This window comes from Sinomicrobium endophyticum (assembly GCF_052983315.1).
In genome coordinates this window covers 1-88,040 of sequence record NZ_JBRKIS010000026.1, presented here as the reverse complement: position 1 = coordinate 88,040, position 88,040 = coordinate 1, and the positions used below count along the sequence as shown (strand labels likewise).

Sequence of the window (88,040 nt, the reverse complement as noted above, 5' to 3'; positions counted from 1 at the left end):
GAGTATCTCTCGGCATCCGGTATAGGTAAATTATTGGATAATAACCTGCCAGAGCTTGCGCCCCAATCCAAATATTCCTGGAGCGATGTCTTGTATTCATTGCTAAGCATTTACTTATGTGGTGGCGACTGTATCGAGGATCTTCAAACCCATCTTAAACATCATTTCAAAGGCAATCCTTACCTGAATATGCCTAGTTCCGACACGATGCTACGGCGTATAGGTAATTTATCCGAACCCACTGCCCAATGTAAGACCAAAAGAGGTTCTGTACTTCACACATACAGCACCCACTCGGTCTTGGGGCAATTGAACATGGAGGTATTGAAACATTTGGGTGTTTTTAAACAAAAGGAACTCCTGGTGGATTATGACAATACCATCATTTTCAATAAAAAAAAGGATAGTAAAATGACCTATAAGCGTGCCCCGGGGTATCAACCCGGGGTCTGCACCATTAATGAGAACCAGGTCCTTTACATAGAAAACAGGAACGGGAACAGTGACGCAAAGTCCTTTCAGTGGGATACATTATCTCGCCTGTTCCATTTGTTGGAAGCTAATATAGACCGTAAAATTGACCACTTCAGGGCCGATGCTGCTTCCTATCAATATGATGTTGTGAAATTAGTGCAACAAAAGGTAAGGTACTTTTACATTGGCTGTAAAAACAGTTATGTGGAAAAATATTTCAAAAAAGTAGAAAGTTGGGACACCATATCGGATGCCAATAATAACGTTATGGAAATTGGACAGGTTTTAGTGACCCCATTCGAACAACAGGCCAAAAAGGCCGGGGAAAAACCTGTCCAATACAGACTGGTGGTCAAGCGGTCGTTCAAACCTACAAAACAAACCGATGCTTTTACCGGGGATGCTTATCAATACCGCGCCATACTCACCAATAACCTTGAACTCCATATCACCGAACTGGTTCGGCTCTACAATCACAGGGGGAACATGGAGCGTCAGTTTGATATCCTCAAGAACGATTTCGGGTGGGACGGGATGCCTTTCTCCGCCTTGGGCAAGAATACCGTTTTTTTATATTTAACAGCAATCTGCCGCAACCTTTACCATCATATCATGGAATGCTTTTCCTCCAAATACAAAACACTAAAGCCTTGCTATCGTGTTAAAAAATTCCTTTTTAGGTTTATCCTCCTGCCATCAAAATGGATAAAACGTTCCAGACAAGTATCCCTCAGGGTTTATGGAAATATGCCCTTAAAAACTTAGCTGGCAAAAACAAAAACGCTCCGTAAAATAATGACCTCCACAGAGAAAGTATAAAAACTTTAACAGGGGAAGTATGCCCCAACATTTAAAAAGATATCGGAAACCTACAAAAAAAGCAACGTTTAATCCTTAAAGCACCAAAATCAAAACGGGGGGTAATGATTTACTATAGACATGCGGATTTTAGGAGTTATCGGGATTATCGGGATTGCCCCGGGGTAGTTGATTGATGCTCCGGAATTCTGTACCGGAGGAAAATCAATTTATAAAGAAATCACTGGCTGCCGATGTTTCTTCCACCCAGATGCCCGAACCTGAGGACAGTACGAATTCGCTTAATCCAACTTCTTCGGTTTCGGGAGACCAGTCATATGTATATCCGAGACGTGTCCAGGGATAATGTCGGTCGGTTTCGCTGGTGAGTGTACGGTAATATGCAAAAATTATATAGTCGTTAAACCAGGAAGAATAAGTGTCCGCTACATTGTCTGCGAGAGCAGATCCTGTTGTGGTAGTGCTGATGTCCGGATTACCGGCAGGACGGTAGAGGTTTTCGGAGCGTACCCATAGGGTGCTGATGTGGGTATTGCTGTTTTCATCGGCCGGGGGAAGCCCCAGAACCTGGCAAATACGCATTATGGTATCCGAACTTTGGGTGAAATCATTCTTTATACGCGATTTCATCTGACCGGGAATAAATAACCAGGATTCTCCCCAGGTGTTGGTAATCGAATCCCCGGCAGGATAACTGGAAGGGTATTTATGGAAACTTGCCATTAACACATAGTTATGACCATCGATAGTTTTCCGTTGAAGACCTTCATTTTCCGGGGTTATGGCCCATAACGAATCGATGATCTCATCTTCTTCGGTAACCATGGCGTCGGAAATGGACAGGTAGTAGAGCTCCTCAAAGGTCAGTTCCGGCTCCGGAATCGAATCATCATCACTGCTACAGGCAGCACAAAGAATAGCAATAAACAGGGCTGCAAATGGCCTCAACGGGATAGTACGGAAGATCATGCGTAAAGTTTTAAAGATTTGGTGGTGTAAATATAACTAAAATATATTCGCAATACGTCGAAGTCAGGAAATTCAGGACAAAATATGGTGTTATTCTGATATGCGAAAGTAACCGGGTGTTTTCCGGGAAGTAAATATAGCAATAGGAATATGCCGGAAGGAGGTAAACAGAATCCCGGTTCGGATTATTCCGGACCGGGATGTATAATAAAAATCTTAAAATTCTGCGTTTTGTGGTGTTCTCGGGAAAGGGATAACGTCCCGTATGTTGGTCATGCCTGTGGCGAACAATACGAGCCGCTCAAAACCGAGCCCGAAACCACTGTGAACAGCGGTGCCGTATTTTCTGAGATCCAGGTACCACCAAAGCTCTTTTTCGTCTATGCCCATGGCTTTTACTTTTTCCAGGAGTACATCATAGCGTTCTTCCCTTTGAGACCCGCCTACGATCTCTCCGATACCGGGAAACAGGATGTCCATGGCCCGTACCGTCTTGCCATCATCGTTCAGGCGCATGTAGAAAGCCTTGATCTTGGCAGGGTAGTCAAACAGGATTACCGGGCATTTGAAGTGTTTTTCCACCAGGAACCGTTCGTGTTCACTTTGCAGGTCGGCGCCCCATTCTTCAATGATGTACTGGAATTTTTTCTTTTTGTTGGGTTTTGAATCCCTGAGGATATCAATGGCCTCGGTATAGCTTACCCTTTTAAAGTTATTATCGAGAATAAAGCGAAGCTTTTCCGTAAGGGGCATATCGCTTCTTTCGTTCTGTGGTTTGGTTTTTTCTTCATCCAAAAGACGTTTCTCCAGGAATTCCAGATCGTCTTTGCAGTTTTCCAAAGCATAGCGGATTACATACTTTATAAAGTCTTCTGCCAGGTCCATGTCCCCGTCGAGATCCATAAAGGCCACCTCGGGTTCTATCATCCAGAATTCCGCAAGATGCCTGGAAGTGTTGGAGTTTTCGGCACGGAAAGTAGGGCCGAAGGTATATACCTTGCCGAGAGACATGGCATAAGCCTCGGCTTCCAGTTGTCCGGAAACAGTGAGGTTGGTCTCTTTGCCGAAAAAGTCTTCTTTGTAATTTACGCTGCCGTCTTCCTGCAACGGAGGATTTTTGGCATCGAGGGTAGTTACCCGGAACATTTCTCCGGCACCTTCCGCATCGCTTCCGGTTATGATAGGAGTGTTCACGTAGTTAAATCCGTTGTTCTGAAAGTACTGATGTACCGCAAAGGACAGTGCCGACCGTACCCGCATTACCGCACTGAAAGTACTGGTCCGTGTACGCAGATGTGCTTTCTCCCTGAGAAATTCCAGGGAATGTTTTTTAGGCTGAATAGGGTATTCTTCCGGATGCGAATCTCCCAGGATTTCCAGTTGATTTGCCTGAATCTCTACTTTCTGTCCCTTTCCGGAACTTTCCACAAGGGTTCCTTTGATCCGGATGGCTGCCCCCGTTGTAATACGTTTCAGGACATCTTCGGAAGTGTTTTCAAAATCTACAACACATTGAATGTTATGAATGGTAGAACCGTCATTCAAAGCGACGAAACGGTTGCTCCGGAATGTTCTTACCCATCCCTTTACACTTACTTCCTGTAATAGCAGATCCTCAACAAGCAGGTCTTTTACACTGTACACCTTCATTTTTTTTAATCTTCTTGATAAATGATATGTTTTTTACCGGGCTTCAATGACTGCCGGACACCGGAAGTCAGCCGGGAAAAACACGTGATGTGTTTAATATCAGTTGGCAAATATAGGTGTTTTTTTAAAGAATGTCCGGGGATAACAAAAAACAAAAAGGGGATTTTTCCCCTTATTTCCTATTGCTGACAACCGTATTTTTGAATCGCAATTAATACCTGGTATTAATGCAATTAGGATAAGTAGGTTTGGGGAAACCATAAGAGCCTGTCGGTCCCACTCTGATTGTGAAAAATCGGGGTTCTATCCGGCAGGTTTTTTATTTTTCCTCATCATCTTCCGTCAGGACATCGATATTAGGTTCTTTTAAGACCTGTTTGTTGGCGATGCTTTTTTCCAGGGACAGCAGGAGGGAAGGGAGTAGTATAAGGTTGGACAGCATGGCAAACAACAGGGTCGAGGAAACCAGTCCCCCAAGTGCTACGGTACCGCCGAAACTGGACGTCGTAAAGACGGAAAAACCGAAGAAGAGAACAATGGAAGTGTAAAACATGCTCACCCCGGTTTCACGCAGTGCGGCAAAGACCGATTTTCGTATTTTCCAGCCATTGCTTACCAGTTCCTGCCGGTATTTGGCAAGAAAATGAATGGTGTCGTCGACCGATATACCAAAGGCAATACTGAACACCAGTATGGTAGACGGTTTTATCGGAATACCCAGAAATCCCATAACCCCGGCAGTAATGACAAGGGGGAACAGGTTAGGTATCAGGGATACGATAATCATTTTGAAAGAACGGAACATATATGCCATAAAAATGGCGATCAAAAGCACAGCCAGGGCTAGGGAAATAATAAGGTTTTTTACCAGGTATTTGGTGCCTTTCATAAAAACAAGGGCTTTTCCTGTCATGCTGACGTCGTATCTGTCTTCCGGGAAAACCTTGTGTATGGTTGTCCATAACCGGTTTTGTACATCCTCCATTTCATCCGTTCCCATATCCTGCATAAATGTAGTGATACGGGCTATCTGTCCTGTGGAGTCCACAAAACTTCGCAACAGGTTTGCACTGTCCGAGGACTTTTTGGCATAGGAAAGGATAAAGTTATTTTCCTGGTTTGAAGGAAGTTGATAATATGCGGGATTGCCGTTGTAATAAGCCTGTTTGGAATATTTTACCAGGTTGACTACCGATATGGGTTTGGAAAGTCCCGGAATATCCCTTATCAGGTCTTCCAGTTCGTCCATCCTTCGGAGTGTAGGCAGTTTCATAACCCCGTTCTTGCGCTTGGTGTTTATCATGACCTCCAGCGGCATGATACCGTCAAATTCCTTTTCAAAGAAGCGTATATCGTCAAAAAAACCGGTGCTTTTGGGCATGTCTTCTATTATGCTTCCGGATATACGGATCTGGTAAATTCCGATAATACTGGCAACCAGAAGTATAAGAGAACATACGCTTATTTCGATACGGCGGTATTTGACTGTCTTTTCCATCCAGTTCACGAATCCGCCTATCCAGCGCTTGTTCAGGTGTTTCAGGTGTCTCTTTTTAGGTAAGGACATGAAACTGTATATAATAGGAATAATGAGAAGAGACAGGACAAATATTGCCAGTATATTTATAGAGGCTACAATACCGAATTCTTTAAGAAGTTTGCTTTCCGTTACGATAAAAGAAGCGAAACCTACGGCGGTAGTGGCGTTGGTCATTAAGGTGGCATTCCCTATTTTGGATATTACCCTTTGAAGTGATTTTGCCTGGTTGCCGTGTTTTTTTACTTCCTGCTGATATTTATTGATAAGGAAAATACAGTTAGGGATACCGATAACAATGATCAGGGGAGGGATAAGTGCGGTGAGCACGGTTATTTCGTAATGGAGCAGCCCCAGAATACCAAAAGCCCACATAACACCAATGATAACTACCACCATGGAAATTAGCGTTGCACGGAACGAACGGAAGAAGAAAAAGAAAATAAGCGATGTCACCCCTAATGCTGCGAGAATAAAACCACCGATCTCGTCTATGATGTTCTGAGAATTTAATGTCCGTATATACGGCATTCCGGAAACATGAACCTTTAAGCCGGTATTGCTCTCGAATTTTTCGATGAGAGGTATGAAGTCGTTGAAAATAAAATCTTTCCGTACCGGGGTGTTTACAATTTCCTTGTCGAGATATACCGCGGTGCGAATAGTTTCGGTTTCTTTATTGAATAAAAGGCTTTCGTAAAAGGGAAGCTCGTGGAAGAGATGGTTTTTAAGGGTATCTATGGCCGCTTCGGATTCGGGTTCGTGATCCAGGAAAGGCTTTAATTCGAATTGCTCTTCTTCCGTATTCTTAACCAGCTCTTTCAGATTATCCGTGGAAATGACCAGGTCTACCTCCGGAAAGGCATTGAGTTGCTTACTCAGTTTGTTCCACAGGTTAAAGTTGTTCGGGGTAAACAGGGCGGGGTCTTTTACGGCCAGAACGATCAGGTTGCCTTCTTCTCCGAATGTCTCCAGAAATCGATTATATTCGACATTCACCGGGTGATGATCGGGCAAAAGGTTGGCTTCGGTATACGTAAAGCGCATGTTTTCCCACTGTGACGCAAGAAAAACGGTAATACCGGCAATTAAAAGAAGTATAAAAATCCTGTTTCGTAGAATTATTCGTGCGACCCTTTCCCAAAAGCCTTTCCGTATCCAAGCGACCATCTCGTTTTTTTAACTCGGCAAAGGTAAGAAATTAGTGTAGAATAGCCTCTTAAGTTTTTGTTAGAAACGGACGTACGGGGTGATTTTTACCCGCTTAAAAGCCTAAGCTCATGTAATATGTGAATTTAAAAGAAATGTTGTCATCAAAATGTGGCAGTCGGTAGGGGCCGTAACGGTACATGGCGCTGAGGCCAAATCCTTTGAATATTTTATTTAATTCGAAACCGCTTTCCAGATAGCCTTTGTTCAGAGATTTGAAATTCAGTCCTATATGTTTTTCCGAATGGGTTATACTTCCTATGGCAAATCGGGATATCAGGGTGAAGTCCGGTCTTATTTTTCCGATCAGTTTAAACCTGTTGGATTGATGTTTTAGCTGAACCATAACATAACGGTCCGAAAAGAATTCATTGAAATACATGGTCTCGAAACTATTCCGCCCCGCAACGGCAAACCGATGCAGTATGGCATCTCCCTGGGGCTGGTTCGGTGAGGCATTATACAGGTGGGTAATCGGAATATCTCCGTAAGCCAACCCTCCTTTGACGAGGAAACTGGTAACGGTGCGGTTGGGGTGTACGATCTGGTGCATACCCCGGAAGTCCAGCTTTGTAAACTCAAAATCGCCTTCCAGTATATTCCGAAAACTGCGTGTTGCCTGAAAAGTGAAATTAGGATAGCTGTTTCGCATGGTTGCTTTGCCATGCCTGGTTTGCATATAACGGCTGAAAGGGGCCCATTGTAAAGCCAGGGTAGCTTCGGAAAGTTTAAAATCGTAGTACGATGTACCGTCATGAACGTAAAGGTAGTTGTATGTCGGAATAATATTGCTCTGGCTAAACTGTAGTTTGGCACCGATCTTTGCAGTAATATCGTGTTCCAGGAATGCACTGGTCCTACGGGTTTTGTGGAACATGGTTATGTTGAATAGACGGGGTTCGAACAAGGAAAAGCTTCTGGCTTCATTGATGAATTCTGCGCTTCCGGTTTCCACAAGGTCGTCCATATAAGAAGTTCCTATCCAGGTGTTGGTTATTTTGGCAAGTCTTGCCGCTGCGCCGACACCAAACTTCATCCTTTTGTCTTTGGTGCCGTAAACACTGTAGGCCTGCAGGCGGTATTTCGATGAAAAATCCGTATTGGTTATGGCTCCTATTCCCAGCCGGAAGCCTTCGTAATTGTTGTATTTTAACAGGTACCGCAGGTCCAGGTCTACATATTTCAATGGATAGTAGCCTATGAGTAACTTCCTTGCCAGGTTAATTTTTCGCTCAATATTATTGGCGTCTGCCATGCTATCTACCATAGTATAGGTTTTCTTACCTCTTTCCGTCAGGAGAGATGTCCGGTAAGAATTCCAGAACTCTTCACTTTTGTGATGTGCATCATCAACGATTTCCATGGCAATACCTCTGCCTTTGATCTCTACAGGTGTATTCAGGGAAATATCAAAGTTTTCCTCCCTGTTTATAAAGTGCATGATCTTGGAGAGGTCCTGGCTTGTGGATACGGAAGTAGAATCTTCGTGCTTGTCTTCCGGTCCGGTAATGGAAGCTCCCATAAGCGAGATGGCATCTTCGTTTTCGCCGCGGACGATCTTCATTTGTTTGGAGGAAGGGAACCAGATGTCTTCTTCGGGAAAATATTCAAAAGTCTGGGAGGCGCTGATATCGATAACCGCCTTTAATTGAGCAATGGCTTTTTGCAGGGCGTAAGATTCCGTATCTATATACAATACGCCTTCCATTGTTGCGGTTTTGGCTTTGCCCTTCGGGTAATAATAGATCATGTAAGCCGGTCTCTTATTGCCTTCATTGGGTACCGTATCCAGTATTCTGTAGTGATATGCTGCCAGGGCGCCGCTTCCGACGGGACCCGGGTAGTCCGATCCGAAAATAGTGTATTTGTTCTGGTAAAAGGAAAAGGATTGCATCTGCAAAGCGAGAAATTCGTAAACGGGTTCTTTAAAACCGGCCATTTTAGCAGCCAGTACGGTTTCTCTTTTGCCCTTTTGCCGGTTAAAAGTATATTCGGATACTTTTTCGGAAATATAAAGATGGGACCGGGATAATTGTTTTTTTAACTGGTAGTTGGTAGAGTCCAGCTTCTCAAATTCTTTTCGTCCCCTGGTCTTGTTGAATACGGAATCTATCGTACCGTTTATGGAATCGGGGTTAGCTGTGATCAGAAGTTTGTTGTATGCATCATATTTAAAGCTGTTCAGTACTCTTTCCGGATCGTTAACTGCTCTCTTTCGTATGGTTTCCCGGATAATCTGAACGGCGGGGTTTTCTCCTCCCGTAACTACCACCTCGCGGAGTTTTTCCGGTTTTCCGATAAGGGTTACGGTGTAAAAAGATTTGTCTTTCTCTATATCCGTCGTTTTTTCGAGATAGCCTATGTAAGAAAAGATGAGGCTGCGTATTTCCCCTGTACGATTGCTTATTTCAAACTTTCCGTCTGCATTGGTTATAGTGCCTTCGCCGGTGTTGGTAAGTACATTGGCAAAGGGCAGGGGTGCCCCGGTTGCCTGGTCGCGTACTATGCCTGAAATAATTTCCTGAGAAAAACAGAAGGCAGGAATAACAAAAACAAAAAAGAGGAGTAGCTGCTTTTTCATTAATTAAAGATCTTTATATGTCTCATAACGGATTAAAGACGGTAATGTTACAAAAAAAATGCCCGTAATATGCGGGCACTTAAAAAAATTATAGGAAGTTTAACTCACGATAGCGAGATATTTATACCGTCATAATTTCCTTTTCCTTTACGGTGAGGAGATCGTCTACTTTTTTGATGTAGCCGTCCGTTAGTTCCTGTATGTCCACTTCGGCATTTTTCTTCAGGTCTTCCGAAGCTTCTTCCAGTTTTTTTACATCCTTATTGGCATCTTGTCTTGCTCCTCTTATACTCACTTTGGCATCTTCGGCTTCACCTTTGGCCTGTTTTACGAGGTCCCGCCTTCTTTCTTCGGTTAAGGGAGGTACATTAATAATGATGGTTTCGCCGTTGTTCATGGGATTAAATCCTATATTCGCCACGATGATAGCTTTTTCGATGGTCTGAAGCATGCTTTTTTCCCACGGCTGTATGGAGATGGTTCTCGCATCGGGAGTGCTTACATTAGCTACCTGGCCCAGGGGAGTCTGTGATCCGTAATAATCTACAAATACACTTCCTACCATGGCAGGGCTTGCTTTGCCGGCCCGGATATTGACAAACTCTTTTTCGAGGTGAGCTATGGCGCCGTCCATGGCTTCTTTGGCACCGTCTAGTATAAAATCGATCTCTTCATTCATGATTGTTGATTTTATTTGGTTGTAATGCTTTCGGATGGTTACAGGTTAACCTTGGTTCCTACATTTTCACCGGAAACCACTTTACAGAGATTCCCTCTTTTATTCATATCAAAGACAATAATAGGTAACTCGTTTTCCTGGCTTAGGGTAAAGGCAGTGGTGTCCATAACTTTCAGTCCTTTTTTCAGTACGTCGTCAAAAGAGATAAAATCGAACTTGGTTGCGCTTTTGTCTTTTTCCGGGTCTGAGGTATAAATACCATCTACTCTGGTGCCTTTGAGTATTACATTGGCTTCTATTTCAATAGCACGCAGTACTGCTGCGGAGTCTGTAGTGAAATAAGGGTTTCCGGTTCCGCCCCCGAAGATCACCACTCTTCCTTTTTCCAGGTGTCGGATGGCTCTTCGGCGAATAAAAGGCTCTGCAACTTCGTTAATTTTGATAGCGGATTGGAGCCTGGTCTGTATTCCGGTATTTTCCAGTGCACTCTGTAATGCGAGTCCGTTAATAACGGTTGCCAGCATTCCCATGTGATCGCCCTGTACACGGTCCATGCCGTTACTTGCTCCCGCTACTCCCCGGAAAATATTACCTCCTCCTATTACGATGGCGACTTCCACGCCTTTGTCTACTATTTCTTTGATGTCTGTCGCGTATTCCGCAAGGCGCTTAGGGTCTATTCCGTATTGTCGTTCTCCCATTAGGGCCTCGCCACTTAGTTTGAGGAGGATTCTCTTGTATTGCATAGTTTTTCGGATGTGTTGTGTGCAAATATAAGGATAATCTCAAATTAAGAAAGTGGAAAATTAAAAGGGAAAAAACGAACATAAAAAAAGCCGTATTCTGATATGTCGGAATACGGCTTTTAAATAAGGTAGGATTAACTGCTTATCCTAAAGCAACCCTTTTGAATCCTGTTACGGTAAGGTCGCCGTTAACGGATTTTACGTAAGCGGCAACACTTACTTTGTTGTCTTTTATATAATCCTGGTTTACCAGGGTATTGTCTTTAAAGAAACGCTTGAGTTTTCCTTTGGCGATATTTTCAAGCATAGCTTCCGGTTTTCCTTCTGCGCGGAGCTGATCTTTTGCAATCTCGATCTCTTTGTCGATCACGGACTGGTCTACACCTGCGTCGTCAAGAGCAATAGGGTTCATCGCTGCAGCCTGCATAGCTACGTTTTTGGCAGCTTCTTCAGCGCCATCTACATTAGCTGACAAACCTACTATGGTAGCGATTTTGTTCCCGGCATGGATGTAAGACCCTACAAAGGGTGCCTGGATAGATTCGAATCCGCCGATCTCAATTTTCTCACCGATCACACCGGTTTGTTCTGTAAGCTTTTCCTCTACGGTGATACCGTTGTAATCTGCTTTGAGCAGTTCTTCTTTAGAGGCGTAATTCAGAGCCATCTCAGCCAGGTCCGTAGCCAGTTTTACAAAAGAATCGTTTTTGGCGACAAAGTCGGTTTCACAATTCAGGGAAACGATTACACCTTGAGTAGCGCCGTCGTTTACTTTGGCAATAACAGCACCTTCAGTAGACTCTCTGTCTGCACGGTTAGCTGCTACTTTTTGTCCTTTTTTGCGAAGTATTTCTATCGCTTTGTCAAAATCGCCTTCAGCTTCTACCAACGCCTTTTTACAGTCCATCATACCGGCACCGGTAGCTTGTCTTAATTTATTAACTTCTGCGGCTGTGATGTTTGCCATTTTTTATCTTTTTATTTGAGTAATATTAAAGAGCCGACCAAATAAGCCCTGTACAAATGTATTGTTTTGACATTATGTGGTCGGCACCTCAATATTAATTTAGGTTTAATTTTCGTTGTTGCTTTCTGTCGCCTCTGCTTTTACTTCTTCCGTTGCTTTTGCTTCTTCCGTTACCTGAACCTGGGCCTCTTCATTTTGTGAAGAGTCTTTGTCGGTTTTGGGAGCTTCTTTTTCAGCTCTTTCCGTTTTTCTTTCGGAAAGCCCTTCGGCAACAGCAGCTGTTACGTGCGAAAGAACTTTTTCTATGGATTTGGAAGCATCGTCATTTGAGGGGATCACGTAGTCCACATCACGGGGATCGGAGTTGGTGTCAACCATTGCGAATATTGGAATGTTTAATTTCTGCGCTTCTTTCACAGCAATGTGCTCACGCATGGTGTCCACGATAAACAGTGCTCCGGGAAGACGTGTCATGTCTGCAATAGAACCAAGTTGTTTCTCTAACTTAGCTCTTAAACGATCTACCTGTAAACGTTCTTTTTTGGAGAGGGTGTTGAACGTACCATCTTTTTTCATCTTGTCGATGGAAGCCATCTTCTTAACAGCTTTACGGATAGTCACAAAGTTAGTGAGCATTCCGCCGGGCCATCTTTCTGTGATGTAAGGCATATTAACAGCACCTGCTTTTTCAGCAACGATGTCTTTTGCCTGTTTTTTGGTGGCTACGAAAAGTATTTTTCGGCCTGAAGCTGCTATTTTCTTAAGGGCTTCTCCGGCCTCATCGATTTTTGCAGCGGTTTTGTACAGGTTAATAACGTGGATCCCGTTGCGCTCCATATAAATATAAGGAGCCATGTTAGGATTCCATTTCCTGGTGAGGTGTCCGAAGTGTACACCTGCTTCTAATAAATCTTTTACGTCTATTTTACTTGCCATTTTAGTAATAGTTTACGTTCCGTTGAGTTAGCAATGCTGAAGTGGCTCGGTATGAGGCCTCCGTCATTTGGATGCTAAACTAATTTCCCGATTTGTTCGTCCGGGACAACGACAACATGGTTATTTTTATACCTGAGCCGATAAAAAACGGGTTCGGTAATGATTTTCGGATAAAATATCCTGAAAAAATTAACGCTTGGAGAACTGGAATTTCTTACGGGCTTTCTTTTGACCGTATTTCTTACGTTCTACCATTCTCGGATCCCTGGTAAGCAGACCTTCCGGTTTCAGAGTTGTTCTGTTTTCCGCATCTACTTCACAAAGTGCTCTGGATATGGCAAGGCGTACAGCTTCTGCCTGTCCGGTGCTGCCACCTCCGTAAACATTAACCTTGATATCAAAGTTTTCTGCGTTTTCGGTAAGGTTCAGCGGCTGTTTTACTTTGTACTGTAAAGTAGCAGTCGGAAAATAAGTGTTCAGTTCTTTCTTGTTGACAGTGATGTTTCCGCTTCCCTGAGAAACATATACACGTGCAACAGCAGTTTTTCTTCTGCCGATTTTGTGAATAACTTCCATTATTTCAGCTCGTTTAAGTTAATTGCAGTAGGTTTTTGTGCTTCCTGCTTGTGCTCGGCACCTACATATACTTTCAGGTTGCGGAATAAAGCTGCTCCCAGCCTGTTCTTAGGTAGCATTCCCTTTACGGATTTCTCGATAATTCTGGCCGGATCTTTAGCAAAAAGTTCATTTGCGTTCAGAGATCGCTGACCACCCGGATAGCCCGTGTGACGGATATACTCCTTTGCTTCCCACTTGTTACCTGTTAGGTTGATTTTTTCTGCGTTGATAATAACCACATTATCTCCACAGTCCACATGCGGGGTGTAACTAGGCTTGTACTTACCTCTGAGGATCTTTGCTACCTTCGAAGCAAGACGGCCTAACGTCTGTCCTTCGGCATCAACCAGCACCCACTTCTTGTCTACAGTTGCTTTGTTAGCCGAGATGGTTTTGTAGCTTAACGTGTTCACACTAATTTTTTTAAATTAAACATTCCATTCCCAATAAACGGGGTGCAAATGTACAACTATAAATTGTAATTACAAACAGAGGCTTATTATTATTTTATGGTGGATAACCGTTTGGTTTTCATCAGGTAATTAGCCGGGAGAACGAGGTGAATAGTATCCGGTGGGTTTAAGAATGCGTTGTAGGTTTTTTATGGCATATTATTTGTTATTTCCGGTATAGTACGGTATAAAAGACGTATTTTTAAAATAAGAAATAAATACCGGTATCCCGCACCAGGAACATTTAGCAGCCTCCGGGAGTTGTGCGGACAAACACTAAGTAAATATGAGAACATATCTGTTTTGTATTGTGGCCCTTTTTTGTATTCCCCTGGCCGCCCAGGAATTTCCCTATGAAAAGAAGTGGAAAGAGATTGAAAAGAAAGAGACCGAAGGTCTGCTCAAAAATATATTGCCCGCGGTAAACGAAATTTACGAAGCGGCAAAAAAGGACGGAAACGTCCGGCAACGTATCCGTGCCCTGCTTTACCGGGGCAAGATAGCCATAATTACAGATGATGATGATGAAGTGCAGTTGCGTGTTATCCGGGATTTTGAGAAAGAAATCGAAGAAGCCGGCGGGATTGAAAAAAGTATCCTGGAATCCATGCTGGCAGAGACAATATATAAATACTACCAGAACAACCGGTGGAGTATTAACCAACGGACCCGGATGGAAGAAGCTTCTGCCGAAGATTTTCGCTTCTGGAGTGAAAATATTTTTAACGACAGAATCACGGCACTTTATCTCCGCTCTCTGGAAAATGCAGAGGCGTTGAAACAGCAACATGTCGAAAACTGGAAAGATATACTCGAAACTAACGAATGGGAAAGGATTTATGATACCAACGACGCAGATAAGGATAAGGTGAAGGACGCCCGTGTTGCAAAGGGAAGGGAACTTCGCCCCACAATATATGACCTCATTACACACCGTGCCATAGATTTTTTCCGAGATCAGCCCGGTATTTTCTTTAACTCCTTTGCAGAAGATAAGGATTCCCGGAATAAAAAGGAGAGGGCTGTAACCTTGCTCCGGGAACTGGCGGATTTTCACAAAGAAAAGAAACATATTAATGCCGTGCTTTATAATGAACTGGAAATCCTCAAACTATGTAAACAGGAATACGCAGGGGACTCCTACATTGAAGAACTTGAAAAACTCTCCCGTATTTCTCCTGCCGACTGGTATAGCGGGGAGGTACTGTTGGAACTGGCCCGTTTTTACCGGGAACAGGCAGGAAGGGAAGAAACCGGCAATTTTACGGCAAAGAAAGAATGGTTTGACAAAGCATTGGCACTTGCACGAAATATTGAAAAAAATTATGCTCAAACCTCTGCGGTGAACGAAGCCGCACGGATACGGCAACAAATCCATGCTAAAGATTTTTCTATCCGTGTAGAATCCTATATTCCTTCCGGACAATACAATCCGCTATCCGTAACGCATAAAAACCTGGACCGGATTTACTTCAAAGTGCTGAAATTCCGGCCCGATCTCAACGATTATTTCCGGGACCCGGTGCGCGACATACGTTATGCCGGTGAAAAAGACAGGCAAAAGTTACTGGAAGAACTGTTCCGGAAATATCCTTCGGAAAAAGAGTTCACACTTTCCCTGAAAACCTTTGACGACTACCAGGACCATACGACAACCGCGGCCCTGGAAGCATTGCCCGAAGGAGTGTATATTGTCCTCGCAACAAATGACCCGGATTTTAAAACGGATAAGGAAGGAGTTGTTCTGCAATCGCAACTGGTCAACATAACCGATTACGCCATCATAGGAAACGGGAGGGAATTACTGGTTACGGAAAGACAGGAAGGTCACCCGCAAGCCGGGAAAACCATAGAGGTTTATGAAAGAGACAACAAAAGGTTGAAACTGGCAAAGACCATTAAAACCGATGCCTCCGGAAAGGCAGATGTCTACCATAACAAGCAACGGTACTATCAGTATTACTACCGCATTAAAGGAGAAGATGTCTTTTACAACCAATACAGTTATTATACGGACCGGGATTACCGGGCGGAAACGGCATACCACACCCGGTTTTTTACGGACCGTTCCATCTATCGTCCCGGGCAGACAGTTTATTTTAAAGCGATACATTATAAGGAGACCCCCGACGGCAGCAAAGAAGTTATAGATAACGAAAAGCTTGATATAGAGTTGCTGGACCCCAACGATGATACCATCGGAGAACTGGAACTGACAACAAACGCTTTTGGTTCCGTATCCGGTGAGTTTGTACTGCCCACTGGTGGTATAACTGGGATATTTACGCTGGAAAGCGATTCGGGAGAAACCTATACTATCAGCGTGGAGGAGTATAAACGTCCCCGTTTTGAAGTGGTGTTCGATACGGTAAAGGAGACTTTTCGTCTCGGAGAAGAAATAACAGCGGGAGCAAAAGCAAAGGCTTATTCGGGAGCTGATATTGACAATGCCAAAGTGGTATACCGTGTATATCGCCAGGCCATATATCCTTATCTTCCCTGGTGGAGACGTCAGTATGTAAACCCGGAGCCGAGAGAGGAAATCACGCACGGAGAGACAACGACGGATGCGGAAGGGAATTTTAAAATTCCGTTTGAAGCAAAAGCACCTGTTCCTTCCGTTTCTTCCGGAAAGAAAAAGGATCCCCGGACATATACCTATACCGTGGAAGCGGATATTACCGATATCAACGGGGAAACCCGGTCCGGAAGCCAGAGTATCACAGTGGGGGACCTGCGGTATACACTCCACCTGGACATGCCATCACAAGTGGCATGGGAAGATTTGAAAACCGCAGGCATTCGTACCGAAAACCTCAACGGGCAGTTCATGCCGGCAAAAGGAGAGCTTACGCTTACCAAAATAATACCTTCGGAACGCGTATTGCGGGAAAGCCCGTTACAGGCCGGAGATTATGAATTGTATGATAAAGAAGAGTTTGTAAAACGGTTTCCGAACGATCCGTATGCCAAAGAAGACAAAAAGGAAAACTGGAAAGAGGAAAGCCCGGTGATCTCGGTGAATTTTGATACCGGTAAAGAAAAAGAGATCGATGTAAAACCCGGGAAAGGATGGAAAGAAGGATACTACCTGCTTCGGGGATACATCCGGGACGGACAGGACAGCATTCCTGCCGAAAAGTTGGTTTACCTGTATAAGAAAGATAAAAAAGACCCGGTGGACAAAGAGCTTTTTTCCGTGACCGCCGATAAAGCCGGTTACGTGCCGGGGGATGTGGCCCGGATTACTTTTGCTTCTTCCGCACCGGACGCCATTGTGGTGGCAGAACTCGAATACGATGGTAAGATTGTAAAGAGGGAAGAACTGAAAATAAACAATGGAGTAAAGGTGTTTTCATTCCCGGTAAAAGAAAGTTACCGCGGTAATGTATTTGTCCACTATTACTTCGGGAAATACAATACGGCACAGCAGGGTACGCAAACCATAACCGTTCCTTTCGAAGAAAACAAACTGGAGATCACCGCGGGGACCATGCGCGATAAACTGCAGCCCGGCGATGAAGAGACCTGGGAACTCACGGTAAGCGGAGAGGGTAAAGATGCTTTCCTGGCCGGACTGGCTACCGGAGGGGCCGAAGTACTCGCTGCGATGTACGATGCTTCCCTGGATCAGTTCAAGCCGCATAGTATACAGTGGTCTCCTTACCGTAGTTTTGTGCGAAACTCCAGGTACAGCGATTGGAATCTTCATACGGGGTATGGTATGGCATCATTTTCCCGTATTTTTAACAACCCCTTCCCGGTTCCGGAAATTGGGATAACACCTCTCTTCGACCAGATTAACTGGTTTGGGTTTGATATTAACGGGAGGGGGAGACAGAATATCCGTATAAGAGGATTGGCGAAAACGACTGCAACTCTGAATCAACCACCGGCTCCCGTAGCGGAATCCATAGAAATGGCCGAGGATGATATGGCGTTAGAAGAAGTAGTGGTAGCAGGGTATGCTCCCGGATTAGCAGTGTCTCATAATGAAGTTGAAGGTGAAGAACCCGGAAAGGCCTCTGACCTGTTCACCGTGCAACCCCGGCGTGCCCTCCAAGAAACCGCCTTTTTCTTTCCGCATCTTAAAACGGATAAGGATGGGAATGTAAAAATAAGTTTCACCACTCCCGAAAGTCTTACGGAATGGAAATTCATGGCCCTGGCACATACCCCGGAACTGCATACGGCCAATTACGAAGCCAGCGTCCGTACGCAAAAAGAACTGATGATCGTTCCCAATCCCCCACGGTTTTTAAGAGAAGGAGACGTTATCGAATTCCAGGCAAAGGTCACGAATCTTTCCGGGAAAAAACTATCCGGGAATGCACAGTTACTGCTTTTCGATGCCTTTACGATGCAGCCCGTTGACGACGATTTCGGCAATGCGGAAAACAACCGGGAGTTCACAGCTTCCGAAGGACAAAGCAGTAACCTCACCTGGAAGTTACATGTTCCCGCCGGACAGCAGGCCGTGGTGTACCGTGTAGTGGCCAAAGCAGGCAGTTATTCCGACGGGGAAGAATCAGCATTGCCTGTGCTTACCAATCGCATGCTGGTTACCGAGACATTACCGCTACATATCCGCGAAGGACAGGAAAAGACATTTAAAATGGAGAAACTCACGGAGACCGAATCCGCTACCCGGGAAAATTTCAAACTTACTTTAGAAATGACCACCAACCCGGTGTGGTACGCCATTTTTTCATTGCCTTATCTCCGGGAATTCCCCTATGAGTGTTCCGAACAGGTATTTTCCAGAGTGTACGGAAATTTGATTTCACAGCATCTCGTTAATTCCAATCCTAAAATAAAAGCAGTCTTTGACGACTGGAACCGCAAAGGGCAGTTGCAATCCAGGCTGGAACTCAATGAAGAACTGAAATCCCTTTTGCTGGAAGAAACCCCCTGGGTACGCCAGGCCGCTGATGAAGAGGAACAGATGAAACGTATTGCGGTTTTGTTTGACCTGAACAAGATGCGTAACGAACTGGGATCCGCATTCCGGAAACTGGAAAACAAACAACTGTCTTCCGGTGGGTTTCCCTGGTTCGAAGGCGGTGAGGCCAATGTGTATATTACCACACATATCATTTCCGGTTTTGGCCATCTTGGCGCTATGGGAATGGATTACAATAAGAATTTCGATATCCGTCCTGATAACATGATCCGAAAAGCCATTAAATTTATGGATGAGAAAATGGAAGAGGAATGGGACCGCTATAAAAAGAATGACAAATATCCACCTTCTTTATACAACGGAGTGTCGTGGATGTATGCCCGAAGCTATTTCCTGAAAGAGTACCCGCTCAGCAAAAAAGGAAAGGCAATGGCTGATTATTTCCTTGGGAAGATGGAAAAGGAAAAATTCAGCGGTTCCAGGTATCACCAGGCTATGCTGTCTCTCGTATTTCACCGTTTCGGAAAAAATGACCCGGCAAGGAAGCTGTTACTTTCTGTAAAAGACCAGTCCGTGGAAAGTGATGAAATGGGGATGTACTGGAAAGATAACCGTCCCGGATGGTACTGGTACAACGCACCGATAGAAACACAGGCATTACTTATTGAAGCCTTTGATGAAGTATTGCAGGATACGGAGAGTGTGGAACTGATGAAAGTATGGTTGCTTAAAAACCGCCAGACTAATCGCTGGGCATCTACGAAGGCCACCACCGAAGCTGTTTTTGCCCTGATGAGTACCGGGAAAGACTGGGTAAATGCAGAGGGCGGATTGGAGGTGAGCCTCGGGGGAGAGAAGCTGGATATCGAAAAGATGGAAGAAAAGCAAAAAGGAAGCGGGTACGTAAAAACCGCCTGGGATAAAGAGGAAATAAAACCGGAAATGGGAATAGTGGAAGTAAAGAAAACTTCACCGGGTGTTGCCTGGGGCGCTTTGTACTGGCAGTATTTCGAAGATCTGGACCAGATTACCTCGGCAGAGACCGGGGTGCGTTTCAAAAAAGAACTCTTCCTGAAAAAAATGACGGACAACGGGCCCGAATTACAGCGGATAACAGAAGATACGCCGATACAGGTCGGCGACCTGGTAACAGTACGGCTCGAAATCAAAAACGACCGGGATATGGAGTTCGTACATATCAAGGATATGCGTGCCAGTGGCTTTGAACCCGTAAATGTCTTGTCCCGCTACAAGTGGCAGGGCGGATTGGGATATTACGAAAGCACGCGTGATGCCGCCACCAATTTCTTTGCGGACAGGATGCCGAAAGGGGTTTATGTATTCGAATATGACCTGAGAGCCAATAACAGCGGTAATTTTTCCAATGGAATAACCTCCCTGCAATGTATGTATGCCCCCGAAATGAGTGCGCATTCCGAAGGGATAAGGGTTAATATAAAATAATTGTGAAAGCTACCTCCTTTTTCCTTAGGAGGTAGCTTCATTATGTGTATCGGTAGCTTTCAGCTTTTCTCATGATATTTTTGTGTAGGAAAATCGTCCGGAAGTGTAACAATTTGCTCCCGGTAATGTCTTTAGGAAAATAACCAACACACAAACCATGTTCTCCGGAAAAGTATTTCTCTCTTCAATAGGCCTGATGTACTGCCTGATTCTTTCTGCACAGGATTCGACTTCCGTCATACCCAAAAAGAATTATACCACCAAGTCTCTCGGGAAAAACACTCCCCCGGAAATAGACGGCATACTGGATGACAGCAGTTGGAACATTGTGGAATGGGGAGATGATTTTATTCAGAGAGATCCCATAGAAAAAGCACCGCCAACGCAGCCGACCCGCTTCAAAATACTGTATGACGATAAAAACCTGTATGTCGCTATTCACTGCCTGGATACCGAACCCGATAAAATTGTAAAACGACTTTCCCGGAGAGATGGCTTTGAAGGCGACCGGATCACCATACTTTTCGACAGTAATCTCGATCTCCGGACAGCATTTGCGTTTACCATAACCGCAGCCGGGGTTAAAGGAGATGAAGTAGTAACTGAGAACGGTAATAACTGGGACCCTAGCTGGAACCCCATCTGGTATGTGAAAACCGGAATGAATGCCGAAGGATGGACTGCGGAAATGCGGATACCTTTAAGCCAGCTGCGTTTCGGAAAAGCCGCGGAACAGGTTTGGGGATTGCAGTTGTCCCGGATGTATTTCCGGAACAACGAGCGTTCCGAATGGCAGTTTCTGCCCCGGAATGCCCCCGGATGGATCAGTGAAGCGGGAAGACTATATGGCCTGACGGACCTGAAAGAGCAAAAACAACTGGAAATACAGCCTTACGTGGTAACTTCCCTGGAAACGTACGAGGAGGAAAAAGGCAATCCGTTTATGGATGGTAACGATGCAAAACTGAACGGAGGTATAGATGGCAAAGTCGGAATTACCAACGACCTTACCCTGGATTTTACCGTAAATCCCGATTTCGGACAGGTAGAGGCAGACCCTTCGGCAATAGCTCTGGATGGCTTCCAGATATTTTTTGAAGAACAACGCCCCTTTTTCGTAGAAAACAAAAATATCTTCGATTACCGTATTTCCAATACCAGTGCAGGAGATACGGATGGTACGGATAACCTCTTCTATACCCGGCGTATCGGAAGAAGCCCCCAGGCATCCCCGAATGTGAATGAAGGGGAATATGCGGAGCAGCCGGAAAAAACCACGATACTCGGCGCGGCCAAGTTCAGCGGAAAAACCAGGAACGGGTGGTCCATTGGCGTGTTGGAAAGTGTCACCGCCAGGGAATATGCCAGGATAAGCAATAACGGGGACCGCAGGGAAGAACTGATAGAACCCCTTACCAATTATTTCGTAGGCAGGTTGCAAAAGGATTTTAATGAAAGAAACTCTTTTGTGGGAGGGATATTTACAGCCACCAACCGGGGAGACCTTCCGGAAAATATGGATTTTCTGCATAAGTCTGCTTATTCCGGAGGCCTGGACTTTAAACACCAGTGGAAAGACAGGACCTGGTATACTGCCGGTAATCTGCTTATGAGCAATGTTTCCGGTTCGGAGAGGGCCATAACAAACACGCAGAAGGATATCGCCCGGTTGTATCAGCGCATAGATGCCACTTATACGGAAGTAGATACTACAAGGACAAGCCTGGCCGGTCACGGCGGGAACATCCAGATCGGGAAAGCACGGGGGAACCTGAACTTTGAGAGCGGTGTTACCTGGCGTTCACCCGGGCTGGAACTCAATGATATAGGTTTTTTACGCCGGGCCGATTATGTAACGCACTACGCCTGGGCAGGATACCGCATTACAAAACCCTTCTCCGTATTTCGCAGTGCACGTTTTAATTACAATCACTGGAATTCCTGGGATTTCGGCGGGGCACATAACGAAATGAAATGGAATGTAAACAGCCATGCACAGTTTAAAAATAACTGGTATATAGGTTCGGGGCTCAACATACGTCCGAAACTGTATTCCAATACGGCATTACGCGGTGGCCCCAAACTCAGGCTGCCGGACAATGTCAGTTACTGGTTTTATGTGGATTCGGACGACAGGAAAAAATTCAGGTACGGATTTGAGGTTTTCTTCTCTGACGGTGAAGATAAGGCATATGATGTAGATGAATACTCTACTTATTTTGTTTACCAGCCGGTAAATGCGCTTAAAATTTCCCTCGAACCTTCCTATCAGGTAAACAGGGACAAATTACAATTTGTGGAAAATATCCATACGGATAGCGGGGTGAGGTATCTCAATGCGGAAATAGAACAGAAGACGTTAAGCGCTTCCCTGCGGTTTAACTATACGATCAACCCCAATCTTACCATACAGTACTGGGGGCAGCCCTTTATTTCCAGGGGAAGATATTCGGCTTTTAAACATATTGTTGACCCACAGGCCGGTAGTTTTGAGAACAGGTTTTATGCGTACAATAGTAATGAGATCCGGTATGAAGAGGATAACAAGGTTTATGTTGTGGATGAAGGCGCTAACGGCACGGTGAATTATTCCTTCAAAGACCCTGATTTTTCATTCGTACAGTTCCGTTCCAATCTGGTAGTGCGATGGGAGTATATTCCGGGTTCGGAATTGTTCCTGGTGTGGTCACAGGGGATTACCCGGTCCGGTAATCCCCGCGATAACCTGTTCACTGCCCTGGACCGGAATATCCTGGGAGCCCAGCCAAGAAATATCTTTCTGGTCAAAGCGACATATCGTTTTGTTTTGTAAGACCGGTGCCGGTTTAGTGTGCGGCCAGCCAGTCTTCTCCCAACCCTATCTCTACATCCAGGGGAACAATCAGCTGGTATGCGCTTTCCATTTCGGATTTAATCAGGGGCTTAATGGTGTCCAGTTCGGGTTTGTAGGCATCAAAGACCAATTCATCGTGTACTTGTAGCAGCATTTTGGTTTTGAAATTGCCTTCCCGGAGCTTTTGGTGGATGTTTATCATGGCTATTTTAATGATATCTGCCGCACTTCCCTGTATAGGGGCATTCACGGCGTTCCGCTCGGCCGCACCACGGACTACCTGGTTTCGCGAATTGATATCCGGCAAATAACGCCTTCTGCCGAGAATAGTCTCCACATAACCGTGGTCCTGGGCAAAGTGGACCTGGTCGCTGATATATGCCCTTAACCTCGGATATGTCTTGTAATACGTGTCTATAAGTTCTTTAGCTTCACTTCTCGAAAGGGTGGTCTGGTTGCTCAACCCGAAAGCCGAAACCCCGTAAATGATACCGAAGTTTACGGTTTTGGCATTGCTCCGCTGCTCCCTGGTCACTTCTTCCAGAGGGACACCGAATACCCTTGCCGCAGTAGATGCGTGAATATCTTCTCCTTCCTTGAAAGCTTTAATCATATTTTCCTCTTCGCTCAGCGCTGCGATAATCCGTAATTCTATCTGGGAATAGTCGGCAGCGAGCAGGATATAATCTTCGTTTCTCGGAATAAATGCTTTTCGCACCTGTCGTCCTCTTTCGGTACGTATGGGAATGTTCTGCAGGTTGGGGTTGTTGCTGCTCAATCGTCCCGTTGCGGCAACGGCCTGGCTGTATACCGTATGTACCCGGTTCGTTTTCGGGTTGATCTCGTTCGGGAGAGCGTCCACATAGGTGTTTTGCAGTTTTTGTAATTGTCGCCACATGAGGATGTCCTCAACGATCTTATTATCTTTTGAAAGATAAGACAAGACATCTTCTGCGGTAGAATATTGCCCGGTCTTCGTCTTTTTGGGTTTGTCGACCAGCTTTAATTTTTCAAAGAGAATAGGGCCGAGCTGTTTGGGAGAAGCCAGGTTAAACTCTTCTCCGGCCTGCTCGTAAATATTTTTCTCCAGTTCTTTTACGTCTTTGTCCAGGGCATGCGACAGTGATTTCAGGAAGTCCGTATTTACGCGGATACCTTCAATTTCCATATCGGCGAGTACCTGTACCAGTGGCGCTTCGATCTCTTCAAACAATTTCAGGGCGTTTCGGTTGGGAAGTTCTCCCTGGAAAAGCAGTTTGAGTTGAAGTGTAATGTCCGAGTCTTCCACCGCATATTCTGTCTGTTTTTCGAGCTCTACCATGCGCATGGACCTTTGGTTCTTTCCTTTTTTACCGATAAGGGTCTCTATGGAAACGGGTTGGTATTTCAGATAAGTCTCTGCCAGTACATCCATATTGTGGCGCATATCCGGATTGATGAGGTAATGCGCTATCATGGTGTCAAAGAGTTTGCCCTTGACCGGGATGTTGTAATTGGAGAGTACCTTGATATCGTATTTGAGGTTCTGCCCTATTTTTTCGATCTGTTCCGCTTCAAAGAAAGGGCGGAATTCTTCGAGTATGGTTGCTGTTTCTTCCTGGTCTTCGGGAAACGCTACGTAATATCCCTTTCCCGTCTCCCAGGAAAATGCGATCCCTACAAGCTGGGCTTGCAGCGATTTGAGACTGGTGGTTTCCGTATCAAAACACACACTGCTCTGCAACATGAGTTTTTGCTGGAGCAATTTTCGTCCCAGGGGAGTGTTTACATACTGATAGTGATGCGGCGTGGTTTCGATGGTATTATAGAGCGATGAAGCCGCAGGGGTGGTTGTGGTTTCCTCTGCCGGGGAACCGAACAGATCAAATTGAATATTGTTCTGTGCTTTTGCCGTTTTTGCCGCGGAAGCACCATTATTTACAGGAGTAGCTTCTACAGCGCCTTCCTGTCCGAAAGCTTTCATCAGGTTTTCGGTAAGACGACGAAATTCCAGTTCCTGGAAAATTTCTCTGACCTTATCGAAATCGGGAGTGTTCAGTTCAAAATCCTCCTCGTTAAATTTCACCGGGACATCAAGCATGATCCGGGCAAGTTCTTTGGAAAGGAGCCCCAGTTGGGCATTTTCCTTTATCTTTTCCTTCATCTTGCCTTTCAGGCTGTCGGCATTGGCAATAAGATTTTCCACACTGCCGAATTCCTTGATGAATTTTTTTGCCGTTTTTTCTCCCACACCGGGAAAACCGGGAATGTTATCCACAGAATCTCCCATCATCCCGAGATAGTCGACGACCTGCTCCGGGGTTTCCACTTCAAATTTCTGCTGAACTTCACTGATACCCCAAATTTCAATGCCATTTCCCATTCGTGCCGGGCGGTACATAAAAATATTTTCGGATACCAGTTGTGCAAAATCCTTATCGGGGGTTACCATATAGGTGAGATATCCCTCTTTTTCTGCCTGTTTGGCAAGGGTGCCGATAATGTCATCCGCTTCAAAACCTTCTTTTTCAATTACCGGGATGTGCATGGCTTTCAGGATCTCCTGAATGTACGGAATTGCTATACGGATCGCTTCCGGGGTTTCGTCCCGGTTCGCTTTATATGCCTCGAACATTTCCGTTCTTGCGACGGATCCCCCTTTGTCAAAAGCTACGGCAAGATGATTGGGTTTTTCACGCTTTATCACATCCAGAAGGGAATTGGTAAACCCCATTATCGCTGAAGTATCCATACCTTTGGAGTTGATTCTCGGGTTTTTGATAAAGGCGTAATATCCCCTGAAGATCAGGGCGTAAGCATCCAGGAGGAAAAGACGTTTCTGTTCTGACATAAGAATTGCTGAAGTTTATTTGTGTAAAAGTAAGGATTTAATTTTTTTCCCGGCAGAGAAGCGGGCATGACTTCAGCGCAAACATATCTTAAAACTATTTGCGGGTGTTTGGGTATGCGAGTATTCGAGTGTTCGAGTGTTCGGGTATGCGTGTTATCTATTTATCACCTACACACTCGTACACCCGCATACCCGCATACCCGAATACTCATTTAACTAATTTTCTTCATATAATGTATTTGCCCGGCATAACATATATTTGTGATATATATGTAAATATCCCTTGTCTCTTAAAAGTCAAAAATGTAATGAAACCGACATGATCAAAATAATCATTACACTGTGTGTTTAATGATTATTTTGATCCTTTAAGGTTCCATCCCTCAATGCTTCGGAACAGGTAGTGACCATTGAAAAACAATAAAAATAAACACATGAAAGATTCCATAGAAAAACTGTATAAAATAGCGCATAAAAAATCCCGTATGATTATCGGCCTGATGAGCGGAACTTCCCTGGACGGACTGGATATCGCCCTGTGCAGGATTACGGGGAACGGCCGGGAGACAAAGGCGGAGCTTATGGAATTTATTACCCTGCTTTACAAATCTGTTTTCCGTGAACGCGTCCGCGAAGTATTTGCCAAAAAAGACGGAGCATTGGAAAAGATATGTCTGTTACATCCGTGGATAGCCCGGGAACATGCGAGGATGGTATTGGAAGCCCTGGAAGGCTGGGGGAAGTTGCCGGGAGAAATAGATATTATTGCCAGTCACGGACAAACCGTTTATCATGCACCGTGTTCTTTTCACAATATCCCCGAATTCCCGAATGCAACGCTTCAATTGGGAGACGGTGATCATATAGCGGAGATAACCGGAATCATTACCATATCCGATTTCCGGCAGAAACACATAGCCGCGGGCGGGGAAGGGGCTCCCCTGGCTATTTACGGTGATTACCTGCTTTTTGCGGATGCTACAGAATCCCGGTTGCTGCTTAATATGGGCGGGATTTCCAATCTTACTTTTCTTCCTGCCGGGGAAAGTTTCGGCAAGGTCCTTTGTACGGACATAGGACCCGGCAATACATTGATGGATGCGTATGTGCAGCAATATTTTAATATCCCTTACGACAAGGATGCCCGGATCGCATCCCGGGGGAAGTTACGGGAAGGATTGTTGCGCAGCCTTATGGACGATCCTTTTTTCCGGCAGCCGTTTCCGAAAACTACAGGTCCCGAACTTTTTAATATGGGTTATCTTCACAGAGCCCTGGAAGCATCCGGAGAAGGGGGGGGAGTTTCCCATGAAGATATATTGCATACCCTGGCACATTTTACCGTGGAAAGTATAACACAATGTATAACCGCATATTTACCTTCCGGAGCGGCAATAAATGGTTTTGTTAGCGGGGGTGGGGCTTCCAATCCTCTGGTTTTCGAACTCCTGAAAAAAGCCTGTCCCGATCTGCGGTTTTCGGATACTTCTGCATTGGGGCTCGATCCGGATGCTAAAGAAGCGGTACTGTTTGCATTGCTGGCTAATGAAATGGTAAGTGGTTCGGCCGCAATGGAAGGTACGGCTGCATATCCCTGGGTGGGTATGGGGAAGATCAGTCTTCCGAAGTGATCTTACGGTGCATTTCTCCCCAGTCCGAAATACTCTGAAGCATAGGACGCATAGATTTTCCCAGATCGGTAAGTGCATATTCTACTCTTGGCGGCACTTCCGGATAAACGACACGGAGAACAAGCCGGTCACGTTCCAGTTCTCTTAGCTGGGATACAAGCATGCGCTCCGAGATATCCGGTATAAGCCGCCGCAATTCACTGTACCTTAATTTGTCGTTGTTGAGAAGCCGCCACAGGATATTGGATTTCCACCTTCCGCCTATGAGAGACAAGGCATAACCCATGCCACAGGTAGCATTGATCTTCTTTTCATTCCATGCGTTTGAAGATGTTTCTTTTCTCATAACTTACTTTTTTGTTAGTACCTAATAATTTTTACAGTACTTACAAATGTAGAGTTACTTGTTTACTTTAGCAAAGAATTAATCTTAAAAATAAATTCTTATGACAAGCAACACATCCGTCCCTAAAAACGAACAGCTTCGGGGGAAAATAGTTTTTATAACCGGAGGCAGCCGTGGTATGGGGGCTACAATAGTAAAGAGACTGGCATCCGAAGGTGCCCGGGTTATTTTTACGCATTCCGGGAATAATACGGAGAAAGCCGATCTCGTGGTCCGTGAAGTAGAAGCTGCCGGGGGAGAGGCAAGCCATCTGGTGGCAGATAATGAAAGTGCCGAAAGTGTAACCGCCGCAGTGCGTAAAGTGATCTCCGATCACGGAAGGATTGATATACTGGTCAATAATGCCGGCGTATTCCTGTACAAACAGACACAGGAAAGCACGGAAGAAGAATTTGACCGGATGATGTCCGTAAATGTTAAGGCAGTCTTCCTGGCCATGAAAGAAGTGGCGGCCAGGATGCCCGGCGGGGGACGTATAATAACCATAGGCAGTAATGTGGCCGATCGTGTCAGTGACCCTAATATGGGGCTATACGGAATGAGCAAGTCGGCACTGAGCGGTCTGAATATGGGAATGGCCCGGGAGCTCGGTCCGCGGAATATAACTGTAAACCTGGTGCAGCCGGGACCAATTGATACGGATATGAACCCCGCGGATAGTGAAATGGCCGGTGAAATCAGAAAATTTATCCCTCTTGCACGTTACGGAAGTACGGAGGAAATAGCCGGACTGGTTTCTTTCCTGGCTGGTCCGGAAAGTCAGTTTATCACCGGGACTTCCATTACCATAGACGGAGGGTTTAACAGTTAAACCACACGAAGAGGTAACCGGATTTTCAGATATTTCGTTTGTGTGGGGAGGGAAGAAGTCCCGGAGGCATTTCTGCCTTCGGGATTTTTTTCTTTATAACATCTTCTTCCGGCTTTTGGGAATGAAGGGGTTTTGAAAGTATTGGTCGGGTTATAAGGAATTTGTAGTATTATCTGGTTTGAATTTTATAATTTTAGAGTTTCCAGTGCATAAACATACATTATTCACCTGCTATGAAAAACAGTGAATCTTTAAACGATTTTTATCAGAAAATCTCCTCAGGAGAAACTTCCCCGGCTTCCCGGCAGACACAGGTAAAGGAATGGGGGCATTTTAATGTCTACCGGCGAGATGAAATAGGTTGCAAGGATTATTCTCCCTACAACCGGAGGGATTTTTATAAAATTTCCCTGATCGTCGGGTCGGGTACCTTGTATTATGCCGACAAAGGAATAGCCATTAACGAAAGAGCATTGCTCTTTTCCAATCCGAATATTCCTTATGCCTGGGAAGCGCGGGATGACAGACAAACAGGATATTTTTGTCTGTTCACTGACAGTTTTGTAAATACCGGTCACCAAAGTGAAAGCTTGCAAAATTCTCCCCTGTTCAGAATCGGGGGAAATCCTGTATATTTTATTGATGAACAACAGGAAAAAAAAGTTGGAGGTTTGTTTGAGGAAATGTTCATGGAGATCGATACCGACTACCGGTACAAATACGATCTTATCCGGAATTATATGGATCTCATCATGCACGAAGCATTGAAAATGCAGCCGGCGGATTCCTATTTTAAACATACGGATGCGGCATCGAGGATAACCGCTTTATTCGAGGAGTTGCTGGAACGTCAGTTCCCGGTTTCTTACGAACATATACTTCAGCTCAAATCGGCCAATGATTATGCCTTGCGTTTATCCGTGCACACCAATCACCTGAACCGTGCGGTGAAAAAGGTAACCGGAAAGACAACTACGGAGCATATTGCTGCCAGGATTATTAGGGAGGCTAAAGCACTTTTAAAGTATACGGACTGGAATATTGCGGAGGTGGCATACTGCCTTGGATTTGAAAACCCGGCGTATTTCAATAATTTTTTCCGGAAGCAGACCGGTAAAACTCCCCGCGGGTACAGGGAGGAAATTTACAACAAGAAAACAGGAGTCTAGCTATGAATTATTGGCCGGACAGATCATCCCTGAAACAGGTATGTAATAGTGCCTATCTGGCTGTCTCTGTTTTCTTTCTTATCAAATTTTGCACGGAGAGCGTATGAAATAGCGTGGTCTACCAGGCAGCCGTTGCCGGAAGTAGAACTTTGCTTGTTAAATGTGGCTTCGGTAACATTGCCGAGCGCGTCCACTTTTATATTGACAACTATTTTTCCGCGGGCCGAACAGGTGTACACCGGGTTTGGAAGGCGCTTGTGAATCCTTCCCACCAGAGAATAGGAAATAGAACTGTTGGTGTTAAAGCTATTGTTTTTTACAGTGGCATCGGAAGTATTGTCTCCGTCCGATTGCCTGGCTTGTTTGCTTTTCGTTCCGATAGAGTGTGAAGATACCGCTTCTCCGGTTTCGGAGCTGAGATAATCGTTTTCTGTGGCGGTTGAAGCTTCTTCCGGGGTTTTTTCATCCGGCTCCTCTTCTGCATCTTCCGATTTTTTACCTTCCTGTATTTCTTCCAGGGTCTTGAATTCCTTTACTTCTTTGTCAAACCGGCTTTTTACCGCTTCGTTATAAGCCATGTGGGTTTGTAGTTTGTTTTGGTCGGGAGTGGAGATCTCTTTCTCCAGGGGATCTTCAAAATGTAGTTCGTACAGGATTTCCTTGTCTTCTTGTCCGGCCAGATGTATATTGAACAGGGTAAGAGTTACCAGCATCATTATACAAAATGATATCAGCAATGACAGTTGTTTTCTGTTCAGGTCCATATAGTATAAACGTTCAAACCGGAAAATAATTGGATAAATTTTGCTTGAACTCGTTTTCATGAGTCCACTATGGTCTCTTTGGGGAAGGGAGACTAAGATACTAAAAAATTATTTTTCCATATCCAGTCCGGATACGAACTCTTCGGGTGACACGGCATTATCCACACGATATTCCCCTATTCCGGTTCTTCGAAGGGAGGAGAGGTGGGCACCGGATTCCAGGGCTTTTCCGAAATCGTGAGCAAGGGAACGTATGTAAGTGCCTTTGCTGCATACCACACGAAAGGAAATTTCCGGAAAACGGATTGCGGTGATCTCAAATTTGCTGATGTGTATTTTTCTGGAGGCGATTTCCACGGTTTCTCCTTTTCTGGCATGTTCGTACAACCGTTTGCCGTCTTTTTTTATGGCGGAAAAAACGGGTGGTACCTGGTCTATATCACCGATAAACCCGGTCGTGGCGTTGTATACCAGGTCTTCCGTAATATGTCCGGTAGAATAGGTGTTGTCCGTTTCGGTTTCCAGGTCGTAAGAAGGTGTGGTAGCGCCGAGAGTAAAGGTGCCGGTATATTCTTTGACCTGTCCCTGAAGCTCCGATATTTTTTTTGTAAATTTTCCGGTACAGATAATCAGCAATCCCGTAGCGAGGGGATCGAGGGTGCCGGCATGGCCTACCTTGATCTTTTTCAGCCCGTATTTTTTACGGATGGCCCATTTGATCTTATTCACCGCCTGAAAAGATGACCAGTGCAGGGGTTTGTCAATAAGAAGTATTTCTCCGTTTTTAAAATCTTCTTCCGAATACATTAGGAGCTGGTCATAAAGGAATAAACAATGGCTATTGCGCCTACAACGAGACAATATATGGCAAAGTACGTAAGTTTACTGCTTCTGACCAATTTTATCATCCAGGTACAGGCGAGTAACCCGGAAATAAAAGCGGCTACGAACCCTGCGGCCAGGGGAATAAATTGCTGGGAATCATAACTTATTTTCCCGTAAATGGTTTCTTTGGCAATACTACCCAATATCAGGGGAACTACCATGAGAAACGAAAAACGGGCAGCCTTGCTTTTGTCTATACCCAGCAATACGGAAGTGGAAATGGTAGATCCGCTCCTGGAGATTCCGGGAAGCATGGCTATAGCCTGCGATACGCCTATAATAAAGGCGTTGCTGTATGTAACGTTTTTTGAGGTGTCTTTTGCCCTGTCGGCAAGGAAGAGCAGTAATGCGGTGATGAGTAGCATAAACCCTACAAGCTGGATGTTTTCTCCGAAAAGCTGCTCCAGCTGTTGTTCAAAGAACAGGCCAATGAATACCGCAGGGATCATGGATACAATGATCTTCAGGGAAAACCTGGTCTCTTCATTCCAACGAAACCGGAACAGGCCTTTGAGGATTTCCAGAACGTCTTTGCGAAATATAACGATAGTACTGAGCGCGGTGGCAAAATGCAGTACAATAGTGAAGATAAGGCTTTCTTCCGGAATGGAATTATCTCCTATAATCGCTTTTCCTAACTCCAGGTGACCACTGGAGGAAACCGGTAGAAATTCGGTAAGTCCCTGGATGATTCCGAGGATAATAGCGTCAATGATGTCCATGAATCACAATCGTTTTTGGTGCGGAAATTAGAGCTGACTACTGGGCAAAACGAAGGTTTCCCGGTTTTATTTGCCGGGTCCTTCTTTTTTTTTCGCAGGCACCAAAATGGCATACACTTCGAGAGCAAATCCGATAATAACAAGGGTAGGGGCCAGGCGGATTCTCCGGAAACTGAATATTTTCGGATTAAAGACATTGGGGTCGTCACCACCACCGCCGGTCATAAGTATAAAACCAACAGCAATAAAGGCGAGGCCCGCGAACATGATGGTGTAATTTTTTTTCTGGAAGATAAACTCCTGTGGTGTTGTGTCTTTATCTTTTTTACTCATGATTAAAGCTTTTTTTGCTTTGTTGTTTATGCTTGGTTCTAATAGTACAGGTCGTCCGTTCTCAGGTTCAGGAACCGCTGTGCAGCAAAATATGTGCTTATCCAGCTTATTACGGCTCCCATCAGGAAAATACCCGCAAAAAGCACGATCAGCCATAAGGGGTCCTGCATGAGATTGAGTTCCGGGAACCTTTCGTTAAAATAGTAAAGGCACATTCCCATTGCAATAACCGCGATGATCGCCCCCGTAATACCCAGTTTTACACTGGTCCAGATAAAGGGGCGGCGGATAAAGCGTTTGGTGGCCCCCACCATCTGCATGGTTTTAATGATAAAACGTTTGGAATAAATGGATAATCGGATAGAGCTGTTGATAAGCAGAACCGCTATGATGGTAAAGGCAACACTGGCCAGCAATATCCAGAAACTCAGCCGTTTTATATTGTCATTGAGCATGGTTATCAAAGGGCGGTCATACGAAACCTCTTCTACAAAATCTTTGGAAGAGATTTCACCGGATATCTGCTCCAGTTTTACGGCATCCACATAATCGGCCTTTAATCTTACATCTATGGAATTCTGCAAGGGGTTATACCCGAGGAATTTCATGAAATCTTCCCCGATTTCCGCGCTCTGGGCCTCCGCTGCCGCTTCTTTGGACACGAACTCTACCGACCTGGTGTATTCTGCCAGGGCGAGACTTTTTTGTAACTGGTCTATTTCCACCTTCTTGGCATCGTCTTTCAGGAATATGGAAACAGCTACCTGTTCCTTGAAATGGTCTGCGAGTTTTTTGGTGTTTATGACCAAAAGACCCAACATTCCCAGCAAAAAGAGAACCAAAGAAATACTTAAAATAACGGAGAAATACGAAGAGATCAGCCTTCGTTTCTGATACCTTTCAAAAGATTTGCTCATGGCTTATGACATATTTATCCGGCTTCCCTGCAAATATAACGAATTAGGGATTCCTATCTTGCTTTTATTGATTGGGATTAATAAAAAACCGGGCAGAAGTTTTGGTACTAAGGTAGCAAAAAGGGGACGAATTGAGCCGTATGCGTGGTTTTTCCATGAAACATCTAACCTGTCCTCTCTTTTTTAGTCTTATAACCGAACGAATTACTTCCCTTACAGAAACCGTATCTTCGGATTTTACCTCTTTACAAGTTCCTTGCTGAGACAACTTTAGTTTTCTTCTTCGGGATTCCAGGCATTTGATAAAAAATATTTCTGACATTCCTTGTCAAAACAGCCATAACCAAAAAGGGAATCCGATGATAGTAAATCTGTGGTAAACCAGGCCCCGGAATTAATGGTAAAAGAATATGTTTTCTCCTGGTATTTTAATTTACCGCTATATGTACATGGCAACTGCTCAAATAAATAGTTCCATTCATGGGGGGTAATCGGCCGGGAGTGGCCAAGTATTTCTTTTACCACACGTTTATCTAATTTCCATTCCTTACAAATTGTCGTATCTTTTAAGGAAGACGGATAGTTGTTTGCTTTTTTTAAACTTAAAATCTCAATCTGATCTATTATTTTTTTTAGATCAGTTATGCTGTTTTTTTGGATTTGAACCCTGGATGGTTTTTCTATTGAAACACTTCCCGTATCAGAATTTGTTTTATAAATATCTTTACATCCGAGGAGGATAGTCATAGATATAATGGTCAATACTATTGTTTTCATTTTCTATCTGATTATGTCTATAATTGCATCGTAAACCACTTTTCCTTCACCCGCAGTTTTGGCCTGTAAATCCTCATGATTTTTAACATCACCTATTGTCAGGTTATAAATTTTCATGAGCCCTCTTACTATGCAGGCTGTGGACTTTGCTTGTACTTCTGTCAAAGGTTCCCAGCCCTTAATTTTTTTGCCGTCTAAGGTGACGTTCCCTTTTTCATCGGTAGGCATTCCTACAACTTCAATACCAATAGTTTTACTGTTATAGCCATTTCTGATGTGACTGGTCGTTTTATTTAATGTTGCAGTTTGATAAATTGTACCATCTTTGCCAATTAAAAAATGCGTTCCGATACCTCTTTTAAACGAATTCAGTGAACTCGATGCTGATGATGAGACGGTTCTATGGAGTATAATATATTGAACTTCGTTTTTCCAATCATATTTTTCAAGTGCTGTTATTCTGTTCTTGGTAATTTTTTCATGCGTAATAAAACCATCGTCACTTACTTCCATATCACAACACGAACAATGTGTTACTTCAAACCACTCATTCTCTCCGTCCAACCAATAATTAGCTTTATCCCCTTTAGAAGAATCGGTTGTGCCATTTTTATTTTTTCCTTCGTATTTCACTTTAACATCTGTGTTTTCGGTATGAGCATCAATCAAAATACAGAGGTAGGCTTTTTTGTCTGCTGACATTTGTATATTATTCTTCCACACTTGAAAGTGATTGTCGTCTTTTGGCCTGAGTTTTACCTTCACTATGGCCTTGTTATCTTCACCGACAGTGGCTTGTAGTTTTACTTTTTCCTTGTCTCCCTCCATAATTTTAATAGGATGGAATTCTCCTCTCATGTATAAAACACCACCTTTACCGTCTACGACATTAATGCTGAGCTTCCTTCCTTTAGCAAAAGAGGTTTCTATGACAATATAAACCTCCTCTCCCAAAGAAGCGGCCTTAATTGGTTCAAAACTTACCTTCTCCCCAGTCTGTTTTTGGGTAGATATTTTCATTTTCTGTCCGATTTTAAGGCTACTTTTATTGTCTTCTGTAATATCGTTATTGGTATCTTCTACAATAGCCTTAGAGGTAGTGTTGTATTTTTTTGCGATTTTTCCGAGATTGTCTCCTGCTTTTACTTCATGTTCAATAACAGTGGTCTCTATAATCGGTTCTGTTTTCTTCTTTGCAAAATAAGCTTTCCGCACAATTATTGCTGCCGGCATCACTGCTCCCGGTTTGTAATTTCCAAAACTAACGCTTGTTCCCATTTTTGAACTATATAACTAAATATAGCAAAACTTAGCAACATAGTCAAATATTCAGATTAGGGAAACCATTCAGGTCTTTTCTGGTCTTCAGTTTCCGGGCTCTGTGTGCATTTCTTCTTCCGTCATAAAGGGTTTTAAAGCTTTTAGGGCTTTGTTTACCGAGGTTATATGGTCAAAAGTGAGCAGTAACCGCAGTCCTCCCATTCGGGTGTTCTTTTCTTTCATTTTGCAGAGGCCAGGGTTTTGCTGCACCGTGCGTATAACATGCTGGAACGTCGTGGTCTGGTAAAAACTGCTTTGCTGGTTGGCAATAAAATACCCTACCATTTTTCCGTGTTTGAGTACTACCTTTTCCAGCCCGGCTTTGGAGGCCATCCATTTTATTTTTACACTGTTCAACAGATCGTGTACTTGTTGTGGAAGGGGACCGAAACGGTCGATAATATCCGTTTCGAATTTTTCCATTTCTTCATCCGTGGTTATCTTGCTCAACTGGTTATAGAGATTGAGCCTTTCGGTGATGTTATTGACATATTCGTCCGGGAAAAGCAATTCGAAATCCGTATCTATCTGGGTATCTTTCACATACTCACGTGCTTCATCCTCCCGGGGATACAATTCTTTGAATTCGTTTTCTTTGAGCTCTTCTATGGCTTCACTGAGTATTTTCTGATACGTGTCAAAACCGATGTCGTTTATAAAACCGCTTTGTTCTCCGCCCAGCAAGTCTCCTGCTCCGCGGATTTCGAGGTCTTTCATGGCTATGTTGAAACCGCTTCCCAGTTCGGTGAATTGTTCGAGGGCCTGGATCCGTTTCCTGGCATCGTCTGTCATAGCGGAATAGGGAGGTGTAATAAAATAGCAGAATGCCTTTTTATTGCTTCGTCCTACCCGGCCGCGCATCTGGTGCAGGTCGCTCAATCCGAAGTTGTTGGCATTGTTGATGAAAATGGTATTGGCATTGGGTACGTCTAATCCGCTTTCAATGATCGTCGTGGATATCAGGACATCAAATTCTCCGTTCATAAAACGAAGCATTAGCTGTTCCAGTTTTTTTCCTTCCATCTGCCCGTGGCCGATCCCTATCTTGGCATCGGGAACTAACCGTTGTATCATTCCCGCGACTTCTTTGATGTTCTCAATGCGGTTGTGAATGAAAAATACCTGTCCGCCCCGCTGTATTTCATAGGAAACGGCATCCCGTATTACCTCTTCATTAAATTGTATAACATGGCTTTCTATGGGGTAGCGGTTCGGGGGTGGCGTAGTGATAACCGACAAATCCCTTGCAGCCATAAGACTGAACTGTAACGTCCTGGGAATAGGGGTGGCCGTAAGGGTTAATACGTCCACATTCTCCTTCAGGTTTTTCAGTTTTTCTTTGGCCGCAACACCAAATTTTTGTTCCTCATCTACAATGAGCAGTCCCAGGTCATGAAAATGTACGTTTTTGTTGACCAGTTGGTGGGTGCCGATAATAATATCGATCTTTCCCGAAGCCAGTCTTTCGAGTATTTCCCGTTTTTCTTTTGCGGTACGGAAACGATTCAGGTAATCGACGGTTACGGGGAGGTCTTTCAGACGTTCGCCAAAGGTTTTGAAGTGCTGAAAAGCAAGGATAGTGGTGGGGACGAGTATGGCAACCTGTTTGCTGTTGTCTACGGCCTTGAAGGCAGCCCTTATGGCTACTTCCGTTTTGCCGAAGCCTACATCGCCACAGACAAGACGGTCCATGGGATGTTCGTTCTCCATATCGTTTTTGACATCCTGAGTGGCTTTGCTCTGGTCCGGGGTGTCTTCATAGATAAAGGAAGCTTCCAACTCGTGCTGTAAGTAACTGTCCGGTGCGTAGGCAAAACCTTTTTCCGTACGTCTTTTGGCGTAAAGCTTTATAAGGCTGAATGCAATTTCCTTGACCCGGCTCTTGGTCTTCTTTTTAAGGTTTTTCCATGCACTGCCTCCGAGTTTGAATATTTTGGGTGGTTTGCCGTCCTTACCGTTGTACTTGGTTATTTTGTGAAGGGAATGTATGCTTACATAGAGAATGTCACCATCTCCGTAAACGAGTTTTATGGCTTCCTGGGGTTTTCCTTCCACCTGTATTTTCTGTAACCCGCCGAACTTTCCGATACCGTGATCTATATGTGTGACGTAATCGCCGATTTCCAGGTGGGTAAGTTCTTTAAGGGTAATAGCCTGTTTTTTGGCGTAGCCGTTTTTGAGATGAAACTTGTGATAGCGTTCGAATATCTGGTGGTCGGTATAGCAGACAATTTTACGGTCATCATCAATAAAACCCTGGTATATGGGGAAAACTACGGTTTTGTAATGTACTTCCCCTTCGATTTCCTCAAAAATATCGTGAAAGCGTTTGGCTTGCTGGTCGCTGACGCAAAAAATGTAATTGCTATATCCCTCTGCCCGGTTTTTATTGAGGTCTTCGATGAGGAGGTCAAACTGTTTGTTAAAGGAGGGCTGCGGCCGGGTGTGGAAGGTAATCAGCTCCCCGTGTTTTTCTTTTTCCAGGTGCCTGAAAGGAAGTCTGGACTGGTTTCCGGTTTCTACAACAACCAAGCCGGAGAGTTGTTCGTGGAGTAGCTTCGGGGTACAAAACAGTTCCAGGGGGGAAGCGTGTTTTATTTCTTTGGGAAGAGAAGCAAAAGCTTCTTCCGCTTTACGGAACAAATTGTCTATGCGGGAAGACAGAATTTCGTTGCTCTGAAGACAAACAACGGTTTGCGGGGAAATATATTTTAAAAAGCTTTCCCTGGACTCGCTTTGTGCCTTGTTTTCCACATTGGGTATAATGGCAATTTTCTTCAGTTTCTCTATCGAGAGCTGTGTTTCCACATCAAAGGTCCGGATACTGTCTACTTCATCGCCGAAAAATTCTATGCGGTACGGTTCGTCATTAGAAAAAGAGAATACATCTATGATACCTCCCCGTACGGAGAATTCCCCGGGCTCGGAAACAAAATCCACCCTTTTGAAACGGTATTCGAAAAGAACTTCGTTGATAAAATCGGGCGATACGGTATCGCCGACTTTCATTTTCAGCGTGTTTTTTTCCAGCTCTTTTCTGGTTACCACCTTTTCAAACAAGGCATCCGGATAGGTAACGATAAGCGCCGGCTTTTTCCGGGAGTTTATACGATTTAGTACTTCGGCCCTGAGGAGCACATTGGCATTGTCCGTTTCTTCTATCTGGTAAGGCCTTCGATAGCTGCCGGGATAAAACAGTACGTGCTGTTCGCCGACAAGTTGTTCCAGGTCGTTGAGATAGTAAGCGGCTTCTTCCTTGTCGTTGAGGATAAGCAGGTAGGGCAGGTCGTTGTTTTTAAAGCTTTCGGCTATAACAAACGACAGGGACGAACCTACCAGACCATTGACAAATATTCTTTGCGGAGGTTGGATCCGGGTAATAGTATCCTGCAGTTTCCGCATTTGCGGAGACTGTCCTTTTCCCATTATCCCGTCCGGATAATCCCGATAATTATCGGGATCGGGAGCAGCCGGGAGTGAAGTTGGCGAGGCATGGGTCTTGCTCACAAGATAAAAATTTTGTGCAAAGGTAATAAAAACGGATTTGTCGGGGGAATGGGTTCGGATATACGGCAGGGTAAACACATTAAGAATAATAACAGTTCAATATCTCCGTGAACCTCTGTGTAAGTCTCTGTGTGTCTCTGCGTTATAGCTATTACACAAAGTTTCACGGAGAAGCACAGAGTTACACAGAGCAAAAAAACGATATTAAATAGTGTTGATAATCAAAGATTTAATTTTTTATGCGTTTGCCCTGGGATATACGGCGGGCAAATACATCTCCGGGAACAAAGTAAATGTCCCCGGGAGTAAAGTAGACGTCCCAACATATAAAGTAGGCATCCCCATACGTAAAGTTGACATCCCCGTGTATAAAATAGGTTTTCCTGATGCTTGTTTGGACAAATATGTTGTCCGGGTTTTGTATAAAGATGTATATTTGCGCAAAATTTGGAGAGTTAATAGTAAAAGATATGTCGATCTTAGATTTATATTCCAGTGCATTCCTGGAGCGCAACAGGGACCATTTTGCAGCGATAGTACGTGTGGCTTTGTCTGACGGAGAAATCAATGCGGAAGAAAAGGCTTTTCTGGACCGTCTTGCGCATAACCTTAACATTTCGGAAGAGGATTACGTGATCATATTAAAGGATCCCGCCAAATATCCGATAAACCCTCCTTTCTTTTACGATTCCCGTCTGGAAAGGTTATATGACCTGACACGTATGGTTTATGCCGATCATATTGCAGATGAGGAAGAAACACAAATGCTGTACAAACTTGCCGTCGGTCTCGGATTTACCCCGGGCAACGTAAAATATATCATAAGTAAAGCATACGACTTGGTGTCGCATGGTGTGGACCTGGATACTTTCAAGGAAGAAATGAAACACATGAACAGGTAATACCTTATCTGTTCCACCCCTTTCTTTTTGTTTTACAGTTCAGAGTTTTTTGTTGTTGAGGAGCGATGATCATTTCAGGAATTTATGCAGCTTTTGTAATAACTGTTGTTCCTGAAACGGCTTTTGTAAAGCATCGTTAATTCCGGCCTTTTTGTATTTTTTCTTACCGTCTCCGAGCATACTTCCGGAAAGGGCGATAATAGGGGTTTTTGTATATTTTTTCTCCGGAAGGCTTCGTATAGCGGGAGCAAGCTCGTAACCGGTGACATCCGGTAAGCGAATGTCAAGAAGTATGAGATCGTATTGGGTTTCCTCTATTCTTTCTATAGCTTGTTCGCCGTTTTCGGCTATGTCCAGGAAGAAGGCTCCCTGGGAAGCCAGGATTTTCAGGACAATGATCTGGCTTATTTTGTTGTCCTCTATCAAAAGGATATTGAACTTCTTGTTGGAGTTGAAGAGAACTTTTCCATTGTCTTTGGCTTTTTTGTTTGGTTCCCTGTAGTTCAGAGGGAATTTAAGCTTCAGGTTGAATTTTATTGCAGTGCCTTTATCTGGCTCGCTTTCTGCAGTAATATCTCCCTGCATCAGGGAAATAAGGTTTTTTACAATGGTAAGACCCAGTCCGGTTCCCGGGTATCTATTGTCCTTGTGCACCTGGGTGAAGCTGGTGAATATATCGTTGACATGTTCTTTTGGGATTCCTATTCCCGTATCTGTAATTTCAAACTGTATGTTAGCTTTGTTTGCCCTCTTGTGGTTCAGCTTCACATGAAGGTCTATGTGCCCCTCTTCAGTAAACTTGATGGCGTTTTCTATAATATTGGCGAGTATTTGTTTTATCCGTGTCTTATCTCCCTCGATATACCTGGGAAGCTTGTCGTCTATATGCATACGGAACTCAAGCTTTTTCTGTCTTGCTTTGGTGGCATAAATGAAACCGATGGAATGTAGCAGTTCGGAAAAATCGAATATTTCGTCATTGACCGTAAACTTGCCTACTTCTATTTTAGAAAGATCCAGGATGTCGTTTATCATAATATTGAGATCCTGACAAAGCGATTTGATTACTTCCACGAGGTCAAACTGCTCATCCGACATATTGGTTTTTTCCAGCATCTCGGTAAATGAGAATACCCCGGTAAGCGGGTTTCGGATCTCGTGGCTGAAATTGGCAATAAAAGTACGTTTAAAGGCTTCTTTTTCCTGTAAATAAGTGTTTTGTAATGTGAGTATTTCCGATTCTATGACCGTTTCGTTGCGCTTTTGTGCGATAACCTGAAGGGAGTGGTAGTGCTCGGACAGATCGTGCATAATAATCAACGGGTCTTTATCGGGGAATGTCCTGCAATTTATGTCGCATATTTTTCCGTTGATATGGACACAGGAGAAGAAGATGGAATTGTCCTTATGATTGAGCAGGGGGAGTACACTTTCGAAAAACGGATGACAACCGATAATGTTCTTTTCTCTTTTGAAAGGAAAAAGAGTGTCATCCGATTCCAGGATATCTCCTTTCTCCGATATAATGATAAACTGTACCTTAGGATACAGGAACTGCTCTTTATAGGATTCCAGCATACTATTTGATTAATTTTTTTGTAAGGTCTTCAAAAAGAGTTTCTACATTTTCTCCGGTTTTGGCACTTGAAAAATAATGAGCCAGGTCAAAGTACTGCTTATTTTCCTTCAAATGGGTTTTGGTTACCAGGTCGCTTTTATTGCCTACAACGATTACGGGAACGTTGTTATAGCCGGATTTTAAGTAGTCAAGATCTTCGTGCAGGTTTTCATAGGTGGACTTCCGGGTGGTGTCAAAAACATAAATAAAACCGTGAGATCCCAATAAGTAAGAGGAGCGGGTTTTGGATATATCTTCATTACCTTCGATATCCCATATAATAAGGTTTACCTGGTTTTCAGGCAGTATCATCTCTTTTTTGAGGATATGTACTCCAATGGTAACTTTGTAATTGTCCGAAAAGGTATTTTCAACAAAACGCCTTACCAAAGAGGTTTTGCCAACACCAAAATGCCCCAAAAGAACAATTTTTTTAGATATGATCATTATTAAAGTAAAAATTTAGTTCGTTTACAATATCGTTTTGTGTAATATCCGGATTATAGATCATCAGGCTGAGGAAATTCTCCGAAAACTTAAAAATGGTGTCCTGTAGTTTGTTTTTTACTGGGGTGCTGTATTGCCCGGAAACCACTACGGCAATGTAATACGAAACAAAACTTTGTATGTGAATATGATATAACTCGTATTCTATGAGTTCCAGGTTCTGGCTCTTTTGCTGGAATGCGTCTTCTACAAAAGATTTAATTGCTGTCAGCATTCCGGAAAACATCTCTTTGTCTATGGTTTCTTTCTTGGAATAGTTTCCCAGAAGGATACCCGAATTCTTTTCAATGACAAAAACCTGCTCTATGGAGGCATCTCCCAGTTCCGACAAGATGAGGTCGTGTTCTTTGACCCCGGTGATCCAGGCTTTGAGCCTTCGTTTCCACGCACGGAAGGAAAAACTGTTTTCTACCTGAGCGCTCACTCTCTCGGATAGTAATTTTATTTCCTGCCATACATATTTCTTGATCATCCTCCCCATTATAGGGTAAAGGGCCTCGACAACCTGCTCTTTGGAGTTTTTTATTTCTTTTTTAAGCGTTTCCGTAATGGTAGGGCCGAGGGTTTTGGGGATCTCCTCGATAAACTCGTCCAGTTTGCTGTCGATAATCGGGTCTACCTTTCCTGCCAGTTCCGAACGGGTATGAAGAACTTTTTCCAGTGCGCTGATTTTTTGTGCAATGGTTTCCGCATACTCCCTGTCATCGGTAAGGAGTATATCTTTCAGGATGTTCAATTTATCATTCTCATTCATCACAAAGATAATTGCAGGTAAGGCCCGTTACCGAATGTTTATTTTTCAAAAACAGGCAATAGGCTCACCCTGACGGGCGGCCTCATAAAATTTTATATGATAAATACGCAGATATTTATCCTATCTAATTGTCCTTTATCTTTTCTCCAATTTGAATGAGGAGTTTCCCGAGAGTGGACTTATCTACTTTATTCTGGTCCAGTGTATCTGCTTTTTCCTGAAGGGAATTTTCGAGTTCCGTGATCCTGATATTAACATCTGTACCCAGATTATCAATGGTCTGCATGAGTTCTGCACGGGTATCTTCCATCAAGGTCTGTAGCTCCTTCTTTTTCTGAAGGATGTCTTTTTTCAGCGACTCGAATTCGGAATTGTATTCCTGTATGTTCTCACCGAATATAAGATTCCTGATCGCGTCTATCTTAGACGTGGGATCCACTGAAGCTCCATTTGCTTCGGGGTGATTTTTTTCCTTAGACATGGTTGTACGGTATGAATTTGCCACAAAGGTAACAAAAATCATATACAAATGATTCAATTACCTTTAACTCGGGGACTTAAGCATAAACTCTTCTAATTTTTCAACCATTTTCATACTGCCGCAAAAGAAAGGAGTGCGTTCGTGAAGTTCCGCGGGCTGTATATCGAGTATACGACGGAACCCGTCACTGGCTTTTCCGTTGGCCTGTTCGGCAATAAATGCCAGGGGGTTACACTCGTATAATAATCGAAGTTTGCCGTTGTGTGTTTTGCTGCTTTTGGGGTAGAGGTAAATGCCTCCTTTTATCATGTTCCGGTGAAAATCGGATACCAGGGAACCGATATAACGGGAAGTATACGGTCGGTCGTCCTCTTCTTTCTGGCAATACTTGATATAGTCTTTTACTCCCTGGGCGAAGTGTATATAGTTTCCTTCGTTGACGGAATATATTCTGCCGCTCTCCGGATACTGCATGTTGGGATGTGAAAGGTAGAAGGTGCCTATGGCCGGGTTAAGAGTGAATCCGTTAACGCCATGTCCCGTGGTGTAAACAAGCATGGTAGAAGTGCCGTAAATGACGTAACCCGCCGCTACCTGGTTTTTCCCCGGTTGCAGAAAGTCTTCGATAGTTACCGGGGTACCGATAGGAGTGATTCTCCGGTAAATGGAAAAAATGGTGCCGACGGAAACATTGACGTCAATGTTGCTCGATCCGTCGAGAGGGTCTATAAGAACTACATATTTGTTCTGGTGTTTTTCGTCTTTGCTGTTTATAGAGATAAAATCGTCCTCTTCTTCGGAAGCAATGCCGCAAACGATCTCCCGGTTGGTAAGGGTCTGGATGAATTTTTCATTGGCCATGATATCCAGTTTCTGCTGGTCTTCGCCCTGTATGTTCGTATCTCCCGAAGCACCTATGATATCCACAAGCCCGGCTTTGTTTACTTCGTGGTTTACTACCTTGGCCGCCAGTCGTATGGCGTTGATCAGTTTGGAAAGTTCGCCGGAAGAGTATCGGAACTCCGCTTGTTTTTCAATAATGAATTCCCCTAAGGTCTTGTTCTTTCTCATAGGTTTGTACTTCAAAAAAATAATGGATTATGTGATGATGTGTGTATAGACTTGCAGGAGGGGTAGATATAACCGAAATCTCGGATAATAAGTGAAAAGCCCGGAAGGCTACTGTTGTTACCGCAGTATTTTTGCCGGGATATGTGTGCATTTTCACGCGCCATGCTTCCGTTTTGGACACTTGTTTTTTCGGGGTTTGGTATATGTATGCGTTACAAGCGTTGTTGCGGTCACAAATATCGATAAAATTGTGAAACTAAAACGATTTCGTTACAAATTTATTCCAGGTTAAAAAATACTTATATAACTTTGTGTTATATTTAGAACACTTACTAACTAACACAATATAGAATGATACCATATGTAATCAGAGATGCTACAATAGGGGATATGTCGGGGGTTCTGGACCTTATCAGGGAGCTGGCTCTTTTTGAAAAGGAGCCGGACGCAGTAGAGATCACTGTCGAAGACCTGGAAAGAGACGGTTTCGGAGAGCGACCTTCCTTTCATTGTTTTGTAGCGGAAATCGAAGGAAATATTGCCGGAATAGCCTTAGTGTATCCGCGATATTCCACCTGGAAAGGTATAGCACTCCACCTGGAAGATCTTGTGGTCTCCCGTAGGTACCGCGGAAAGGGCCTGGGGAAGGCTTTGCTTTCCGAAGTGATCCGGTACGGTCATGAACTCGGGGTCAAAAGAATTAACTGGGAAGTGCTGGACTGGAACGAGCCGGCCATAAAGTTTTATGAATACAACGGCGCCAGGGTACTGAAAGGATGGAATGTGGTTCATCTGGATGAAAAAGGAATAAAAAATTATGTTGCCGGTTTGCAATAGCACATTACCGGAGCGCCTGAGAAAAACACGAATAAACAAATAACCGGTAGAACCGTTGTTGTTTTGCCATGGAGTTTTGCATTTTATAAGAGAAAATAGACCTATGAAAATATTTAAATTCGGAGGAGCATCCGTTAAGGATGCCAAAGGGGTAAAAAATATAGTTAAGGTGCTGGAGACAGTTGGTTATGATAATACCTTGCTGGTGGTTTCCGCCATGGGGAAAACCACTAATGCCCTGGAAGAAGTCATAAAAAATTATTTCCGGAACCAGGAGGAATTACAGAGTTCGCTACAGGAGGTCAGGAAATATCACAATGAAATTTTGCTGGAACTTTTTGAGAAAGAAAGCCATCCTGTTTTCTGGAAGGTAGACGGGTTGTTTGCCGAACTGAGTTCTTTTCTGGGACGGAACAAATCCCCTAATTACAATTTTGTTTACGATCAGGTCATCGGTTTCGGGGAGTTGATCTCTACGATGATCATAAGCCAGTATATGCAGGAAACCGGCATAAAGAATACCTGGCTGGATGTACGGAATTTTATAAAAACCGATGCGAACTACCGGGATGCCAACGTAGACTGGGAGAACACGCAGCAAAATATAAGTGAAGGCGTAAATAAAGGATTGCTCAATATAACCCAGGGGTTTTTGGGGAGTGACCCCAATAATTTTACAACCACCCTGGGCCGGGAGGGATCGGATTATACCGCTGCTATTTTCGCCTATTGCCTGAACGCGGAGAGTGTAACCATATGGAAAGATGTTCCGGGAGTTCTGAATGCAGACCCAAGATATTTTGAGAATGCCCGGCTGCTGCACCAGATATCCTACACCGAAGCCATAGAGCTGGCTTTTTACGGGGCATCCGTTATACATCCTAAAACACTGCAACCTCTGCAACGTAAGGAAATACCGTTGTATGTAAAATCGTTTATTGATCCTGTCGGGGAAGGAACAAGTGTTAGTAAAGGACAGGACCTGGAACCACATGTGCCTTGTTTTATTGTGAAGAAAAACCAGGTATTGATCTCACTTTCAACTCTGGATTTCTCTTTTATGGTTGAAGAGAATATCAGTGAAATATTCAAATTGCTGCACGATCACCGCATGAAGGTAGATGTAATACAGAATTCCGCTATCAGTTTTTCGGTATGTGCAGACAATAAGTTCAATAACCTGGAGGGACTACTTAATATCCTCAAAGCAAAGTTTAAGGTAGAATGCGAAGAGGGGGTGTCGCTTTATACCGTGCGGCACGCTACACAGGATTCCCTGGACGAACTGGAACAGGGGAAAGATATATTGCTGAAACAACGTTTACAGAATACGGTACAACTGGTAACCAGGTAGACCCGGAATCTTTCCGGGTTTTGGTATGGTATGGCACAGGTGCTTTTCGTATATTTATGCGTAAATTGGTACTGATGCGTAAAATTTATATTTAAGGAAATCTGCTTTGTGTCCTCTGTGCCTACGTTGATCCCTTTGTGGTAAAAAAAGATTTCAGGAGATGAATTAAACCACAAAGAGCACAAAGTTCTCAAAGAAGTAAAAAGCTCAATTCAAATCAAAAAAAGCATAAAATCATTATAATGATCTGTATGTCAAGTGGTTTGTTTGGAATATTTGCGCATCACCAGTATGCGTAAATCAAAAAACGGAAACCTGTGTTAGCCTATATTAATGCTAAAGTTTTTACCGGGACTACGACAGAAACGGAAAAGGCCGTCCTGGTAAAGGATGGTATTATAGAAGCTGTTATTCCCTTTGGGGAGATTCCCCCGGAATACCGGAGAGAGGACCTTGAAGGGATGTATATAGCCCCCGCTTTTGTGGATCTTCAGATATACGGAGGCGATGGTAAATTGTTTTCGGATGTTTTAAGTGTGGCTTCGCTGCAGGCGACATATGACTATTGTCTTCGCGGAGGGTGTTCGCACTTTATGATCACGCTTGCCACGAACACCAGGGAAAAGTTTATCAAAGGTCTTGAAGTGGCCGGAGAATATATACGCGGAGGAGGGAAAGGACTTCTTGGAGTACATCTTGAAGGTCCTTACATAAACCCGGACAAAAGAGGGGCGCATCTTCGGGAATGTGTCCGGTTTCCGGATACGGAAGAAATAGAGCTTTTTGTTGAGAAAGGGCAAGGCCTTTTTAAAATGATGACCCTCGCTCCGGAACAGTGTGATGAAAAGATTTTAAGACTTTTACAGGAAAAAGGTATTCTTCTTTCCGCCGGTCACAGTAATGCTACATATGTCGAGGCCATGCGGGGTTTCGATATGGGAATTTCCGCAGCTACACATCTGTTTAATGCCATGTCTCCTTTCCACCATCGCGAGCCCGGTTTGCCGGGGGCAGTAATGGATCATCCCAGGGTTATGGCCAGTATTGTCTGCGATGGTGTTCACGTAGACTATGCCGCGGTAAGAACCGCAAAAAAAATTATGGGCGACCGCCTGTTCTTTATTACCGATGCGGTAACAGAAACTTCCGAAGGGGAGTACAGGCATCTTTTCCACAAAGACCGGTATGTTTTACCGGATGGTACTTTATCCGGTTCGTCACTGAACATGATAGAATGTATACGAAATGCCGTAAATCATGTCGGAATTCCGGTAGACGAAGCATTGCGGATGGCTTCGGCTTACCCTGCAAAACTTCTTGGGGACAATATATTGGGCCGCATAGCCAAAGGATGCCGGGCAGACATGGTGGTTTTGGATGCAGACTTGAAAATACGCCGGATGATTACCTGATCCTCTTAAGATCTTATTTCCTTACGCATAAACAAGTAGTAGGAAAGTGAAAAGCACAAGACGGTTGCCGCGATAAGTCCGGTTAACTGGGGACACACCACCAGAAGACTGTCACCCGGGGAAAGGGTGGATGGGATAGCTCCCTGCATCTGCTGTATGGACAGAGGTCCCAGGCTTCTTACGGAAGGAACCAGGATTGTAGTTGTGGCATCGGTAAAAAGTTTTCCCGGTGCAATATCCGGCAGTGCTATCCATAGCTTTTGCAATCCATGTCTTGTTCGTGAGAGGCCCGGCGATACGAATGCCTTAGCAGCGATACCAACTAAAATCGGATAGAAAATGGTAAAGAATAACCAAACCGCTATGGAAGTAAGAGCTGAAGTAGCCGCACGTTTGAACCGGATAGAAAATAATATGGACAAGTTAAGCCAGAAAGCAATATAAATAATACAAAGAACCGTAAATCCGGTAATCCGTATAAACTCTTCCGGCATGGGTATTTGTCCGGTGACCAGGATTCCCAGGCCGGTTATCAGGAGGCTTAAAGTCAAAAACAGGGTGCCGGTAACCATTAATGCCCCGGTGAATTTGGCGTTGATGAAATAATCCCGGTGTATCGGTTGCGCCATGAGGCGCACCAGCGTACCGCTGTTTTGCTCCGAATTTACCGCATCAAATCCCATACCTATACCCAAAAGAGGTCCCAGGAAGCCCAGCAATATATGAAAAGGAGGGAGTGTTCCGTCTGATGCGGTCAGTAATTTCAGGAAAACAAAGTCACGGTTGGGGTCTTTGGTATTGGCCAGGGCTTCGGGAAGATTATTTAAAGCTATATATAGAGAGCCAAAACAAGTGAGCAGTATCATGGCCAGCAGAACGATAAAACGCCAGCTCCTGATATGGTCCGATATTTCCTTTTGTACAATGGTCCAAAAAGGATGGAGAGACTGTCTTCTTGTGTTTTTTTTCTTTCCGGTACGTCTTTGTTGTAATAGAGGAATATCCTTTATGTATGTCAGGTAGTTGTTATGTAATGTGGTATTGATTTTCATAACTTCCTTCAAAATAACGTTGGTAAATCTCGTCTAATCCGTATTCTTTTTTGCACAGGTAAAGAATATCCGCTCCTGCTTCTACCAAAGTTTTGGCAATTACGGGAGTGATATCATCGGTACAGGCAATGTGAATTTTTCGGTCTAGTTCTTTAACACTGCTCACTTCTTTTATGTTTAACAACATATCTTCCAGCGGGTGTCCGGTTATAGAAAAGGGATGTTTAATTTCCACTTCTATCCTGAATGGCTCGCTTTCAAAAAGTGTTTCGGAAAGCGTGGGAATATCTCCTTTAGCGAGGAGAGAGCCATTTACAAAAATGCCTACACGATCGCAGACCTGTTGTATTTGGTGGAGGTGGTGTGAGGAGAGCAGAACGGTAAGTTGTTGTTCTTTGCTGAGTTGCCGGATGAGTTGCAGGAAATCACGGACACCGGAGGGGTCTATCCCCAGGGTAGGTTCGTCCAGGATTATGATTTCCGGATTTTTAACAAGCACATCTGCTAATCCGAGACGTTGTTTCATTCCCCTGGAATATGCCCCTACTTTTTTTCCGGCTACATTTTCCAGGCCTACTTTACGAAGCAGATAGGATACCCGGTCTCTGGTTTCGCTTTCCGGAATATTGTTGAGGCGGGCCGTATATATAAGATTTTCCTGCCCTGTGCGGTTTTCATAAAAGCCAATATTATCCGGGAGGTACCCTATGCGTTTTTTTACCTCGACAGGGGAAGAAGTGGCATTGTATCCGCATACCCGGGCATACCCGGATGTGGGTTCCGTCAGGCCCAGTATCATGAGTATGGTAGTGGATTTCCCCGCTCCGTTGGGTCCCAGAAGACCGAATACTTCACCTTTTTCTATATCCAGGTTTAACCGGTTTACTGCTGTGAGCGTTCCGTATCGTTTGGTAAGCTCCCTTAGTTCTATAACAGGCGCTTTCTCATTCATGGCTACCTCCTTCCGTATTTTCGGATTAAAGCGTATACGCTGCCCAGGGCGGCCAGTATAACGAGGATACCCGTCCAGCCGGCCAAAACGGAATTCTTTACAGAAACGCGGAAAGTCGCTTCGGAGCGTACCTCTGCGGAAATGGCCTGTAATTCGGTTATATAATCACCTGCCAGGGCTTTATTATCTACGGAAATCGTAGCGTAAATTTCTTCGGTTTTTCCCGGCGCCAGTTTATTCACTTTTGCAGGTTCAAAGTTTACATCCCAGTTTGCAGGCTTTTTGGATTTCAACTCCAGGTTATGGACTTCTGCCGATCCTCTGTTCTTTAATAACAGCTTTATTTTCTTTTTATCTCCCGCGGTTATATGTGTGCTTAATAATCCGGTGGGAGTGGTAAGTGCCAGATCGTAAGTTCCGGTAATAACCGATTCCAGTTCCAAACGGGCCGAAATAGTTCCTGAACTGGCGATGACCGGTATTTTATATGTGCCGGCCTTTATTTCCGCCGGCGGGTGTACTTCTATGGTCACAAGCTGTGTTTGATTAGGCCCGACATTTACGGAAGATATTTGTTTGCCGTTGGCCTTGTATATGACACTCCATCCTCTCTGTGTCATGGCACGTAAAGCATATGCCTCACTTTCCCCACTGCCGTTGCGCAGTTCGGCATTATATGTAAATGTAGAGTTGGCAGCACCTTCGATATTGGTTTGCTTGGAACTGAATTGTGCCTGGGATGTTCCCTGTCTTGAAATGGTAACTGCCAGAGGTAAGGAAGTGTAACCGGGGGCAGTTAAGTGAAAATCATAGGTTCCTTTGTCTATTTTAAATGGTACGCGTAGCGTAAAAGACAAGGTTTTCTTTTGCCCGGGCAATACGGCAATCTCTTCAATAGTGTAGCCGCCGGATTTGAGTTCGTAATTCCATTCTTCGGGCAGTCCCGAGACTTTTATGGCAGAGGTCCGGACCGATCCCGTATTGTTAATGATATCTACGGAGTAGTCTATTGTTTCTCCGGGTGGCACCGAAATCCTGGTATAGGGTGTGTAGAGAGATAATCCCTGTGCCGAAATAGTTTGTGGTAATAAACAGGTGACAATAAAAGTGCTGTATAACAAGTGAAACCAGCGTTTTGTACAGGCAAACATAGCTTAATCATATTTAATTATACTAAAGTCAGATCGTACGTGTGGATAATGTAGTATTCTTATTATAAACGTAATTTTGTTATCTTATTCTCTGAATATATTATTCGTATTATTAAAAAAACAGCGCTAATCTATAAAATATGCGGATAATTAAATCTTAAAAAAATCTTAAAATAATAAGGGAGTATCCGGAATTTTCTCGGCATCCGATAAAGAAGGTATGGCATAAGCAAAATCCTGCTCTTGCATTTATATCCGGTATGGTTTTTTCCCGTGCCTTCCGAGATTCTCCCGGTAAACATTTCAGGTGTACGTAATTCTCCACGATGTCCTGGTCTCTATCAGCAATCTCCGGTCTTCAATATACCTGTGTTACTTTTTGGGGTATGCAGATTGCTCTCTGTTACAAATTCGGGATTTGACCCGTGAGAAAAAGCACATTCCGGACAGAAGAATAATTTACCGTAAAACATGCGGAGCATTCCCCGGAATATAGGGTTTTAGTGTGATAAATAACAGCCCCGGATTCCTCTTATTTTGTCTTAGATTTGCGACCCCGAAAATGGGAGTAGAATTGTAGAAGTTAAAATCTGAAGATAAATTATGGGAATGTTTGTAATCAGCAAACGGCATAACGGAGATTATAAATTTGTTTTTACATCCAGGAAAGGGAAACCTGTTTTTACCAGTATCAGCTGTAAACAAAAATCGGATTGCGAAATGATAATACATGCGATCCGGGATCATATTGAAGTATTTACCATTACACGAAAATGCACGGTTTCGGGTAAGTTTTTTTTCCGGTTGTCCAAAGGCGGGCTGGTTTTGGCGACAAGCCGGAAATTTTCTACCGAATTACGGCTCGCCAAAGGGATTGAAGAAGTTATGAGAAATGTTCCGGATGCAGAAACCCTGGATTTTTCCGTAAACGAATTTGTCTTCCCGGAGACCGAAACCTCTGCTATAGAGAGTGATTAGAGGCAGGGGTGAAAAAAGTGGAGTTTGCTTATTGGGATTTGCGGTTTTTTAGTCGGTATTATACAATCTTACCGTTTTTTGAAGATATGTTCCGGACTAAAAGAAAGAGCCCCTGAAAATATCAGAGGCTTTTTATATTTTTATGTCTTCAGAATAGGAGTTTAAATCCTCCGTTGAGCACAAAACCATCCACCGGGGCGTAAATATCCCTGAATTGCGGATTGTCGACATTCCCGGTATAAATGGTGTCGAAACGGGTCTGACGGGTATCCAGCATATTTTCGAAATTCAGGAATAAAGAAAAATGCTCTCCCAGTTTCTTTTCGGACATGATTCCCATAATCCAGTAAGACTTCCCGGTAGTATCGTCATTTAATTTTTGCGGACTGAAATAATAGGCTTCCAGTCCTATCCAGAAGTTTTCGTGTTTTTCGTACATCAAAACATTGTTCAGCCGGTGCCTGGCTACCAGGGGATATTCGGTTGTTCCTTTCTGGTAATGCTGTTTTACATCTGCAAAAGTATACCCGATAAAGAGTTTGAAATCGCCGTAACTCCATTTCATATTAGCTTCGACTCCCTGGGTGTCTATGTATCCGTCGGGTTGTATAAATTCGTAATAGGGGCCGGTGGTCGCCGTAAGCAGCAACGGGTCATTGATCCGTGTATAAAACAACAGTGCATTGGCAGATAATGATAACGATTCGGAAACCGGCCATTTGTAATTTACATCAAAATTAGCCCCTACAGAGCGCTCCGCCTCACTGTCATTCACTGCCAAGGGTAAAATATTTCGAAACTGAAGACGTTCTGCGTCTTCCGTGAAGATAGTCGGTGTTTTATACCCCATTCCTCCTCCCGTACGAAATGTGAGCCGGTCATTAGGTTCGAACATCAGGGAAAAGCGAGGTAATATGTAAAAACCGTAATCGCTTTGATAATCTCCGCGCAAACCGGTTTCCAGTGTCCATTTTTCGGCCATGCCCCAGGTGTTCTGCACAAAGGCACCTATAGTATTATTAGAGAAACTCAAATCCTGATCCGGACTTCCTTCGGACTGGCTGAAATTTTCTGTCCACAGGTTAAGTCCGGCAATCCATTCCGTTTTTTCACCGATAGCGGAAATAGTAGCTTCTGAAAAGGAAGAAACCTGATCTCCGGCGAAGGTAAAACCGGGTATGGCAATACGGCGTTCAAAAATACTAACACTGTTTTTCAGTTGTATTTGGGTGTGTTCCGACAGTTTATGCCTGGCATCGAATTGGGTAGAGAACCGGTCGGTATTATTCTTTTCATAATAACCGGTATCGCTGTCGTGATTTATGTAATCCATATTTCCCCCCAGCCGGTTTTCGGTGACGTAATTGAAGCCTGCGTGTATTTCCGTTTTTTCGTTCAGGTATAAAAACAATTTCGGGTTGACCGTAAAACGCTCAAACTCCGGGATAGCAGTAAGTCCTATATCGGCCGGGTCATAAGCGGTTCCCTTGTTGTAGGAGACAAAAACCGTGGTTCCGGTTTTCCCGTACTTTTCCGAATAAAAACCACTAACATCCAATCCCAGGGCAGAAGTGCCGTTGACCATAAAGCTCAGTTCCCGTTCTTCTTCCGGGGTTTTGGAAATAAGATTGACCAGCCCGGCAATGGCGCCTCCTCCGTATAGTGTAGATGAGGCTCCTTTAATCACTTCTACCTGCTTCAGGTCCAAAGGGGCTATCTGCATTAAGCTCAATCCGCCGGAATAACCGGAATACAACGGAAGCCCGTCTCTTAAAAGCTGGGTGTATTTTCCGTCCAGTCCCTGGATACGAATACTGGAATTGTAACTCGTTGCCGATGTTTGCTGGGTTTGTATCCCTGTACTTTCGTTGAGGAGCATACGGATGTCTCCGGGTTTCATATTTCCTTTTTCTGCCAGTTCTTCTCCGGCAATGAATTCGACGCGGGTGGGAATATCTTCTATGGTCCTGCTGCTTCGGGTGGAGGTTATGACCACCTCTTCCATTTCTTCGTGAGCCTGGTGAAGGTAATAGGTGGTATGTTGCTGACCTTCTTTTTGGGGAAAAGTTTGTTCGAGTTTTAAAGGTTCATAGCCAATGTATTGTATGCGTATGGTGTAGGTTCCGTCGGGAATATCTTCTATGACGGCATATCCTTCTGCATTGGTGGCTGCTCCTTTTTCGAGTTCGGCAATATATATGGAAACCCCGAACAGGGGTTCTTCGGATGCTTCGTCTTTAACCGTTGCCTCAAAGACATGTTGTGCGTAGGTCATGCAGCAAAAGAGTAGCATAACCCCGGTGGTAAAATGTTTCACGATAGGAAATAAATTAAAGGTTTGTAAATAGTATGATTATCTCTTTCTTATTAGAGTTTGAAAGGCATACTATACACGGGGAGGCTTCAATAAAGACGTATAAAAAACATAAGATATTAAATTCGGAGTAAATAAGATAAGGTCTGTTCCGCCCTTTTCCACAAACGGGCACGGGTACTCCTGAAACGGAAAAACAAAACCGGAACAACTACCACAGGCAAAGAAGGGGGAACAGGCAGCACAGGGATCGTGGTCTTTTTTCTCCGGGGCGTCATCACAAACATGAAACACCTCCTCCATACAATCATCTGTCCCTGTACAACAAGGTACGGCTGACAAGGAAAGTACAAGTGATATGAGAAAAACAGCCAACATCTTCATGACAGCGAAGTTATGAATTTTAGGAATAGCCTGCACGGGTTACTTTCGGTAAATCAGGGGGATATTTGTATAAATATTTTTTGCGAAGAATAAGGTGCCTGCCTGTCCTGTTCCGGACATCGGATAAATCTTATTGTCTTTTTCGGTTAAACTTAAAAGTTTTAATTCGTTCAATATTTAAGAGATTGTCTGAGTTTTATCCTTTGCAAATACCTTTAACATATGTTTAACACAGGCGTTTTCCTTATATTAATAGTTTTACCAATTAATGAAAGTCAGTCGCATTAAAAATAGCGTTACTTATCTTTTCCTTGTACTTTTCATTGGAATGAAGATGGCGGGGTTGCACGTGCTGACTCATAATGACGATAAGGATCACCTTGTTCATTGTGCTGTGTGTGATCATATCATTACCGGCAATCACACACCGGTTCTTCCTTCCGATACGGAAGAGTTCAGGCTTCAAAATGAGGAGCCCGTCGTAGTAAAGGAAATTGCCGGGGAATATCATTTCGTATACGGTAATACGGATATTCCCAATCATCTTTTCTCCAGGCCACCGCCTGCTTCTTTATAAGTTTTTCCGATACATTTCAAATTTTCCGACGCCTGTTAAGTGCAGCATGAGGATGGGTTTATGACTGATGATATTAGATGTTTTACAGCATACAACATTGTCATCGGGCCGTAAATGTCCGGATTGTATTTTAGCTGCCAGGCGCTCCGATGCTTTGGCAGATGTTTCGGTGCTCAAAGCCTGTTATCTGTGGCTCTGATCTCTTATAGCCGTATTAATAACCCAAAAATACAGAAGGTATGGCTCCGTATTAGTCTCATTTTTAGAGACATTCTATGCCGTTAAGGTAAATATGGAGAATGCTCATGTCTAAAATCCTGTTAGCCGGTATTTTATGAAATTAACCTCCCGGTAGCCATTCCTAAGGATGATGATACAGGGGGATTATCACACCCGATTCTCCATAACGGATCGGGAAGCAATCCGGAACGTCGATCGATATCAAGATTATTGAATAATTCACAACTAACACACATATAAATATGAAAAAAACCATTTACCTTGTAATGATAGCCTTTATAACAGGCTCATTGTTTACCGCTTGCAGTAATGATGATGATGAAGTCATTCTTGAGCAATCCGTCATTGAAAATATTGAAATCGGTACCTCCAATAACGAAATGGGTGTTATCGGGAGGGATTTCCATTTTGAAATGGATGTTGTAGCCGGGGACAGAATCGGGGATGTTCGAATCCTGATCAGGCAACGGAGTGGGGAGACCTATTCCCATGAATGGTCCCATGAAATAATATGGGATGAATACAAAGGGGTGAAAAATGCCAATGTACACAAACATCTTACCATTCCCGAAGGTGCAGCCGAAGGAGTTTACGATTTCGTAATTATTGTAAATGACGAAAACGGGTCCATATTGGAAGAAGTAAGGGATATTACACTGACCCTTCCGGAGAATTTACCTGTAGATCCGCAGATACGAGTCTTCAACGTCTATAAAAACGGTAAACAAGGGGATGTTCCTTTTTATGACTATTATGATAATGATGATTTCGGAAACGAAACATTTTCAAAGAACGACACCCTGTTATCGCAGGTAAATATCAAGAATGTCAAAGGGGACGGAAAAATGTACCTGCTGTTGATCCATAAAGCCTCGGGGCACTATCCGGAAACCGTTGATGATATCGATTTTTCCAAAGCCATTGTTTACGATGTCTATGAACATCAAGGGCATGAAGAAGGTTTCACCTTTACCAATTTCCCATATAGTGCTGAATTAGGAGGTTACGAGCGAACAGGGCCGGAATTTGTTATCGGTGCCGCCAGTGATTCCAACATACCAGAGCCTAACCCAATTGATGGGGAAAAAGCATGGAAAAACGGGAACTATTATTTTGGCGTGGTATATCAGAACACCACACATGACCTCAATTTCCACTACTATATTGAGTTTGAAATCGAAGGGTTTTAATGATTGTGACCTTAACTAAACGGTATAACTGTTTGACAGGGAGATCTGCTAATTGCCCTTCGACCCGATCGTCCTTATCATCCAACCATACCACAATCCGTAGAAGAATGAGATTATTTTTATTGATCAGGTTTACATGTATCGGCTTCCTTTTTTTTGCCGGCTGTAAAAAACATGGAAAATCCACGGAATCGTCCATGGACAAGAAGAATGTAGAAGGTCTGTTCACAAAAGCGGATCATAGCATAGGTCTGGACCATCTGTATATTGTATTGGACAGCTCTTCATATTCAGCGTTTATTTCCAATACATTCATAAAGGAGGTTTATGCCGGAATCGATCTCGGTATGCCAAAATTCGAACCGTTCAGTGAGTCAGCGACTTCCGTTTACCTAAGGGGCAGGAAAGAATACATAGAAATTCTGGGGCCGAACAATGCTTTCAAAGAACCTGTAGGTCAGAACGGCATAGGCTTTTTCCTGGAAAACGACAACGGTTTTTCATTGGAAAACACCCCTGTTTTAAAGGAAGAGGGCACCAAGTTCTTAACAGGCGTCGATACCGTTTCCTTTGGGTTATACGGAAAGCAAATCACTTGGTACAAGGCATTCTATACCCTTGGCATGAAGACCAACCTCTATACCTGGCACGCCTATTACAATCCCGGATTTTTAAGTGCAGTACATCAAGAGGATGTGGGGAAATATTCCCAGGAGTTATTTTTAAAAACGGCTTATCAACCCGAAAAGCTCTTCAAAAAAATAACGGGAATAGAAATGCATTGCAACAGGGCAGACCATTATCGTATAGCCACGGAATTACAATTATTGGGCTGTGCTCTTGAAAAAAAGGAAGGGAACGACCTGGTGTTTACAGTAGGCGATGTACAACTTAGCATTTTACTGGATGAAATGCTTACAAATAGTAGAATTACCCGTATAGACGGTTTATTGAACCGTAAAGATGACAGGGTTCTGGACTTTAACGGCTTTAAAATAAAAAATCAAGGTTTTGGAACAAGTTGGATTTTTGAACCCCGCCCATAAACCGTCCTAATTTAATTACAATAAACGGAAAGGAATTTAAACTTACGGAATGGGCTCCTTATATCATTAAAGGGTTGCCTAAGGGTGAGGTAACCATCAAGCTGGAATTGCGCGACAACAATGGTACGTTGCTTACCGGCGATTTTAATAAAGTAGAGCGTACCATAACGCTTGAGGAATAAAAATATTTCGATTAATGAGCCGGGCCCCGGGCCCGATAGTCAATAAACATACCCACTTAAAAATAATTATGATCACAACACAAGAATTGACCAAAAAATATGGCGAATTTACCGCTTTGAACCGGCTAAACCTGCACGTTGGGCCGGGAGATATCTATTGCCTGCTAGGCGCTAACGGTGCAGGAAAATCGACCACGATCAACCTGTTGCTGGATTATATCAAACCCACATCGGGAGAAGCGCTTATCAACGGTAAAAATGTCCGTCAACACAGTCTGGAAACCAAAAAGCACATTGCTTACATTCCCGAAAACCTGATGTTGTATCCCAACCTGACAGCGGTAGAAAACCTGGATTATTTTTCGGGTGTGGGAGGAACTTCACTTCAACAAAAGCAATTGGAAGAGCTTTTGTTAAAAGCGGGCTTGCAGGCCGATGCGCACCACAAACGTACCGTGGCTTTTTCCAAAGGAATGCGGCAAAAAGTGGGTATAGCCATTGCCCTGGCCAAACAAGCCAAAGCCCTGTTACTCGACGAACCCACTTCGGGTCTGGATCCGAAAGCCAGCAATGAATTCGGACGCTTGCTGCAGCAGTTGCGCAAAGACAATGTCGCCATTCTGATGACTACCCACGATTTGTTCCGGGCCAAGGAAATAGCAACGCGTATTGGTATTATGAAAGCCGGCAAACTCATGCAGGAGTTTAATGCCAATGACATTTCCCTGTCAGAGCTGGAACATGCCTACCTGAAGACAATGGACTATAAAGAACTGGCTGTATGATCAGGAAAACGATATCTAAGGAACTGAAAGAACTTTTCCGTGACGGACGTGTCCGCCTGGCGGGAATTATTGTGCTGCTTCTGCTGGGTGTAGCGGTCTGGATAAGCAGCAGCCAATACAAACGGACGAAGCAGCAATACGAAACTGCCCAAAAAACAGAACGCGCTGTCTGGGACAACCAGGGTGAAAAAAATCCGCATTCGGCGGCTCATTACGGGACCTATGCTTTTAAACCGGAATATCCGTTGGGGCTATTGGATAAGGGGATCGATAAATATTCAGGGACGTCCATCTTTATGGAAGCTCACAAACGCAACGAGGCTCAATACAGTCCTGTGGCAGACCAGACCGGGCTGGCACGTTTTGGCGAACTTACCCCGGATTTTATCTTACTCTTTATCATTCCATTATTCATTATTTTAATGGGATATAACAGTTATACCAAAGAAGCCGAATTAGGAACGCTTCCGCTTTTAAAAAGTCAGGGAGCCAAAGGGTGGAAGATATTACTCGGAAAGTGGATAGCACTGTTTCTGCCGATTGCATCCGTTACCTTATTACTGTTCCTGATAGCCGGGTGGATGCTTAGAGGCATGAAAGAATTTGAAAACTTCAGCTGGGCGTCCCTGGGCGTGTTATTACTGGTTTATCTGGTTTACTACGCCATATTTATCAATATTGTACTATTGATCTCCCGTTTGGCGAAACGTTCCGGAATTGCGCTGGTAGGTTTGCTGAGCATCTGGATACTTGCTTGTCTGGCAGTACCTAAAGCTGCCGGAAACCTGGCCGATGCCAAATATCCGTATCCTACCCGACAGGAATTTAATGCCGCTGTTTTAGAAGACAAAAAGGAAGGACTGGACGGGCATAATCCCTGGAGTGAAGAAGCTAAACGCCTGGAAAAACAAACCCTGGCGGAATACGGGGTAGACAGCCTGCATCAACTACCTTTTAACTATGATGCCTACCGGATGCAAAAAGGAGAAGAACACGAAGCCGAAGTGTATAGAAAACATTACGGGAAGCTTCGGGAACAATTTTCTAACCAGGCGGCTACTTACCGCAATCTGTCGGTCTTATCACCATTTTTGTCCACACGCTTTTTGTCGATGGGAATTGCCCGTACCGATTATTATACGCATTGGGATTTTGCCGATGCAGCAGAGGATTACCGTATTGCAACACAAAAATTTCTCAATGACGAATTTGCTCAAAATTCCGGTTATGGAGATTGGGGATACAAGTCCGATGCCGATACCTGGAAGCAATTGCCGGAATTTGAATATCATCCGCTGCCATTAAGGACTGTTCTTCAACAGCAGCAATCGGCATTATGGATCCTCGCCGGTTGGCTGGCAGGGACCCTTGCCTTATTGTTTAACCTTAGAAATAAACTATAGGATGTTTACATATAATTTTAAATACGAGTTAAAGATGTTGTTCCGAAGCCGTTGGATGCAACTCCTTACCATCTTGCTGCTGGTACTGTTTGTTTTTGCCGGTTACAACGGGAAACAAAAAACGGGTAAGCGAATGAGCGATATCGCAGCCGCACAAGCTACTGTCAAAGCTTCGGATGCGGAAACATCAGAAACACTTCATGCTATTGAAAGCGGGGAGGAATTAAACCTGAGTCCCTGGGTTACTCCTACCAGCCCGATGAACGTCGGAAATAAAAACCCTCGTGTTGCGGCTATGCCTGCTAATGCAATGGCTTTTATGGCTGTAGGGCAAAGCGATGTATATACCCATTATGTGATGCCTACGGTTTCCGGTGACGATTTTGCCATCAATCTTACCGAAATGACCAGTCCCATACAATTGCTGTTCGGTAGTTTTGATCTGGCTTTTGTTATTGTCTATCTTTTACCACTTATCATTATTGCCTTTTCATACAATATCCTTTCCGAAGAAAAAGAAAGAGGAACGTTGCGCCTGCTGACTTCCCAGCCTATATCCATACGTCGTTGGGTATTGCAGAAACTGGGCATTCGTTTGTTCTGGCTGTTTGTTCTGGTATTCGTTGCCGCCACCGCAACATTTCTGATTAACGGTGTCGGTTCTTTTGAAGGGTATATTACGCTGTTGGGCATTTGCCTGGCCTACATGCTTTTCTGGTTCAGTTTGACATTTGCCGTCAGTCTGGGGGTAGGTCAATCGGCTAAAAATGCTTTTGTTCTCCTGGGACTGTGGATTGTATTTGTATTACTGATCCCATCTACTATCAACCAGATGAGTGACGCTTTATATCCTGTGCCTTCCCGTAACCAACTGATTGGTAAAGTCCGGGAACTCAAAGCCGAGGCCACGGAAAAGCAAGACGAAATACTGGACAATTACCTGCGCGACCATCCGGAATATGCCGTAAATGACAGTACGCAGTCCCGTTCTTTCTGGCACAGCTATATGGCATCCCGGAAATTGGTGGAAGAGCAACTGTACCCTCTTTTGGCAGATTACGACAACAGCCTGGAAAACAGGCAGAAATGGATAGATAAATTACAGTGGTTATCGCCCGCAATTCTGGTGCAGCAGGAACTCATCAGGCGGGCAGGGACCTCCAAAACCGATTATGAGAACTACAGGCAGCAGGTATTGCGGTTTTCGGATGACTGGAGAGACTTTTTTATGCCGTTGCTCTATAATAATGAATTCTTTACTTCCGGTCATTTAAGCCAATTGCCCGAATTTGAGTACCGCCCCAATGCAGACAACAGCGGTTTGCGTATCTGGGGAATACTCGGATTAACAGCTTTGGTGCTGGGGGTGACGACCATGGTGTATAAAGTACAGGTTGAAAAAGAAAAAAATATCGCATAAAAACAAACATGGAAAATAAAATAGTATGGATCTGGGCAGCTTTCTTACTGCTCATCTTTTCCGGAGAATTAAAGGCACAGAGCATCTTGAGCGGGACAGTGATGGACGACTCCGGAAAATTCCCCCTGGTTAGTGCACACGTTGAAATTAATGGGACAGCACAAGTAAAAACAACTAATAAATACGGAACATTTGAAATTCAGGATATTAAATTTCCGGTTAGTTTGATTGTAAGTCATTTGGGGTATCGGTCACTTTCAATAACATTTACCGAACCCAAAGAAGATTTGGTCATCAGGCTCAGCAAGCAGGAACAATATCTGGATGAAGTAGTGGTTACTGCCTTTGAAGGAAGCCGGAAGTTAATGGAAACACCGTCGGCCATCGGGAACCTGGACGTCCGTGATCTTGACAGGTATAATTTACTGAGTCCCCAACAAGCCTTAAGCACCCTGCCCGGGGTGAAGATGGAATCTACTACTATCGGTCGTTATTCCATAAAAATACGGGGAGGGGGCCTGGGGGTGACCGGGCATAGCGATAATTATAAAATGTACTGGAACGATATCCCGATCACCATAGCCAGTGGCGGAGCTCCCCTTGGGGAATTGGATTTTGGGAGCATAGGTACTGTGAATGTTATACGGGGGCCTTCGGGAAGTATTTATGGCGCCGGTCTGCACGGGGTCGTACTATTGGAAAACAGGAAGCCGGCATATCAGGAAACCAGTTTACAGACCGATGGGTTATGGGGCAGTTATGGTTCCCACAGGTATAGTGCCATATTTTCCACTTCAGGGCAAAAAGGCGATATCCGTTTGCAATATTCCAATGTACATACCGATGGATACCGGGATGAGTCGGCATCCGACAATCAATTTGTTAACCTGACAGCACGGTTGTTCCCCAGTGAGAAACAAAGCCTGTCTTTTATCGCTCAATATACGGATCGCAGTTACGGTATTCCCGGAAATATTTCTGCCGGACAGGTCGCCGAAAACCCCAGACAGTCCAGTTTTTCTCCCGAATTGGACAACGGACTTACGGGCAAGAACCTGTTGGTGGGTGCGGCCCATAGTTATCGCTGGAATGACCGTTGGGAAAATAATACTTCCTTCAGCTACCAGGTGTATGAGGGAGATTTCCTGATAGGGAACGACTTTTTCAAAGTGGCCGACAGAAACATTACCACGACATTCTCGGCCCGTTCGGCTATGGTATATAATTTCAAGGGTTTTGGAGGTATGGATGCCCGATGGGTATTCGGAGGAGAGTTCACACGGGGTATCCACGATGTGAATGAGTTCAGCGATGGTTTTGAAAGCCCGATTAACAGTGCCCGGACAACTACAGATCAATCTGTGCTTGCCTTCAGTCAATTGGAAATGGAACTTCCGGCCGGATTTACATTTACGCTGGGAGCCAGTTATAATAATTTCCGCCTGGATTTCGAAGAAAGGCTTATGCCGATGGATGTACCGCGGTTTTCCAAAGAGGTCAATGATTTTTCACCCCGGGTGGCACTGATGAAAAAATTCAACAACAAACTTTACGCCTATGCCAATGTCAGCAAAGGTTTTTCTCCGCCACCCAGAGGTGCTATAGATAATAACGGAACTAATATCAATTTTGACCTGGAATCTGCCAAGGGATGGAACAAGGAACTTGGAGTAAGAGGAAAGGCATGGAAAGACCGCCTGGCATTCGACATGGTGTTTTACAGGTTAGATGAAAAAGACGTCATTGTACCGAGAGTAACTTCCAATACGGGTGGAATAGATTTTATTATCAACGAAAATGCCGGAGCCATAGACCGGCAGGGAATTGAGTTGTGGGCAGAGTATTTCTGGATAAAAGATACGGATAAATGGATTTCAAACGCCCGTTCCTGGAGCAGCTATTCTTATATGGACCATAAGTTCCAAACTTATAATACGGTGGAAACGGATACGGACAATGTTTCCGGTGAAGTGAGTTTTGACGGGAAGTATATTCCTGGCGTACATCCGCACACCTGGGTATTGGGAAGTGACATTCAAAGCAAAACCGGACTTTATCTGAATACCACATTTTCGTACTATGACAAAATATACCTGAACAATTCCAATACGGATACAACGGCCCCTTACAGGCTATTAGATGTGAAAATAGGATTTAAGAAGAAAGTACTGAACAATATTCAGTTGAATGTATATGCCGGGGGAAATAACCTGCTGGATAATGAATATAGCTCAATGACCGCGTTTAATGCCTTTTCCGGAGCCTATTACGATCCGGCCCCGAAGAGCAATTTTTACTCGGGAATAAGTCTGAAGTATGATTTTTAATAACCTGGATGGTCCAGGATAATCAATATTTTCCCTATAACCGATTATCAGGAATGAACAGAAGAACATTTTTTAGAAACGGGACGCTCTCGGCACTGGGAGCATCGCTACTAAACCCGTTCCATACTGTCGCTGCCGAAGCGGATATATTTCAGCGTAATAAAAAAGCGAAAAACATCATTATGCTGGTTAGTGACGGAATGAGTAGCGGAACCCTGAACATGGCAGACTTACTTCTGCAAAGAAAAACAGGAAAAGGCAGTAATTGGCTGCAATTATACAAAGAAAATAAAGTGTCGCGTGCCTTGATGGATACGGCTTCTGCCAGTTCCATCGTAACCGATTCGGCGGCAGCCAGTTCCTCCTGGGGAGGGGGTGTTCGTGTACCTAACGGATCGTTGAATATGAGCAAGAACGGAGAAGCTCATTTGCCTTTGTGGCAAAAATTTAAAAAAGCCGGCAAGAAAGCCGGAACGGTTACCACAGTTCCGGCTACTCACGCTACACCCGCGGGGTTTTGTGTCACTTCAAAATCCAGAAATGCCCAGGAAAAAATTGCAGGGCGTTATCTGGAACAGAAATTTGATGTGATCATGGGCGGTGGCGACACCTATTTTTCGTCTGAAAAACGCAAAGACAAAACCGATATGTATAAAGCATACCAGGTTGCCGGTTACCGTGTAGTAAAAAACCGGCGACAATTGGATAATACGGGGACGGACAAACCCATCCTGGGCATTTTTGGTGACGAGTCCTTACCCTATACCATAGACCGTAACCATGATTCCGGCCTGGAAGCCGATTTTCCTACACTTGCCGAAATGACACATAAAGCTATCGATCTCATGAAGGACCATCCGGAAGGGTTTGCACTTTTGGTAGAAGGGGGGAAGGTAGATTGGGCAGCGCATGGCAATGACATTGCAGCTTTAATTTATGACCAGATTGCCTTTGATGAAGCGGTAAAAACAGCTATGGAATTCGCCGAAACCGACAAAGAAACCCTGGTAATCATTACTACCGACCACGGGAATGCCAATCCGGGTGTGGTTTACGGGAAGGATGCCAATGAGAATTTTGATTCCATTCAACATTACAAACATTCCAATGAGTGGATTTTGAATAACTTTAGCAAAAACACAAAACCTTCCCAGGTCAGGGAAAGAATTGCTTATGCCAACAACATTTCCATGACGGAGGAAGAAGCCAAATTGATCCTGCGATATTATGATAATTTAAATCCGGAAGAAGGCCTCTATAATCCGAAACACTTGCCTTTTGCAGCTTTAGCGGAAATTCAACGAAAACACAATTCGGTAAGCTGGATCAGTATGAATCATTCTGCCGATTATGTGGAGCTGGCAATGTATGGCCCGGGAAGCGAGTTGCTCAAGCCGTTTGTCAAAAATACGGACCTGCATTACCTGATGCTGCAAGCGGCGGAAGTAGAAAATAATTTCTGATTTTTAGAAAGAACATATGACCAGACCGGCCTGAACATATCGGAATGTCAGGCCGGAAAACGATGTGCCGGTGATATAGTATAACGGGAGGGAAGACCGTCCGTTAAACTACTGTGCTTTAAAATAAATTTAGACTTGTCTAAATTTATTTTTAGTTTCAACCATATTTTTATTAGATTTGTCCTGTGAAAATTATAAAACCTAAAAACCGGAAGTGATGGAAACAACGTACCGATTGCCTGAATTACCTTATGGCACAAAAGATCTTGCCCCGATGATCACAGAAGAAACTTTTGATTATCACTATGGGAAGCACCACGCTGCTTATGTCAACAATTTAAACGGGCTTATGAAAGATACCCGGCTATCCGGTATTCCCCTGGAAGACGTTATCCGGATCAGCTATAAAAACGGTGATGTGCCGCTCTTTAACAATGCGGCCCAGCACTGGAACCACAGTTTCTTTTGGCATTGCCTGTCCCCGAATGGCGGTAAGGCGCCGACCGGAAAGATCAGAACCTGTATTGAAAGGGATTTCGAAAGTTTTGAAGCATTTAAGGATGAATTTTCGACAACAGCGATCAGGTTATTCGGTTCCGGCTGGGCATGGCTGGCGCAAAACGAGGAAGGTAAACTGGAAATTATCCCCATGAAAGACGCTCATACACCGCTAACCGAAGACAAAAACCCCATCCTTACCCTGGATGTCTGGGAACATGCCTATTATATAGACTACCGCAATGCCCGTCCGAAATTCGTGGAAAGTTTCTGGGAAATCGTGAACTGGGATTTTGCCAACAAAAACCTCAAATGACGATGATATGAGTGAGCCCTGCCTGAATCACATAGAAAACTACTGGAAAACCAAAACAAATACATCCAACAAATTGTTCCGTAAAGGGCAATTCGAAGAAGCACTGGTGGGATATAAAGACGCTCTTTACAGGGCCGAAGTACTGAATCATAATCTGTCTGCCTGTATTCGTCATCATGTACCTTTTATACAGGTATATATAATTTCGTGCAATAATATTGCGTATACCCATGTGGAACTGAAGCAAGAGGAACAGGCCGAAATCATGTTCCGCCGGGTCATTTATTATCTTTTACACCTGCTACACAAGCAACACCCGGATATAAAAACGGAAGAAATTCAAAACGAACTAAAAAGAGCTGCAATAACCTATACCGATTTTGTCACGGAAAATAAAGGGGATAAAAACCTGCTTTCCGTACTGACCGCATTGAAAAAACAGTTACAGAAAAGTCCCGGGTAGAAATTCTTCCGAATAAGATCGTTGCAGGGGAGACCTATTAATATTTTTAACACTGAACATGGCTAAAAATGTATCCTGCTTGAAACCACATGAATAATTTACTCTAAAAAACAAACTATGAACTTTATGATACACAGTTCCGGAAAAGTCATAGCCATCGATTTTGACGGTACCATTGTCGAACATAAATACCCGGAAATAGGAAGGGAGATGCCCTTTGCTTTTGCTACAATCAAGGCATTACAGCAAAAAGGACACCGCCTTGTCCTCTGGACTTACAGGCAAGATAAGAGTCTGAAAGAGGCTGTAGATTATTGTAAAAAACAAGGTGTTGAGTTTTATGCCGTAAACGAAAATTATACCGGGGAAAACCGGCAAAAGGGATACAGCCGAAAGCTTGATGCCGATGTCTTTATTGACGACCGGAATGTGGGCGGATTTTTAGGTTGGGAGAAAATATGGGAAGTATTGCATCCCGAAGAATCCATGACCGTTACTGTCAAAAAACATAAAAGAACAAAAATATCGGAAAGACTGCGGCTTATGTTTTACAAACGCTGAAAAGTTATACTTACCCCAAAATACCCTGGTCGTTTTTTCCTTATCCACTTTTCTCCTGATTTTCTTTTCAGCTTTAAACAGACCTTAAGAGCAGATAAAAGAACCCGGGGATAAAACCTTAAACAGCTTCTGATTCTTGATGTCAGATTTGGTGACAGGGTATTTTATATTTCTTCAGTACTTACCATTGCATTGGAATCCTATTTAAATCTGTAAGATTTGTCTTTTATAATGTAACACTTTCCATTTTAATTAGTGTCACATTTGTAATACTGTCTGACTTAGGGTAGTGTTTTTTATTTTTCTATTGAATGGCAGGCATAAAGCTACATTATGTAAGATTACATAAGTACTAATTCTACGTAAAGCATACAAAATGAAAGAGAGGAATAATGTATACAAGAAAGGGGAACAAGTATGCGCCATAGTACGCCCTACGGTTCCACTTATTATCAGGGTTTATGTACGAGGAGTGTATTACTGTAAGGTACAAAACGATTTGAAAGCAAAAGAACTGGTGTATTTTGAGAGAGAGTTAAAAGAGTATATCGCGTAAGCATTTCAGTAACCTATACAACCGTAGTGTTAAATTCTTAGAATCGTCTGACTTTCCGGTTAGGCGATTACTTTGTTCTAAAAATAATCCCTATGAAACTGGCATTGATCGGCACTTATCCACCTCGTGAATGTGGTATTGCCACTTTTACACAAAATCTGACACAGGCCATAGCTGGCAGTACCGAAGAAAATACGGAGACGCTGATTATTGCCATGAATGACCATCATATACCTTATACGTATCCTAAAGAAGTAAAACACATTATAGAACAGGAACAGCAAACCGATTATCTGGAGGCTGCGAATTTCATTAATCTCAGTGGTGCTGATCTTTGTGTCCTGGAACATGAATTCGGAATTTTCGGAGGGCTCAGTGGTGTGTATATTCTGCCATTATTGTACAGGTTACGAATACCTATTGTGGTAACGTTGCATACCATATTGGAAACACCATCTTATAATGAAAAGGCCATTCTGAAGGAAATTTGTAAAATGGCGAATAAGCTAGTGGTTATGTCTAAAAAGGCTATTCAAATCTTGAAAGCTATTTACAACGTTCCGGAAGATAAAATTATATTTATTGAACACGGGGTTCCCGATATTCATTTTGACTCACAGGCAGCCAAGAGGGCTTATAAGCTGGAAAATCATAAAGTTTTACTTACTTTCGGATTTATAGGGAGAAGCAAAGGGATCGAAACCGTGATCAAAGCATTACCCCGGGTAATTGAACAGCATCCGGAAGCACTATATATTGTCATAGGAAAAACACATCCTAATGTGCTGCGGCACTCCGGGGAAGAATATCGTAACTATTTACAGTTACTGATTAAAAATCATCAGTTAGGTAAACATGTTTTGTTACTGAATGAGTTTATCGACGAACAAGAGCTGTTTAAATATTTATCCGCCAGTGATATTTATATCACGCCGTATCTCAATGAGGCACAAATTACCAGTGGTACATTATCTTATGCGCTGGGGGCGGGTTGTGTCGTAGTTTCCACTCCATTCTGGCATGCGGCAGAATTGTTGGCCGATGACCGGGGCGTATTATTTAATTTCAATGACGATCGGATGCTTTCCAATACCTTAAACCGGCTTTTGGACGAGCCTGAAACTTGTGCAGCTATCCGCGAAAAAGCCTCTTCATATGGGAAAAATCTCGTCTGGCCAAAAATAGGATTGCAATATACTGCACTATGTAAAACCATTTTGGAAGAACCTAAAAGGAGTGTGCCTGTAAAAGAAACAGTACTCGATCCTTTGTTGCTTCCTCCTTTATCTTTAATTCATATCAAGAGGCTTACGGATGACACGGGGATTATTCAGCATGCAAAATTCGGGATTCCCAATTTAAAGGAAGGATATTGTCTGGATGATAATGCCAGGGCATTACTCATGGTTTTAATGACGTATAAACAAAATAAAAATGAACTGGCTCTTGAACTCATGCCTATTTATTTAAGTTATATTCATTATATGCAAAATGACGATGGAACATTCCGGAATTTCCTGGGTTTCAATCGAAGTTTTTTAGACGAGATCGGGTCGGAGGATTCTTTTGGCCGAACAATCTGGGCATTAGGTTATTTATTGGGTAATTCTCCCAATGATGCCTATTATCAAACGGGGAAATTACTGTTTTTCAACGCAGCCCCCAATTTTGAAAATCTCAAATCCATACGAAGTATTGCAAATACTATTATAGGGATTAGTTATTACCTGACTTCCAATCCGTCAGATGATGAGATGACAGAACGATTGAGAAACCTTACCGGAAAGTTAACATCAGAATATTCCAGACACGGCACGGCAGACTGGCGATGGTTTGAGCATTTACTGGCTTATGATAACGGGATATTGCCGCTGGCACTATTGCATGCCTCACAATTGCTCAATGATACCAATGTTACCGAAATTGCTTTACAGTCTATGAACTTTTTAACAACACATACCATAAAAGACGGTTGTTTGTCTATTATAGGGAACAAGGAGTGGTATGCGAAGGATGGAGAACGGTCTTTATTCGCTCAGCAACCTATCGATGCTATGGCTATGGTTCTTATGTACCATCGGGCTTTTCTGTGTACTAACGACAAAGAGTTTCTGAACCTGCTGTTTATTTCTTTTATGTGGTTCCTGGGTGAAAATGACCTGAGAATGAGTTTATACGATTTTGAGACCAAGGGATGTTGCGATGGTTTTGAAAGTTACGGGGTTAATCGAAATCAGGGAGCGGAGAGTTCATTAGCTTATCTGATCTCCCATTTGACCGTTTTACAGGCGCATGAAGAATTTATAATATCACCGGATCATACGGAATTACCCTGTTAGCGCTTTTATCAGATCCGGCATGGATATTACAGCATATGCAGATGCATAATCGGATACTGCATACGGAAGAATCAGACTGTCGTTATGTATAATTGCACCACAGGAATATACCACATTGGGAACATATCCGTCCCGCTCATTTTCAAGAGGGATCAGTAAGGGTTCTTCCAGCCGTCCTAATACCTTTGCAGGATCTTCTAGGTCCAGAAGTGAAGCCCCTATACAATACCGCCGCATGGCCCCTACACCGTGGGTAAGCACCAACCATCCCTGTGGTGTCCATAACGGGGAACCGCAATTCCCTATTTGTCTGAACTCCCAGGGGAATTCGGGTTTTTGGAGCAATATAGGGTTGTTCCATACCGTAATTCTTGAGGCGTACATAATATAATTATTAATACCATCAACCCGGGCGAGCATGGCATATTTTCCCTTGATCTTTTTTGGAAACAATGCCAGGTTTTTGTTCTGTGCGCCATTACCCAACAGAGGCATGATCCTAAAGGTGTAAAAATCATCTGTGGAGAGCAATTTGGGTAATATGGTATGTCCGTTAAATGCCGTATAAGTAGCATATATTTTATTGGTGTTATCTTCATCGGAAAAACTGACAAATCTGGCATCTTCCATACCATTACGTTCCGATGCGGACAACGGGAATATGACACGTTCGGTTATATCTGAGTCCGGTTGGAACTGTACATCGTAATACGAATCCATTAACCAGGTAATCTCCGTAAAAGCAGTTCTTCTTTTCTGACTCAGTGATTCATCTTTAAGCAACAAGTTAACAATGTTTAATAGGGACTGATACTCAAAAACTTCCGGAAGATTTTCCATAAAGATCGATGTAAAACTTTCCGGAATACGCATTTCTTTCATTTTCGTTATAAATCGTTCTTTATCGTAAGTTGTTTTATGAATAATCTCTGCCATGTCCACGTATTTCCCCACCTTATCCAGGTGCAGGTTATTCTCCTTGTCTAAAACGCCTCTTCGAAAAACAATTGACGAAATATGTCCTTCTCCCGTTGCCCGAAAAGACAAAATAACCCTTTTTTCTCCTTCTTCCAACAAGGATTGATCGGGGTCCTCTATAATAGACGGATTGAAAAATGCTGCAGATTCTATAGAATATTCCATAGTACAATAAGCCCCAATTAACATTTTCCGATGGTAAGAAAGCTTTTCATAATCCACCCCGACACTCAGTATAAGCTCTCTCACAAGTTCGCAATGCTTATTAAAGAGCTCAAAAATATTGCGGTGCCGGGGCGCGAATTCTCTTAAAGTCTGCTCTAGAAGACGATGTATTTCAGAGTCGGTCAGAGACATTATTCTTTTAATCATATTCCTCGTTCCATCGTCTCCATTGGAAAAGAAACGCCCGACAACACGCCTGGCATCCGGGATGAATTTCAGGTCTTTACGAAGTACGGGAATACGCATATATAGTGAATAAATAGTTACTACTACCTAATTTACAAAAGAATAATTTCGTATTTTAGACCAACAAAAGTGTGCATTAATAAAGTAATGCCAAGATACACTCTTACCTTTCCATTACGTTGCACTTAAAAAGAAAATTATTACACATTTATATATTGACAGAGGCCTGCGTTAGAAACAATTGAGGAGATACACTTTGCTTTACAGATGGCAACGTATTGTTTTCAATATTCCATCAGGGATTTAATTCGCCTGTTATTAGCGAATTAAAAGAAAATGAAATATGATTCTATATATAAAATACATGGTATGCCTTCGGTGTAAGATGGTAGTTAAATCCGAACTCGACAAATTAAACCTGAAGTATGGTTCTATAGATCTGGGAATGGTGGAGCTGTTGGAAGATCTTACCGTCATGCAGGAGACGGAACTGAAACAGAATCTTCGTAAATCCGGTTTGGAATTAATGGATGACGAAAAAAGCATCCTAATCGAAAGAATTAAGGCTGTCATTATAGAAATGATTCATTATACCAATGAATTACCCCGGGTTAATTATTCGGATTATATCAGTCGGAAATTGGGGGGTGATTATGCGCACTTAGCCAATATTTTTTCAGAAGTTAAAGGAATAACGATACAGCATTTCATTATTATTCATAAAATTGAAAAGATAAAGGAACTACTCCTTTACGACGAACTGAGCCTTACGGAAATTTCTTCTCTTATGCATTATAGCAGTGTGGCCCACCTTTCCACCCAGTTTAAAAAAATAACAGGCCTTTCTCCTTCGTTTTATAAAAAAATTAAGGATAAACGGAGAATTCCCCTCGAAGATTTGTGAAACCAGCTATAACCGTTTGTACGCTGTCAGCAAAAGCCTGGAACAAACAGAGAGACAACTATCGGGGACAAGCCCGCGAGACATTCACACAAGAGGATCTTAACTCATTTCAGTGCAAAACTTACGGGAATAAACGGTATTGAATAGGATTCAAGTCGAACGGATCAGGTAGTAACGGATATTACCTCTGTTTTTCCCAGTTGTCGTAACATACGCATATGATCGGCTATGGCGGCGGCAAAGGTCTTTTTTGTGTGGTATGGCAGGCCGTATTCATGTGCTGTTTGCCTGACGATATGTGATATTTTCCGGTAGTGGATATGGCATATATTGGGTAATAAATGATGTTCTACCTGGTAGTTTAGTCCCCCTATAAGCCAGGAAAAAAAACGGCTCCGGGGAGAAAAATCACTCGTTGTAGCCAACTGATGCAAAAACCAGTCATTTTCTACAATTCCTTTGCTGTTTGCGATCGGAAATTTGGTAACAGGCATAATATGAGCTACCTGGAATACACTGCTTATGCAAAGACCGGTAACCATGTGCATACTCACAAAAGCCAGTATAATTATCCAGGGGGATAAAGGCACGATAAAGAGTGGCAGCACAAGTGCATAACTGTAATACAACAGTTTCCATCCGATAAGCTTTAACAGTTCTCTTTTGTATTCGTTTTTTTTATCCAGAAAACCCATTTTTTTGTACCGGTGGATCCTTATGAAATCCTTTACCGTTATCCACATCAGGGTAGAAATACTATAGAAGAACCAAACGTAAATATGCTGGAATTTCTGTACCCGGTGCTTCCGCGCATGTGGGGAGAACCGTAGAAAAAACGGAACATTAATATCGTCATCGGCTTGCAGTACATTAGTGTAGGTATGGTGTAGCACATTGTGCTGTATTTTCCATACGGTGGCATTGGCACCGATAAGGTTCATCGTATAGCCGAGGTATTTGTTTACTTTACGGTTTCTGGAATACGAACCGTGAATGGCATCGTGCATAATGCCCATGCCTATGCCAGCCATTCCCAGACCACTGATGATGTATAGTGTAAATAGCAATGGTGCGCTGTGGACAATCCCGGTGTTGATAAGTACCAGGGGAGCTACAAAAGCAAAAAGCATGCAAACGGTTTTCCCGACCATACTTTTATTGGCATGTTTACTGATGTTTCTGGTCTTAAAATAGGCATTCACCCTCCTCCTCAATGTTTTGGAGAAATCGGAAGGCTGGTTTGTCGAAAATCTCGGGGTATTCATAATGTAATATTTTTGAGTGAGACCGCCTTGGAACTTTATTGATAGTGAAAATAAAATTGAAGCATTTGGCCTCTTCTGTAAAGAAAAGTGGAAAGTTCAGGAAAAAGTAGAAAAATAAAATCTTTGCTTCACCCTGGATTCTCACCTAAAAATAAGAATCCTCACCAGCCCTCTATCTAGATTTTTTAATATAAATACAAGGTACGCCTTATTTCTTGAAATCCCTAATATTTTTCATTGCTAAATTGTTGTATTTAAATTAATTAGAGGGGGAATAATAAAGGAAGCCTGAACAACACTATTACCCGGACAGAAGTAAAAAAAGCCTCTGAAGTCTCGAAGGCCTTGTGTTTACTATTGTGGGTGCCGGATACAAGTCTCGAACCAATTTTCGGATTTATGTGAGTTTTCTGAGTGAAAATAATTTTAACTTATAACGGAAAATCAATAAATCATAACGACTTGTAGGTTTTTGTTCTTTTTTTCATCTTCTTGCTTTATTTTTACTCACTAAGTGTCCCGATAGTATCGGGATGCCCAGGGGTAGTTGACTTGTACTAAATTTCAGGAGTCATGGTCTATAAAAAAATTGTTCCAAGTGATGTATTAAAACCTTATATAAGGAGGTTTTGGTTTTTTGATTCGGAAGAATTCATCACCAGAGAGGAAGTTTTATTGCCTTCAGGTTACCTGCAAATTGCTTTTAATTTAGGAGGTGCCGAATGGCAATCTAAACATGGTGATAACTTCGAGACCGACACAAATCTGGAATTGCGAGGCCAACAAATGGGGCCTTCAAGGACCAAAATGATCGGACGTGATATTATCCTGGGAATCAATTTTCATCCCCATACTGCTTGTTGTTTTATAAATGACAGAGCCGCTCTTTTCAGTAATAATATATTCGATTTGTGTGATGTTTTCGGAAAAGACACCGCCTTATTACATGAAATGTTGCTTTCAGAAAATGATTTAACTGCCCGAATCCACATACTTGAAGCATTTCTAATAAAAAGGCTGAGTAAGTACAAGATAAAAGAAAGAAATATAGAGTTTCTTAATTATATGATAACCTCATTAGCGCAAGACGTTATTACCCCGACCGCGGTAAAAAAAATGGTAACGGAAACAGGCTACAGTGAACGTCATATACAGCGGCTGTTTAAAGAATACATTGGTGTAACACCTAAAGAGCTTCAAAAAATATATCGTTTTCATGAGAGTCTTCGTGAATTAAACAAATCTCCGGAGGCCCTTACCCTGGTTGCATATAATTGTGGTTACTCAGATCAGTCACATTTTATTAAAGATTTCAAATCTTTTACAGGAATAACACCATCTTCTTACCAAAAAGGATTATTTCCGTCAAGCAGTGGTTTTCTGTAAAATAGAAATGTCGTTTTTTTACAATCATAACACTTAACTGAGGTATACTTTTATCCAATAAAATTTAAATCAGTTAATTATGACAAGCAAAAACTTTTTATTTGGAATCATGGTCTTAGTGTTTTTTATCTTCTGCCAGAAAAACTTCGGTCAGACATCTGAACTGGAAGAAGCAAAAAAGGCAATAGCAGAAAGTAATGCTATTTATTTTAAATCGTATGAAAGAAACGAACCCAAACTTTTCACAGATCGCTATGCCAAGGATGCATGTTTAATGGAACCGGGTAAACCGATTATGTGTGGTGAAGATATCGTGGCTGAATTTTTCAGAAAGTCATATGCCGGTGGCACCCGTAGTGGTGAATTTATCACCCAGGAGGTTTTTGGTGCTGGTGACGGATATGTTGTCGAGGTTGGTTTGCTTAAAATTTATGATGGAAAAGGAAAACAGAAGGATAATGGAAAATATTTGGTCCTCTGGAAAAAAACACCTGAAGGCTGGAAAATGTTCCGGGATGCTTTTAGCAGCAATCAATAGCTGTGAATATTATTAAACATAAATTACGTTGTGACTTTAGGTCATATCTGTGCGTTTGCAGTGTCGATTATGCTTTAGCTACTACATCCGGACAAAAGTAATTTTACTACTCACTAAATTATTACACGTAATAATGAAACCGACATGATTAAAATAATCTTTAAAGCACAAACATGCATGATTGTTTTAACCGTCGAATCTTCCCGGCAGTCAGATGGAGGTTCCATCCCGCTATTTCGGGACAGGTAGTGACCATTGAAAAAACAATAAAAAAACACATGAAACATATTTTAATATTAATTGGTCTGGGAATACTAGTAAGCTGTACTAATAAAACCCGGCATACGAATGATCTTGACGTGAAATCATTACTCTTGCAGCAATTGAAAAATACACATGACAACCAGGAATGGTTTGTGCCTTCCATAAAAGCAATCGAAAATCTTTCAGCGGAACAATTAAATTGGAAAGACAGTACCGCAAATCATTCCATAGGCGAATTAATTTCTCATTTGACATTTTGGAATGAAAAGAACCTAAAGAAAATAAGGGGTGAAGATTTATCTGATTTCCAAATCGAAAGCAACGAAGTCACATTTAAAAAAGATAAAGATTTAGAATGGAAAACCGTAGTCCGAAAGTTAGATGATCAGCAATCGGAATTGGAAACATTAGTTGAAAACGCAACACCGGAACAAATTAATGAATGGGGCTCAATGATAGCCAATTTAGCTGCACATAATGCATATCATACGGGTCAGATCATTTACATAAGGAAGCAGAACGGATGGTGGAAATGATTGATCTCTCAAAGGGATTTTGCATCGGGATGGATACTTCCAAACAAAGTGAAAGCAATCTATTTAAAACAAGCTGTGATGCTTAAATAAAACAGGAGATTGCTGAAAACCGGACATTGACTTTGAATTGTGGTTATTATTGTGGGACCCTACCGGGTTTGAACCAATGACCCCCGCTCTGCGAGTTTGCAACTTCGCAGCCTAAGCCTTCAATGAAAAGAAAAAACGAAAAACACACACTCTGAAGTGTATCTTAATCTTTCACAAGTCTTACTTTATGTATTGCTGCAAAGACCTGGTCAATGAAGAAGGCTTTAAACAAGTTACAAAAATGTGGTTCAACATCATTTTGGAAGCCCCTCAGAGAGGAGCACGACGTATTGGCCTGTCATTGATGTGCAGTGAGCTGCGAAGTCGGAGACGTTCGCAGAGCACGGAACACTTCGTAGAGCGGGTTTCACTATTTTAGTTTTAATCAACAATGTCCGTAAAGACATCACGTAGATAGTTTTTATTCAAATTTTATAATCCTGATTTCTACTTAATATAGGATCTGATATGGTTTTCATACTAAAACCTGTCGTTGTAAAATCTATTGTTCCCTTATCAGTTTCTACTAAATATCTCCATTGATTAAGTTTTCCATTGGGAGTTTTACCTATATTTTTTCTGGTAATTATATTAATGTCTATACCTACAGATTTATCAAAAATTATATCCAATTTCAGATCAATCACATTATAGCAAACTAATTCACAGGGAGCTACTAAAAATTTATAACCCTTTTCATCTTCAATCCATTCAAAAATATAGTCAAGATATAAAGTAAAATCACAATTGTCATCAGGGAACTTTAACTGGTAAAGACGACTATCGTGCCAGTTCATTTCTTCAAAGTCCTTATCAGTCCAAGTTTCCTTAATTTTCATTGTTGCTTTGTTGACGCTTTTCTAAAACCTTTCTAACAGTTCTGATGTCCTGTTGTGTCATAGGTCTAACGTCTTTTCTATTTTTATTTATAAATACTTCTCCTGTTTGTGGATTTACATTTTTAGTAAACTTTTATACATGAGGAGTTTTATAAAAATTCCCAAAAAAGTTAGACACTATTTGGGGGTGCTTCAATAGGGTTGCTTTCATTCATGTTTCGACTACTTAGGCATTTCATCTTGTAAATTGATTACTTTGCCATTGGATTCTGCTTCCAAAAATGCTTTCGAGCATAGAAAATTTAAGTTGCCTTTTTCACAAAATTCAATGTAAAAGCATTTTTTATTATTGTACTCATCATACAATTTGCCATTAATCTCATACCTACCTCTATGAAAGTTGTCCAATACCAATTCATTCATATCTGTAGGTATTAAAAACTCAATAAAATCTACATCCTTAAAAACAAACCTTAACAGAGTTCCTTTGTTAGAGCTAACAAATTTTAAGACCAATTCACTTGATAAACCCTTAAGCTCTACCGCTATCAAAACAAAATCATTATGAATATCGTAGTAAGAGGATTTTCCAAAGTCTATCTCTAGCAAACTATCAAGTAATTTTGAATTTGTCAAATCAATCTTCATAATCATTAATTTTCATCCATCTTTTTCCTTTTCTCCAAGGTTTTTCTAACAATTCTCACATCTTGTTGGGTCATCGGTTCAGCCCTCTTGCTTGTCCTACTTATATTTTTCACCTGTCCATCGACAACATTATTTTGGTAAGATTGTTTATGGGGCGTTTCTACACCTCCGTGTGCCCTACCATCAAGATCAAAACGAGTTTGACCGCTTGGTGTCTTTATTGTGACTGAATTTTTACCTCCATTCAAATCCTTTTTTATTGCTGTGGCTTGCTCTTTGATTGCCGGTTTATTACTTTTTGGTCCAAGTCTGCCTCTTACAATTGTTACAATACCAGTGGCTACAATATTCTCAACATCCTGAATAGTTCCTTCTCCATTTTCTATTCTTCTGACCATATCACCTGTGGCCGCCATCCCCCCATCATTTATCTGTCCCAGATCTTTACCTGCCATGCCTTCATTCCAGGTCGATGCAGCACCGTTGTACATTGCTTTTAAAACGTTGTCTCCAAAATCGCCCTCGGTACGCTCTGCCATAGGGAGCTTTAAGTTGTGCAGCCCAAAGGTCAGAACCGGCTTTCCACCTCCTTCAAAATTGAACATATTAACCGGGTTGAAAGGAAGAAGTTCAGCCCCTTCCAATTCTACTCCCAGTCCTAACTTGTTCTCCTGGAAGGCATAGGTAGAGTTATAATAATAATCTTCGGCCAATGGGTCTATCTGCCAAAAGCGAAGCGTTGCAGGATCACTTATCCTATATCTCCACTCGTGGGTATTTAAGCCTAAATCTTCGGTGAACTCCTGCCCCTGGTAGGTCTTCAGGTTATTCTTTACCCCGGACATCGCACCATTATAGCCGCGATGTTCTAACCCGCCAGGGTAATAGTTCTGTTCCCTCCGGATTTCCGAAGCTCCCACGATACCATCACTATTGTCGTCTGCATAGGTTATCCGCGTATTACCCCATATATCCGTTAAGCGATATACATACTGGTATCCACCTCCGGCTTTCGGTTCAAAATAGCCTTCCGGGTGGCTTACCTGCTTGAGTTGGTTGTTCTCATAGATGTACTTACCTGCATACTCCGTACCTGTCACAGAACTTCCCTGGGTAACCTCTTTCTTTAATTTGGTCCCCAAAGCATCGTAAATATAAGCAATTTTATTGCTTCCGAAACTGACCTGGGTAGGAAGGTTTAAGTGATTGTAAGTAATACCTGTAATCCCCTTGTTCTTGTCTCTTGTCATATTGCCGTTGGCATCCCGGGCATAATCATTGTCCGTATTACTGCCGTCCTTAAAACCATAGGTTTTATTGCCCGTTTCAGTCACCTTTACCAAAAAATTACCTCCGTTGTGGTAGGCATAACTCAGTTTATCCATGACCCCAAAAGAAGTGGCATTGGCATTAATTGCACCGTTACGGGTCAGCTTGGTAATATTCCCGTTCTTGTCATAGGCAATATCCTCTACCGTGTAACGATCGGTCTGCCCGCTGCCGTTAAACTTCCCGGAGGTGATCCGGTTCAGGGCATCATAGGTATAGGCATAACGTCGCATGGTATTGTCATTAGTTGTTTTCCAATACGTTTCCGCTATGTTACCATTATATAAAGGATCAACCACCCCGCTTCGGCTGGTGTTATAATTGACCTGGAAATTAAACAGCTTACCTGCGGGGGTATCCACATCATTGATATCCGTCAACCATCCACGTACATTGTATGTATAAGTAATGTTTTGTAAAGGGGTTTCCGCACTGTTCCCTACCTTCTTCTCCTTTAACTGCCCGAGGTCATCATATACATTTTCTGCAATAAGCTCTCCTGCCGGGCTGATCGAAGCACTAAAACTGGCACTACTGGTCGCCTTGAAGTGAAAACCAGGCTTTAAGGTAATGGAATTGCCAGCCACTTCGTTCTTAGTAGTTGTAACTGCACTGTTAAAGGTCAGGTTATCCCCCGTAGTATTTCCGCCACAGTTCCCGTTAATACATTGTAATTGTCTTATCAACCGGCCGGCATGGTCATATTCAAATTGGTCTACCGTAACTATAGCTGCATTGCTCCCTTTGGTATGGGTGGTTTTGCTTTCCAATACCTTCCCGGCAAAATCCAGTTTGTTTTCTACAATATCGGTAGTATTCAGGTAAGGGTTTTTGGTAGCCGCGTAGATCAGCCTTCCTTTTTTATCATAGGCGCTGATCGTGGTGATCCAATGGTTAGTACCCAATACTCTTGTCTTACTCCCCGTAGCCAGGGTTTTGGTCCGCGTATCTACCGTTTGTCCCAATACCGTAGTGGGTTTGGTTAGCCCGGCAAGGTCAAAAGTGTAGTTGTCATAATAATTAATGGTATGGATCTCTGCCATGCCTTGCGGAATAGCCGCATTGTTGTAATATACAGGAGTACCGGCATAAGTGCTCGAAGTTTCGGTTTTGGTTACATATTGCTCATAGGTATTTGTATTATTGGCCGTGGTTTGCAGGGTAGCCCTGGTGCTTTCGCTATTATGAAAACCCGTATAAGCTACCCTCCCAAAGGCATCATACTTGGTAAAAAGCCATTTGTTCTGGGCATTCAGCTTGGCATCCTGTGTCATTACCGGCTGGTCCAGGGTGTTGTACACGATGTATTCCCAACCCTTGCCCGGCACTTTCTTCTCTACCAAACGGTTCCGTTCGTCATATTTATACTGGTAGCACAACTCGTTGAGTATTGTGGCGGTAATCGTTGCTCCCGTATTAACCTTTGGCGGGAGCACATAGGTTAAATTCCCGTAATCGTCATAGACGTAATAGGTATCGTGAGCTCCGCTGTTGTAGGTCCGTTTTAACACTGCACGGCCCTGTTTGTCCTTGTATTCTTTGGTCGTTCGGTTATCTCCATCTGCCGGTTTCCAGTTTTCGTCTTTGGTTACCGTGACATAAAGTTCCCCGGCCGTATAATGTCCGGAAGCCACCAGGGAGGGGGTATAATCGGAGGTCAGGGACACCTCGTACAAACGTACTTCACTGCCACCGTTGGTCGTGTAATCGTACTTGATGGTATGGTCGGTATCACTGGCGGGGTTCGCCTTCCACGGATTGCCCGGGGCACCCACCTCTTCTATCCGGTTCAGCGGCGAGGGTTCAAAAACTTTTTCACTGTAGGGGTTGGTGGTGTTTTCATATTTGGTGGTATTATAAAAACTGTTGGTCTGCAACAGGGCATTACCGTTGTACTGCCCTTTGTTCTGCCCGGCACGGTAAGGAAGGTACTCTTTGGCCTGACGGCCAAAGGCATCGTATTCGATATGGGTGATCAGGTCGTTCTTATCATTGGAGGCCTTAACTGCAACCTCCTGTTTGGGCCTCCCTAAACCGTCATAGTATATTACGCTTTCTATGACATCTTCCCCTAACGTAATTTCGGAAGCCTTCTCCAAAGGCTTTTGATAATTACGTTTGAAAACATAGTTTTCAGTTTGTGTAGGTTCTCCTAATTGATTCTCATCCAAAACAACATTAATTCTTTTTCCTAAAACTTCTTCTTGGTACAATTCATCGTATAATTCAACTTCGATATCATAACTGGAAGAACTATGATCTGATGACCAAGAAACACTAATTTTGTGCCTCTCGTTCTGATAGTGTTTTAGCAATTGTGATGAGGTATTCCCCATGGCAGAAACTGTTGTGGTAGCATTAGGTTCATTCTCAATGACCCCACCAAAAATTCTCCAGAAAGTGGATTTACTATTCATTAAATATCCTTGAGGATTTTTTAGGTAAATTTCATAATCATATACTCCATTGACAGATACCTCCGTTGGTCCGACTAATTCCACATTACCATATATACCTTGTGCCTTACTATAGAAGCAAGAGAAAAACAAGAAAGCTACAAACAATGGCTTTCTGAAAATTCTGCTAAATATTTTCATCTCTATATCGTTTTTATGTAATACAGAACACTAAAAACCATGCTTTCATCATCGCCTAATCTTTTTAAAATAAGTCGGTTATCAGAAATAAATTCTACATAGTATTGTGTAGTATATTCTCCTTTCGATATATTTAAAATCCTATCAGGCATGCATTCCCAAACAGCTTCTACCATAGTGCCATCCTGTAATTCTAAAGTGAAAATAGAATTAGATTTAAAATTCAGCGTTCTGTTTACATAACTATTTTTAAAAAAAGACAATCTTTCCCCACTTAGGTTTGATAGCATATTTTTTTGCTTAGTATTTTGTCGATCACAGGTCAGGTTATAGTCTAATTGCCATCTTCCCATTAAACTATCGGCATCTATATTTTGTGCATAAAAATCTGTAGAAATCAGACTAAAAAGTATTATTGCCAAATAGTAAAAACTAGTAGTTCTCATGCTTTTATATTATTGGTTTTTATAATGATATTGATACTCTTCCAGTAATTTATCGGCTTCATCTTTGATAAATCTTAAACGATTAAACGTATCGTAAGTATAGGTCATTTTTTCACCCCGGGAATCCGTGATTGTACTTATTCCTATCCATGGTTTATAAGTATAGGTCGTCACCCGGGAATCGGGTAAAGCATCCCGAAGATCATCTAAGGCTCCTATTAAATCTGCTTCTGTTCCACTATTGGAAGCATTCCTGGCTGCAGTAATAAGCGTAGAAGAAATAGTATTATATGAGGGCACATTTTCGATTTTGGCTATAGGATATTGACCATTATATCCCCATAGGTATACTATATGCGGACCATTGACCAAAGATAGTTCCAAAGGGTTGCCATAATTATCATATTTGTGGTATTGAATGCGGGGCTCTGGGGAGGCGATTTTTTTGGAAGTGTGGATTTCTTTTAGCAATACCTGGTTATTTCCCCAAGTGTCCCCAAATACATTGCGTACGGAGGATAACTTAACTCCATCCTGGTAGGTTTCGAATTGAATAGGCTCGGCAATACGGTGTTGGGTGATTAGCTTATTCTCTGCGGATGTCCGGTTTGAAATATCCTGAGGATATAAGGTTTTAGTGATTAGAACATTTCCTTTGCTGTTTTTAAGTATTGTCCTTGTCAACTGCAAATGCTCAGGATTGTCATAAAAATAACTATTAACGATTTCTATGGGATTTTCCCCGTTCTTATCAAATAATCGATCTGTAGATGAGCTCAGATAATACCAGTTAGTTTGTAATTTGTTTAAAGCTATATCCAAGTTAGAAATTCTTGCCGCCCTGTACCCATCCTCTTGCGAATCACCACACACATCACCATTTGTTGGATTATATAAATAATTATACTTCTTACGAATGGTGAGCCCATATATTGTCTGGTTGTAGTGGGTATCCCTGGTATATATGTTTTCCTTTTCTTTGGTAACTATAATATTTTCATTAATATATTTAAAATGAGATATTTTTTTCTTCAATCCGTTAATCCATCCTCTATTATCCCATGTTGAATAAGGAATAATGTCACCATATAAATGAACTGCAGGATAATCCCGACCTACATAAAATTCATGTTCAGTTCCCCCATGTTCAAAAACTCCTTCTCCATAGCTTTCAATTACATGTGTATATGTAGTACTGGGATATTTGGAAGATGGATAAAGATTCCTGACACTAGAAGAATTAAGAGTTAAAGAAACATTATCACAATCATTACAATATAAATAAGCAAACCCCGGATTTTTATGCACTTCGGAAATATTAATTCTATTAGTGTTTTTGGTTATATACCAAGGATCTAATCCTTTAATTCCCGAGGATTTTTCCATATCCTCTTTCTTGCTGTAAAAGTATCTTTTGGTCTCCCGTTTACCTAAAGCAGATGTATTAGTAATCTGTGACACCCGAAGCCCTCCTTCAGTTATTTCAACAGGAGTGGTAGTAGTGATCAGGTCTCCTTTATAATAATAAAAAACAAGACTTGCATCTGTACAAAAATGTCTCGGTGACAGGGTAATTCGGTAATTATTATCCTTAGAAAGGTATGCGTAAAAATCTTTGATCGATGAATCACGCGTAATATTTACTGAATTATCCAAGTATACTTTACCACTATCGGAGTAGTAGTAAAAGGATACGCGTCCTCCTGCTAAGTTCTCTATGGACACCGTAATCATTATTTTGTCCGGATCATCTTCATTAACAGTTGCACACTCGCTATCTCCCAGATATTTTGCCACGTTTCCAAAAAATCGAACTTCCTGGCCATACTTTACTCCTATTTCTACCTCTTTACTAGATCCTAAAGTATAAGAATCTGTATATTCCTTAACAATAACTTGTTCTCCTTCTGTAGGCCCTGTAGTCGTTTTCGTAGTACTAAAAGTATTTCCCTCATAGCTTATCTCCGTACTACCCTTTGTCGGATATATAATTTTGTTGAGTAGCCCGGTCTTAGCATAATAAGGGTTAGGCTTTTTATTAGCTCCAACATTGACTTGATCAAATGATTCATGGAGCGATACATTGTTTTGGGAAGATTTGGGGTTAGGAAAAAAATATGAATTATTCACCCCGTTAAAATACCCCCAGTGATCCTGGCTAAAAGATAATCTTTCCGGAAACTCCTCCGGGTTAATATATTCAAGTGAGTACTTTTTTGAAATGTCCTTAAAGGAAATCTCTTGTAAGAACAATCTATTATGGGCAGTTATCAAATAATTGAAATCGGCTCTATCTCTAACGGTTCCATCATTTCTCATATACCTAATATGAGACACTATTGGGAAACTCATTGTCGGCTCCAATGTAAAAGTCTCATAATCAAAAAACACCTCTCCTCGTTGGGGTTTATTACTCGAAATAGACATTAGTTGCTTACCCCTTACTACTCCTAGTGTTCGAGTAACTTCACTCCAAGAATAATACATCTCTTTCAGATCCACAGGACAAGGATATTTTGAAGCCGTAGGGACACTCAAACTCTGATGCAAACCTATCCAATAGGAATAAGATTTATTTGAATAATTCAAATAAACCTCATCCCCTAAAGGATGTACAACCTTATTCAGATACCAACCTGTTGGATATTCGTAATCAATCGATTGATCATTTTTCTGACCTTTTGTAAAGGAGTATTCTACTTCCGCAAAGTAATATTTGATCCCATCCTTGTCTGTGATAATAAAACTATTTCCTTCTTTCTTAATATCCAATCCATTAGGTTCCAATAAAACTATTTCAGGATCTGTATTATACATAAGTTGATTATGACTGAAAACAAACTGCCCCATATGTCCTAAAAAATTAAATGAAAAAATATCCATTTCAGAATCTGGAACATGGTAACTTAATGAGTCTAATGATCTTCTCTTTAGAAAATTATATGTATTATCGTTACTTACGTCTATTCCATTTTCTATGATTTCTTGTGGAATCGAGCTCAATCTGTCCTCATCCGGCTCTCCTTTAACTACCCTTGTTATCACACCTCCAGCATTTAAAACCCAACCTAGTCCTACATTAGTGGGCATCTGATCAACCTTTATCCCATTAGAATAATAATTTAAAGACAAGGGAATACTCAAGTTAGACGTCTCAAAAGTAAAAATAGGGATGTTCGAGTTTATCGTGCCACTAAAGAGATTTACAGGTATTTGTCCATATTTTCCTAATTCATACGCAGTAGGAGATGGTGGAGTCAAATCTGGTAAGGCTTCATTTTCCTGTGCAGACACAATGAAAAAAAACAAAAGGTGTATGGAGCTGATTATTAATTGTTTTTTCATATTCTATTTTTTCACTTAATCTATTAACATACTGTTTCACAAAGCCCCGTCTTTGAGTAAAACTTGTATTTGGGCTTCTTGTTTTTTATATTCAATTCAATTATTTACAACGTCAACTCCTCCACTTTCTCCAGCAACTTCAGGTTCATTGCCTTCAGACCTATCCCTTCTCCTTCCATCTCTTTAGCTGAAGGAATCCCCGGTAAATGCCCTTTTTCCTTAATATGGGCCTGTACCTCTTCTGAGGAACGCAAATGATAATCTTCCTTAAAGACATAATCTGGGGCTATAGTGCCTGCCAAGTCCACTTTAACCTCCCGGGCATGGATATTGCCTTTTACGGCGAGCTTGGCATCTGGAGTAATTGTACCTATACCTACATTGCCATTCTCTTTTATAACCATCTTGTCCGTAACTCCTGTTTCATTTACACTGCCAAACCTTATGTCACCACTTGCTGTTCCTATACGCATTGTCTGGGAACCATAAAGTCCATTAGGGTCTATAATTAAGGAATTGTTATTATCCCGTATGGTCAGATAACTATTTGAAGGGGGGCATTTTGCTCCTATAGTCCCGGTATTGTATACCAGTAGTTTTACCTCTGGAGAAGTGGTCCCTATTCCTACATTGCCCGAAGCCGGAAATGTATTGGTTTGGGCATAAATGGTTAGGGGTGCCATATATAAAAGAAGTAAAAGTCTTTTCATCAGTCTAAAATTTTATGTTTATATTCTGTATTTGCAATGTCAATAGACAACAATAATTCCATGCCAATCCTTTATCCGGGAAAGGCTTTCTTTTTTTGTTGGGGGGGATAAAAAATAAATCCTGATAATTATATACAGGTTTAGGGGATAGGTAATTTTATTTCATTCGCTATGTTAATTTTGGATTAAAGCGTTCACAAGGTACTTGATTTTACCTTCAACAGAAATGGAGATACGTTATCTTTTCATTAATGGTTTGTTGTCTTTTATAGTCGTTTATTGCGAAAAATGAAATAAAAGGTTAAGACATGTAGTTCCTAATTCTTTATTTATTACTACACTTATAAGTGAATTGAGATTTTGATTGGAGATTTATAATTAAGCCGGGTACTTTTTTCCGGATAAGTAGATTACTCCACATCCGTCCTGGATATGTATTTCTTCCACAACAAATAAACTTTTTCCATCATCTATCTCGACTTTTGAAGCTATCGGAGGAATAAAGGGCACTCCACTTTTATTAGGGCCTGTTAACACTACCAGAAAAGATGGATTTTTGAGTATATTTTTTGTCTATCGAGGCATGTTTGACGAGTTTGGTAGCGCCAAATAAGGAAAAAATAACGAAGAGAGGCAGAAAATAGGCCAAAAAGCCGCTTTGAGTGTGTAGTGTTAACAGGCCCTAGCAATCTCTTTCCCCTCTTCTACGAAATACAAATTGTATTTATGATCGTAAAGTATCTCTTTCAAAATGTCTTTAAAAAATTGTCTTATACGTGCATTACCTTTCTTTTTAATCCGTTTAAATATGGCCATAAGATTGGGTGTTTGAGTTTAATAAACAGAAAACCCCTTCCTTAGACGGAGAGGGGTGTGAAGTGCAAGATATTGTTATTAACTGATATAGGCTTGTGGATTTCCGTACTTTAATGTGTATTTGTAGTTTTCATGAAAAGAGGTGGTTACTTCCCCCTAAAATTGTGAAGTTTTACAAAGAAAGGATGGAACTTGCATCCGTATGTCACCGCTTTCTATCATGTGAAAATAAGAATTACTTTTTAATATAGGGAGTTACAAACACCTTTATATGATGGCTCCCCGTTTCCCCGAGGTTCAAACGGGGACCAGTTGGCCAGGGGCTTTTATTCCCAAAAAATCTTTATTTTTATATCCATGAACTGCCCCTTATGTTAATTGCGTAATTATAAAAACCTATTTATCATGGCAACATTTCTTTCTAAACTGTTCATTGACGGGCAGGAATTAACTGTTTTAGACTGCTCTTTTACCTTTGAAAAAGGAAGCGACAACAACGGTAAACCTTCTACACGCGCCCAAGGAGGGCAAATCACCTTGCTTTTAGCGGCTAATAGAGATGATTCCCTATTTGGCTGGACGCTTTCGGAAACCGCGACAAAAGACGGTACGATAGTGTTCTATAAAGACAATGCTATGGCCAAAATGCAGGAACTTTCTTTTACAAAGGCATATTGCCTGTATTACAAACAGCACTTTAATGCGGAAAGCGAAAACCCAATGGAGTTAGAGCTGGTCATTTCCGCTTATGAAATAACCTACGGGGCATATACCTATACCAGTCGTTGGCCGCAGGCCACGTCTTAAAATATTGAGGTATGAACAGAAATGTACAACGGTTAAAGTTTCATAATTTTCAAAGATACACCCATATGCGACTTCGGGATATGGTAAAG

66 protein-coding genes are annotated in these 88,040 nt (G+C 42.6%); 29 read left to right on the top strand and 37 right to left on the bottom strand.

From position 1 onward, the window contains the following. Positions 1-1,239, top strand: a 1,239-nt coding sequence (locus ACVBDU_RS11245; RefSeq protein ID WP_447178411.1) for an IS1380 family transposase, incomplete at its 5' end; no start/stop codon positions are given. Positions 1,240-1,497: 258 nt separating this feature from the next. On the opposite strand, the gene ACVBDU_RS11240 is transcribed toward ACVBDU_RS11245, so the two are convergent. The 10 genes from ACVBDU_RS11240 to rplM form a co-directional block, all read right to left on the bottom strand. Further along, positions 1,498-2,262: a hypothetical protein gene (locus ACVBDU_RS11240; protein WP_447179848.1), complete on the bottom strand. Its 765-nt coding sequence runs from the start codon at positions 2,260-2,262 to the stop codon at positions 1,498-1,500. 216 nt (positions 2,263-2,478) lie between these two features. Continuing rightward, positions 2,479-3,912 carry an asparagine--tRNA ligase gene (gene asnS, locus ACVBDU_RS11235; protein WP_447179847.1) on the bottom strand — a complete coding sequence of 478 codons (1,434 nt, stop codon included), beginning with the start codon at positions 3,910-3,912 and terminating at the stop codon, positions 2,479-2,481. Between the two features lie 319 nt (positions 3,913-4,231). Next, positions 4,232-6,619: an efflux RND transporter permease subunit gene (locus ACVBDU_RS11230; RefSeq protein ID WP_447179846.1), complete on the bottom strand. Its 2,388-nt coding sequence runs from the start codon at positions 6,617-6,619 to the stop codon at positions 4,232-4,234. 94 nt (positions 6,620-6,713) lie between these two features. Next, positions 6,714-9,239 carry a DUF5686 and carboxypeptidase-like regulatory domain-containing protein gene (locus tag ACVBDU_RS11225; RefSeq protein ID WP_447179845.1) on the bottom strand — a complete coding sequence of 842 codons (2,526 nt, stop codon included), beginning with the start codon at positions 9,237-9,239 and terminating at the stop codon, positions 6,714-6,716. Positions 9,240-9,360: 121 nt separating this feature from the next. Then, the gene (gene frr, locus ACVBDU_RS11220; RefSeq protein ID WP_447179844.1) at positions 9,361-9,918 is read right to left on the bottom strand and encodes a ribosome recycling factor; all 558 of its coding nucleotides are present in this window, start codon (positions 9,916-9,918) and stop codon (positions 9,361-9,363) included. A gap of 38 nt (positions 9,919-9,956) precedes the next feature. Then, the gene (pyrH, locus tag ACVBDU_RS11215) at positions 9,957-10,664 is read right to left on the bottom strand and encodes a UMP kinase (protein WP_447179843.1); all 708 of its coding nucleotides are present in this window, start codon (positions 10,662-10,664) and stop codon (positions 9,957-9,959) included. Positions 10,665-10,806: 142 nt separating this feature from the next. Then, a complete protein-coding gene (gene tsf / locus ACVBDU_RS11210; RefSeq protein WP_447179842.1) occupies positions 10,807-11,631 on the bottom strand; it encodes a translation elongation factor Ts in 825 nt (274 codons plus the stop codon). 105 nt (positions 11,632-11,736) lie between these two features. Then, positions 11,737-12,567 carry a 30S ribosomal protein S2 gene (rpsB, locus tag ACVBDU_RS11205; RefSeq protein WP_447179841.1) on the bottom strand — a complete coding sequence of 277 codons (831 nt, stop codon included), beginning with the start codon at positions 12,565-12,567 and terminating at the stop codon, positions 11,737-11,739. 189 nt (positions 12,568-12,756) lie between these two features. Beyond that, positions 12,757-13,143, bottom strand: coding sequence for a 30S ribosomal protein S9 (gene rpsI, locus ACVBDU_RS11200; protein ID WP_447179840.1), 387 nt, complete (start codon positions 13,141-13,143; stop codon positions 12,757-12,759). Then, positions 13,143-13,598, bottom strand: coding sequence for a 50S ribosomal protein L13 (gene rplM, locus ACVBDU_RS11195; protein ID WP_447179839.1), 456 nt, complete (start codon positions 13,596-13,598; stop codon positions 13,143-13,145). The genes rpsI and rplM overlap by 1 nt, the downstream gene beginning before the upstream one ends. Positions 13,599-13,923: 325 nt before the next feature. Here rplM and ACVBDU_RS11190 point away from each other — a divergent pair, with 325 nt between their 5' ends. Next, positions 13,924-20,004 carry an alpha-2-macroglobulin family protein gene (locus ACVBDU_RS11190; RefSeq protein WP_447179838.1) on the top strand — a complete coding sequence of 2,027 codons (6,081 nt, stop codon included), beginning with the start codon at positions 13,924-13,926 and terminating at the stop codon, positions 20,002-20,004. Positions 20,005-20,161: 157 nt separating this feature from the next. After that, positions 20,162-22,816, top strand: a complete 2,655-nt coding sequence (locus ACVBDU_RS11185) for a DUF5916 domain-containing protein (protein WP_447179837.1) — start codon at positions 20,162-20,164, stop codon at positions 22,814-22,816. A 13-nt stretch (positions 22,817-22,829) separates the two neighbouring features. Here the strand turns inward: ACVBDU_RS11185 and polA are convergent, their stop codons facing one another. Further along, complete coding sequence (polA, locus tag ACVBDU_RS11180; RefSeq protein WP_447179836.1) at positions 22,830-25,667, bottom strand: DNA polymerase I; 2,838 nt, start codon at positions 25,665-25,667, stop codon at positions 22,830-22,832. Positions 25,668-26,101: 434 nt separating this feature from the next. Between polA and ACVBDU_RS11175 the strand changes: the two genes are divergently transcribed. Beyond that, positions 26,102-27,298 (top strand): anhydro-N-acetylmuramic acid kinase, encoded by a 1,197-nt coding sequence (locus tag ACVBDU_RS11175; protein WP_447179835.1) that lies wholly within the window; start codon positions 26,102-26,104, stop codon positions 27,296-27,298. On the opposite strand, the gene ACVBDU_RS11170 is transcribed toward ACVBDU_RS11175, so the two are convergent. After that, positions 27,282-27,644: a winged helix-turn-helix transcriptional regulator gene (locus ACVBDU_RS11170; protein ID WP_447179834.1), complete on the bottom strand. Its 363-nt coding sequence runs from the start codon at positions 27,642-27,644 to the stop codon at positions 27,282-27,284. The two genes, ACVBDU_RS11175 and ACVBDU_RS11170, sit on opposite strands and share 17 nt — an antisense overlap. Before the next feature lie 100 nt (positions 27,645-27,744). On the opposite strand from ACVBDU_RS11170, the gene ACVBDU_RS11165 reads away from it, so the two are divergent. Next, entirely contained in the window at positions 27,745-28,515 is a 771-nt protein-coding gene (locus ACVBDU_RS11165; protein ID WP_447179833.1) for an SDR family NAD(P)-dependent oxidoreductase, read from the top strand. Positions 28,516-28,748: 233 nt separating this feature from the next. After that, positions 28,749-29,684 carry a helix-turn-helix domain-containing protein gene (locus ACVBDU_RS11160; protein ID WP_447179832.1) on the top strand — a complete coding sequence of 312 codons (936 nt, stop codon included), beginning with the start codon at positions 28,749-28,751 and terminating at the stop codon, positions 29,682-29,684. Positions 29,685-29,707: 23 nt separating this feature from the next. Here ACVBDU_RS11160 and ACVBDU_RS11155 read toward each other — a convergent pair whose 3' ends face one another. The 8 genes from ACVBDU_RS11155 to mfd all read right to left on the bottom strand — a co-directional run bounded on the left by ACVBDU_RS11155 (position 29,708) and on the right by mfd (position 38,828). Then, positions 29,708-30,421 (bottom strand): hypothetical protein, encoded by a 714-nt coding sequence (locus ACVBDU_RS11155; RefSeq protein ID WP_447179831.1) that lies wholly within the window; start codon positions 30,419-30,421, stop codon positions 29,708-29,710. Between the two features lie 135 nt (positions 30,422-30,556). Beyond that, positions 30,557-31,255, bottom strand: a complete 699-nt coding sequence (gene truB, locus ACVBDU_RS11150; RefSeq protein ID WP_447179830.1) for a tRNA pseudouridine(55) synthase TruB — start codon at positions 31,253-31,255, stop codon at positions 30,557-30,559. Then, entirely contained in the window at positions 31,255-32,055 is an 801-nt protein-coding gene (locus ACVBDU_RS11145) for an undecaprenyl-diphosphate phosphatase (RefSeq protein ID WP_447179829.1), read from the bottom strand. The genes truB and ACVBDU_RS11145 overlap by 1 nt, the downstream gene beginning before the upstream one ends. Before the next feature lie 66 nt (positions 32,056-32,121). Continuing rightward, positions 32,122-32,388, bottom strand: coding sequence for a DUF3098 domain-containing protein (locus tag ACVBDU_RS11140; RefSeq protein ID WP_447179828.1), 267 nt, complete (start codon positions 32,386-32,388; stop codon positions 32,122-32,124). A gap of 38 nt (positions 32,389-32,426) precedes the next feature. After that, a complete protein-coding gene (locus tag ACVBDU_RS11135) occupies positions 32,427-33,305 on the bottom strand; it encodes a cell division protein FtsX (RefSeq protein WP_447179827.1) in 879 nt (292 codons plus the stop codon). A 270-nt stretch (positions 33,306-33,575) separates the two neighbouring features. After that, positions 33,576-34,082, bottom strand: coding sequence for a hypothetical protein (locus ACVBDU_RS11130; protein ID WP_447179826.1), 507 nt, complete (start codon positions 34,080-34,082; stop codon positions 33,576-33,578). Positions 34,083-34,085: 3 nt separating this feature from the next. Further along, positions 34,086-35,360, bottom strand: coding sequence for an N-acetylmuramoyl-L-alanine amidase (locus ACVBDU_RS11125; RefSeq protein WP_447179825.1), 1,275 nt, complete (start codon positions 35,358-35,360; stop codon positions 34,086-34,088). Between the two features lie 87 nt (positions 35,361-35,447). Continuing rightward, on the bottom strand, positions 35,448-38,828 hold the full coding sequence (gene mfd, locus ACVBDU_RS11120) for a transcription-repair coupling factor (RefSeq protein WP_447179851.1): 3,381 nt from the start codon (positions 38,826-38,828) through the stop codon (positions 35,448-35,450). 551 nt (positions 38,829-39,379) lie between these two features. Here mfd and ACVBDU_RS11115 point away from each other — a divergent pair. Beyond that, complete coding sequence (locus ACVBDU_RS11115) at positions 39,380-39,811, top strand: tellurite resistance TerB family protein (RefSeq protein WP_447179824.1); 432 nt, start codon at positions 39,380-39,382, stop codon at positions 39,809-39,811. Between the two features lie 69 nt (positions 39,812-39,880). Here ACVBDU_RS11115 and ACVBDU_RS11110 read toward each other — a convergent pair whose 3' ends face one another. The 5 genes from ACVBDU_RS11110 to fbp form a co-directional block, all read right to left on the bottom strand. Further along, positions 39,881-41,389 carry an ATP-binding protein gene (locus ACVBDU_RS11110; protein ID WP_447179823.1) on the bottom strand — a complete coding sequence of 503 codons (1,509 nt, stop codon included), beginning with the start codon at positions 41,387-41,389 and terminating at the stop codon, positions 39,881-39,883. 1 nt (position 41,390) lies between these two features. Continuing rightward, positions 41,391-41,876 (bottom strand): Rab family GTPase, encoded by a 486-nt coding sequence (locus ACVBDU_RS11105; RefSeq protein ID WP_447179822.1) that lies wholly within the window; start codon positions 41,874-41,876, stop codon positions 41,391-41,393. Next, positions 41,863-42,690, bottom strand: a complete 828-nt coding sequence (locus ACVBDU_RS11100; protein ID WP_447179821.1) for a cell envelope biogenesis protein OmpA — start codon at positions 42,688-42,690, stop codon at positions 41,863-41,865. The genes ACVBDU_RS11105 and ACVBDU_RS11100 overlap by 14 nt, the downstream gene beginning before the upstream one ends. A gap of 124 nt (positions 42,691-42,814) precedes the next feature. Next, the gene (locus ACVBDU_RS11095; RefSeq protein ID WP_447179820.1) at positions 42,815-43,171 is read right to left on the bottom strand and encodes a fructose 1,6-bisphosphatase; all 357 of its coding nucleotides are present in this window, start codon (positions 43,169-43,171) and stop codon (positions 42,815-42,817) included. 63 nt (positions 43,172-43,234) lie between these two features. Beyond that, complete coding sequence (fbp, locus tag ACVBDU_RS11090; protein ID WP_447179819.1) at positions 43,235-44,242, bottom strand: class 1 fructose-bisphosphatase; 1,008 nt, start codon at positions 44,240-44,242, stop codon at positions 43,235-43,237. Positions 44,243-44,596: 354 nt separating this feature from the next. Between fbp and ACVBDU_RS11085 the strand changes: the two genes are divergently transcribed. From ACVBDU_RS11085 to nagA, 3 genes are all read left to right on the top strand, one after another. Next, the gene (locus tag ACVBDU_RS11085) at positions 44,597-45,079 is read left to right on the top strand and encodes a GNAT family N-acetyltransferase (protein ID WP_447179850.1); all 483 of its coding nucleotides are present in this window, start codon (positions 44,597-44,599) and stop codon (positions 45,077-45,079) included. Positions 45,080-45,182: 103 nt separating this feature from the next. Then, entirely contained in the window at positions 45,183-46,433 is a 1,251-nt protein-coding gene (locus ACVBDU_RS11080) for an aspartate kinase (protein WP_447179818.1), read from the top strand. A gap of 317 nt (positions 46,434-46,750) precedes the next feature. Then, positions 46,751-47,845, top strand: coding sequence for an N-acetylglucosamine-6-phosphate deacetylase (nagA, locus tag ACVBDU_RS11075; protein WP_447179817.1), 1,095 nt, complete (start codon positions 46,751-46,753; stop codon positions 47,843-47,845). A gap of 5 nt (positions 47,846-47,850) precedes the next feature. Here nagA and ACVBDU_RS11070 read toward each other — a convergent pair whose 3' ends face one another. The 3 genes from ACVBDU_RS11070 to ACVBDU_RS11060 are packed head-to-tail and all read right to left on the bottom strand — an operon-like array spanning position 47,851 to position 51,000. After that, positions 47,851-48,897, bottom strand: a complete 1,047-nt coding sequence (locus ACVBDU_RS11070) for an ABC transporter permease (protein ID WP_447179816.1) — start codon at positions 48,895-48,897, stop codon at positions 47,851-47,853. Next, positions 48,872-49,849 carry an ABC transporter ATP-binding protein gene (locus ACVBDU_RS11065; RefSeq protein WP_447179815.1) on the bottom strand — a complete coding sequence of 326 codons (978 nt, stop codon included), beginning with the start codon at positions 49,847-49,849 and terminating at the stop codon, positions 48,872-48,874. The genes ACVBDU_RS11070 and ACVBDU_RS11065 overlap by 26 nt, the downstream gene beginning before the upstream one ends. A gap of 2 nt (positions 49,850-49,851) precedes the next feature. Further along, positions 49,852-51,000 carry a COG1470 family protein gene (locus tag ACVBDU_RS11060; RefSeq protein ID WP_447179814.1) on the bottom strand — a complete coding sequence of 383 codons (1,149 nt, stop codon included), beginning with the start codon at positions 50,998-51,000 and terminating at the stop codon, positions 49,852-49,854. Between the two features lie 603 nt (positions 51,001-51,603). Between ACVBDU_RS11060 and ACVBDU_RS11055 the strand changes: the two genes are divergently transcribed. After that, positions 51,604-51,978, top strand: a complete 375-nt coding sequence (locus tag ACVBDU_RS11055) for a YegP family protein (protein WP_447179813.1) — start codon at positions 51,604-51,606, stop codon at positions 51,976-51,978. A 148-nt stretch (positions 51,979-52,126) separates the two neighbouring features. Here the strand turns inward: ACVBDU_RS11055 and ACVBDU_RS11050 are convergent, their stop codons facing one another. Beyond that, positions 52,127-54,271 (bottom strand): TonB-dependent receptor, encoded by a 2,145-nt coding sequence (locus ACVBDU_RS11050; protein ID WP_447179849.1) that lies wholly within the window; start codon positions 54,269-54,271, stop codon positions 52,127-52,129. A gap of 673 nt (positions 54,272-54,944) precedes the next feature. Between ACVBDU_RS11050 and ACVBDU_RS11045 the strand changes: the two genes are divergently transcribed. The 13 genes from ACVBDU_RS11045 (at position 54,945) to ACVBDU_RS10985 (ending at position 70,042) form a co-directional block, all read left to right on the top strand. Beyond that, positions 54,945-55,253, top strand: a complete 309-nt coding sequence (locus ACVBDU_RS11045; RefSeq protein WP_447179812.1) for a hypothetical protein — start codon at positions 54,945-54,947, stop codon at positions 55,251-55,253. 482 nt (positions 55,254-55,735) lie between these two features. Next, complete coding sequence (locus tag ACVBDU_RS11040; RefSeq protein ID WP_447179811.1) at positions 55,736-56,683, top strand: DUF4625 domain-containing protein; 948 nt, start codon at positions 55,736-55,738, stop codon at positions 56,681-56,683. Positions 56,684-56,880: 197 nt separating this feature from the next. Then, the gene (locus ACVBDU_RS11035) at positions 56,881-57,729 is read left to right on the top strand and encodes a DUF5829 family protein (protein WP_447179810.1); all 849 of its coding nucleotides are present in this window, start codon (positions 56,881-56,883) and stop codon (positions 57,727-57,729) included. Positions 57,730-57,979: 250 nt separating this feature from the next. Further along, complete coding sequence (locus tag ACVBDU_RS11030) at positions 57,980-58,696, top strand: ABC transporter ATP-binding protein (RefSeq protein WP_447179809.1); 717 nt, start codon at positions 57,980-57,982, stop codon at positions 58,694-58,696. Beyond that, positions 58,693-60,099: an ABC transporter permease gene (locus tag ACVBDU_RS11025; RefSeq protein WP_447179808.1), complete on the top strand. Its 1,407-nt coding sequence runs from the start codon at positions 58,693-58,695 to the stop codon at positions 60,097-60,099. Before ACVBDU_RS11030 ends, ACVBDU_RS11025 begins: the two co-directional genes overlap by 4 nt. A gap of 1 nt (position 60,100) precedes the next feature. Further along, a complete protein-coding gene (locus ACVBDU_RS11020) occupies positions 60,101-61,519 on the top strand; it encodes a DUF3526 domain-containing protein (protein WP_447179807.1) in 1,419 nt (472 codons plus the stop codon). Positions 61,520-61,527: 8 nt separating this feature from the next. Continuing rightward, the gene (locus tag ACVBDU_RS11015) at positions 61,528-63,846 is read left to right on the top strand and encodes a TonB-dependent receptor (protein ID WP_447179806.1); all 2,319 of its coding nucleotides are present in this window, start codon (positions 61,528-61,530) and stop codon (positions 63,844-63,846) included. 53 nt (positions 63,847-63,899) lie between these two features. Then, on the top strand, positions 63,900-65,309 hold the full coding sequence (locus ACVBDU_RS11010) for an alkaline phosphatase (protein ID WP_447179805.1): 1,410 nt from the start codon (positions 63,900-63,902) through the stop codon (positions 65,307-65,309). Between the two features lie 217 nt (positions 65,310-65,526). Next, positions 65,527-66,123: a superoxide dismutase gene (locus ACVBDU_RS11005; RefSeq protein WP_447179804.1), complete on the top strand. Its 597-nt coding sequence runs from the start codon at positions 65,527-65,529 to the stop codon at positions 66,121-66,123. A 7-nt stretch (positions 66,124-66,130) separates the two neighbouring features. After that, positions 66,131-66,586, top strand: coding sequence for a DUF2753 family protein (locus ACVBDU_RS11000; protein ID WP_447179803.1), 456 nt, complete (start codon positions 66,131-66,133; stop codon positions 66,584-66,586). A 117-nt stretch (positions 66,587-66,703) separates the two neighbouring features. Beyond that, positions 66,704-67,147, top strand: a complete 444-nt coding sequence (locus ACVBDU_RS10995) for a BT0820 family HAD-type phosphatase (protein WP_447179802.1) — start codon at positions 66,704-66,706, stop codon at positions 67,145-67,147. 376 nt (positions 67,148-67,523) lie between these two features. Beyond that, a complete protein-coding gene (locus ACVBDU_RS10990) occupies positions 67,524-67,703 on the top strand; it encodes a hypothetical protein (protein WP_447179801.1) in 180 nt (59 codons plus the stop codon). A gap of 92 nt (positions 67,704-67,795) precedes the next feature. Continuing rightward, positions 67,796-70,042, top strand: a complete 2,247-nt coding sequence (locus ACVBDU_RS10985) for a glycosyltransferase family 4 protein (RefSeq protein WP_447179800.1) — start codon at positions 67,796-67,798, stop codon at positions 70,040-70,042. Here the strand turns inward: ACVBDU_RS10985 and ACVBDU_RS10980 are convergent. Beyond that, positions 70,031-71,491, bottom strand: a complete 1,461-nt coding sequence (locus ACVBDU_RS10980; protein ID WP_447179799.1) for a glycoside hydrolase family 130 protein — start codon at positions 71,489-71,491, stop codon at positions 70,031-70,033. The two genes, ACVBDU_RS10985 and ACVBDU_RS10980, sit on opposite strands and share 12 nt — an antisense overlap. A gap of 283 nt (positions 71,492-71,774) precedes the next feature. Here ACVBDU_RS10980 and ACVBDU_RS10975 point away from each other — a divergent pair, with 283 nt between their 5' ends. Continuing rightward, positions 71,775-72,335, top strand: coding sequence for a helix-turn-helix domain-containing protein (locus ACVBDU_RS10975; RefSeq protein ID WP_447179798.1), 561 nt, complete (start codon positions 71,775-71,777; stop codon positions 72,333-72,335). Positions 72,336-72,499: 164 nt separating this feature from the next. Here ACVBDU_RS10975 and ACVBDU_RS10970 read toward each other — a convergent pair whose 3' ends face one another. After that, entirely contained in the window at positions 72,500-73,600 is a 1,101-nt protein-coding gene (locus ACVBDU_RS10970; RefSeq protein WP_447179797.1) for a fatty acid desaturase family protein, read from the bottom strand. Positions 73,601-74,173: 573 nt separating this feature from the next. Between ACVBDU_RS10970 and ACVBDU_RS10965 the strand changes: the two genes are divergently transcribed. The 3 genes from ACVBDU_RS10965 (at position 74,174) to ACVBDU_RS10955 (ending at position 76,324) form a co-directional block, all read left to right on the top strand. Then, positions 74,174-74,986: a helix-turn-helix domain-containing protein gene (locus ACVBDU_RS10965; RefSeq protein ID WP_447179796.1), complete on the top strand. Its 813-nt coding sequence runs from the start codon at positions 74,174-74,176 to the stop codon at positions 74,984-74,986. A 79-nt stretch (positions 74,987-75,065) separates the two neighbouring features. Further along, positions 75,066-75,524 (top strand): YybH family protein, encoded by a 459-nt coding sequence (locus tag ACVBDU_RS10960; RefSeq protein ID WP_447179795.1) that lies wholly within the window; start codon positions 75,066-75,068, stop codon positions 75,522-75,524. A gap of 278 nt (positions 75,525-75,802) precedes the next feature. Next, on the top strand, positions 75,803-76,324 hold the full coding sequence (locus ACVBDU_RS10955) for a DinB family protein (protein WP_447179794.1): 522 nt from the start codon (positions 75,803-75,805) through the stop codon (positions 76,322-76,324). A gap of 515 nt (positions 76,325-76,839) precedes the next feature. Here the strand turns inward: ACVBDU_RS10955 and ACVBDU_RS10950 are convergent. From ACVBDU_RS10950 to ACVBDU_RS10925, 6 genes are all read right to left on the bottom strand, one after another. Next, on the bottom strand, positions 76,840-77,253 hold the full coding sequence (locus tag ACVBDU_RS10950; RefSeq protein WP_447179793.1) for a hypothetical protein: 414 nt from the start codon (positions 77,251-77,253) through the stop codon (positions 76,840-76,842). A gap of 222 nt (positions 77,254-77,475) precedes the next feature. Next, positions 77,476-77,901, bottom strand: a complete 426-nt coding sequence (locus ACVBDU_RS10945) for a hypothetical protein (RefSeq protein WP_447179792.1) — start codon at positions 77,899-77,901, stop codon at positions 77,476-77,478. 5 nt (positions 77,902-77,906) lie between these two features. Continuing rightward, complete coding sequence (locus ACVBDU_RS10940; protein ID WP_447179791.1) at positions 77,907-81,647, bottom strand: DUF6443 domain-containing protein; 3,741 nt, start codon at positions 81,645-81,647, stop codon at positions 77,907-77,909. Between the two features lie 182 nt (positions 81,648-81,829). Continuing rightward, positions 81,830-82,273 carry a hypothetical protein gene (locus ACVBDU_RS10935; RefSeq protein WP_447179790.1) on the bottom strand — a complete coding sequence of 148 codons (444 nt, stop codon included), beginning with the start codon at positions 82,271-82,273 and terminating at the stop codon, positions 81,830-81,832. A gap of 9 nt (positions 82,274-82,282) precedes the next feature. Beyond that, positions 82,283-85,618 (bottom strand): hypothetical protein, encoded by a 3,336-nt coding sequence (locus tag ACVBDU_RS10930; RefSeq protein ID WP_447179789.1) that lies wholly within the window; start codon positions 85,616-85,618, stop codon positions 82,283-82,285. 104 nt (positions 85,619-85,722) lie between these two features. Further along, positions 85,723-86,328 (bottom strand): hypothetical protein, encoded by a 606-nt coding sequence (locus tag ACVBDU_RS10925; RefSeq protein ID WP_447179788.1) that lies wholly within the window; start codon positions 86,326-86,328, stop codon positions 85,723-85,725. A gap of 1,221 nt (positions 86,329-87,549) precedes the next feature. Here ACVBDU_RS10925 and tssD point away from each other — a divergent pair. Continuing rightward, entirely contained in the window at positions 87,550-87,951 is a 402-nt protein-coding gene (gene tssD, locus ACVBDU_RS10920; protein ID WP_447179787.1) for a type VI secretion system tube protein TssD, read from the top strand. Positions 87,952-88,040: the final 89 nt, after the last annotated feature.

Coding starts and splice junctions, on each gene's coding strand:
- ACVBDU_RS10985 (WP_447179800.1), top strand. CDS start 67,796: ATGAAACTGGCATTGATCGGCACTTATCCACCTCGTGAATGTGGTATT.
- ACVBDU_RS11140 (WP_447179828.1), bottom strand. CDS start 32,388: ATGAGTAAAAAAGATAAAGACACAACACCACAGGAGTTTATCTTCCAG.
- ACVBDU_RS11065 (WP_447179815.1), bottom strand. CDS start 49,849: ATGAATGAGAAAGCGCCTGTTATAGAACTAAGGGAGCTTACCAAACGA.
- ACVBDU_RS11015 (WP_447179806.1), top strand. CDS start 61,528: ATGGAAAATAAAATAGTATGGATCTGGGCAGCTTTCTTACTGCTCATC.
- ACVBDU_RS11125 (WP_447179825.1), bottom strand. CDS start 35,360: ATGGGAACAAGCGTTAGTTTTGGAAATTACAAACCGGGAGCAGTGATG.
- polA (WP_447179836.1), bottom strand. CDS start 25,667: ATGTCAGAACAGAAACGTCTTTTCCTCCTGGATGCTTACGCCCTGATC.
- ACVBDU_RS10980 (WP_447179799.1), bottom strand. CDS start 71,491: ATGCGTATTCCCGTACTTCGTAAAGACCTGAAATTCATCCCGGATGCC.
- ACVBDU_RS10940 (WP_447179791.1), bottom strand. CDS start 81,647: ATGAATAGTAAATCCACTTTCTGGAGAATTTTTGGTGGGGTCATTGAG.
- asnS (WP_447179847.1), bottom strand. CDS start 3,912: ATGAAGGTGTACAGTGTAAAAGACCTGCTTGTTGAGGATCTGCTATTA.
- ACVBDU_RS10955 (WP_447179794.1), top strand. CDS start 75,803: ATGAAACATATTTTAATATTAATTGGTCTGGGAATACTAGTAAGCTGT.
- ACVBDU_RS10970 (WP_447179797.1), bottom strand. CDS start 73,600: ATGAATACCCCGAGATTTTCGACAAACCAGCCTTCCGATTTCTCCAAA.
- ACVBDU_RS11185 (WP_447179837.1), top strand. CDS start 20,162: ATGTTCTCCGGAAAAGTATTTCTCTCTTCAATAGGCCTGATGTACTGC.
- tsf (WP_447179842.1), bottom strand. CDS start 11,631: ATGGCAAACATCACAGCCGCAGAAGTTAATAAATTAAGACAAGCTACC.
- ACVBDU_RS11100 (WP_447179821.1), bottom strand. CDS start 42,690: ATGAATGAGAATGATAAATTGAACATCCTGAAAGATATACTCCTTACC.
- pyrH (WP_447179843.1), bottom strand. CDS start 10,664: ATGCAATACAAGAGAATCCTCCTCAAACTAAGTGGCGAGGCCCTAATG.
- ACVBDU_RS11145 (WP_447179829.1), bottom strand. CDS start 32,055: ATGGACATCATTGACGCTATTATCCTCGGAATCATCCAGGGACTTACC.
- ACVBDU_RS11025 (WP_447179808.1), top strand. CDS start 58,693: ATGATCAGGAAAACGATATCTAAGGAACTGAAAGAACTTTTCCGTGAC.
- ACVBDU_RS11190 (WP_447179838.1), top strand. CDS start 13,924: ATGAGAACATATCTGTTTTGTATTGTGGCCCTTTTTTGTATTCCCCTG.
- ACVBDU_RS11095 (WP_447179820.1), bottom strand. CDS start 43,171: ATGTCTAAGGAAAAAAATCACCCCGAAGCAAATGGAGCTTCAGTGGAT.
- ACVBDU_RS11030 (WP_447179809.1), top strand. CDS start 57,980: ATGATCACAACACAAGAATTGACCAAAAAATATGGCGAATTTACCGCT.
- ACVBDU_RS10925 (WP_447179788.1), bottom strand. CDS start 86,328: ATGAAAAGACTTTTACTTCTTTTATATATGGCACCCCTAACCATTTAT.
- ACVBDU_RS10950 (WP_447179793.1), bottom strand. CDS start 77,253: ATGAAAATTAAGGAAACTTGGACTGATAAGGACTTTGAAGAAATGAAC.
- ACVBDU_RS11135 (WP_447179827.1), bottom strand. CDS start 33,305: ATGAGCAAATCTTTTGAAAGGTATCAGAAACGAAGGCTGATCTCTTCG.
- ACVBDU_RS10935 (WP_447179790.1), bottom strand. CDS start 82,273: ATGAGAACTACTAGTTTTTACTATTTGGCAATAATACTTTTTAGTCTG.
- fbp (WP_447179819.1), bottom strand. CDS start 44,242: ATGAGAAAGAACAAGACCTTAGGGGAATTCATTATTGAAAAACAAGCG.
- ACVBDU_RS11225 (WP_447179845.1), bottom strand. CDS start 9,239: ATGAAAAAGCAGCTACTCCTCTTTTTTGTTTTTGTTATTCCTGCCTTC.
- ACVBDU_RS11080 (WP_447179818.1), top strand. CDS start 45,183: ATGAAAATATTTAAATTCGGAGGAGCATCCGTTAAGGATGCCAAAGGG.
- ACVBDU_RS11040 (WP_447179811.1), top strand. CDS start 55,736: ATGAAAAAAACCATTTACCTTGTAATGATAGCCTTTATAACAGGCTCA.
- tssD (WP_447179787.1), top strand. CDS start 87,550: ATGGCAACATTTCTTTCTAAACTGTTCATTGACGGGCAGGAATTAACT.
- ACVBDU_RS11160 (WP_447179832.1), top strand. CDS start 28,749: ATGAAAAACAGTGAATCTTTAAACGATTTTTATCAGAAAATCTCCTCA.
- ACVBDU_RS11105 (WP_447179822.1), bottom strand. CDS start 41,876: ATGATCATATCTAAAAAAATTGTTCTTTTGGGGCATTTTGGTGTTGGC.
- ACVBDU_RS11165 (WP_447179833.1), top strand. CDS start 27,745: ATGACAAGCAACACATCCGTCCCTAAAAACGAACAGCTTCGGGGGAAA.
- ACVBDU_RS11020 (WP_447179807.1), top strand. CDS start 60,101: ATGTTTACATATAATTTTAAATACGAGTTAAAGATGTTGTTCCGAAGC.
- ACVBDU_RS10975 (WP_447179798.1), top strand. CDS start 71,775: ATGATTCTATATATAAAATACATGGTATGCCTTCGGTGTAAGATGGTA.
- mfd (WP_447179851.1), bottom strand. CDS start 38,828: ATGGGAAAAGGACAGTCTCCGCAAATGCGGAAACTGCAGGATACTATT.
- ACVBDU_RS11110 (WP_447179823.1), bottom strand. CDS start 41,389: ATGCTGGAATCCTATAAAGAGCAGTTCCTGTATCCTAAGGTACAGTTT.
- ACVBDU_RS11060 (WP_447179814.1), bottom strand. CDS start 51,000: ATGTTTGCCTGTACAAAACGCTGGTTTCACTTGTTATACAGCACTTTT.
- ACVBDU_RS11230 (WP_447179846.1), bottom strand. CDS start 6,619: ATGGTCGCTTGGATACGGAAAGGCTTTTGGGAAAGGGTCGCACGAATA.
- ACVBDU_RS11115 (WP_447179824.1), top strand. CDS start 39,380: ATGTCGATCTTAGATTTATATTCCAGTGCATTCCTGGAGCGCAACAGG.
- ACVBDU_RS11010 (WP_447179805.1), top strand. CDS start 63,900: ATGAACAGAAGAACATTTTTTAGAAACGGGACGCTCTCGGCACTGGGA.
- rpsI (WP_447179840.1), bottom strand. CDS start 13,143: ATGGAAGTTATTCACAAAATCGGCAGAAGAAAAACTGCTGTTGCACGT.
- rpsB (WP_447179841.1), bottom strand. CDS start 12,567: ATGGCAAGTAAAATAGACGTAAAAGATTTATTAGAAGCAGGTGTACAC.
- ACVBDU_RS11170 (WP_447179834.1), bottom strand. CDS start 27,644: ATGAGAAAAGAAACATCTTCAAACGCATGGAATGAAAAGAAGATCAAT.
- frr (WP_447179844.1), bottom strand. CDS start 9,918: ATGAATGAAGAGATCGATTTTATACTAGACGGTGCCAAAGAAGCCATG.
- ACVBDU_RS10995 (WP_447179802.1), top strand. CDS start 66,704: ATGAACTTTATGATACACAGTTCCGGAAAAGTCATAGCCATCGATTTT.
- ACVBDU_RS10965 (WP_447179796.1), top strand. CDS start 74,174: ATGGTCTATAAAAAAATTGTTCCAAGTGATGTATTAAAACCTTATATA.
- ACVBDU_RS10990 (WP_447179801.1), top strand. CDS start 67,524: ATGAAAGAGAGGAATAATGTATACAAGAAAGGGGAACAAGTATGCGCC.
- ACVBDU_RS11045 (WP_447179812.1), top strand. CDS start 54,945: ATGAAAGTCAGTCGCATTAAAAATAGCGTTACTTATCTTTTCCTTGTA.
- ACVBDU_RS10930 (WP_447179789.1), bottom strand. CDS start 85,618: ATGAAAAAACAATTAATAATCAGCTCCATACACCTTTTGTTTTTTTTC.
- ACVBDU_RS11005 (WP_447179804.1), top strand. CDS start 65,527: ATGGAAACAACGTACCGATTGCCTGAATTACCTTATGGCACAAAAGAT.
- ACVBDU_RS11055 (WP_447179813.1), top strand. CDS start 51,604: ATGGGAATGTTTGTAATCAGCAAACGGCATAACGGAGATTATAAATTT.
- truB (WP_447179830.1), bottom strand. CDS start 31,255: ATGTATTCGGAAGAAGATTTTAAAAACGGAGAAATACTTCTTATTGAC.
- ACVBDU_RS10945 (WP_447179792.1), bottom strand. CDS start 77,901: ATGAAGATTGATTTGACAAATTCAAAATTACTTGATAGTTTGCTAGAG.
- ACVBDU_RS11240 (WP_447179848.1), bottom strand. CDS start 2,262: ATGATCTTCCGTACTATCCCGTTGAGGCCATTTGCAGCCCTGTTTATT.
- ACVBDU_RS11070 (WP_447179816.1), bottom strand. CDS start 48,897: ATGAAAATCAATACCACATTACATAACAACTACCTGACATACATAAAG.
- ACVBDU_RS11130 (WP_447179826.1), bottom strand. CDS start 34,082: ATGAAAACAATAGTATTGACCATTATATCTATGACTATCCTCCTCGGA.
- ACVBDU_RS11000 (WP_447179803.1), top strand. CDS start 66,131: ATGAGTGAGCCCTGCCTGAATCACATAGAAAACTACTGGAAAACCAAA.
- ACVBDU_RS10960 (WP_447179795.1), top strand. CDS start 75,066: ATGACAAGCAAAAACTTTTTATTTGGAATCATGGTCTTAGTGTTTTTT.
- ACVBDU_RS11035 (WP_447179810.1), top strand. CDS start 56,881: ATGGACAAGAAGAATGTAGAAGGTCTGTTCACAAAAGCGGATCATAGC.
- ACVBDU_RS11050 (WP_447179849.1), bottom strand. CDS start 54,271: ATGCTACTCTTTTGCTGCATGACCTACGCACAACATGTCTTTGAGGCA.
- ACVBDU_RS11175 (WP_447179835.1), top strand. CDS start 26,102: ATGAAAGATTCCATAGAAAAACTGTATAAAATAGCGCATAAAAAATCC.